Origin of the sequence: Enterobacter sp. EC_50, assembly GCF_019584525.1 — a bacterium.
GTDB lineage: Bacteria > Pseudomonadota > Gammaproteobacteria > Enterobacterales > Enterobacteriaceae > Enterobacter > Enterobacter roggenkampii.
In genome coordinates, this window is the sequence record NZ_VDAF01000016.1 from 1 (window position 1) to 115343 (window position 115343).

105 protein-coding genes and 1 rRNA gene (1 of these 106 running past the window's edge) are annotated in these 115343 nt (G+C 56.9%); 71 read left to right on the forward strand and 35 right to left on the reverse strand.

The window, feature by feature from the left end; translation table 11 throughout:
- The 5 genes from rrf to aceK form a co-directional block, all read left to right on the forward strand.
- A 5S ribosomal RNA gene (rrf, locus tag FHC48_RS14315) occupies window positions 1–90 on the forward strand; the annotation flags it as partial.
- Window positions 91–272: 182 nt separating this feature from the next.
- Window positions 273–1202, forward strand: coding sequence for a homoserine O-succinyltransferase (metA, locus tag FHC48_RS14320; protein ID WP_008503405.1), 930 nt, complete (start codon window positions 273–275; stop codon window positions 1200–1202).
- Between the two features lie 270 nt (window positions 1203–1472).
- Complete coding sequence (gene aceB, locus FHC48_RS14325; protein ID WP_008503406.1) at window positions 1473–3074, forward strand: malate synthase A; 1602 nt, start codon at window positions 1473–1475, stop codon at window positions 3072–3074.
- 31 nt (window positions 3075–3105) lie between these two features.
- Window positions 3106–4410, forward strand: a complete 1305-nt coding sequence (aceA, locus tag FHC48_RS14330) for an isocitrate lyase (protein WP_059363953.1) — start codon at window positions 3106–3108, stop codon at window positions 4408–4410.
- 51 nt (window positions 4411–4461) lie between these two features.
- On the forward strand, window positions 4462–6198 hold the full coding sequence (gene aceK / locus FHC48_RS14335) for a bifunctional isocitrate dehydrogenase kinase/phosphatase (protein WP_021242715.1): 1737 nt from the start codon (window positions 4462–4464) through the stop codon (window positions 6196–6198).
- 37 nt (window positions 6199–6235) lie between these two features.
- Here the strand turns inward: aceK and iclR are convergent, their stop codons facing one another.
- A complete protein-coding gene (iclR, locus tag FHC48_RS14340; RefSeq protein ID WP_023293555.1) occupies window positions 6236–7066 on the reverse strand; it encodes a glyoxylate bypass operon transcriptional repressor IclR in 831 nt (276 codons plus the stop codon).
- Between the two features lie 193 nt (window positions 7067–7259).
- Between iclR and metH the strand changes: the two genes are divergently transcribed.
- A complete protein-coding gene (gene metH / locus FHC48_RS14345) occupies window positions 7260–10943 on the forward strand; it encodes a methionine synthase (RefSeq protein ID WP_059363954.1) in 3684 nt (1227 codons plus the stop codon).
- A 217-nt stretch (window positions 10944–11160) separates the two neighbouring features.
- Window positions 11161–12792: a Na/Pi cotransporter family protein gene (locus tag FHC48_RS14350; protein WP_008503411.1), complete on the forward strand. Its 1632-nt coding sequence runs from the start codon at window positions 11161–11163 to the stop codon at window positions 12790–12792.
- Here FHC48_RS14350 and FHC48_RS14355 read toward each other — a convergent pair.
- Window positions 12789–13076 carry an addiction module antidote protein gene (locus FHC48_RS14355; protein ID WP_021242718.1) on the reverse strand — a complete coding sequence of 96 codons (288 nt, stop codon included), beginning with the start codon at window positions 13074–13076 and terminating at the stop codon, window positions 12789–12791. The genes FHC48_RS14350 and FHC48_RS14355 overlap by 4 nt on opposite strands.
- A 6-nt stretch (window positions 13077–13082) precedes the next feature.
- Window positions 13083–13385, reverse strand: coding sequence for a type II toxin-antitoxin system RelE/ParE family toxin (locus tag FHC48_RS14360; RefSeq protein ID WP_059363955.1), 303 nt, complete (start codon window positions 13383–13385; stop codon window positions 13083–13085).
- A 197-nt stretch (window positions 13386–13582) separates the two neighbouring features.
- Between FHC48_RS14360 and rluF the strand changes: the two genes are divergently transcribed.
- Complete coding sequence (rluF, locus tag FHC48_RS14365; protein ID WP_045352872.1) at window positions 13583–14455, forward strand: 23S rRNA pseudouridine(2604) synthase RluF; 873 nt, start codon at window positions 13583–13585, stop codon at window positions 14453–14455.
- Here the strand turns inward: rluF and FHC48_RS14370 are convergent, their stop codons facing one another.
- From FHC48_RS14370 to rtcR, 3 genes are all read right to left on the reverse strand, one after another.
- Window positions 14456–14728: a DUF3811 domain-containing protein gene (locus tag FHC48_RS14370; RefSeq protein WP_014830263.1), complete on the reverse strand. Its 273-nt coding sequence runs from the start codon at window positions 14726–14728 to the stop codon at window positions 14456–14458.
- A gap of 50 nt (window positions 14729–14778) precedes the next feature.
- Window positions 14779–15723 (reverse strand): ketopantoate/pantoate/pantothenate transporter PanS, encoded by a 945-nt coding sequence (gene panS / locus FHC48_RS14375; protein ID WP_023293551.1) that lies wholly within the window; start codon window positions 15721–15723, stop codon window positions 14779–14781.
- 105 nt (window positions 15724–15828) lie between these two features.
- Complete coding sequence (gene rtcR, locus FHC48_RS14380) at window positions 15829–17403, reverse strand: RNA repair transcriptional activator RtcR (protein WP_032664693.1); 1575 nt, start codon at window positions 17401–17403, stop codon at window positions 15829–15831.
- A gap of 441 nt (window positions 17404–17844) precedes the next feature.
- On the opposite strand from rtcR, the gene FHC48_RS14385 reads away from it, so the two are divergent.
- Genes FHC48_RS14385 through FHC48_RS14395 form a run of 3 tightly spaced genes read left to right on the forward strand, consistent with a single transcriptional unit; the run spans window position 17845 to window position 20996 of the window.
- Window positions 17845–18972, forward strand: coding sequence for a slipin family protein (locus FHC48_RS14385; RefSeq protein WP_059363956.1), 1128 nt, complete (start codon window positions 17845–17847; stop codon window positions 18970–18972).
- 4 nt (window positions 18973–18976) lie between these two features.
- Window positions 18977–20203 (forward strand): RtcB family protein, encoded by a 1227-nt coding sequence (locus FHC48_RS14390; RefSeq protein ID WP_032664694.1) that lies wholly within the window; start codon window positions 18977–18979, stop codon window positions 20201–20203.
- 4 nt (window positions 20204–20207) lie between these two features.
- Window positions 20208–20996, forward strand: a complete 789-nt coding sequence (locus FHC48_RS14395) for a nucleotidyltransferase domain-containing protein (protein WP_023293546.1) — start codon at window positions 20208–20210, stop codon at window positions 20994–20996.
- A 41-nt stretch (window positions 20997–21037) separates the two neighbouring features.
- Here FHC48_RS14395 and lysC read toward each other — a convergent pair whose 3' ends face one another.
- Window positions 21038–22387 carry a lysine-sensitive aspartokinase 3 gene (lysC, locus tag FHC48_RS14400; protein WP_008503421.1) on the reverse strand — a complete coding sequence of 450 codons (1350 nt, stop codon included), beginning with the start codon at window positions 22385–22387 and terminating at the stop codon, window positions 21038–21040.
- 374 nt (window positions 22388–22761) lie between these two features.
- Here lysC and pgi point away from each other — a divergent pair, with 374 nt between their 5' ends.
- The 6 genes from pgi to psiE all read left to right on the forward strand — a co-directional run bounded on the left by pgi (window position 22762) and on the right by psiE (window position 29126).
- Entirely contained in the window at window positions 22762–24411 is a 1650-nt protein-coding gene (gene pgi / locus FHC48_RS14405) for a glucose-6-phosphate isomerase (protein WP_008503422.1), read from the forward strand.
- A gap of 367 nt (window positions 24412–24778) precedes the next feature.
- Complete coding sequence (gene yjbE / locus FHC48_RS14410; protein WP_008503423.1) at window positions 24779–25021, forward strand: exopolysaccharide production protein YjbE; 243 nt, start codon at window positions 24779–24781, stop codon at window positions 25019–25021.
- Window positions 25022–25084: 63 nt separating this feature from the next.
- The gene (locus tag FHC48_RS14415; RefSeq protein ID WP_008503424.1) at window positions 25085–25723 is read left to right on the forward strand and encodes a YjbF family lipoprotein; all 639 of its coding nucleotides are present in this window, start codon (window positions 25085–25087) and stop codon (window positions 25721–25723) included.
- The gene (locus FHC48_RS14420; protein ID WP_072253886.1) at window positions 25720–26457 is read left to right on the forward strand and encodes a capsule biosynthesis GfcC D2 domain-containing protein; all 738 of its coding nucleotides are present in this window, start codon (window positions 25720–25722) and stop codon (window positions 26455–26457) included. Before FHC48_RS14415 ends, FHC48_RS14420 begins: the two co-directional genes overlap by 4 nt.
- Window positions 26457–28553, forward strand: a complete 2097-nt coding sequence (locus FHC48_RS14425) for a YjbH domain-containing protein (protein WP_023345255.1) — start codon at window positions 26457–26459, stop codon at window positions 28551–28553. Before FHC48_RS14420 ends, FHC48_RS14425 begins: the two co-directional genes overlap by 1 nt.
- Before the next feature lie 162 nt (window positions 28554–28715).
- A complete protein-coding gene (gene psiE, locus FHC48_RS14430; protein WP_021242727.1) occupies window positions 28716–29126 on the forward strand; it encodes a phosphate-starvation-inducible protein PsiE in 411 nt (136 codons plus the stop codon).
- A 97-nt stretch (window positions 29127–29223) separates the two neighbouring features.
- On the opposite strand, the gene malG is transcribed toward psiE, so the two are convergent.
- From malG to malE, 3 genes are all read right to left on the reverse strand, one after another.
- A complete protein-coding gene (gene malG / locus FHC48_RS14435; RefSeq protein ID WP_008500077.1) occupies window positions 29224–30114 on the reverse strand; it encodes a maltose ABC transporter permease MalG in 891 nt (296 codons plus the stop codon).
- 14 nt (window positions 30115–30128) lie between these two features.
- Complete coding sequence (gene malF / locus FHC48_RS14440) at window positions 30129–31673, reverse strand: maltose ABC transporter permease MalF (RefSeq protein WP_021242728.1); 1545 nt, start codon at window positions 31671–31673, stop codon at window positions 30129–30131.
- 121 nt (window positions 31674–31794) lie between these two features.
- Window positions 31795–32985: a maltose/maltodextrin ABC transporter substrate-binding protein MalE gene (gene malE / locus FHC48_RS14445; protein ID WP_008500079.1), complete on the reverse strand. Its 1191-nt coding sequence runs from the start codon at window positions 32983–32985 to the stop codon at window positions 31795–31797.
- Between the two features lie 370 nt (window positions 32986–33355).
- Here malE and malK point away from each other — a divergent pair, with 370 nt between their 5' ends.
- The 5 genes from malK (at window position 33356) to ubiA (ending at window position 38488) form a co-directional block, all read left to right on the forward strand.
- The gene (gene malK, locus FHC48_RS14450) at window positions 33356–34465 is read left to right on the forward strand and encodes a maltose/maltodextrin ABC transporter ATP-binding protein MalK (RefSeq protein ID WP_008500080.1); all 1110 of its coding nucleotides are present in this window, start codon (window positions 33356–33358) and stop codon (window positions 34463–34465) included.
- A gap of 71 nt (window positions 34466–34536) precedes the next feature.
- Window positions 34537–35862: a maltoporin gene (locus FHC48_RS14455; protein ID WP_008500081.1), complete on the forward strand. Its 1326-nt coding sequence runs from the start codon at window positions 34537–34539 to the stop codon at window positions 35860–35862.
- A gap of 112 nt (window positions 35863–35974) precedes the next feature.
- Complete coding sequence (gene malM, locus FHC48_RS14460) at window positions 35975–36928, forward strand: maltose operon protein MalM (protein ID WP_008500082.1); 954 nt, start codon at window positions 35975–35977, stop codon at window positions 36926–36928.
- Between the two features lie 180 nt (window positions 36929–37108).
- Window positions 37109–37606: a chorismate lyase gene (ubiC, locus tag FHC48_RS14465; protein WP_021242729.1), complete on the forward strand. Its 498-nt coding sequence runs from the start codon at window positions 37109–37111 to the stop codon at window positions 37604–37606.
- A gap of 12 nt (window positions 37607–37618) precedes the next feature.
- Window positions 37619–38488 (forward strand): 4-hydroxybenzoate octaprenyltransferase, encoded by an 870-nt coding sequence (ubiA, locus tag FHC48_RS14470; protein WP_059363960.1) that lies wholly within the window; start codon window positions 37619–37621, stop codon window positions 38486–38488.
- Between the two features lie 89 nt (window positions 38489–38577).
- Here the strand turns inward: ubiA and zntA are convergent, their stop codons facing one another.
- A complete protein-coding gene (gene zntA, locus FHC48_RS14475) occupies window positions 38578–40749 on the reverse strand; it encodes a Zn(II)/Cd(II)/Pb(II) translocating P-type ATPase ZntA (RefSeq protein WP_119312275.1) in 2172 nt (723 codons plus the stop codon).
- 76 nt (window positions 40750–40825) lie between these two features.
- On the reverse strand, window positions 40826–41452 hold the full coding sequence (locus FHC48_RS14480; protein ID WP_008500086.1) for a lysoplasmalogenase: 627 nt from the start codon (window positions 41450–41452) through the stop codon (window positions 40826–40828).
- A 129-nt stretch (window positions 41453–41581) separates the two neighbouring features.
- Here FHC48_RS14480 and FHC48_RS14485 point away from each other — a divergent pair, with 129 nt between their 5' ends.
- Entirely contained in the window at window positions 41582–41941 is a 360-nt protein-coding gene (locus tag FHC48_RS14485; RefSeq protein WP_045335135.1) for a DUF2500 domain-containing protein, read from the forward strand.
- Window positions 41942–42023: 82 nt separating this feature from the next.
- Here the strand turns inward: FHC48_RS14485 and FHC48_RS14490 are convergent, their stop codons facing one another.
- Together FHC48_RS14490 and rsmD are read right to left on the reverse strand one after the other, a co-directional pair.
- A complete protein-coding gene (locus FHC48_RS14490) occupies window positions 42024–42305 on the reverse strand; it encodes a DUF1145 family protein (protein ID WP_008500088.1) in 282 nt (93 codons plus the stop codon).
- Complete coding sequence (rsmD, locus tag FHC48_RS14495) at window positions 42289–42891, reverse strand: 16S rRNA (guanine(966)-N(2))-methyltransferase (RefSeq protein ID WP_008500089.1); 603 nt, start codon at window positions 42889–42891, stop codon at window positions 42289–42291. Before rsmD ends, FHC48_RS14490 begins: the two co-directional genes overlap by 17 nt.
- Window positions 42892–43018: 127 nt before the next feature.
- On the opposite strand from rsmD, the gene ftsY reads away from it, so the two are divergent.
- The 6 genes from ftsY (at window position 43019) to livJ (ending at window position 50004) form a co-directional block, all read left to right on the forward strand.
- Window positions 43019–44479, forward strand: coding sequence for a signal recognition particle-docking protein FtsY (gene ftsY, locus FHC48_RS14500; RefSeq protein WP_119312276.1), 1461 nt, complete (start codon window positions 43019–43021; stop codon window positions 44477–44479).
- A 2-nt stretch (window positions 44480–44481) separates the two neighbouring features.
- Entirely contained in the window at window positions 44482–45153 is a 672-nt protein-coding gene (ftsE, locus tag FHC48_RS14505) for a cell division ATP-binding protein FtsE (RefSeq protein ID WP_008500091.1), read from the forward strand.
- The gene (gene ftsX / locus FHC48_RS14510; protein WP_023326488.1) at window positions 45140–46195 is read left to right on the forward strand and encodes a permease-like cell division protein FtsX; all 1056 of its coding nucleotides are present in this window, start codon (window positions 45140–45142) and stop codon (window positions 46193–46195) included. Before ftsE ends, ftsX begins: the two co-directional genes overlap by 14 nt.
- 251 nt (window positions 46196–46446) lie before the next feature.
- Complete coding sequence (gene rpoH / locus FHC48_RS14515) at window positions 46447–47304, forward strand: RNA polymerase sigma factor RpoH (protein WP_008500093.1); 858 nt, start codon at window positions 46447–46449, stop codon at window positions 47302–47304.
- A gap of 136 nt (window positions 47305–47440) precedes the next feature.
- The gene (locus tag FHC48_RS14520; protein WP_059363899.1) at window positions 47441–48706 is read left to right on the forward strand and encodes a 4-aminobutyrate--2-oxoglutarate transaminase; all 1266 of its coding nucleotides are present in this window, start codon (window positions 47441–47443) and stop codon (window positions 48704–48706) included.
- 197 nt (window positions 48707–48903) lie between these two features.
- Window positions 48904–50004: a branched chain amino acid ABC transporter substrate-binding protein LivJ gene (livJ, locus tag FHC48_RS14525; protein WP_021242735.1), complete on the forward strand. Its 1101-nt coding sequence runs from the start codon at window positions 48904–48906 to the stop codon at window positions 50002–50004.
- Between the two features lie 177 nt (window positions 50005–50181).
- On the opposite strand, the gene panM is transcribed toward livJ, so the two are convergent.
- A complete protein-coding gene (panM, locus tag FHC48_RS14530; RefSeq protein WP_220420538.1) occupies window positions 50182–50565 on the reverse strand; it encodes an aspartate 1-decarboxylase autocleavage activator PanM in 384 nt (127 codons plus the stop codon).
- Window positions 50566–50989: 424 nt separating this feature from the next.
- On the opposite strand from panM, the gene livK reads away from it, so the two are divergent.
- The 10 genes from livK to ugpQ all read left to right on the forward strand — a co-directional run bounded on the left by livK (window position 50990) and on the right by ugpQ (window position 61040).
- The gene (gene livK / locus FHC48_RS14535; protein ID WP_008500098.1) at window positions 50990–52099 is read left to right on the forward strand and encodes a high-affinity branched-chain amino acid ABC transporter substrate-binding protein LivK; all 1110 of its coding nucleotides are present in this window, start codon (window positions 50990–50992) and stop codon (window positions 52097–52099) included.
- Window positions 52100–52145: 46 nt separating this feature from the next.
- The gene (gene livH / locus FHC48_RS14540) at window positions 52146–53072 is read left to right on the forward strand and encodes a high-affinity branched-chain amino acid ABC transporter permease LivH (protein ID WP_008500099.1); all 927 of its coding nucleotides are present in this window, start codon (window positions 52146–52148) and stop codon (window positions 53070–53072) included.
- Entirely contained in the window at window positions 53069–54346 is a 1278-nt protein-coding gene (gene livM / locus FHC48_RS14545; protein ID WP_008500100.1) for a branched chain amino acid ABC transporter permease LivM, read from the forward strand. The genes livH and livM overlap by 4 nt, the downstream gene beginning before the upstream one ends.
- Window positions 54343–55110: a high-affinity branched-chain amino acid ABC transporter ATP-binding protein LivG gene (gene livG, locus FHC48_RS14550; protein WP_008500101.1), complete on the forward strand. Its 768-nt coding sequence runs from the start codon at window positions 54343–54345 to the stop codon at window positions 55108–55110. Before livM ends, livG begins: the two co-directional genes overlap by 4 nt.
- A gap of 1 nt (window position 55111) precedes the next feature.
- Window positions 55112–55825, forward strand: a complete 714-nt coding sequence (gene livF, locus FHC48_RS14555) for a high-affinity branched-chain amino acid ABC transporter ATP-binding protein LivF (RefSeq protein ID WP_008500102.1) — start codon at window positions 55112–55114, stop codon at window positions 55823–55825.
- Between the two features lie 247 nt (window positions 55826–56072).
- Entirely contained in the window at window positions 56073–57389 is a 1317-nt protein-coding gene (gene ugpB / locus FHC48_RS14560) for a sn-glycerol-3-phosphate ABC transporter substrate-binding protein UgpB (RefSeq protein WP_046889461.1), read from the forward strand.
- Between the two features lie 106 nt (window positions 57390–57495).
- The gene (ugpA, locus tag FHC48_RS14565) at window positions 57496–58383 is read left to right on the forward strand and encodes a sn-glycerol-3-phosphate ABC transporter permease UgpA (protein ID WP_008503352.1); all 888 of its coding nucleotides are present in this window, start codon (window positions 57496–57498) and stop codon (window positions 58381–58383) included.
- Complete coding sequence (gene ugpE, locus FHC48_RS14570; protein ID WP_013099125.1) at window positions 58380–59225, forward strand: sn-glycerol-3-phosphate ABC transporter permease UgpE; 846 nt, start codon at window positions 58380–58382, stop codon at window positions 59223–59225. The genes ugpA and ugpE overlap by 4 nt, the downstream gene beginning before the upstream one ends.
- Window position 59226: 1 nt before the next feature.
- Entirely contained in the window at window positions 59227–60297 is a 1071-nt protein-coding gene (locus FHC48_RS14575; protein WP_008503354.1) for a sn-glycerol-3-phosphate import ATP-binding protein UgpC, read from the forward strand.
- Complete coding sequence (ugpQ, locus tag FHC48_RS14580; protein WP_021242741.1) at window positions 60294–61040, forward strand: glycerophosphodiester phosphodiesterase; 747 nt, start codon at window positions 60294–60296, stop codon at window positions 61038–61040. Before FHC48_RS14575 ends, ugpQ begins: the two co-directional genes overlap by 4 nt.
- On the opposite strand, the gene FHC48_RS14585 is transcribed toward ugpQ, so the two are convergent.
- Complete coding sequence (locus FHC48_RS14585; protein WP_045328887.1) at window positions 61024–61401, reverse strand: DUF2756 family protein; 378 nt, start codon at window positions 61399–61401, stop codon at window positions 61024–61026. The genes ugpQ and FHC48_RS14585 overlap by 17 nt on opposite strands.
- Window positions 61402–61524: 123 nt before the next feature.
- On the opposite strand from FHC48_RS14585, the gene ggt reads away from it, so the two are divergent.
- Entirely contained in the window at window positions 61525–63270 is a 1746-nt protein-coding gene (gene ggt, locus FHC48_RS14590; RefSeq protein ID WP_072253883.1) for a gamma-glutamyltransferase, read from the forward strand.
- Window positions 63271–63356: 86 nt separating this feature from the next.
- Here ggt and yhhY read toward each other — a convergent pair whose 3' ends face one another.
- A complete protein-coding gene (gene yhhY, locus FHC48_RS14595; protein WP_045335146.1) occupies window positions 63357–63845 on the reverse strand; it encodes an N-acetyltransferase in 489 nt (162 codons plus the stop codon).
- A 256-nt stretch (window positions 63846–64101) separates the two neighbouring features.
- Here yhhY and FHC48_RS14600 point away from each other — a divergent pair, with 256 nt between their 5' ends.
- The 5 genes from FHC48_RS14600 to gntU all read left to right on the forward strand — a co-directional run bounded on the left by FHC48_RS14600 (window position 64102) and on the right by gntU (window position 69053).
- Window positions 64102–65139: an oxidoreductase gene (locus tag FHC48_RS14600; RefSeq protein WP_059363905.1), complete on the forward strand. Its 1038-nt coding sequence runs from the start codon at window positions 64102–64104 to the stop codon at window positions 65137–65139.
- A gap of 123 nt (window positions 65140–65262) precedes the next feature.
- Entirely contained in the window at window positions 65263–65958 is a 696-nt protein-coding gene (locus tag FHC48_RS14605; RefSeq protein WP_008503360.1) for a pirin family protein, read from the forward strand.
- Between the two features lie 101 nt (window positions 65959–66059).
- Window positions 66060–67055 (forward strand): gluconate operon transcriptional repressor GntR, encoded by a 996-nt coding sequence (gene gntR / locus FHC48_RS14610; RefSeq protein WP_021242747.1) that lies wholly within the window; start codon window positions 66060–66062, stop codon window positions 67053–67055.
- Between the two features lie 126 nt (window positions 67056–67181).
- Window positions 67182–67709, forward strand: coding sequence for a gluconokinase (gntK, locus tag FHC48_RS14615; RefSeq protein WP_008503362.1), 528 nt, complete (start codon window positions 67182–67184; stop codon window positions 67707–67709).
- Between the two features lie 3 nt (window positions 67710–67712).
- Complete coding sequence (gene gntU / locus FHC48_RS14620; protein ID WP_059363907.1) at window positions 67713–69053, forward strand: gluconate transporter; 1341 nt, start codon at window positions 67713–67715, stop codon at window positions 69051–69053.
- 102 nt (window positions 69054–69155) lie between these two features.
- Here gntU and plsB read toward each other — a convergent pair whose 3' ends face one another.
- Window positions 69156–71576: a glycerol-3-phosphate 1-O-acyltransferase PlsB gene (gene plsB, locus FHC48_RS14625; protein WP_021242749.1), complete on the reverse strand. Its 2421-nt coding sequence runs from the start codon at window positions 71574–71576 to the stop codon at window positions 69156–69158.
- Window positions 71577–71730: 154 nt separating this feature from the next.
- On the opposite strand from plsB, the gene FHC48_RS14630 reads away from it, so the two are divergent.
- The 4 genes from FHC48_RS14630 to FHC48_RS14645 all read left to right on the forward strand — a co-directional run bounded on the left by FHC48_RS14630 (window position 71731) and on the right by FHC48_RS14645 (window position 74547).
- Window positions 71731–72099, forward strand: coding sequence for a diacylglycerol kinase (locus tag FHC48_RS14630; RefSeq protein WP_021242750.1), 369 nt, complete (start codon window positions 71731–71733; stop codon window positions 72097–72099).
- 108 nt (window positions 72100–72207) lie between these two features.
- Window positions 72208–72816 carry a transcriptional repressor LexA gene (lexA, locus tag FHC48_RS14635; protein WP_059363909.1) on the forward strand — a complete coding sequence of 203 codons (609 nt, stop codon included), beginning with the start codon at window positions 72208–72210 and terminating at the stop codon, window positions 72814–72816.
- A 63-nt stretch (window positions 72817–72879) separates the two neighbouring features.
- Entirely contained in the window at window positions 72880–74217 is a 1338-nt protein-coding gene (dinF, locus tag FHC48_RS14640; RefSeq protein ID WP_059363911.1) for an MATE family efflux transporter DinF, read from the forward strand.
- Window positions 74218–74337: 120 nt separating this feature from the next.
- Window positions 74338–74547 (forward strand): CsbD family protein, encoded by a 210-nt coding sequence (locus FHC48_RS14645; protein ID WP_014830284.1) that lies wholly within the window; start codon window positions 74338–74340, stop codon window positions 74545–74547.
- A gap of 69 nt (window positions 74548–74616) precedes the next feature.
- On the opposite strand, the gene zur is transcribed toward FHC48_RS14645, so the two are convergent.
- On the reverse strand, window positions 74617–75129 hold the full coding sequence (gene zur / locus FHC48_RS14650; protein WP_008503369.1) for a zinc uptake transcriptional repressor Zur: 513 nt from the start codon (window positions 75127–75129) through the stop codon (window positions 74617–74619).
- Between the two features lie 114 nt (window positions 75130–75243).
- On the opposite strand from zur, the gene FHC48_RS14655 reads away from it, so the two are divergent.
- From FHC48_RS14655 to pspG, 4 genes are all read left to right on the forward strand, one after another.
- Window positions 75244–75732: a cupin domain-containing protein gene (locus FHC48_RS14655; RefSeq protein WP_008503370.1), complete on the forward strand. Its 489-nt coding sequence runs from the start codon at window positions 75244–75246 to the stop codon at window positions 75730–75732.
- Window positions 75733–75954: 222 nt separating this feature from the next.
- Entirely contained in the window at window positions 75955–77214 is a 1260-nt protein-coding gene (locus FHC48_RS14660; RefSeq protein WP_023293523.1) for a conjugal transfer protein TraF, read from the forward strand.
- 82 nt (window positions 77215–77296) lie between these two features.
- Window positions 77297–78292 (forward strand): tRNA dihydrouridine(20/20a) synthase DusA, encoded by a 996-nt coding sequence (gene dusA, locus FHC48_RS14665; protein ID WP_059363913.1) that lies wholly within the window; start codon window positions 77297–77299, stop codon window positions 78290–78292.
- Between the two features lie 136 nt (window positions 78293–78428).
- Window positions 78429–78671, forward strand: a complete 243-nt coding sequence (gene pspG / locus FHC48_RS14670; RefSeq protein ID WP_008503373.1) for an envelope stress response protein PspG — start codon at window positions 78429–78431, stop codon at window positions 78669–78671.
- A 184-nt stretch (window positions 78672–78855) separates the two neighbouring features.
- Here the strand turns inward: pspG and FHC48_RS14675 are convergent, their stop codons facing one another.
- The gene (locus tag FHC48_RS14675) at window positions 78856–79839 is read right to left on the reverse strand and encodes a quinone oxidoreductase (protein WP_008503374.1); all 984 of its coding nucleotides are present in this window, start codon (window positions 79837–79839) and stop codon (window positions 78856–78858) included.
- A 60-nt stretch (window positions 79840–79899) separates the two neighbouring features.
- On the opposite strand from FHC48_RS14675, the gene dnaB reads away from it, so the two are divergent.
- The 8 genes from dnaB to FHC48_RS14715 all read left to right on the forward strand — a co-directional run bounded on the left by dnaB (window position 79900) and on the right by FHC48_RS14715 (window position 87117).
- Window positions 79900–81312: a replicative DNA helicase gene (gene dnaB, locus FHC48_RS14680; RefSeq protein WP_008503375.1), complete on the forward strand. Its 1413-nt coding sequence runs from the start codon at window positions 79900–79902 to the stop codon at window positions 81310–81312.
- Between the two features lie 16 nt (window positions 81313–81328).
- Window positions 81329–82408, forward strand: a complete 1080-nt coding sequence (alr, locus tag FHC48_RS14685; protein WP_008503376.1) for an alanine racemase — start codon at window positions 81329–81331, stop codon at window positions 82406–82408.
- Window positions 82409–82430: 22 nt separating this feature from the next.
- Window positions 82431–82988 (forward strand): nicotinamide riboside transporter PnuC, encoded by a 558-nt coding sequence (pnuC, locus tag FHC48_RS14690; RefSeq protein ID WP_023293520.1) that lies wholly within the window; start codon window positions 82431–82433, stop codon window positions 82986–82988.
- Complete coding sequence (locus FHC48_RS14695; RefSeq protein WP_008503378.1) at window positions 82985–83995, forward strand: AAA family ATPase; 1011 nt, start codon at window positions 82985–82987, stop codon at window positions 83993–83995. Before pnuC ends, FHC48_RS14695 begins: the two co-directional genes overlap by 4 nt.
- A 75-nt stretch (window positions 83996–84070) precedes the next feature.
- A complete protein-coding gene (gene tyrB, locus FHC48_RS14700; protein ID WP_008503379.1) occupies window positions 84071–85264 on the forward strand; it encodes an aromatic amino acid transaminase in 1194 nt (397 codons plus the stop codon).
- Between the two features lie 253 nt (window positions 85265–85517).
- Window positions 85518–86231, forward strand: coding sequence for an acid phosphatase AphA (gene aphA / locus FHC48_RS14705; RefSeq protein ID WP_021242762.1), 714 nt, complete (start codon window positions 85518–85520; stop codon window positions 86229–86231).
- A 113-nt stretch (window positions 86232–86344) separates the two neighbouring features.
- The gene (locus tag FHC48_RS14710) at window positions 86345–86761 is read left to right on the forward strand and encodes a secondary thiamine-phosphate synthase enzyme YjbQ (protein WP_008503381.1); all 417 of its coding nucleotides are present in this window, start codon (window positions 86345–86347) and stop codon (window positions 86759–86761) included.
- A gap of 2 nt (window positions 86762–86763) precedes the next feature.
- On the forward strand, window positions 86764–87117 hold the full coding sequence (locus FHC48_RS14715) for an MmcQ/YjbR family DNA-binding protein (RefSeq protein ID WP_008503382.1): 354 nt from the start codon (window positions 86764–86766) through the stop codon (window positions 87115–87117).
- Window positions 87118–87120: 3 nt separating this feature from the next.
- On the opposite strand, the gene uvrA is transcribed toward FHC48_RS14715, so the two are convergent.
- Window positions 87121–89943 (reverse strand): excinuclease ABC subunit UvrA, encoded by a 2823-nt coding sequence (uvrA, locus tag FHC48_RS14720; RefSeq protein WP_008503383.1) that lies wholly within the window; start codon window positions 89941–89943, stop codon window positions 87121–87123.
- A gap of 251 nt (window positions 89944–90194) precedes the next feature.
- Between uvrA and ssb1 the strand changes: the two genes are divergently transcribed.
- Window positions 90195–90719, forward strand: coding sequence for a single-stranded DNA-binding protein SSB1 (gene ssb1 / locus FHC48_RS14725; RefSeq protein ID WP_008503384.1), 525 nt, complete (start codon window positions 90195–90197; stop codon window positions 90717–90719).
- A 63-nt stretch (window positions 90720–90782) separates the two neighbouring features.
- Here the strand turns inward: ssb1 and FHC48_RS14730 are convergent, their stop codons facing one another.
- A complete protein-coding gene (locus FHC48_RS14730; protein WP_008503385.1) occupies window positions 90783–91064 on the reverse strand; it encodes a YjcB family protein in 282 nt (93 codons plus the stop codon).
- A gap of 635 nt (window positions 91065–91699) precedes the next feature.
- Between FHC48_RS14730 and FHC48_RS14735 the strand changes: the two genes are divergently transcribed.
- Window positions 91700–93265: an EAL domain-containing protein gene (locus tag FHC48_RS14735; RefSeq protein WP_023293514.1), complete on the forward strand. Its 1566-nt coding sequence runs from the start codon at window positions 91700–91702 to the stop codon at window positions 93263–93265.
- Between the two features lie 6 nt (window positions 93266–93271).
- Here FHC48_RS14735 and soxS read toward each other — a convergent pair whose 3' ends face one another.
- Window positions 93272–93598: a superoxide response transcriptional regulator SoxS gene (gene soxS / locus FHC48_RS14740; protein ID WP_008503387.1), complete on the reverse strand. Its 327-nt coding sequence runs from the start codon at window positions 93596–93598 to the stop codon at window positions 93272–93274.
- 98 nt (window positions 93599–93696) lie between these two features.
- Between soxS and soxR the strand changes: the two genes are divergently transcribed.
- From soxR to FHC48_RS14760, 4 genes are all read left to right on the forward strand, one after another.
- Complete coding sequence (gene soxR / locus FHC48_RS14745) at window positions 93697–94155, forward strand: redox-sensitive transcriptional activator SoxR (RefSeq protein WP_008503388.1); 459 nt, start codon at window positions 93697–93699, stop codon at window positions 94153–94155.
- 374 nt (window positions 94156–94529) lie between these two features.
- On the forward strand, window positions 94530–95201 hold the full coding sequence (locus FHC48_RS14750; RefSeq protein WP_023326506.1) for a glutathione S-transferase family protein: 672 nt from the start codon (window positions 94530–94532) through the stop codon (window positions 95199–95201).
- Window positions 95202–95495: 294 nt separating this feature from the next.
- On the forward strand, window positions 95496–96845 hold the full coding sequence (gene ghxP / locus FHC48_RS14755) for a guanine/hypoxanthine transporter GhxP (RefSeq protein ID WP_008503390.1): 1350 nt from the start codon (window positions 95496–95498) through the stop codon (window positions 96843–96845).
- A gap of 150 nt (window positions 96846–96995) precedes the next feature.
- The gene (locus FHC48_RS14760; protein WP_008503391.1) at window positions 96996–98642 is read left to right on the forward strand and encodes a Na+/H+ antiporter; all 1647 of its coding nucleotides are present in this window, start codon (window positions 96996–96998) and stop codon (window positions 98640–98642) included.
- Window positions 98643–98723: 81 nt separating this feature from the next.
- Here the strand turns inward: FHC48_RS14760 and FHC48_RS14765 are convergent, their stop codons facing one another.
- A complete protein-coding gene (locus tag FHC48_RS14765; RefSeq protein ID WP_059364429.1) occupies window positions 98724–99611 on the reverse strand; it encodes a LysR family transcriptional regulator in 888 nt (295 codons plus the stop codon).
- A gap of 102 nt (window positions 99612–99713) precedes the next feature.
- On the opposite strand from FHC48_RS14765, the gene FHC48_RS14770 reads away from it, so the two are divergent.
- Together FHC48_RS14770 and FHC48_RS14775 are read left to right on the forward strand one after the other, a co-directional pair.
- On the forward strand, window positions 99714–100124 hold the full coding sequence (locus FHC48_RS14770; RefSeq protein ID WP_021242769.1) for a CidA/LrgA family protein: 411 nt from the start codon (window positions 99714–99716) through the stop codon (window positions 100122–100124).
- The gene (locus tag FHC48_RS14775; RefSeq protein ID WP_008503394.1) at window positions 100117–100806 is read left to right on the forward strand and encodes an LrgB family protein; all 690 of its coding nucleotides are present in this window, start codon (window positions 100117–100119) and stop codon (window positions 100804–100806) included. The genes FHC48_RS14770 and FHC48_RS14775 overlap by 8 nt, the downstream gene beginning before the upstream one ends.
- 32 nt (window positions 100807–100838) lie before the next feature.
- Here the strand turns inward: FHC48_RS14775 and actP are convergent, their stop codons facing one another.
- From actP to acs, 3 genes are all read right to left on the reverse strand, one after another.
- Complete coding sequence (gene actP, locus FHC48_RS14780) at window positions 100839–102488, reverse strand: cation/acetate symporter ActP (protein WP_021242771.1); 1650 nt, start codon at window positions 102486–102488, stop codon at window positions 100839–100841.
- A complete protein-coding gene (locus FHC48_RS14785; protein ID WP_008503396.1) occupies window positions 102485–102799 on the reverse strand; it encodes a DUF485 domain-containing protein in 315 nt (104 codons plus the stop codon). The genes actP and FHC48_RS14785 overlap by 4 nt, the downstream gene beginning before the upstream one ends.
- An 82-nt stretch (window positions 102800–102881) precedes the next feature.
- Window positions 102882–104840 carry an acetate--CoA ligase gene (gene acs / locus FHC48_RS14790; protein ID WP_008503397.1) on the reverse strand — a complete coding sequence of 653 codons (1959 nt, stop codon included), beginning with the start codon at window positions 104838–104840 and terminating at the stop codon, window positions 102882–102884.
- A gap of 423 nt (window positions 104841–105263) precedes the next feature.
- Between acs and gltP the strand changes: the two genes are divergently transcribed.
- On the forward strand, window positions 105264–106577 hold the full coding sequence (gltP, locus tag FHC48_RS14795; protein ID WP_008503398.1) for a glutamate/aspartate:proton symporter GltP: 1314 nt from the start codon (window positions 105264–105266) through the stop codon (window positions 106575–106577).
- An 80-nt stretch (window positions 106578–106657) separates the two neighbouring features.
- Here gltP and FHC48_RS14800 read toward each other — a convergent pair whose 3' ends face one another.
- The 3 genes from FHC48_RS14800 to fdhF form a co-directional block, all read right to left on the reverse strand.
- Window positions 106658–107332, reverse strand: coding sequence for a tetratricopeptide repeat protein (locus tag FHC48_RS14800; RefSeq protein WP_059364428.1), 675 nt, complete (start codon window positions 107330–107332; stop codon window positions 106658–106660).
- A 121-nt stretch (window positions 107333–107453) separates the two neighbouring features.
- Complete coding sequence (locus FHC48_RS14805; RefSeq protein WP_032650616.1) at window positions 107454–107606, reverse strand: Hok/Gef family protein; 153 nt, start codon at window positions 107604–107606, stop codon at window positions 107454–107456.
- Window positions 107607–107927: 321 nt separating this feature from the next.
- Window positions 107928–110075, reverse strand: a complete 2148-nt coding sequence (fdhF, locus tag FHC48_RS14810) for a formate dehydrogenase subunit alpha (RefSeq protein ID WP_084833577.1) — start codon at window positions 110073–110075, stop codon at window positions 107928–107930.
- A gap of 256 nt (window positions 110076–110331) precedes the next feature.
- Here fdhF and FHC48_RS14815 point away from each other — a divergent pair, with 256 nt between their 5' ends.
- A complete protein-coding gene (locus FHC48_RS14815) occupies window positions 110332–111063 on the forward strand; it encodes a response regulator (protein ID WP_021242940.1) in 732 nt (243 codons plus the stop codon).
- Window positions 111064–111066: 3 nt separating this feature from the next.
- Here FHC48_RS14815 and lpxO read toward each other — a convergent pair whose 3' ends face one another.
- From lpxO to FHC48_RS14840, 5 genes are all read right to left on the reverse strand, one after another.
- Window positions 111067–111975: a lipid A hydroxylase LpxO gene (gene lpxO / locus FHC48_RS14820; protein ID WP_045407268.1), complete on the reverse strand. Its 909-nt coding sequence runs from the start codon at window positions 111973–111975 to the stop codon at window positions 111067–111069.
- 143 nt (window positions 111976–112118) lie between these two features.
- The gene (locus FHC48_RS14825; RefSeq protein ID WP_059364426.1) at window positions 112119–113123 is read right to left on the reverse strand and encodes a carbohydrate kinase family protein; all 1005 of its coding nucleotides are present in this window, start codon (window positions 113121–113123) and stop codon (window positions 112119–112121) included.
- Window positions 113123–113983 (reverse strand): ketose 1,6-bisphosphate aldolase, encoded by an 861-nt coding sequence (locus FHC48_RS14830; protein ID WP_220420539.1) that lies wholly within the window; start codon window positions 113981–113983, stop codon window positions 113123–113125. Before FHC48_RS14830 ends, FHC48_RS14825 begins: the two co-directional genes overlap by 1 nt.
- Before the next feature lie 10 nt (window positions 113984–113993).
- The gene (locus FHC48_RS14835) at window positions 113994–114680 is read right to left on the reverse strand and encodes a D-lyxose/D-mannose family sugar isomerase (protein WP_008500044.1); all 687 of its coding nucleotides are present in this window, start codon (window positions 114678–114680) and stop codon (window positions 113994–113996) included.
- A gap of 49 nt (window positions 114681–114729) precedes the next feature.
- On the reverse strand, window positions 114730–115343 hold the 3' portion of the coding sequence (locus FHC48_RS14840; protein WP_021242935.1) for an ABC transporter substrate-binding protein. The gene runs 328 nt beyond the window's last position; only the last 614 of its 942 coding nucleotides appear in the window; its start codon lies beyond the right edge, outside the window; it ends in the stop codon at window positions 114730–114732.

Genomic DNA, 115343 nt, shown 5'->3' on the forward strand with positions numbered 1-115343 from the left:
ACCTGACCCCATGCCGAACTCAGAAGTGAAACGCCGTAGCGCCGATGGTAGTGTGGGGTCTCCCCATGTGAGAGTAGGGAACTGCCAGGCATCAAACAAGAAGAACCCCGTACCGAAAGGTGCGGGGTTTTTTGCTTTTGTTTTTCTTCCTCTCCCTCTCCCTGAAACTTTCTCACCTTCGCCTTGCAGACTCGACATTCCGATCATTTCTGGGTATCGTTAGCTGTCTGGATGTCTAAACGTTTATACGTATGCTGTGAGGATATAAAGCTATGCCGATTCGGGTGCAGGACGAGCTACCAGCCGTCAATTTCTTGCGTGAAGAAAATGTCTTTGTGATGACGACTTCACGTGCGACAGGTCAGGAAATTCGCCCGCTGAAGGTGCTTATTCTCAATCTGATGCCCAAAAAGATCGAAACAGAAAACCAGTTCCTGCGTCTGCTGTCGAACTCCCCGCTGCAGGTTGATATTCAGCTGCTGCGGATCGACGCCCGTGAGTCTCGCAATACGCCTTCTGAGCACCTGAACAACTTCTACTGCAACTTTGATGACATTCAGGGTGAAAACTTCGACGGACTGATTGTGACCGGCGCGCCGCTGGGCCTGGTGGAATTTAACGATGTCGCTTACTGGCCGCAGATCAAACAGGTGCTGGAATGGGCAAAAGATCACGTCACGTCCACGCTGTTTGTCTGTTGGGCGGTACAAGCTGCACTGAATATTCTGTATGGCATCCCCAAGCAAACCCGCACTGAAAAGCTCTCCGGCGTATATGAACACCATATTCTCCATCCCCATGCGTTGCTGACGCGCGGGTTTGATGATTCTTTCCTGGCCCCGCATTCTCGCTACGCTGACTTCCCGGCCCAGCTGATTCGTGATTACACCGATCTGGAGATCCTGGCCGAAACGGAAGATGGGGACGCTTACCTGTTTGCCAGTAAAGATAAGCGCATTGCCTTTGTGACCGGACATCCTGAGTACGATCCGCACACCCTGGCGTCAGAGTATTTCCGTGATGTTGAAGCGGGTCTTAACCCGGATGTCCCTTACAACTATTTCCCGAAAGACGATCCGCAAAACAAACCGAGAGCGACCTGGCGCAGCCACGGGAATTTGCTTTTTACTAACTGGCTCAACTATTACGTCTACCAGATAACACCATACGATCTGCGTCACATGAACCCGACGCTGGAGTAATCGTCTGCACTAAACGATCCTAAAGCGTTTCAGCTATTCAAATCAGGCACCTTCGGGTGCCTTTTTTATTTCCGAAATGTCACTCAACATTCTTTAAAACTTTAATTTCAATAAAATCAATCAATTAATAGCAATTTATAATTAAAATGGAAATTGTTTTTGATTTTAGAAAAAATAGAGATAGTCTTAATCCTGCTGAGCGAAAACTACCCAACGATCTTTCGTTCGCGTCGGGAGCGTGATTTTGGATCTTTGATGAGGAGCAGAGTAATGACTCAACAGGCAACGACGGTCGATGAACTGGCCTTTACCCAGCCGTATGGCGAGCAAGAACAGCAAGTATTAACGGCAGAAGCGGTAGAATTTCTGACTGAACTGGTGACCCGCTTTACGCCGCAGCGCAATAAGCTGCTGGCGGCACGTATTCATCAGCAGCAGGAAATTGATAACGGCAAGTTGCCTGGTTTTATTTCGGAAACTGCTTCCATTCGTCGTAGCGAGTGGAAAATCCGCGGCATCCCTGAAGATTTACAGGATCGTCGCGTTGAGATCACCGGTCCGGTAGAACGCAAAATGGTGATCAACGCCATGAACGCGAACGTTAAAGTCTTTATGGCCGATTTTGAAGACTCGCTGGCACCGGACTGGCGTAAGGTCATCGAGGGGCAAATCAACCTGCGCGACGCCGTAAACGGCACCATCAGCTATACCAATGAAGCCGGCAAAATATACCAGCTCAAACCGAACCCGGCGGTGCTGATCTGTCGCGTGCGCGGCCTGCACCTGCCCGAAAAACATGTCACCTGGCGTGGAGAAGCCATTCCAGGAAGCCTGTTTGATTTTGCACTCTATTTCTTCCACAACTACAAAGCCCTGCTGGCGAAAGGCAGCGGCCCGTATTTCTACCTGCCTAAAACGCAGGCCTGGCAGGAAGCAGCCTGGTGGAGCGAGGTCTTCAGCTATGCGGAAGATCGTTTCAACCTGCCGCGCGGCACCATCAAAGCCACCCTGCTGATTGAAACGCTGCCCGCCGTATTCCAGATGCATGAAATCCTGCATGCGCTGCGCGACCACATTGTCGGTCTGAACTGTGGACGCTGGGACTATATTTTCAGCTACATCAAAACCCTGAAAAATTATCCCGATCGCGTGCTCCCCGATCGTCAGGTTGTCACCATGGACAAACCGTTCCTGAGCGCCTATTCGCGTCTGCTGATCAAAACCTGCCACAAGCGCGGTGCCTTTGCGATGGGCGGCATGGCAGCCTTTATCCCGAGCAAAGACGCAGAGCGCAACAATCAGGTGCTCAACAAGGTGAAAGCCGACAAAGAGCTTGAAGCACGTAACGGCCACGACGGGACGTGGATCGCCCATCCGGGTTTGGCCGATACGGCGATGGAGGTCTTTAACCGCGTGCTCGGCGACAACAAAAACCAGCTGTTTGTCACCCGTGAAGACGATGCACCAATCGCAGAAGAACAGCTGCTGGCGCCGTGCGCGGGCGAACGGACGGAAGAGGGCATGCGGGCCAATATCCGCGTTGCGGTGCAGTACATCGAAGCGTGGATCTCCGGCAACGGCTGCGTGCCGATCTACGGTCTGATGGAAGATGCTGCGACGGCGGAGATCTCACGTACCTCTATCTGGCAGTGGATCCACCATCAAAAAACGCTTAGCAACGGCAAACCGGTGACCAAGACCCTGTTCCGCCAGATGCTGGCCGAAGAGATGCGGGTGATCCAGGACGAGCTGGGCGAACACCGCTTCAGCAGCGGGCGTTTTGACGACGCTGCGCGCCTGATGGAGCAAATCACCACATCAGATGACTTAATCGACTTCCTGACCCTGCCGGGCTACCGCTTCCTGGCGTAACTCACCACATAACAATATGGAGCATCTGCACATGAAAACCCGTACCCAACAAATCGAAGAATTAAAGAATGAGTGGACACAACCTCGCTGGGAAGGCATCCGCCGTCCGTACAGCGCGGAAGACGTGGTGAAATTACGCGGCTCGGTCAATCCGGAATGTACGCTGGCGCAAAATGGCGCCGCGAAAATGTGGAAGCTGCTGCACGGTGGCTCTAAAAAGGGCTACATCAACAGCCTCGGTGCGCTGACCGGCGGTCAGGCGCTGCAGCAGGCGAAGGCCGGTATTGAGGCTATCTACCTCTCCGGCTGGCAGGTCGCGGCGGACGCCAACCTGGCCTCCAGCATGTACCCGGATCAGTCGCTCTATCCGGCTAACTCCGTGCCGTCGGTCGTGGATCGGATCAACAACACCTTCCGTCGTGCGGATCAGATCCAGTGGGCGGCGGGCATCGAACCTAACGATCCGCGCTTTATTGACTATTTCCTGCCGATCGTTGCAGATGCGGAAGCGGGCTTCGGCGGCGTGCTGAACGCCTTTGAGCTGATGAAATCGATGATTGAGGCCGGTGCAGCGGCCGTTCACTTCGAAGATCAGCTGGCGTCAGTGAAGAAATGCGGACATATGGGCGGTAAGGTGCTGGTTCCTACACAGGAAGCGGTTCAGAAGCTGGTTGCCGCGCGTCTGGCTGCTGACGTGCTCGGCGTGCCGACGCTGGTCATTGCCCGTACCGATGCGGACGCGGCTGACCTGATCACCTCTGACTGCGATCCGTACGACAGCGAGTTCATCACCGGCGAGCGCACCAGCGAAGGGTTCTATCGTACCCATGCGGGTATTGAGCAGGCGATCAGCCGCGGTCTGGCGTACGCGCCCTACGCGGACCTGGTCTGGTGTGAAACCTCTACGCCGGATCTGGCGCTGGCAAAACGCTTTGCCGACGCCATTCATGCGAAGTACCCGGGCAAGCTGCTGGCCTACAACTGCTCGCCGTCCTTCAACTGGCAGAAAAAGCTGGATGACAAAACCATCGCCAGCTTCCAGCAGCAGCTGTCCGACATGGGCTACAAATACCAGTTCATTACGCTGGCAGGCATCCACAGCATGTGGTTCAACATGTTCGACCTGGCGCACGCCTATGCGCAGGGTGAGGGCATGAAGCACTACGTTGAGAAGGTGCAGCAGCCGGAATTTGCGGCAGGCAAAGACGGTTACACCTTCGTGTCTCACCAGCAGGAGGTGGGCACCGGCTACTTTGATAATGTGACCACGATTATTCAGGGCGGCACCTCCTCCGTCACCGCCTTAACGGGTTCAACGGAAGAAGCACAGTTCTAATCTTTTCCCCCTCTCCCCCCTGGGGAGAGGGTTGGTGGTGAGGGGGAATATATGTCGCGTGGCCTGGAATTACTGATTGCCCAAACTATTTTGCAGGGCTTCGATGCCCAGTATGGTCGTTTTCTGGAAGTAACCTCCGGCGCCCAGCAGCGCTTTGAGCATGCAGACTGGCATGCGGTTCAGCAGGCCATGAAGCAGCGTATCCATCTCTACGATCACCATGTGGGTCTGGTGGTGGAGCAGCTGCGCTGTATTACCGACGGTAAAAGTCCGGACGCGGAATTTTTACTGCGCGTGAAGGAGCACTACACCCATCTGTTACCCGACTACCCGCGCTTCGAGATTGCGGAGAGCTTTTTCAACTCCGTCTATTGCCGGTTATTTGACCACCGCTCATTATCTCCTGAGCGGTTATTTATCTTCAGCTCCCAGCCTGAACGGCGCTTTCGTACCATTCCGCGTCCGCTGGCGAAAGATTTCTTTCCCGAGCACGGATGGGAAAAGCTCCTGCACCGCGTGCTGACGGATTTGCCGCTGCGTCTGCCCTGGGAGAATAAAGCCCGGGATATCGGGTATATCCACGCCCATCTCAAAGAAGCATTCGGCGCGGAGGTGCTCAGCCACAGCCATTTGCAGGTGGCCAACGAGCTTTTCTACCGCAATAAAGCCGCCTGGCTGGTGGGCAAACTGGTTACGCCGACGGCCATCGTGCCCTTTCTGCTACCGATCCATCGTACCGACGACGGGGAACTGTTTGTCGATACCTGCCTGACCACCAGCGCCGAGGCCAGCATCGTGTTTGGCTTCGCCCGCTCCTATTTTATGGTCTATGCACCGTTACCTGCCGCGCTGGTGGAATGGCTGCGCGAGATCCTGCCGGGCAAAACCACCGCCGAGCTGTATATGGCTATTGGCTGCCAGAAGCACGCTAAAACGGAAAGCTACCGGGAATACCTGCGCTATGTCACCACGGCCGATGAGCAGTTTATCGAAGCGCCCGGCATTCGCGGCATGGTGATGCTGGTTTTTACGCTGCCGGGCTTCGACCGGGTCTTTAAGGTGATTAAGGACAGATTCGCGCCGCAGAAAGAGATGACCGCCGCGCACGTCCGCGCCTGCTACCAGCTGGTTAAAGAGCACGACCGCGTCGGGCGCATGGCGGATACTCAGGAATTCGAAAACTTTGTGCTGGATAAGCAGCAGATCGATCCGGCACTCATGGCACTTTTACTGCAGGAAGCGCCCGCCAAAATCACCGATCTTGGCGACAAAATCGCGATCAGCCATCTCTACATTGAACGACGCATGGTGCCGCTGAATATCTGGCTGGAGCAGTCCGACGGTCAGGCTTTAAGAGATGCGATTGAAGAGTACGGCAACGCGATTCGCCAGCTTGCCGCCGCCAATATCTTCCCGGGCGATATGCTGTTCAAAAACTTCGGCGTCACCCGTCACGGACGGGTAGTGTTCTACGATTACGACGAAATTTGCTACATGACCGAGGTGAACTTCCGCGATATCCCACCGCCCCGCTACCCGGAAGATGAGCTTTCCAGCGAGCCGTGGTACAGCGTTTCGCCGGGCGATGTGTTTCCCGAAGAGTTTCGCCACTGGCTCTGCGCCGATCCGCGCATCGGGCCGCTATTCGAAGAGATGCATGCCGATCTGTTCCGCGCCAGCTACTGGCGGGGACTGCAAACGCGGATCAAAAACGGGCACGTGGAAGATGTGTACGCTTACCGCCGTAAGCAGCGGTTTTGCATCCGGTTTTCAGAGGGCATCATGTAGGCCGGGTAAGGCGAAGCCGCCACCCGGCAATGCATGCTTAACGAATCCCACCGTACGCCAGCGTGACCTCTTTCGCCGCCTTAATCACCAGCGCACCCAACTCAGTGACCCGATCGTCGGTCATACGTGAAATCGGCCCGGAAATAGAGATGGCGGCAAACGGCTCGCGGTGCTCGTCAAAAATGCAGGCTGCGATACAGCGCAGGCCGAGGGCGTGCTCCTCGTCGTCAAACGAATAGCCGCGCTTGCGGGTCAGGGCCAGGTCTTCTTTCAGATGCACCGGCGAAACCAGCGTGGCGTGGGTATAAGCATGCAGTCCTTTACGGTGCAGCAGCCCCGTCACCTGCTCCTCGGTCAGCTGCGAGAGGAACGCTTTACCCGCCCCTGAGGCATGCATCGGCAGCTTGCCGCCAATCGGCGCGGACATGCGCATCAGCTGCGTGCATTGCACCTGGTCGATGATAATCGCCTGATGGTCGCTCTGGTCGAGCACGGCCAGATTCACGGTCTCGCCCGACTCTTCCATCAATTTGCGCAGAATCGGGTGCACAATCGCCAGCAGGTTACGGCTCTGCAGGAAGCTGCTGCCCACGATAAACGCATGCGCGCCCACCGCCCAGTGCCCCAGCTCGCCTACCTGGCGGACAAAGCCCAGCTGCTGCATGGTGGTCAGCAGGCGGTGCGTCGTGGAGTTCGGCAGGCCAGCCTGCTGGGCCAGCTCCGTCAGGGCCACGCTGCTGTGCGACTCGGCTATCCACTCCAGCAGCTTCAGACCGCGCGTGAGCGATTGAACCTGTCCACCCTGTTGTGCGGCAGCGGTGGTGGCAGCAGGTTTTCTGCCGCGTTTAGCGGGAACGGTCGCGACCATGACGATCTCCTTTTTCTGTATCGTGGAAATCATTTTCGTTTTATTTGGTGAATTTGCAACCGTTATCCTGACTGATCGGAGGAGTGATAGTGAACATGTCTCATGTTACCGCTGAGCGACTTTTCCACCCTGCGAGATTGTGCCAGTATGGAACGCAGCCTTTTGGCCTTGTTGAGCGTTGTCGGGAGCAAGTGTGAGCAGCAAAGTAGAGCAACTGCGTGCGCAGTTAAATGAACGAATTCTGGTGCTGGACGGCGGCATGGGCACCATGATCCAGGGTTATCGCCTGAGCGAAGACGATTTCCGCGGCGAACGCTTCGCCGACTGGCCCTGCGACCTGAAAGGGAACAACGACCTGCTGGTGCTCAGCAAGCCGTCCGTGATCAAGGATATCCACAACGCCTACTTCGAAGCGGGTGCGGATATCGTTGAAACCAACACTTTTAACTCGACAACCATCGCCATGGCGGATTACCAGATGGAATCCCTGTCGGCGGAGATCAACTTTGAAGCCGCAAAGCTTGCGCGCGCCTGCGCCGACGAGTGGACGGCCCGCACGCCGGACAAGCCGCGCTACGTTGCCGGGGTGCTTGGCCCAACCAACCGCACTGCGTCGATTTCACCGGACGTCAACGACCCGGCGTTTCGTAATATCACCTTTGACCAGCTGGTTGTTGCCTACCGTGAATCGACCAGAGCGCTGGTGGAAGGCGGTTCCGATCTGATCCTGATTGAAACGGTATTCGACACTCTCAACGCCAAGGCCGCGATTTACGCGGTGAAAGAGGAGTTCGAGGCGCTGGGCGTTGACCTGCCGATCATGATTTCCGGCACCATCACCGATGCCTCCGGCCGTACCCTGTCCGGCCAGACCACCGAAGCGTTTTATAACTCCCTGCGCCACGCCGACGCGCTCTCCTTCGGCCTGAACTGCGCGCTGGGCCCGGACGAGCTGCGCCAGTACGTGCAGGAGCTGTCGCGCATTGCGGAATGCTACGTTACCGCGCACCCGAACGCCGGTCTGCCGAACGCCTTCGGTGAATACGATCTGGATGCCGACACCATGGCGGCACAAATCCGCGAGTGGGCCGAGTCTGGATTTCTGAACATCGTCGGCGGCTGCTGCGGCACCACGCCGGAGCACATCGCCGCCATGAGCAACGCCGTGGCCGGACTGCCGCCGCGCAAGCTGCCCGAACTGCCGGTTGCCTGTCGCCTCTCCGGCCTTGAGCCGTTAACCATCGGCGAAGACAGCCTGTTTGTGAACGTGGGTGAGCGTACAAACGTCACCGGCTCCGCGAAGTTCAAGCGACTGATCAAAGAGGAGAAGTACAGCGAAGCGCTGGACGTTGCCCGCCAGCAGGTGGAAAGCGGCGCGCAGATTATCGATATCAACATGGATGAGGGGATGCTCGACGCCGAGGCGGCGATGGTGCGTTTCCTCAACCTGATTGCCGGTGAGCCGGACATCGCCCGCGTGCCGATCATGATCGACTCCTCCAAATGGGAGGTCATCGAAAAAGGGCTGAAGTGCATTCAGGGTAAAGGCATCGTCAACTCCATCTCCATGAAAGAGGGCGTTGATACCTTTATTCATCACGCGAAGCAGGTCCGCCGCTACGGTGCTGCGGTGGTGGTGATGGCTTTTGACGAAGTGGGCCAGGCCGACACTCGCGCGCGTAAAATTGAGATTTGCCGCCGCGCGTACAAAATACTGACCGAAGAGGTAGGCTTCCCGCCGGAAGACATCATCTTTGACCCGAACATCTTCGCCGTGGCGACCGGCATCGAAGAGCACAACAACTACGCCCAGGACTTTATCGGCGCGTGCGAGGACATCAAGCGCGAGCTGCCGCATGCCCTCATCTCCGGCGGCGTATCGAACGTCTCGTTCTCGTTCCGCGGCAACGACCCGGTGCGTGAAGCGATCCACGCCGTGTTCCTCTACTACGCCATCCGCAACGGGATGGACATGGGGATCGTTAACGCCGGCCAGCTGGCGATTTACGACGACCTGCCCGCCGAGCTGCGCGACGCGGTGGAAGACGTGATCCTCAACCGCCGCGACGACGCCACGGAGCGGCTGCTTGACCTGGCAGAAAAATACCGCGGCAGCAAGTCGGATGACGCAGCCAACGTTCAGCAGGCCGAGTGGCGCGCCTGGGACGTGAAAAAACGTCTGGAATATTCGCTGGTAAAAGGCATCACCGAGTTTATCGAGCAGGACACCGAAGAGGCGCGCCAGCAGGCAGCCCGCCCGATTGAGGTCATTGAAGGCCCGCTGATGGACGGCATGAACGTGGTCGGCGATCTGTTCGGCGAGGGCAAAATGTTCCTGCCGCAGGTGGTGAAATCCGCCCGCGTGATGAAGCAGGCCGTGGCGTACCTGGAGCCGTTTATCGAGGCCAGCAAAGAGAAAGGCTCCAGCAACGGCAAAATGGTCATCGCCACCGTGAAGGGCGACGTGCACGACATCGGCAAGAACATCGTCGGCGTGGTGCTGCAGTGCAATAACTACGAGATTATCGACCTTGGCGTGATGGTCCCGGCGGATAAAATCCTCAAGACCGCGCGCGAAGTGAATGCCGACCTGATTGGCCTCTCCGGGCTGATCACCCCGTCGCTGGACGAGATGGTTAACGTGGCGAAGGAGATGGAGCGTCAGGGCTTCACCATTCCGCTGCTGATTGGCGGCGCGACCACCTCCAAGGCGCACACGGCGGTGAAAATCGAGCAGAACTACAGCGGGCCGACGGTCTACGTGCAGAACGCCTCGCGCACGGTGGGCGTGGTCTCCGCGCTGCTCTCTGACACCCAGCGCGACGAGTTTGTTGAGCGCACCCGCAAAGAGTACGAAACCGTTCGCATCCAGCACGGGCGCAAGAAACCGCGCACCCCGCCAGTTTCACTCCAGGCGGCGCGCGATAACGATCTGGCGTTTGACTGGTCGAGCTATACGCCGCCGGTCGCGCATCGCCTGGGCGTTCAGGAGGTCAGTGCCAGCATCGAAACGCTGCGCAACTACATCGACTGGACGCCGTTCTTCATGACCTGGTCGCTCGCGGGCAAATATCCGCGCATCCTGGAAGATGAGGTGGTGGGCGAGGAGGCGAAACGCCTGTTTAACGATGCCAACGACATGCTCGACAGGCTGAGCGCGGAGAAAACCCTCAACCCACGCGGCGTGGTGGGGCTGTTCCCGGCCAACCGCGTGGGCGACGACATCGAAATTTACCGCGATGAAACCCGCACTCACGTGCTGGCAGTCAGCCGCCATCTGCGCCAGCAAACCGAGAAAGTGGGCTTTGCCAACTACTGCCTGGCCGATTTTGTCGCGCCGAAGCTGAGCGGTAAAGCCGACTATATTGGCGCCTTTGCGGTAACCGGCGGTCTGGAAGAAGATGCGCTGGCGGACGCGTTCGAAGCGCAGCACGATGATTACAATAAAATCATGGTGAAAGCGATCGCCGACCGCCTGGCGGAAGCCTTCGCCGAGTACCTGCACGAGCGCGTGCGTAAGGTGCACTGGGGCTACGCGGCGAACGAAAACCTCAGCAACGAGGAGCTGATCCGCGAAAACTACCAGGGGATTCGTCCGGCGCCGGGCTACCCGGCCTGCCCGGAACACACCGAAAAGGGCACGATCTGGCAACTGCTGGACGTCGAAGCCCATACCGGGATGAAGCTCACCGAGTCGTACGCCATGTGGCCGGGCGCGTCCGTCTCCGGCTGGTACTTCAGCCACCCGGACAGCAAGTACTTCGCCGTGGCGCAGCTTCAGCGCGATCAGATTGAAGATTACGCCCTGCGCAAAGGCATGAGCGTGTCAGAAGTAGAGCGCTGGCTGGCACCGAATTTAGGCTACGACGCAGACTAACGTCACTTTTCCTTACAACAAACAGGGCACCTCATGGGTGCCTTGTCTCTTTCTTACGCTTAACCCCTTATACTGAAATAAGGTTCTATCCCTGGCACCCGGTGGCGGTGCGTTTACCGGGCCTGTGCGTAGGTCGGATAAGGCGTCGCCGTCATCCGACATGGCAACGCGCAGGGAACCTCAGGAAAACCGATAAAGATAAGGAGGAAAACCATCCGTGCTGACCCTGTTACATCTGCTCTCTGCAGTCGCACTGCTCGTATGGGGCACCCATATCGTCCGTACCGGCGTGATGCGCGTATTTGGCGCCCGTTTACGTACCGTTCTCAGCAGCAGCGTTGAGAAGAAGCCGCTCGCCTTCTGCGCAGGCATTGGCGTAACGGCACTCGTTCAGAGCAGCAACGCCACAACCCTGCTTGTCACCTCTTTTGTGGCGCAGGATCTGGTGGCGCTGGCCCCGGCGCTGGTCATTGTGCTGGGGGCTGATGTGGGTACCGCGCTGATGGCGCGTATCCTGACCTTCGATCTCTCCTGGCTGTCGCCGCTGCTGATTTTTGTCGGCGTTATCTTCTTCCTCGGCCGCAAACAGACGCGGGCCGGCCAGCTTGGACGCGTGGGCATTGGCCTGGGGCTGATCCTGCTGGCGCTGGAGCTGATTGTGCAGGCGGTCACCCCGATTACCGAAGCCAACGGCGTGCAGGTCATCTTCGCCTCCCTGACCGGTGACATCATGCTCGACGCGCTGATTGGCGCGGTGTTTGCCATCGTCAGCTACTCCAGCCTGGCCGCCGTGCTGCTGACGGCCACGCTCACCGCCGCCGGGGCGATCTCCTTCCCGGTGGCGCTGTGTCTGGTGATCGGTGCCAACCTCGGCTCTGGCCTGCTGGCGATGCTCAATAACAGCGCCGCCAACGCCGCCGCCCGCCGCGTGGCGCTCGGTAGCCTGCTGTTTAAGCTGGTGGGCAGCCTGATTATTCTGCCCTTTATCCATCCGCTGGCGAACCTGATGGATAACCTCCCGCTGCCGAAGGCGGAGCTGGTGATCTACTTCCACGTGTTCTACAACCTGGTGCGCTGCCTGGCGATGGTCCCTTTTGCCGGGTCGATGGCCCGCTTCTGCGAGCGACTCATTCAGGACGAACCGGAGCTGGACGCCCGCCTGAAGCCAAAGCATCTGGATACCTCCGCGCTGGACACCCCGGCGCTGGCGCTGGCGAATGCCGCGCGCGAGACGCTGCGCATGGGCGACGCCATGGAAACCATGCTCGAAGGGCTGCAAAAGGTGATGCACGGCGAGCCGCGAGAGGAGAAAGAGCTGCGCAGACTGGCGGACGATATCAACGTGCTCTATACCGCCATTAAGCTTTACCTGGCCCGCATGCCGCAGGACGAGCTGGCGGAGGAGGAGTCCCGCCGCTGGGCGGAAATCATTGAGATGTCGCTCAACCTTGAGCAGGCCTCCGATATCGTTGAGCGCATGGGCAGCGAGATAGCCGATAAGTCGCTGGCCGCACGCCGGGCGTTCTCCGTTGAAGGCTTAAAAGAGCTTGAAGCGCTGCACGAACAGCTGGTCAGCAACCTCAAGCTGGCGATGCTGGTCTTCTTCTCTAGCGACGTGCCGAGCGCGCGCCGCCTGCGCCGCAACAAGCATCGCTTCCGCATTCTTAACCGCCGCTACTCGCACGCCCACGTTGAGCGCCTGCATCAGCAGAACGTGCAGAGTATCGAGACCAGCTCACTCCACCTGGGGCTGCTGGGTGATATGAAGCGCCTCAACTCGTTGTTCTGTGCGGTGGCGTACAGCGTGATGGAACAGCCGGATGAAGATGACCAGCGGGATGAGTATTAATCCCCGGCGTGTTTGAGCGTTAGCCCAAAACCCAATGCTTTCATGACCGCGAGCGTGGTTTTGAGCGTTGGGTTTCCTTTATCACTGAATGACCGATAAAGCTGCTCACGTGATAAACCGGTTTGCTGTGAAATGTTCGACATGCCTTTGGCTCGCGCGACAACACCAAGGGCTTTAGCGATATATGTCGAGTCGCCTGTTTCTAGTGCATCAGCGATAAACACGGCGATTTCCTCGTCATCCACCAACGCGTTGGCGGGATCGTAAGGTGTTAATTTATGCATGCTCATTCACTCCTGCGATTGGGATACATTGCTCAGCATTTTTGCCATCAGTATGTCTCTGGCCTGGCTGCTTTTGTCACCACCACATAACAGCACGATGATGTAATTGCCCTGGTCTTTAAAATAGATCCTGTAGCCCGGACCAAAGTGGATCCTTAGCTCACTTATACCTTCTCCCACGGGTTTAACGTCGCCCGCTAAGCCATTTGCCAACCGAAAGAGGCGGGAAGCGATAATGGTCTTCGCTCGTCGATCTTTTAAGTTTTGCTCCCAGCGTCGGAAGGATTCTGTCTGAACAATCTCCTTCATATTACTCCCTGTGATTTATAAACTACAAACACTTCTCCATGGAGAGTAAAACTAAAAGGCTTGAACACATGGGTAAATGACAGGATGCAAAATCCTGAAAGCGTCTCGCAAACTAAAAAACCCGTCTCAGTTACCGTCGGCTAATCTTTTTTTCCAGCCCATACCTAAGGTATATTTCGCCCTTCACAGGAGAAACTATGCTGCCAACTCAATCAACCCGATTAAACAAATACATTAGCGAGAGCGGGATCTGCTCACGTCGCGAGGCGGACCGTTACATTGAACAAGGTAATGTGTTCCTCAACGGCAAGCGCGCCACGATTGGTGACCAGGTGATGCCTGGCGACGTGGTTAAAGTGAATGGTCAGCTCATCGAACCGCGTGATGCCGAAGACCTGGTGTTTATCGCGTTGAACAAACCGGTTGGGATTGTCAGCACCACGGAAGACGGTGAGCGGGACAACATCGTTGATTTCGTGAACCACAGCAGCCGTATCTTCCCAATTGGCCGTCTGGATAAAGACTCTCAGGGGCTGATTTTCCTCACCAACCACGGCGATCTGGTCAACAAGATCCTGCGTGCCGGAAACGATCACGAAAAAGAGTACATTGTGACGGTGAATAAGCCGGTCACGGACGACTTTATTCGCGGCATGGGCGCCGGTGTGCCGATCCTCGGTACCGTCACGAAAAAGTGTAAGGTGAAGAAAGAAGCGCCGTTCGCGTTCCGCATTACCCTGGTGCAGGGCTTAAACCGCCAGATCCGCCGCATGTGCGAGTACTTCGGTTATGAAGTGACGAAGCTGGAGCGCACGCGCATCATGAACGTCAGCCTGTCCGGCATTCCGCTGGGCGAATGGCGCGACTTGACGGATGACGAACTGATCGAGCTGTTCAGGCTTATCGAGAATTCCTCGTCCGAAGCGAAGCCGAAGGCCAAAGCCAAACCGAAAACCCAGGCGATTAAACGTCCGGTCGTGAAGGCGCCGCAGGCGGAAGAGAAAGGACGCGGCAAACCGGGTAACGGGAAGCGATTTACCCAGCCTGGCCGTAAAAAGAAAGGGCGCTAGCTAGCGCCTTCCACGAGTAGAGGTATTGGCCGACCAGGAAAAGGTCGTTTCAGTATCCGGCTTATAAGCCTGCTGCTTTTTCAGCTTGCGGGCTTTTTTCGCCTCGGCGTCACGCTGCGCCATCAGTTTATCGATGTACTCTTTTTTAACCTGATTGGTTTCGGCGTTCGTCAGCGTGCGGCCATGCGCGATGCGGGCGCGGTCGAGAAGCGTTTTCAGTTCGCGCTGCTCGGCTTCCGTCATGTCTTTCTGGGTCAAACGTGGTGTCGCCATTGCTGAAGCCTCATGAGAGAGAGGCTTCAGTGTAAAGCAAGCTGAGTCAATTAACCCTGTTTCACCGCATCTTTTTTCGTTTGTTCCTCAATCGGTTTGCCGGACCAGTAGCCCGCCAGCAGCGAGCCGGAGAGGTTGTGCCAGACAGAGAACAGCGCACCCGGCAGGGCCGCCAGCGGCGAGAAGTAGATTTTGCCGAGCGCCGCCGCCAGGCCGGAGTTCTGCATCCCTACCTCGATTGCCAGCGTGCGGCAGGTCGATTCGTCGAAGCCAAACAGTTTCCCGCCCCAGTAGCCGCCCAGCAGGCCAATGGTGTTATGCAGCACCACCGCAACGATCACCACAAAGCCCACGGAAGCTATGTGCGAGGCGGAACCCGCCACCACTGCGCTGATGATCGCCAGAATACAGACCATCGAAAACGCGGGCAGGTACGGCTCAACGGCCTTCACCACGCGCGGGAACAGGTGGTGAATGACCAGCCCCAGCGCAATCGGGATTACTACAATCTGCAGAATGCTCAGCAGCATCCCCATCACGTCCACCTGAATATGCGCATCCACGTACAGGCGGGTTAACAGCGGCGTGGCAATCACGCCAACCAGCGTGGAGACGGACGAGATAGTGACGGAGAGCGCCACGTCGCCTTTCGCCAGATAGATCATGACGTTGGATGCCGTGCCGCTGGCGACGCTGCCCACCAGCACCATCCCGGCGGAGAGGTCGGGCGGCATCTTAAAGACCATCGCCAGCAGCCACGCCGCGAGCGGCATCACCAGGTAGTGGAGGAATATTCCTGCCGCGACGGGCGCAGGGCGAGACAGCACGCGCTTAAAATCGTCTACTTTCAGATGCACACCCATACCGAACATGATCAGCATCAGCAGCGTGGCGACCCACGGACCAATACCGGTGAACGTGGTGGGCGTGTAATACGCGAGTACGGAGAGCAGCAGCGCCCATAACGGGAACAGCCGCGTAATAGCGGATAACATAATGATTTCCTTGCGATGAATGTTGCGTGTGTTTGTTATAAAAAGCCGGGATCGAGCCCGGCTATAGTTATTGTTTATCGCGTAAGGAAGTAATATTCAAATGAATTATGACCGGATGCTTTCCCAGCTCAGACTAAAGCGAGCCAGATATTTGCGCAGTCGGTCGGCGTCGTTAGGATTGGCTTTTTTGAGCCGTGAAACGGCAAACAGCTCACGTCCGGCTTCAGACAACGATGCGCTGCGGCGACAAACCTCCAGCACCGTTTCCAGTTGCCGCTGGTCAAAGAGGTCAATCTCCATGTCAGTTGCAGGCTGTGGCACGTCAGTTTGCCAGTCGGTCTGAAGCCGGGAAATCTCCTCCAGCACCAGATCCTGAGTAATACGCCCTCGTTCCGCCAGCGTCGCCATGCGTGCGACGCTGGCGCTCAGTTCGCGAAAGTTGCCCCGCCACAGCGCTCTGCTGGAACAGGCAAAGGCCAGATAGCCTTCGCGTGCCTCTTTATCGAAGCGGATTTGCGTCTGGCTTTCGCGAGAGAAACGTTGAAGTTCGTAGTCAACATTCGGCGTGATGTCTTCTTTCCGTTGGGCAAGGCCGGGTAAGGCAAAGCTCCACATATTAATACGGGCATAGAGATCTTCACGAAAACGTCCTTCTGCCACCCACTGGCGCATATCACGGTGGGTTCCGGCGATAAGTTGAAAATCGCTGTGAACTTCTTTATCGGAGCCAAACGGGAAAAAAGTTTTCTCTTCAATGGCTTTGAGCAGCATCGCCTGTTCATCCAGGCCTAGTTCGGCAATCTCGTCGAGGAAAAGGACGCCGCCATCGGCTTCACGCAGCAGGCCGCTGCGCGCCGACAGTGCGCCGGTAAAGGCCCCTTTCACATGGCCGAACAGCGTGGACATGGCGTTATCACCGCGCAGGGTCGCGCAGTTGACGGAAACCAGCTTGCCGGAAACCTGATGGCGTGACTGCTTAAGCTGATAAATGCGGTTCGCGAGGAACGACTTGCCCGCGCCGGTGGGGCCGGTCAGCAGGATCGGGGCTGTTGAACGTAGCGCCACGCGTTCAATCTTGTCGATAAGACTGTTAAAGGTGGCATTTCGCGTCTCAATGCCCGCTTTCAGAAATGAGATTGACTGCTGCTGCTCGCGCTGAAAACGGTTGGTAAGGGTCGTGTAGCGGCTTAAATCCAGGTCGATAATTGAGTAAGTTCCGGCTGCAGTCTCCTCAGCAGAGGCTTCTTTTCTGGCAGGGCCAGTCTGCAAAAGGCTGGCGGGAAGATAGCGGGCTTCCGTCAGCAGGAACCAGCAGATCTGCGCCACATGCGTGCCGGTGGTGATGTGGACGAAATACTCTTCGCGATCGGTATCAAAAGTGTACTGGGTGGCGAAATCGAGAAACGCGGCATAAACCTCTTCGAAATCCCACGGGTCTTCAATGGTTACCGTGCTGGGACGCACCTCGGTGTGGGGGGAAACCAGCACAATATCTTCCGCCAGTTGCTGAGCCATGCCGAGATCTCGCGGTTGATGTAGCAGCTCCAGCCTGTCGACCGGGAAATCCGGCTGTTGGCACAGCCCGACGGTCGGTCGCCATTTGCGAAAGCGATTAGCCCGCTTTCCCCGTTTATCCATCACGGTGCCAAGCACCCCGATCACCACCTTCCGCTTCTTCATATTTATCCAGAAAGATAATTGTCGATATAGCAGGATAAGAAATGTTGAGCCGAACGGCAATGCATGAAAAGCGTGATAAATAAAAATCATTAATTATCAATAAAATAAAAAAATAAAACGGCGATTTTTGTTTTTGGCACGCTTCTGGCAATACAGATAACGTCACGACGTTGAGCACACTGGGGGTTAAGGCCCCGTCGGCGCACCAGGAACGGCAAGGCTGTTTTCCGGGGGCGTTCCGTCAACCAATGACAGACAGAAGGGTTCGATTCCCGATTCATTCTCCCAATGAAAACTGGTTGTAAACATCAAAGTAAAAACGGGGATTGCGCAGTCAGCAATCCCAATGAAGGTCGCCGGTAATGGCGCCGGATCGCAGGCGAAAAGGCATTCCCCTGTGATTTCGTGCCTGCACCCGCGCCTGACTTTAAGGAATATAAAATGGCTAAAAAAATCACGATAAAAAAAGGTCAGTTAGGACTGGTAGCAAAAGCTGGCGATTATTACCGGGTACTGGAGGCGGGTGAACACCGTCTGGGTTGGTTCAATACTGACGACGTGCTGGTGGTGAGCCAGGATGGCAGCGAGGTGCCGGATGCGCTGGCGGATTATCTGCGCCGCTTTCAGCCTGACTGGGTGGTACGTTACTGCCTGGCGGTCGACCTTACTGCGGATGAAATCGGGGTGTTATCGAACAACGGCGTATTGCAGGAAATTGTGCCGCCTTCGACTCGTCGTCTGTACTGGCAGCAGGATGCGGCGTTGACCCTGCAAAGAATTGATACCCGCGACGTGCGGGTACCGGTGGACGTGATGAATGCTGCTCTGCAACCGCGTCGCAATGGCGCGCTAAAGGGGCGCGACGCGATGCTGGTCGTACAGGTACCTGCCTGGCACGTCGGGGTGGTGAAAATCGACGGAGAAATTCAGGCACTGTTACCGCCGGGACTGACGGCCTACTGGAAAATTAACCATCTGGTTGAGGCAGAGGTCGTGGATACGCGCCTTCAGGTGGTGGAAGTGAGCGGGCAGGAGATCCTGACGAAGGACAAAGTTAACCTGCGCCTGAACCTGGCGGCTAACTGGCGCTACAGCGACGTGCTGCAGGCCTGCGGACAGCTTACGAAACCGCTGGAACATTTGTACCGCGAACTCCAGTTCGCACTGCGTGAGGCGGTCGGCACCCGCACGCTCGATGAGTTACTGGAAGATAAGCAGATCATTGATGAGGTGGTCAGCAAACAGGTGCAAGGCCGCCTGTCATCCCTTGGAATGGAAATTGCGTCGCTTGGGGTAAAAGATATTGTTTTACCTGGTGATATGAAAACGATTTTATCCCGTCTGGTAGAGGCCGAAAAATCGGCCCAGGCGAATGTTATTCGCCGACGTGAAGAAACGGCGGCGACACGATCGCTGTTAAACACCGCAAAGGTGATGGAGAACAACCCGGTGGCGCTGCGTTTAAAAGAGCTGGAAACCCTGGAAAGGGTCGCGGAGCGTATCGACAAAATTTCAGTATTTGGTGGCCTGGACCAGGTATTACACGGCCTTGTTAACCTGAAAGGATAACGCAATGCAACAGAATGATTTTGAATTACTGACGGCGTCAAACGGTGCCCCGATCAAAATGTGGACTCACGGCGTTCCCGTGGAGCCAGAGGCACAGGCGCAGTTACTGAATACTGCAAAGATGCCGTTTATTTTCAAACACCTTGCGGTGATGCCCGACGTTCATCTCGGTAAAGGCTCAACCATCGGCAGCGTGATTCCGACCAAAGGGGCAATTATTCCTGCGGCGGTTGGCGTGGATATTGGCTGCGGGATGATTGCCGTTCGCACGTCGCTGGTGGCCGGTGATTTGCCGGATAATCTCAGCGGTTTACGTAGCGCCATTGAACAGGCAGTACCGCATGGGAGAACCAATACCCGTTCTCGACGGGATAAAGGCGCGTGGGAAACGCCACCGAAAGAAGTGGACGATCGCTGGTGGGTGCTGGCCCCACGTTTTAAACAACTCACGGATAAATACCCGCAGTTGCTGAAAACCAACAACTACCAGCATCTGGGCACGCTGGGTACCGGAAACCACTTTATTGAAATTTGCCTCGATGAGCAGCAGCGCGTCTGGGTGATGTTGCACAGCGGCTCGCGCGGCGTAGGAAACGCCATCGGTAATGTGTTTATCGCCCTGGCACAGCAGGATATGCAGCATCACCTGGGACATCTGCCGGATAAAAATCTGGCCTATTTTCAGGAGGGGAGTCGTCACTATGAGGACTACATCGAGGCGGTGGAGTGGGCGCAGGATTTTGCCCGCCACAATCGGGAAGTGATGATGTCGCGCGTGCTGGCGGCGCTCTCTCGCGAAGTGACAAAGCCCTTTATTACGCAGCAGGAGGCGGTTAACTGCCATCACAACTATGTGCAGAAAGAACATCACTTTGGGGAAGAGGTACTGATCACGCGCAAAGGTGCGGTGTCGGCGCAGAAAGGGCAGATGGGGATTATTCCGGGCTCAATGGGCGCAAAGAGCTTCATCGTGCGTGGCCTCGGCAACGAGCAAAGCTTCTGTTCCTGCAGCCACGGCGCCGGGCGAGTGATGAGCCGAACGGCGGCAAAAAAACGCTATACCCTTAGCGACCATATTCAGGCGACCTCTCACGTAGAGTGTCGCAAAGACAATGAGGTGATCGATGAAACGCCGATGGCCTATAAAGACATTGATGCCGTGATGGCCGCGCAATCGTCGCTGGTGGAGATCGTTCACATCCTGCGTCAGGTAGTGTGTGTAAAAGGATAAAAAAATGAGCAACAACGATGTTGATAGCGCGATGCGCGCACGTGTCTGCGCGCAACTTCGCGCTATAGAGCAGCGCTATAACGTGCGCGTGCTCTACGCCTGTGAATCGGGCAGCCGGGGATGGGGTTTTGCCTCACCGGATAGCGATTATGATGTGCGGTTTTTGTACGTTCACCGCCCAGAATGGTATTTGCGCGTCGAAGCCCAGCGGGATGTGATCGAGCTGCCGATAGATGATGAACTGGACGTTTGTGGCTGGGAATGGCGCAAGGCACTGGGCCTGCTGAAGGGGGCAAACCCGACGCTTATCGAGTGGCTGGATTCCCCTGTTGTTTATCAGGAGGATGAGACGGTAGTGGCCGAGTTGCGCGCGCTAATACCTGCGTGGTTTTCGCCATTGCGCGCCCGCTGGCATTACTACTCGATGGCCCGAAAAAACTTCCGTGGATATTTACAGGGGGAAACGGTTCGGCTGAAAAAGTACTTTTATGTTCTACGACCTTTGCTGGCGGCGCGGTGGGTAGAAGCGGGGAAAGGCGTTCCACCGATGCGTTTTGACGAACTGCTTGCCGGGAGCGAACTGTGTGCGCCGTTACGTGCGGAAATCGATGCATTACTGGAAATAAAACAGCGCGCAGGTGAAGCGGAATATGGTCCTAAACGGCCCTTACTCCACGCTTTTTTGCAAAGTGAGCTGGTGAGAGGAGAAGTGCCGCCGGTACTACCCGACAGCAGAGAAGGAAATTTAAAAGATCTGGATTCGCTGCTGATGAGAACAGTAATGAAGAGCTAAAGAATGGCCCGGTAGTGAAAACGCCCGGGCCATTCTTGCGCTTATTCAAACAAATTCTGATGAAGTTTCTGCACCACCTGCTCGGCCTGATCGGCTGGCACCAGGAAGCAGAGGTTATAGCTGGACGCACCGTAGCAAATCATGCGGATGTTGAACGGGTCGAGCACGCCAAACACCTCTTTGCCCACGCCGCAGGCGCGCGACAGCTTGTTGCCGATGATGGCAACCAGCGCCAGGTCTTCTTCGACTTCCACGCGGCACAGCTCGGACAGCTCAATCAGCAGCGACTGCGTCAGCAGGGTGTCACCGGTTGATGTGGAGCCGGTGGTGTCCAGCGTCAGCGCAATGCTCACTTCAGAGGTGGTGATCAGATCCACGGAGATGTTGTGGCGTGCCAGAATACCAAACACTTCCGCCAGGAAACCGCGGGAGTGCAGCATATTGTGGCTGTGGAGCGTCACCAGCGTCTGGCGACGGCGCAGGGCCAGGGCGCGGAACAGCGGCGGGTTTTCCGTTTTCTTGCAGACCAGCGTGCCGCCCGCTTTTGGATCTTTACTCGAGCCGACGAAGACCGGGATATCGCTGCGTACGGCAGGCAGCAGCGTGGCCGGGTGCAGCACTTTCGCGCCGAAGGTGGCCATTTCCGCCGCTTCTTCAAACGCGATCACATCAATACGTTTCGCCGCGGAAACAACGCGCGGGTCGGTGGTGTAAATGCCCGGAACGTCAGTCCAGATATCGACGCGCGTAGCATGCAGGGCCTCGCCCAGCAGCGCGGCGGTATAGTCGCTGCCGCCACGGCCAAGCGTGGTGGTGCGGCCCTTTGCTTCGCTGCCGATAAAGCCCTGAGTGATCACGATGCCGTCTGCCAGGCGCGGGGCCAGCTGCTGATTGGTCAGCTCCGCCAGCGCTTCAACGTCCGGCTCGGCGCGGCCAAAGCGGTCGCTGGTACGCATGATTTTGCGTACGTCAAACCACTGCGCCTGGACGTTACGCTCGCGCATGATTTCCACAAACAGCAGGGTGGACATCAGCTCACCGTGGCTGACCAGCTCATCGGTCAGGGCGGTGGAGGTGGCCAGCGAGGCGGCTTCTGCCAGCGTGGTGATGTTTTCCAGCAGGCGTTCCACTTCCTCGCGGATGACGTTCGGGTTCTGCAGACGCTCAAGGATGTCGAACTGAATTTTGCGCAGTGCATCCAGCTTTACGAAACGTTCTGTCGCTTCCAGTCCTTCAGACAGAGAAACCAGCAGGTTCGTCACGCCGGCAGATGCAGACAGCACCACCAGGCGGGTATTCGGATCGGCCAGCACCACATCGGCGCTGCGGTTCATGGCATCGTAATCGGCCACACTGGTGCCGCCAAATTTGGCGACCACAAAACTCGTCATAACAACCTCGTGTCAGGGAATGAATAAGCGACCATGGCACAAGAATGAAACGAAAACAGGTGCAGGCGCAAAATACGGCTCTATAAATAAAATGTGGGGGAGGTCCTGTCAATGCTGGGATTATGCGGATTTTTTATGGGGGGGTACCCCTGAGAAACAGGACTTATAACAGGGCCAGATTTTATGCTTCGTTTTAGGGCATTTTGACCGACATTTCTCCGCTCCAGGAGGGCGCTTCAGCAGCTATACTTTTCGGGTCTTTTCACCTGTGTTTGATGCAGGCCAGGGCAATGGCATAAAAACCATCACAATTTTTATTTGCAGGCGCTACAATCGACCGCAGTCACAATTCTCAAATCAGAAGAGTATTGCTAATGAAAAACATCAACCCAACGCAGACCGCTGCCTGGCAGGCACTCCAGAAACATTTTGATGAAATGAAAGATGTCACCATCGCGGACCTGTTCGCGAAAGATGCCGATCGTTTCAGCAAGTTCTCCGCGACCTTCGACGACCTGATGCTGGTGGATTTCTCTAAAAACCGCATTACCGAAGAGACGCTGGCAAAACTGCAGGATCTGGCGAAAGAGACCGAGCTGGCGGACGCCATCAAATCCATGTTCTCCGGTGAGAAGATCAACCGCACCGAAGACCGTGCCGTGCTGCACGTAGCCCTGCGTAACCGTAGCAATACCCCAATCATCGTTGACGGCAAAGACGTCATGCCGGAAGTGAACGCGGTGCTGGAAAAGATGAAAACCTTCTCCGAAGCGATTATCTCCGGAAGCTGGAAAGGCTACACCGGCAAAGCGATCACCGACGTGGTTAACATCGGTATCGGCGGCTCTGACCTCGGCCCGTTCATGGTGACCGAAGCGCTGCGCCCGTACAAAAACCACCTCAATATGCACTTTGTGTCTAACGTCGATGGTACCCACATCGCCGAAGTGCTGAAGAACGTGAACCCGGAAACCACCCTGTTCCTGGTTGCGTCGAAAACCTTTACCACTCAGGAAACCATGACCAACGCCCACAGCGCGCGCGACTGGTTCCTGAAAACCGCGGGCGACAACAAGCACGTGGCGAAACACTTCGCTGCGCTGTCCACCAACGGTAAAGCCGTCAGCGAGTTCGGTATCGACACCGCGAACATGTTCGAATTCTGGGACTGGGTCGGTGGCCGCTACTCTCTGTGGTCTGCAATCGGTCTGTCTATCATCCTGTCCGTGGGCTTCGACAACTTCGTTGAGCTGCTCTCCGGCGCGCACGCGATGGACAAACACTTCTCCACCACCGCACCTGAGAAAAACCTGCCGGTGCTGCTGGCGCTGATCGGTATCTGGTACAACAACTTCTTTGGCGCTGAAACCGAAGCGATCCTGCCGTATGACCAGTACATGCACCGCTTTGCGGCTTACTTCCAGCAGGGCAACATGGAATCCAACGGTAAATACGTGGACCGTAACGGCAACGCGGTGGATTACCAGACTGGCCCAATCATCTGGGGCGAGCCGGGCACTAACGGTCAGCACGCGTTCTATCAGCTGATTCACCAGGGCACCAAAATGGTACCGTGCGATTTCATCGCCCCGGCTATCACCCATAATCCGCTGTCCGACCACCATCCGAAGCTGCTGTCCAACTTCTTCGCCCAGACCGAAGCGCTGGCGTTCGGTAAATCCCGCGAGGTGGTTGAGCAGGAATACCGCGACCAGGGTAAAGATCCGGCAACGCTGGAGCACGTGGTGCCGTTCAAAGTGTTCGAAGGCAACCGTCCAACCAACTCCATCCTGCTGCGCGAAATCACGCCGTTCAGCCTTGGCGCGCTGATTGCCCTGTACGAGCACAAAATCTTCACGCAGGGCGCGATCCTGAACATCTTCACCTTTGACCAGTGGGGCGTTGAGCTGGGTAAACAGCTGGCAAACCGTATTCTGCCAGAGCTGGGTGACGATAACGCGATTACCAGCCATGACAGCTCGACCAATGGGTTGATCAACCGTTATAAAGCATGGCGTGCGTAATTAAAACGCCATGAAAACGTGCCGGCTTAATGCCGGCATTTTTTTATCAGATAATTCCTGATGTCTGTTAGTTAACGCAAATTCTGGTTCTGAGTTTAATCTGAAAAAGACGTTTAACCCGTTAATTGCTGCGGTTTATTTTAAGAAAATACGCAGAAGGAACTTAATATATAAATATTATAAGTTATTGTTTTATAGTTATTTAATATTTTCCCTCTTTGTCTTTCATTTCGATTTTATCCATTAGTCTGAAAACCCACCCTCTATTTCCCCTTACGGCAAACCCACGGCATGAGTTGTGTATACTCGATTCCGCCTGAAATTCTTTTCGGGCAAATCTCCATTCATTCATTGAAGGGAAATTGTTATGAAGAAAGTACTGTATGGCATTTTTGCCATATCTGCGCTTGCGGCGACATCTGTTTATGCAGCTCCGGTTCAGGTCGGGGAAGCGGCAGGGTCGGCTGCGACGTCTGCGTCTGCGGGGAGTTCTACCGCAGCCAGCGCCAGCACCGTAAGTTCAGCCGTGGGTGTCGCGCTGGCGGCAACCGGTGGCGGTGATGGCTCCAACACCGGAACCACGACCACCACGACAACCAGCACCCAGTAATAGCGGGTGTTTTAATCATAACCACACTTCGGTGTGGTTATTTCGCCCCTTCGGAGAAGAGTCGTGAAGCGACCAGCAATCATTCTGATTTGCCTGCTGCTGCAGGCATGCTCGGCCACCACTAAAGGGCTGGGAAACTCACTGTGGGAAAGCCTGTTCGGCACACCGGGCGTGCATCTGACCGATGACGAGCTTCAGAACATGCCTTATGCCAGTCAGTACATGCAGCTTAACGATGGCCCGCAACTGTTTGTGGTGCTCGCTTTCGATGAAAACGGGCAGCAGAAATGGGTGACGCAGGATCAAGCCACCATCGTGACGCAGCATGGTCGTATCGTGAAAACCCTGTTGGGCGGCGATAACCTGCTGGAGGTGAATAATCTCGCTGACGATCCGCTGATCAAGCCGAACCAGATCGCCGACGGCGCAGGCTGGACGCGCACGATGGGCTGGACCGAACACAAGCAGGTGCGTTACGCCACGGCACGCTCGACCTTCCGCTGGGACGGCACCGACAGCGTGAAGGTCGGCAGCGACGAAACGCAGGTTCGCGTGCTGGATGAAGAGGTCACCACCGACCAGGCCACCTGGCACAACCGCTTCTGGATCGACGAGGAAGGGCAGATCCGCCAGTCCTTACAGTATCTCGGTGCCGGATTCTTCCCGGTCAAAACCACCCTGATCAAGGCGGCGAAATCATGAAAACGCTCATCCACGCTGCGCTTATCGCCAGTTTTGCCGCGCCGCTGGCATGGTCCGCGGGAACGGTAAAGGTCTACACGCCGGACATTGAAAAACCTAAAACCTTAACCCACGCCGAACGTCTGCTCGATCTCGTCGGACAGCCAAGGCTTGCCAACAGCTGGTGGCCAGGCGCGGTCATCGCTGAACGGCAGAAGACCGTGGAAGCGGAACAGCAGCACAAGGCGCTTCTTGCCAGGCTAACGGGACTCGCGGAACAGGAAGACGGCGACGACGCGGCGGCCATTAACAGCGTCCGTCAGCAGCTGCAGGCGCTGAAGGTGACGGGCCGACAGAATGTGAATCTTGACCCGGATGACGTGCGCGTCACGGAAAACGGCAACCCGACCCTGGAAGGGGACTATACGCTCTGGCTTCCGGCGAAGCCGACGACGGTAACCGTGATGGGGCTGATCGGCAGCCCGGGTAACAAGCCCTTTACTCCCGGCCGCGACGTGGCGAGCTACCTCGACGAGCAGAGTCTGCTGAGCGGCGCGGATAACAGCTACGCCTGGGTGGTTTACCCTGACGGCCACACGCAAAAAGCCCCCGTTGCTTACTGGAATAAACGACATATCGAACCCATGCCGGGCAGCATTATTTTTGTCGGTTTTGCCGACCATTTCTGGACGAAGGCGTATGACGGGCTTAACGCCGATATCCTTCACTCCCTGATTCAGCGGATACCGGAATAATGAAAAGAACCTATCTCTACAGCATGCTGGCGCTCTGCGTGAGTGCCGCCTGCCATGCAGAAACGTATCCGGCACCCATTGGCCCGTCTCAGTCAGACTTCGGCGGCGTCGGTTTACTGCAAACGCCCACCGCGCGTATGGCGCGCGAAGGGGAAATTAGCCTTAACTACCGTGATAACGACCAGTATCGTTACTACTCGGCGTCGGTGCAGCTGTTCCCGTGGCTTGAAACCACGCTGCGCTATACCGACGTCCGTACGAAACAATACAGCAGCGTCGAGGCGTTCTCAGGCGATCAGACCTACAAAGATAAAGCCTTCGACGTCAAGCTGCGCCTGTGGGAAGAGAGCTACTGGATGCCGCAGGTCTCCGTGGGCGCCAAAGATATTGGCGGTACCGGCCTGTTTGATGCGGAATACATCGTGGCCAGCAAGGCCTGGGGGCCGTTCGACTTCTCGCTCGGTCTGGGATGGGGCTATCTCGGCACCAGCGGCAACGTGAAAAACCCGTTTTGCTCCTACAGCGATAAATACTGCTACCGCGATAACAGCTATCAGAAAGCGGGCTCCATCAACGGCGACCAGATGTTCCACGGCCCGGCCTCGCTGTTTGGCGGCGTGGAGTATCAGACGCCCTGGCAGCCATTGCGCCTGAAGCTGGAGTACGAGGGGAATGACTACTCGCAGGACTTCGCCGGGAAGATTGAGCAGAAGAGCAAGTTTAACGTCGGCGCCATTTATCGCGTCACCGATTGGGCCGACGTTAACCTCAGCTACGAGCGCGGCAATACGGTGATGTTTGGCTTTACGCTGCGCACCAACTTCAACGACATGCGGCCGCACTACAACGACAACGCGCGGCCTGCATACCAGCCGGAGCCGCAGGATGCGATTCTGCAGCACTCCGTGGTGGCAAACCAGCTGACGCTGCTGAAATACAATGCCGGCCTGGCGGATCCAAAAATTCAGGTGAAAGGCGATACGCTGTACGTCACCGGCGAGCAGGTGAAATACCGCGACTCGCGTGAAGGGATCGAGCGCGCCAACCGGATCATCATGAACGATCTCCCGGACGGGATCCGTACGATCCGCGTGACGGAGAACCGTCTCAACCTGCCGCAGGTGACGACGGAAACGGACGTTGCCAGCCTGAAGCGCCATCTGGAAGGCGAACCGCTCGGACATGAAACCGAGCTGGTGCAAAAGCGCGTTGAGCCGATCGTGCCGGAGACCACCGAGCAGGGCTGGTATATCGACAAGTCGCGCTTCGATTTCCATATCGATCCGGTGTTGAACCAGTCCGTCGGCGGGCCGGAAAACTTCTACATGTATCAGCTGGGCGTCATGGCGACGGCGGATCTGTGGCTCACCGACCACCTGCTGACCACCGGCAGCCTGTTCGGCAACATCGCCAACAACTACGACAAGTTTAACTACACCAACCCGCCAAAAGACTCGACGCTGCCGCGCGTGCGTACCCGCGTGCGTGAGTACGTGCAGAACGATGCCTACGTGAATAACCTGCAGGCCAACTACTTCCAGTACTTCGGCAACGGCTTCTACGGGCAGGTGTACGGCGGGTATCTGGAAACCATGTACGGCGGCGCGGGGGCAGAAGTGCTTTATCGTCCTGTCGACAGCAACTGGGCGTTCGGGATTGATGCCAACTACGTCAAACAGCGTGACTGGCGCAGCGCCCAGGACATGATGAAGTTCACCGACTACAGCGTTAAAACCGGTCACCTGACCGCCTACTGGACGCCGTCGTTCGCGCCTGACGTGCTGGTGAAAGCCAGCGTCGGCCAGTACCTGGCGGGCGATAAGGGCGGCACGCTGGATATCTCCAAACACTTCGACAGCGGCGTCGTGGTGGGCGGCTACGCCACCATTACCAACGTCTCGCCGGACGAATATGGGGAAGGGGACTTCACCAAAGGGGTTTACGTGTCGATTCCGCTGGATCTGTTCTCATCCGGTCCAACCCGTAGCCGCGCGGCCATCGGCTGGACGCCGCTGACGCGTGACGGCGGTCAGCAGCTTGGACGTAAGTTCCAGCTGTACGACATGACCAGCGATAAGAACATTAACTTCCGCTGATGCTTCACGCCGGGCGGCACTGCGTTTGCCCGGCCTACGGTTTTTGTAGGCCCGGTAAGCGCAGCGCCACCGGGCGAATGCGCCAAACATAAACAAAAAATATAGATCCCCGTCACATTTTTGCGTTATACAGAAACCTCGCCCTGGAGAATGAGGTGCTGTATGACATCCCTGACTCGCCCGCGCGTTGAGTTTATCTCAACTGTCCTCCAGACCGTGCTGAACCTCGGTCTGCTGAGCCTTGGCCTGATCCTGGTCGTCTTTTTGGGTAAGGAGACGGTGCATCTGGCGGATGTGCTGTTCGCCCCTGAACAAACCAGCAAATATGCGCTGGTGGAAGGCCTGGTGGTCTACTTTCTCTACTTTGAATTTATCGCCCTGATTGTGAAGTATTTTCAGTCCGGCTTTCACTTCCCGCTGCGTTATTTTGTCTACATTGGGATCACCGCGATTGTGCGGCTGATCATCGTCGATCATAAATCCCCGCTCGATGTGCTGATCTACTCGGCGGCGATCCTGCTGCTGGTGATCACCCTCTGGCTGTGTAACTCGAAGCGGCTGAAACGCGAATAAAAAAATGGCGGCCCGGAGGCCGCCTAACAACAGTCACAAGTTGGGTCAATACAATACGTCTAAAGTTGAGGGTTGCAGTGGCATAACAAAATGAAACTTAACCTTTCACACCGCCCGCCGTCAGGCCGTTCACCAGCCAGCGCTGCGCCAGCAGGAACACCACGGTAATCGGGATGGCAGAGAGTACGGCCGCCGCGGCAAAGTCGCCCCACAGGTAGTTTTGCGGGTTGAGGTATTGCTGCATACCTACGGCCAGGGTGTAGCTGTTCACATCACGCAGTAACAGTGAGGCAACCGGTACTTCGGTGATCGCAGCGATAAACGACAGGATAAACACTACCGCCAGAATCGGCACCGACAGCGGCAGCAGCACCAGGCGGAACGCCTGCCACGGGGTAGCCCCATCCAGCGCGGCCGCTTCTTCCAGCGAGCCGTCGATGGTTTCGAAATAGCCCTTAATGGTCCACACATGCAGTGCGATACCGCCAAGGTAGGCGAAGATCACGCCGCCATGCGTGTTCAGACCGATAAACGGAATGTACTGGCCCAGGCGGTCAAACAGGGCATACAGCGCCACCAGCGACAGCACCGCCGGGAACATCTGGAAAATCAGCATCCCTTTCAGCAGCGTCGCTTTGCCCGGGAAACGCATGCGGGCAAAGGCGTAAGCGCAGGTGGTGGACAGCGCCACGATACCAATAGCGGTAATACCTGCGATTTTCACCGAGTTCCACAGCCACAGCAGCACCGGGAACGGCGGCGGCGTGACGCGGCCATCCGCGTGTTCCACGCTGAAGCCCAGCGCGAGCTTCCAGTGCTCCCAGGAGATTTCGTCCGGGATCAGGCTCCCGGTGGCGAAGTTACCCGAACGCAGGGAGATGGCGATAACCATCAGCAGCGGGAACATGATCGCCGCGATAAAAATCAGCAGGCCCAGGTGCGTCGCGAGGAGGCGCAGTTTCTGAGATTTGGGTTGTACCATAGCCATGTTCAGTGCCCTCCTTAGTCAAATTTCATACGTGTGGCTTTCAGGTTCACAATCGCCAGGGCGCCCACCAGCAGGAAGATCAGGGTGGCAATCGCTGCCGCCAGACCGAAGTCCTGACCGCCGCCGCCTTCGAAGGCGATACGGTAGGTGTAGCTCACGAGCAGATCGGTATAGCCTGCCGGCGTGGTGGTGCCAAGACGGTCCGGACCGCCGTTGGTCAACAGCTGAATCAGCACGAAGTTGTTAAAGTTAAAGGCGAAGCTGGCAATCATCAGCGGGGTGAGCGGCTTGATGAGCAGCGGCAGCGTAATCTTAAAGAAGTTCTGGAACGGACCCGCGCCGTCCATCGCCGAAGCTTCGTACAGGTCATCCGGGATGGCCTTCAGCAGCCCCATGCACAGGATCATCATGTACGGATAACCGAGCCAGGTGTTCACGATGATGATCATCGAGCGGGCGGTGGTCGGGTCGCTGAACCAGGCCGGTTTGATGCCGAACAGCGCGCTCAGCATCATGTTGATTTCACCGAAGCTCTGGTTAAACAGCCCTTTGAAAATCAGAATCGAGATAAATGACGGTACGGCATACGGCAGAATCAGCAGCACGCGGTAAATCGCTTTGCCCTTCAGGGATTCCCACTGGACCAGACAGGCCAGCACCATACCCACGGCCACGGTGAGGATCACGGTCAGTACGGAGAAAACCACCGTCCAGACGAAGATGGCGAAGAACGGTTTCTGAATGCCTTCGTCGGTAAACACGCGGGTAAAGTTGTCCCAGCCGATGGTGACGGTGTAGCCCGGGCTGAGCTTGTCATCACCCCATTTGCCGTCGGCAGTAATGGACTGATAGAAACCAATGTCGTTATTCGGACGGTACTTCACGCCGCTCTGGTTGTTGGTCAGCGTGCCGTCATCCGCCAGGGTATAGAGCGGTTGGGTGCCGGAGAACTGGCGCAGCGAGCTCATGATCACTTTGCTGTCGTCTGGCAGCACGGCGGTGAGCTGGGTCAGCGCCTGACGGTTTTGGGTGATGACGCGCAGGTTGGCACGTTCACCTTCCGGCAGGGCCTGGGCCTCTTTTAAGGCCAGCTTCTGCTCGCCGCCAAATTTGAAGGCGTCAGAGACATAGTATTTCCCGCTTGCTTCGTCAGTAAGCGCTAACTTCCATTCGTTGCCTGCAGGATACAGGCCGAAGTTAAAGGTCTTGCCTGCCTGGTATGAGCGGTCCAGCAGGACCTGCTGCGCGCGTTCCTGCGCAAGCTGGTTGGTGCTGCTGTAGTTGGTAAACGCAATGGCGACGGTACAAATCAACGGGAACAGGACAAACAGCCCCATCCCGGCCACGCCCGGGTAGACATAGCGCCAGGCATAGGCTTTACGGTTGGCGAAAATATACAGGCCAGCAGAGCTCAAAATCAGCGTCATGATGGCGAACAGATATTCCCCTTGTACGTACATTAAAACAACAAGGTAACCCACCAGCAGACACAGCAGACCGATCGCTGACCATTTCAGCGCGTCGCTTTGCCACCAGCGTTTCTTTTTAATGACATCCATGGGGTTCTTCCTCTACAACGGTGGAATCTTATCGTCAGGTGGCGCTGCGCTTACCTGACCTACGGATCGTGCCGTAGTCGTAGGGCGGGTAAGCGCACGCGCTACCCGCCGTTTTTCAGACTTACTTAGTAATACGACCCTGAGCATCTTTCAGCGCGGCATCGACAGTCTGACGACCGCTTGCAGCGTTGATAACCGCGGTACGGGTGGCGTACCAGAATGCGGCCATCTGTGGGATGTTCGGCATGATTTCGCCTTTCTGGGCGTTATCCATGGTGGCCGCGATACGTGGGTCTTTCGCCAGCTGATCCTGGAAGGATTTCAGCGCAACGGCACCCAGCGGTTTGTCCTTGTTCACTTCATCCAGACCCTGATCGGTCAGCAGGTAGTTTTCCAGGAACTCTTTCGCCAGCTCTTTGTTCGGGCTGGCGGCGTTGATGCCTGCGCTCAGCACGCCAACGAACGGTTTAGACGGCTTGCCTTTGAAGGTTGGCAGCAGCGTCACGCCGTAATTGACTTTGCTCTTGTCGATGTTGGTCCAGGCCCACGGACCGTTGATGGTCATCGCGGTTTCGCCTTTGTTGAACGCCGCTTCCGCGATGGAGTAATCGGTATCCGCGTTCATGTGTTTGTTCTTGATCAGGTCGACCAGGAAGGTCAGGCCCGCTTTCGCGCCCGCGCTGTCGACGCCCACGTCTTTCACGTCGTATTTGCCGTTTTCAAACTTGAACGCGTAACCGCCGTCGGCAGCAATCAGCGGCCAGGTGAAGTACGGCTCTTGCAGGTTGAACATCAGGGCGGATTTACCTTTCGCCTTCAGCTCTTTATCCAGTTTCGGGATCTCTTCCCAGGTTTTCGGTGGGTTAGGGACCAGGTCTTTGTTGTAAATCAGAGACAGGGCTTCAACCGCGACAGGGTAAGCGATCAGCTTGCCGTTATAGCGAACGGCGTCCCAGGTGAACGGGAACAGTTTGTCCTGGAAAGCTTTGTCCGGGGTGACTTCAGCCAGCAGGCCAGACTGTGCGTAACCGCCAAAACGGTCATGCGCCCAGAAGATGATGTCCGGGCCGTCGCCGGTTGCCGCAACCTGCGGGAATTTCTCTTCCAGTTTGTCCGGGTGCTCTACGGTCACTTTGATGCCGGTGTCTTTCTCGAATTTTTTGCCCACTTCGGCCAGGCCGTTATAGCCCTTGTCGCCGTTAATCCAGATAACCAGCTTGCCTTCTTCAATTTTGGCGAGCGCCGGTGCGGAAATCATCATTGCTGCAAGGGCGGACAATGCGAAAACGCGTGCGCCAGTCTTGATATTCATATCTGCCATCCTTTTTGGTGATGTCTCGTGGTATGACTTCAGTGGTTCAACGTGACTCAGTCTCCTTATTTGACATCCTCTTTCCATCCTCCCAACCCCTACGCCCCACCCCCCGTTTGTGTGATCTCTGTTGCATAAATTTAAGTTATGAGTGCTGGCGCACATAAAAACGCACTGAATTTTGCAGGCGGCTTCACGAATTTTGCCTCAGCCCGCCCACGCCGGTCGCAGAGCCTGCTCTCTCATCCTCCCGCCTCCTCCCCCATAAAAAAGCCGGGGGGTGGAGGATTCGTGAAAGTAATGGATCCCCCATAGTCACCTTATCTTGAATGTTTCTGTCGGTGACAGGTTGTAACGAAGGGAGAAGGGCATGGCGAGCGTACAGCTGCGTAATGTAACGAAAGCCTGGGGTGACGTTGTGGTGTCGAAAGACATCAATCTGGACATCCACGAAGGTGAATTCGTGGTATTTGTCGGCCCATCAGGCTGCGGTAAATCAACCCTGCTGCGTATGATTGCCGGTCTTGAAACCATCACCAGCGGCGACCTGCTGATCGGTGATACCCGAATGAATGACATCCCGCCTGCCGAACGTGGCGTAGGCATGGTGTTCCAGTCTTATGCACTCTATCCCCATCTTTCCGTCGCCGAGAACATGTCCTTTGGTTTGAAGCTGGCCGGCGCGAAGAAAGAGGTGATTAACCAGCGCGTGACGCAGGTGGCGGAAGTACTACAGCTGGCGCACCTGCTGGAGCGTAAACCGAAAGCGCTTTCCGGCGGTCAGCGTCAGCGTGTGGCGATTGGCCGTACCCTGGTCGCCGAGCCGCGCGTCTTCCTGCTCGACGAACCGCTTTCCAACCTGGATGCCGCCCTGCGCGTCCAGATGCGTATCGAAATCTCCCGTCTGCACAAGCGTCTTGGCCGCACGATGATTTACGTCACCCACGATCAGGTCGAAGCGATGACCCTCGCCGACAAAATCGTGGTGCTGGATGCCGGTCGCGTGGCGCAGGTGGGCAAACCGCTGGAGCTGTATCACTACCCGGCAGACCGCTTTGTTGCGGGCTTCATTGGCTCGCCAAAGATGAACTTCCTGCCCGTCAAAGTGACCGCGACAGCCATTGAACAGGTACAGGTGGAGCTGCCAAACCGCCAGCAGGTCTGGCTGCCGGTCGACAGCGCCAACGTACAGGTGGGGGCAAATATGTCCCTCGGTATTCGTCCTGAGCATTTACTGCCGAGCCACATTGCCGATGTGACGCTGGAAGGTGAGGTTCAGGTCGTCGAACAGCTTGGTCACGAAACACAGATTCATATCCAGATCCCCGCCATCCGTCAGAACCTGGTCTACCGCCAGAATGACGTGGTGTTGGTAGAAGAGGGTGCCACATTCGCTATCGGCTTGCCGCCAGAGCGCTGCCATCTGTTCCGTGAGGATGGCACCGCATGTCGTCGGTTGCACAAAGAGCCAGGCGTTTAAGCAATCCCAAAAGAAGACACGAAACCGACAGGTGAAGTGTTCAAAGAAAAGCAATGATCTCAGGAGATAGAATGATGATTACTCTGCGCAAACTTCCTCTGGCAGTTGCCGTCGCAGCGGGCGTAATGTCTGCTCAGGCACTGGCCGTGGATTTCCATGGTTATGCTCGTTCCGGTATCGGCTGGACGGGTAGTGGCGGCGAACAGCAGTGCTTCCAGGCAACCGGTGCCCAAAGTAAATACCGTCTGGGTAACGAATGTGAAACCTATGCGGAACTGAAGCTGGGCCAGGAAGTGTGGAAAGAAGGCGACAAGAGCTTCTACTTCGACACCAACGTAGCGTACTCCGTGGCGCAACAGAACGACTGGGAAGCTACCGACCCGGCGTTCCGTGAAGCCAACGTGCAGGGTAAAAACCTGATTGAGTGGCTGCCAGGTTCCACCATCTGGGCCGGTAAGCGCTTCTATCAGCGTCATGACGTTCACATGATCGACTTCTACTACTGGGATATTTCAGGTCCTGGTGCCGGTATCGAAAACGTCGATCTGGGCTTCGGTAAACTGTCTCTGGCAGCGACCCGTTCTCAGGAAGCAGGCGGCTCATACATCTTCACCAGCAACGATATCTATCATGACTTCAAAGACACCGCTAACGACGTCTTCGATGTGCGCTTGGCGCAGATGGAAATCAACCCGGGCGGCACGCTGGAGTTGGGTGTTGACTATGGCCGAGCTAACAAAACTGACGGTTACAGCTTCGCTGACGGCGCATCTAAAGATGGCTGGATGTTCACCGCTGAACATACCCAGAGCATGCTGAAAGGCTACAACAAGTTTGTTGTCCAGTACGCTACCGATGCAATGACCACTCAGGGCAAAGGTATTCCGCAGGGTTCCTTCACCGGCAACAACTATGACAAAGACGCTGAAATTGGTGTTGTAAATAACAAGATTAACAACAACGGTTCCCTGGTTCGTATTCTCGACCACGGTGCGATCTCTCTGGGTGACAGCTGGGATCTGATGTACGTCGGTATGTATCAGGATATCGATCGTGACGACAACAACGGTACGACCTGGTACACCGTGGGTGTGCGCCCAATGTATAAATGGACGCCAATCATGAGCACCTTGCTTGAAGTTGGCTACGACAACGTTAAGTCGCAGAAAACTGACGATACCAACAACCAGTACAAAATTACCCTTGCACAGCAATGGCAGGCCGGTAACAGCATCTGGTCCCGTCCAGCGATCCGTGTCTTCGCAACTTACGCGAAGTGGGATGAGAAATGGGGTTATGACAACGGCATTGCAAAAAGCGATACCAAAGCCACAACCTACAGCCGTGGTGACAACGATGAGTGGTCCTTCGGCGCCCAGATGGAAATCTGGTGGTAATCCCGTCTTAATCTGACGTAATGACCAAACTGAGGGGCGCAAGCCCCTCAATCCTTGGGACGGCGCGCTATTGCCTGGCTACCGCTGACCTGTGCATTTTGAGGTGATAACAATGAAAATGAACAAAACTCTCCTTGCCCTTTGTTTATCCGCAGGGTTGCTGGCGAGCGCGCCTGCTGTAACGCTCGCTAATGTGAATTTCGTTCCGCAAAACACAACATCCGCGCCGGCCATTCCGGCAGCTGCGTTGCAACAGCTGGTCTGGACGCCTGTCGATCAATCTAAAGCCCAAACGACCCAGCTCTCGACGGGGGGGCAACCGCTTAATGTTCCGGGTATTAGTGGTCCAGTGGTCGCGTACAGCGTGCCCGCTAACATTGGCGAACTGACGTTAACGCTCTCCAGTGAAGTCAATAAACAGACCAGCGTCTTTGCGCCGAACGTGCTGATTCTTGACCAGAACATGACGCCTTCTGCGTTCTTCCCGAGCGAATATTTTACCTATCAGGAACCGGGTGTCATGAGCGCCGATCGCCTGGAAGGGGTAATGCGCCTGACGCCTGCGCTGGGTCAGCAGAAAATTTATGTACTCGTCTTCACCACGGAAAAAGATTTGCAGCAAACCACCACGCTGCTTGATCCTGCGAAGGCCTATGCCAAAGGCGTAGGTAACGCCGCACCGGATATCCCGGATCCGATCGCCCGCCACACCACTGACGGCCTTGTGAAGCTGAAAGTGTCGACCAGCAGTGCGTCCAGCGTCCTGGTCGGCCCGCTGTTTGGCTCCTCCGGTACCGGCCCTGTCACCGTGGGCAACACCGCTGCGCCTGCCTATACTGCGCCCGCTGCCACGGCAGCCGCACCGGTAGCGACCGCAGCGCCGGCCCCGGCGAAGAAAGCGGAGCCGGTGCTTAACGACACCGAAGAATACTTCAACAATGCCATCAAGCAGGCGGTGAAGCGCGGCGATGTCGATAAAGCGCTGAAGCTGCTTGATGAAGCCGAACGTTTAGGTTCAACCACTGCCCGTTCCACCTTTATCAGCAGTGTAAAAGGCAAGGGGTAACCGTTTCCCCACAATGCTGATTTGTTAGTCGTTTGGTGCGCCTGAGTGGGCGCACTTTTTTTCGTCTCCGCCGGGCTGTTGCACTCTTGTTGCGATCGTGATCCTTAAATAACGTTTGGCCCCCCTCAATCCGCGTTTCTGCGATACAATGCCTGTACGTTATGTATCGGAGAGTCTGGCATGTCACACCCTGCGCTAACGCAACTGCGTGCGCTGCGCTATTTCGACCAAATACCTGCGCTTGATCCGCAGCAGCTGGACTGGCTGTTGCTGGAAGATTCCATGACAAAACGTTTTGAGCAGCAGGGAAAAACGGTCACGGTGACCCTGATTCAGGAAGGGTTTGTCTCCGGCGATGAGATCGCCAACGAGCTGCCGCTGCTGCCGCACGAGCCACGTTACTGGCTGCGTGAAATTTTACTCTGCGCTGACGGCGAGCCGTGGCTTGCCGGACGGACGGTGGTGCCCGAGTCCACTTTGTCCGGGCCCGAGCTGGCGCTGCAACGTCTGGGGAAAACGCCGCTGGGGCGTTACCTTTTCACCTCGTCTGAGCTTACCCGGGATTTTATTGAGATTGGTCGTGATGCTGAACTTTGGGGGCGTCGTTCCCGCCTTCGCCTGAGCGGTAAACCGTTAATTCTGACGGAGCTTTTTTTACCGGCATCACCGTTGTACTAAGAGGAAGAAAAAATGGAGTGGAGCCTGACGCAGAATAAGCTGTTGGCGTATCACCGCTTAATGCGTACCGATAAACCGATTGGCGCGTTACTGTTGCTGTGGCCGACCTTATGGGCGCTGTGGGTCGCCACGCCGGGCGTGCCGCCGCTGTGGATCCTCGGCGTGTTTGTTGCTGGCGTCTGGCTGATGCGCGCAGCGGGCTGCGTGGTCAATGATTATGCCGATCGTAAATTCGACGGCCATGTAAAGCGGACTGCCGGTCGTCCGTTACCCAGCGGACAGGTGACCGGGAAAGAAGCTCGCGTGCTGTTTGCTGTTCTGGTGCTGCTCTCTTTCCTGCTGGTGTTAACCCTGAACACCATGACCATACTGCTTTCCGTTGCGGCGCTGGCACTGGCCTGGGTTTATCCGTTTATGAAGCGCTATACCCACCTGCCTCAGGTGGTGCTGGGCGCAGCGTTTGGCTGGTCGATTCCAATGGCGTTTGCGGCAGTTAGTGAGTCCTTACCGCTCAGCTGCTGGCTGATGTTCCTGGCGAACATACTTTGGGCCGTGGCTTACGACACGCAATACGCGATGGTTGACCGCGACGATGACCTGAAAATTGGCATCAAATCCACCGCCATCCTCTTTGGCCGTCAGGACAAGCTGATTATCGGGATTCTGCAGGTCGCCGTGCTGGCGCTGATGGTGGCGATTGGCCGCCTGAACGGGCTGAACTGGGAGTTTTACTGGTCGGTGCTGGTGGCGGGGCTGCTGTTTGCGTACCAGCAAAAGCTGATTGCGAAGCGCGAACGCGACGCCTGCTTCAAGGCGTTTATGAACAATAACTACGTCGGTCTGGTGCTGTTTTTAGGCCTGGCGATGAGCTACTTCTTATAAAAAAAGCCGGGTGGCGGCTTCGCCTTACCCGGCCTACGTTTTAGCAGGATATGTAGGCCCGGTAAGCGTCAGCGCCACCGGGCGTTTTTTTACCGGCGACGCAGCAGCCGCAGCGCGTTCGCCGTCACCAGCACCGTCGCGCCGGTATCCGCCAGCACCGCCAGCCAAAGCCCGGTCATGCCGAGCAGGGTGGTCACCAGGAAAATCCCCTTCAGCCCCAGCGCGATGCCGATGTTCTGGCGGATGTTGGCACGCGTCGCCCGCGCAAGATCGATCATCTGCGCCAGTCCGGTCAGGCGGTTGTGGGTCAGCGCCGCGTCTGCCGTCTCTAGCGCCACGTCGGTGCCGCTGCCCATCGCAATGCCGATGGTGGACGCCTTCATCGCCGGGGCATCGTTAATCCCGTCTCCGACCATCGCCAGCGGGGCGTGCGCGTTCAGCTCCGTTACCGCGCTGACCTTATCCGCCGGCAGTAATCCGGCTTTAAACGCCAGCCCCAGCTCACCGGCAATCGCTGCCGCCGCGCGAGGGTTATCGCCGGTGAGAATCACGCCCTGCACGCCCAGCTGATGCAGCGCCGCCACGGCTTCTTTTGCGTCATCGCGCAGGGTGTCGCGCAGCGCCAGCATCCCTTTTGCGACGCCGTCCTGCATGACGGTCACGACAGTTTGTCCGGTCTGTTCTAACGCCTCCACCTCTGGATGAGAAGACTTGCCCGCCGCGACAATCAGTACCTTTTTACCGTCAACGGTGGCCTCAATCCCGGAGCCTACCAGCGCCCGCTGAGCGGTTGCCGGTGGGATATTCAGCCCGCGCGACTGCGCTTCTCGCACTATCGCCTGCGCCAGCGGGTGAGTGGATCCCTGCTCAACGGCGGCGGCCAGGGTCAGCAGTTCATCTTCACTGATGCCCTGCGAATACACACCGGTCACCTGCGGCTTGCCGATGGTTAACGTACCGGTTTTATCGAAGGCGATATGCTGAACCTGGCTCAGCTGCTCCAGCGCCGCGCCGCCCTTGATCAGCGCTCCGCGACGTGCCGCCGCCGCCAGCCCGGAGGTAATGGCCGCCGGGGTGGAAATCACCAGCGCGCACGGACAGCCGATCAGCAATAGCGTCAGCCCTTTATAAATCCACCCCTCCCACGGCGCGCCAAAGAACAGCGGTGGGACGACGGTGACCAGCAGGGCAACCAGCATAATGGCGGGCGTGTAGATGCGGCTGAAGCGGTCGATAAAGCGTTCGACCGGCGCGCGGCGCTCTTCGGCCTCTTCAATCAGCTTCAGGATGCGGTCGATGGCGCTGTCACCCGGCTCGGAAAGCACGGTGAGCTGCACCAGACGGTCGACGCTGGTGGCGCCAGCAGGCACTTTTTCACCTGCGGCACGTTCAACCGGAATGGACTCACCGGTCAGGGCACTTTCATCAAAGCTCGCGGTGGCGGTAAGCAGCGCGCCGTCGGCAGGCAGGCGTCCGCCTGCCGCGACTTCAATCACGTCGCCCGGACGCAGGGTCGTGATGGCGACCGTTTCACGCGTGCCGTTTACTACGCGCGTGGCGGTTTCCGGCTTCAGCGCTATTAGCGCGCTGACCCCTTTACGCGCCCGGCTCGCCGCCCAGCCCTCAAGACGTTCACCGATTAAGAACAGCAGCAATACCATCGCCGCTTCTGCCGTCGCGCCAATAAACAGCGCGCCGATGGCCGCCACGCTCATCAGCGTTTCAATGGCGAACCAGCTGCCGCTTTTCATCAGACGCAGCGCCTGGCGGGCAATCGGGAACAGCCCGACCAGCGTGGTGGCGATAAACGCCAGGTTGCCGAACGGATGGTTGATCTGTTCCAGCCCCCAGCTCAGGGCCATCATGAGGATCAGGGTAATGAGCGGCAGGTTTTCTTTCAGTGAAGAGGTTTTTTCCGCGGGCGCGGCTTCACTACGCAGGCTGTAACCCGCCTTGCTTACCGCGTCTTCAACCTGTTTGCTGACGTCGTTAACGGCGCTAACCAGCAGCTTTTCGGTGGCGAACAGCACCTGAACGTGGCTGACGCCCGGCACCTGTTTCACCGCATTTTCCACTTTGCGGGCGCAGGCGGCGCAGTCCATGCCGTTAACGACCCAGCTGTAGCGGTTGCCGCTTTCAGGAAGCGTTTGAGTTTGCGTTTCGCACGCGCCTTCGCAGCAGCAGTCGTCTTTCGACGGAACGGGACTGAGCTTAAGCGCCGAGAATTGAGGGACTTTTTTGGGTGTTTCTGGAGTCGACATGGCAGTCTCCGGCAATGATAATTTTCTCATTAACCGCAGCATACACTCTGGAGTCGACTCCAGAGTCAAGCGTTATTTAGATATACAGCGAACGCACAATCAGGAAATGCCCGGCAAAGTAACAGGCGGCGGCAATCGCGTTATCCGCCCGGAAACGGCGGCGATAGTGGCTGCCCAGCCACACGATATTCCCAATCAGCAGCAGCGCGGCCCCGAAGAACGCGGACATCGCCGGAGCGGTCGGACGGAAGAACCACAGTTCACCTGCCAGCCATACCATCACCAGCGTCATGGCGATAAACGTGCAGATCGGCAACCGCATCTCTTCCAGACGCGACCAGATCACCGCGATCAGCAGGGCACCAATCACCAGCAGGACCAGCGGCAGCGGCCAGAAGAAAGAGAGCGTCATCTGGCTGGCGAAGTAGATGGTATACAGCAGATGCGACAGGAAAAATGCCCCTACGGCATACAGCAGGCGCTGGCGCGGCAGCAGGGTTAAGGCATCGCCAATCAGAGAGGCGCACAGCCCGGCGAGGACCAGATAGCTGACGGCATTAAACATCGGTGCTTGCCAGGCCAGCAGCAACAGGAGCAACAGCGTGACGGGTTTAAACAGCCAGCGCTGCCAGGTGGGACCACGGTACGACGCATCGACATAAAGCCATGCGGAAAAACAGACAGCGATAAATGACCAAAGCATATTAACTCCCTGTATCTGTTAAGTCTGAATAATCAGTTTCTGATCCAGTGTAGTGACGCGGGCGGGCGTTTGGCAATGCCGGGGAAGGCAGGGTATCCTGAATTCCGCATAATCTGATGGGATAGTTGAATGAGCAAGATGCCGCTGTTTTTCATTATCGTGGTGGCGATTATCGTCATTGCCGCCTCGTTCCGCTTCGTGCAGCAGCGCCGCGAGAAGGCGGATAACGATGCCGCGCCGCTGATGCAAAAGCGCGTGGTGGTGACGAACAAACGCGAAAAGCCGCTCAATGACCGCCGCTCGCGCCAGCAGCAGGTGACGCCTGCGGGCACAACAATGCGTTATGAAGCGAGCTTTAAGCCGGAAACGGGCGGCCTGGAGATAACCTTCCGCCTGGAGGCGCAGCAGTACCACCAGCTGACGGTGGGAGAGAAAGGAACGCTGAGTTACAAAGGATCGCGGTTTGAGGGGTTTGTTCCGGAGTTGTAACGCCGGGCGGCACTGTGTTTGCCCGGCCTACGTGGTTTCGTAGGCCCGGTAAGCGAAGCGCCACCGGGCGACTAAACGCACCTTACTTCTTCACCTGCGCCTTAAACTTCTTCATCCACACCAGCAGCTCAAACACGCCGAAAATAAACACGCGCAGCTGCTGCCAGCCCGTCATCTGCGGGCCGTCTTTCGGCAGACCGTTTTTCAGCATCACCATCTGCAGGGCGTGCATGAACGAGGTGAAAATCAGCGCCACGTTAACGAAAATATTCATCGGGCGCGGGAACGGGTGCACCAGGTTGAGCAGCAAAAACGCCCAGACGCCCAGCATCAGCAGACGTCCCAGATTAATCAGTACCGGCATCGGATCCTCCTTGTGCCTGACGGTGATACAGACGATAAGCAACCTGACCTGCCACTTTTTCACGGTGCAGATCCCAGTGAGCGGGAACCGGCGGCAAACCGTTTTCCACTTCGCTTTCCACGTAAATCAATGCGTCATCCGCCAGCCAGCCGTTTTGCTCCAGCAGGGATAACGTTTCTTCCAGCAGCCCCTTGCGGAACGGCGGGTCGACAAACACCACGGTGTGCGGCGTGCCCTTTTGCGCGAGGAAGCTCAGCGTGTTGGTGTTCACCACTTTCGCGTTGCTCGCTTTCAGCGTCGCCAGATTTTGCTGCAGCGTCTGCGCCACGCCGCGCTCCATCTCCAGCAGCGTGGCGCTGGCAGCATAGCGCGACAGCGCTTCCAGCCCGAGCGCGCCGCTACCGGCGAAGCAGTCCAGGCAGCGGGCGTCTACCATTGACGGGGCCAGCCAGTTAAACAGCGTCTCGCGCACGCGGTCGGTAGTAGGGCGTAAACCGGGGCTGTCCGGCACCGGTAATTTCCGGCCTCGCCACTGACCGCCGATAATACGAATTTGACCGGCCGGGGCGCGGTTGGGTTTCTTCATCTCAGGAAAGCTCTGTTAACAATTGGCCTGCGATTGCGGGCGGTGATGTCAATTAAGTAAAGTGTTAGACTATTTCATCATTTTTTTAGCTTCCATGTATATAGCGCCGCGAGGAGTGTAGTCGCAGATGGCAAAACAAAAAAAACGTGGCTTCTTTTCCTGGCTGGGCTTCGGTGAAAAAGAGCAAGAAACAGAACAGAAAACCGAAGAGCAACAAGCCGTTGAAGAGCCATCGCAGCCTGAAACGCCAGTAGAAACCGCCGCGGTTGTCGATGCGGAAGAAACGGCGCACAGCAAAGAAGAGGTTGAAACCTTTGCTGAAGAGGTGGTTGAGGTCACTGAACAGGTTCAGGAGAGCGAGAAGCCAGAACCGGTTGTCGTAGAAGCCGCTATCGAAGCGCCACAGGCCGCTATCGAACACGAAGCGCTTCCGCTGCCGGAAGAGGTCAAAGACGAAGCGGTGTCTGCCGAAGAGTGGCAGGCCGAAGCGGAAACCGTTGAAATCGTTGAGGCGGTGGAAGAAGAAGCGGCGCTCGAGCCGGAGCTGACCGACGAAGAGCTGGAAGCCCAGGCGCTGGCGGCGGAAGCGGCTGAAGAAGCGGTCATCGTTGTGCCGGTAGAAGAGCAGGCCGAAGAAGAGATCGTTCAGGAGCAGGAAAAACCGACCAAAGAAGGTTTCTTCGCGCGCCTGAAGCGCAGCCTGCTTAAAACCAAAGAAAACTTAGGTTCCGGATTTATCAGTCTGTTCCGCGGCAAGAAGATCGACGACGATCTGTTTGAAGAGCTGGAAGAGCAACTGCTGATTGCGGACGTTGGGGTGGAAACCACCCGTAAGATCATCACTAATCTGACCGAAGGGGCGAGCCGCAAGCAATTGCGTGACGCCGAAGCGCTGTACGGCCTGCTGAAAGACGAGATGGGTGAAATTCTCGCAAAAGTTGACGAACCGCTTAATATTGAAGGCAAAACGCCATTTGTTATTCTGATGGTTGGGGTGAACGGCGTGGGTAAAACCACCACCATCGGCAAGCTGGCGCGTCAGTTCGAGCAGCAGGGCAAATCGGTGATGCTGGCGGCGGGCGATACCTTCCGTGCGGCGGCGGTTGAGCAGCTGCAGGTCTGGGGCCAGCGCAACAACATCCCGGTGATTGCTCAGCATACCGGCGCGGATTCCGCATCCGTGATCTTTGACGCCATCCAGGCGGCGAAGGCGCGCAACGTGGACGTGCTGATTGCCGATACCGCAGGGCGTTTGCAGAACAAATCGCATCTGATGGAAGAGCTGAAGAAGATCGTTCGCGTCATGAAGAAGCTGGACGAAGACGCACCGCATGAAATTATGCTGACCATTGATGCCAGCACCGGACAAAACGCCATCAGCCAGGCGAAGCTGTTCCATGAAGCGGTAGGACTGACGGGGATCACGCTGACCAAACTGGACGGCACCGCGAAAGGCGGGGTGATCTTCTCCGTAGCCGACCAGTTCGGCATTCCTATCCGTTACATCGGTGTGGGCGAGCGTATTGAGGATTTACGTCCGTTTAAGGCGGACGACTTTATTGAGGCATTATTTGCCCGAGAGGACTAACAATGATTCGCTTTGAACACGTCAGCAAGGCCTATCTCGGTGGGAGACAAGCGCTGCAGGGGGTGACCTTCCACCTGCAGCCGGGCGAGATGGCATTCCTGACCGGCCATTCCGGCGCGGGGAAAAGTACCCTGCTCAAGCTTATCTGTGGGATCGAGCGGCCAAGCGCCGGAAAAATCTTTTTCAGCGGCCATGAGATCAGCCGTCTGAAAAACCGTGAGGTGCCGTTCCTGCGTCGTCAGATCGGCATGATTTTCCAGGATCACCACCTGCTGATGGATCGCACCGTTTTCGATAACGTGGCCATTCCGCTGATTATTGCCGGCGCCAGCTATGACGATATCCGCCGCCGCGTCTCTGCGGCGCTGGATAAGGTCGGGCTACTGGACAAAGCGAAGAACTTCCCGATCCAGCTCTCCGGCGGTGAACAGCAGCGCGTGGGTATCGCCCGCGCGGTGGTGAACAAGCCTGCCGTGCTGCTGGCGGATGAACCGACCGGTAACCTGGACGATGCCCTGTCAGAAGGGATTTTGCGTCTGTTTGAGGAGTTTAACCGCGTAGGGGTTACCGTATTGATGGCAACGCACGACATCGGGCTGATTTCCCGTCGTTCGTACCGCATGCTGACCCTGAGCGACGGGCATTTGCACGGAGGCCACGGTGAACAAGCGTGATGCAATAAACCAGATTCGGCAGTTCGGGAACCGGTTTGACCGTTTCCGTAAGCCGCAGGGCGGGGGTGACGGCAATCGTAATGCACCGAAGCGCCAGAAGGCCGCGCCAAAACCGGCCTCCCGCAAAACCAACGTCTTTAACGAGCAGGTGCGCTACGCGTTCCACGGCGCGCTGCAGGACCTGAAAAGCAAACCGCTGGCGACGTTCCTGACGGTGATGGTAATCGCCATCTCCCTGACGCTGCCAAGCGTCTGCTACATGGTTTACAAGAACGTCAACCAGGCAGCGTCGCAGTATTATCCGTCTCCGCAGATCACGGTCTATCTGGATAAAGCGCTCGACGATAACGCGGCGGCGCAGGTGGTTGGGCAAATTCAGGCCGAGCAGGGCGTGGAGAAGGTCAACTATCTCTCACGTGAAGACGCGCTGGGCGAGTTCAGGAACTGGTCTGGCTTTGGCGGCGCGCTGGATATGCTCGAGGAGAACCCGCTGCCCGCCGTGGCGGTGGTGATCCCGAAGCTGGATTTCCAGGGGACCGATTCGCTTAACACCCTGCGCGATCGCATCACGCGCATTAAGGGCATTGATGAAGTGCGCATGGATGACAGCTGGTTTGCGCGTCTCGCTGCTTTGACCGGGCTGGTAGGCCGCGTCGCGGCGATGATTGGCGTGCTGATGGTGGCGGCGGTCTTCCTCGTCATTGGCAACAGCGTACGCCTGAGCATCTTCGCTCGTCGCGATACCATCAACGTGCAGAAACTGATTGGTGCGACGGATGGCTTCATCCTCCGACCGTTCCTTTACGGTGGCGCACTGCTCGGTTTTTCCGGCGCATTTCTTTCACTGATATTGTCAGAAATTTTGGTGATGCGGCTTTCCTCTGCCGTGACTGAAGTGGCGCAGGTTTTCGGAACCAAGTTTGATATCAGCGGCTTAGGGTTCGATGAGTGCCTCTTACTGCTGCTGGTGTGTTCGATGATTGGGTGGGTGGCAGCGTGGCTGGCAACCGTTCAACATTTACGTCACTTTACTCCCGACTAATAAAAGCGTGATATAATCTTTCCCTGCACCGAGATGTTCGCTCTGCAGGGAAAGCGTCCCTGTTGTCTCTTCCCCTGTTATCATCTCCATGTCACATTTTGTGCGTAATTTATTCACCGTTGCACCTGGAACTTGTGGATAAAATCACTGTCTGATAAAAGAGTGAATGCTAATCTCGTTGCTCAAACGCTTTGGCATGGTTGTTGCCTGACGGGGACAGCCTGGACCAGAAGAAACACTGAGAGGAATGAATGACCAAAGAAATGCAAACTTTAGCTTTAGCCCCTGTTGGTAACCTGGAATCCTATATCCGGGCTGCGAACACCTGGCCGATGTTAACGGCCGAGGAAGAAAAGGAGCTTGCTGAAAAGCTGCATTACCAGGGCGATCTGGAAGCAGCGAAAAAGCTGATCCTGTCTCACCTGCGCTTTGTTGTTCACATTGCTCGTAATTATGCGGGCTATGGCCTGCCGCAGGCGGACTTGATTCAGGAAGGTAACATCGGCCTGATGAAGGCTGTGCGTCGCTTTAACCCGGAAGTGGGGGTGCGACTGGTCTCCTTCGCCGTCCACTGGATCAAAGCAGAAATTCATGAATACGTGCTGCGCAACTGGCGTATCGTGAAAGTCGCCACGACAAAAGCGCAACGCAAACTGTTCTTCAACCTGCGTAAAACCAAGCAGCGTCTGGGCTGGTTCAATCAGGATGAAGTGGAAATGGTCGCGCGCGAGCTGGGCGTATCCAGCAAAGACGTACGTGAGATGGAATCCCGTATGGCCGCGCAGGACATGACCTTCGATATGTCCTCCGACGACGATGCATCTGACAGCCAGCCGATGGCACCGGTTCTGTATCTGCAGGATAAAACCTCTAACTTTGCTGACGGCATCGAAGAGGATAACTGGGAAGATCAGGCCGCGAACAAGCTGAGCTATGCGATGGAAGGCCTCGACGAACGTAGCCAGGATATTATCCGCGCCCGCTGGCTGGACGAAGACAACAAGTCCACGCTGCAGGAGCTGGCCGACCGCTACGGCGTCTCTGCGGAACGTGTCCGTCAGCTTGAAAAGAACGCCATGAAGAAACTTCGCGCCGCTATCGAAGCGTAATTAACGCGAAGTACACCGAGAACCCCTGGATGAGAGTCTGGGGGTTTTGTTTTTTTAGCGCCCGCTCTGGCGAATTCCCTCCCCCTGGCAAACACTTACTGATGCGCTAAGCAGGCGACTTTCTCAGGGGGACAGGGTGAAAAACAACGAACTGAACGACCGGCGGTTACAGGCGACGCCGCGCGGCATTGGCGTGATGTGTAACTTCTATGCCGATAAAGCCGAAAACGCCACGGTGTGGGACGTGGAAGGCAATGAGTACATCGACTTCGCCGCCGGGATCGCGGTGCTGAATACCGGCCATCGCCATCCTAAAGTCATTTCCGCCATCGAAAAACAACTCCACGCGTTTACCCACACGGCCTACCAGATTGTGCCGTACGAAGGCTACGTGGCGCTTGCCGAGCGCATCAACCAGCGCGTGCCGATTGACGGCCCGGCCAAAACCGCGTTCTTCTCGACGGGGGCTGAGGCGGTCGAAAACGCGGTGAAAATTGCCCGCGCCTTTACCAAACGCCCCGGCCTTATCACCTTCGGCGGCGCGTTCCACGGCCGCACCTTTATGACCATGGCGCTGACCGGCAAAGTTGCGCCGTACAAGCTCGGATTCGGACCCTTCCCCGGCTCGGTGTATCACGCCCAGTATCCGAATGAACTGCACGGCGTCAGCACGGCGGAAGCGTTGAAAAGCCTGGAACGCATCTTTAAAGCGGATATTGCCCCTGACCAGGTCGCGGCGATTATTCTCGAACCGGTTCAGGGAGAGGGCGGTTTCAACATCGCCCCGGCTGATTTTATGCAGGCGCTGCGCGCCCTGTGCGATACCCACGGCATTTTGCTGATTGCCGACGAGGTGCAAAGCGGTTTCGCCCGCACCGGCAAGCTGTTCTCGATGGAACACCACTGCGTGAAGCCCGATCTGATCACTATGGCGAAAAGCCTGGCGGGTGGGATGCCGCTCTCGGCGGTGTCGGGCCGTGCTGAAGTGATGGATGCCCCAGCGCCGGGTGGGCTGGGCGGTACCTACGCGGGTAACCCGCTGGCGATTGCGGCAGCGCACGCCGTGCTGGACGTGATTGATGAGGAAGATCTCTGCACGCGATCGGCGCATCTTGGCCATCACCTGGTGGAAGTGTTGAACAAGGCGAAGGAACACTGCCCGTATATCGCGGATATCCGCGCGCAGGGCTCGATGGTGGCGGTGGAGTTCAACGATCCGCAAACGGGTCAGCCTTCGCCGGAATTTACCCGCCAGGTGCAGGAGCGTGCATTGCTGGAAGGTCTGCTGCTTCTGAGCTGCGGCGTCTACGGCAACGTCATTCGTTTCCTCTATCCGTTGACGATTCCCGAAGTGCAGTTCCGTAAAGCGCTGGACATTATCTCCGCGTCGCTGACACGTTAAAGCCACATGCCCGGCGGAACTCTCTGCCGGGCTTATCATATATTCATTTCAAATTTGCTATTCCAAAATCATAAAAATGGGGTATGTTTTAGCAGAGTATGCTGAAAAAGCGCGAACAGCACACCTATAACTGAAATAAAGCGCTGCACAACAACATCACAACAATCGTAATAACCATAATAATGGGGAATCTCAGGATGAACATGAAGGGTAAAGCGTTACTGGCAGGATGTATCGCGTTGGCATTCAGCACCATGGCGCAGGCAGACATCAAAGTGGCTGTGGTTGGCGCCATGTCCGGTCCGGTAGCGCAGTACGGCGACCAGGAGTTTACTGGCGCAGAACAGGCGGTTGCAGACATTAACGCTAAGGGCGGTATAAAGGGCGAAAAACTGCAGATCGTAAAATATGATGATGCCTGTGACCCGAAACAGGCGGTCGCGGTCGCGAACAAAGTGGTGAACGACGGGATCAAATACGTTATCGGTCACCTGTGCTCTTCTTCTACTCAGCCCGCGTCTGACATCTACGAAGACGAAGGTATCCTGATGATCACCCCGGCGGCGACCGCACCAGAGCTGACCGCACGCGGTTACAAGCTGACCCTGCGCACCACCGGTCTGGACTCTGACCAGGGCCCAACCGCGGCGAAATACATCGTTGAAAAAGTGAAGCCGAAACGCATTGCCATTGTTCATGACAAGCAGCAGTACGGTGAAGGTCTGGCGCGTTCAGTGCAGGACAACCTCAAGAAAGCCAATGCCGACGTGGTGTTCTTCGACGGGATCACCGCCGGTGAGAAAGACTTCTCCACGCTGGTTGCGCGTCTGAAGAAAGAGAATATCGACTTTGTTTACTACGGCGGCTACCACCCGGAAATGGGCCAGATCCTGCGCCAGGCGCGCGCGGCCGGCCTCAAAACCCAGTTCATGGGCCCGGAAGGCGTGGCGAACGTTTCTTTGTCTAACATCGCGGGTGAATCCGCCGAAGGCCTGCTGGTGACCAAACCGAAGAACTACGACCAGGTCCCTGCGAACAAACCTATCGTAGATGCCATCAAGGCGAAGAAACAGGATCCAAGCGGCGCGTTCGTCTGGACCACCTACGCGGCGCTGCAGTCGCTGCAGGCGGGCCTGAACCAGTCAGCCGATCCGGCTGAGATTGCCACCTGGCTGAAAGCGAACACCGTCGAAACCGTTATGGGGCCTCTCTCCTGGGACACGAAGGGCGACCTGAAGGGCTTCGAGTTCGGCGTGTTTGACTGGCATGCTAACGGCACGGCGACAGACGCCAAATAATTTTCCCGTCGCCTTTCGCGCCGCAGGTGCGTTGGCTGCGTTATTCAACCCCGGTCGCTTACTTATGTAAGCTCCCGGGGATTTCATAACTTGCCGCCTTCCTGCAACACGAAATGCTTGAGAAAATGCGGTAGAAATTGTAGGCCGGGCAAGGCGCAGCCGCCACCCGGCTTTCTTTTAGCGCTTCTCCCACCCGCTCTCCTGCGCCGTAAACCCTAACGCCTGCATAAACGCCGCCATCACGCCGCGGTCTTCCACGCCCACGTCGGTCATCCACCATGAGATCACGCCCGGGTTTTCGCGGAGCACTTCTTCAATTAAATACTGCCCCACGCCGCGACGGCGGGTCACGTCACGCACGCGCAGCGAGTCCAGCGCCCCTTCCGTGCCGCTCAGCGTTACGCGAACGGCGGCCAGAAGACGCTCGTTAAAGCGCGCGGCATAGATACGGTGATTTTCGTCGACGGCCAGCGACGAAGGGGAATATTCCGGCCAGATCTTGCCCAGGTCGATATGATCCTGGTCGCTAAAGGTCACCAGACGCACGATAGTCAGTTTCATTAGCTGCTTGTCCAAATCAAATTGAGTAGGGGCAGTGTACTCAATTTATTCGCTCAGCGGCTTCCTCTTTTTATCGCCGTTTGCCAGGTGATTAGTTTTTTGGCAGCGCGTTGGGCAGTTTGAAAACACATGGATCGAAAAATAAGCAGGATTTTAACCTGAATGGCAGTGATTTATTCGGCGCTTTGTGCCGTTATTTTATGCTGCAAACTGCACTTTTATTTGTTTATCTCTGCCTGATTTCAGAATATTATCTTTGCTTAATCGCCTGAAAAATAGAGATTTTAGTCTGGTTTTTGACAAAAACATGCGCTAAACCATTAAAGGCACTGGTAAAAATAGCGTTGTTCATTAAAAGTACAGAATGCTTTTTAACCATAATAAAACAAAATATAAACACGACATCACGAATGGGGATTCAGAGATGAAAAGGAACGCGAAGACGTTAATCGCGGGGATGGTCGCACTGTCGATCTCGCATGCCGCCATGGCGGAAGACATAAAAGTTGCGGTAGTGGGGGCGATGTCCGGCCCTGTTGCCCAGTGGGGTGACATGGAGTTCAACGGTGCGCGCCAGGCCATCAAAGACATCAACGCTAAGGGCGGCATCAAGGGCGACAAGCTGGTGGGCGTGGAGTATGACGACGCCTGCGATCCGAAACAGGCCGTCGCGGTCGCCAACAAAATCGTCAACGATGGCATCCAGTATGTGATCGGCCACCTGTGCTCATCGTCCACCCAGCCCGCGTCTGACATCTACGAAGATGAAGGCATTCTGATGATCACCCCTGGCGCCACTAACCCTGAGCTGACCCAGCGCGGCTACCAGCACATCATGCGCACCGCCGGTCTGGACTCCTCTCAGGGGCCTACCGCCGCCAAATACATCCTTGAAACCGTCAAGCCGCAGCGTATCGCCATTATTCATGACAAGCAGCAGTACGGCGAAGGCCTGGCGCGCTCCGTTCAGGACGGCCTGAAAAAAGGCGGCGCGAACATCGTCTTCTTCGACGGCATTACCGCCGGTGAGAAAGACTTCTCCGCGCTGATCGCCCGTCTGCAAAAAGAGAATATCGACTTTGTTTACTACGGCGGCTACTACCCGGAGATGGGGCAGATGCTGCGTCAGGCGCGCGCCACCGGTCTGAAAACTCAGTTTATGGGGCCAGAGGGCGTGGGCAATGCCTCCCTGTCCAACATCGCCGGGGATTCTGCCGAAGGCATGCTGGTGACGATGCCAAAACGCTATGACCAGGATCCGGCCAACAAGGCTATCGTGGATGCGCTCAAGGCGCAGAAGAAAGATCCGAGTGGTCCGTACGTCTGGATCACCTATGCCGCCGTACAGTCTCTGGCCACCGCGCTGGATCGTACCGGCAGCAAAGAACCGCTGGATCTGGTGAAAGATTTAAAAGCACACGGGGCGAACACCGTGATTGGGCCGCTGAACTGGGATGAGAAAGGCGATCTGAAGGGATTTGAGTTTGGTGTCTTTAAGTGGCACGCCGACGGTTCGTCTTCGGCCGCCAAATAATTATCCCACCGCCCGGCATGACGGGCGGGTATAAAAAGGTTTGCATATGTCCGAGCAGTTTCTCTATTTCCTGCAGCAGATGTTTAACGGCGTCACGCTGGGAAGCACCTACGCGCTGATCGCCATCGGCTATACGATGGTTTACGGCATTATCGGCATGATCAACTTCGCCCACGGCGAGGTCTACATGATCGGTAGCTATGTCTCCTTTATGATTATCGCCGCCCTGATGATGATGGGCATCGACAGCAGCTGGCTGCTGGTCGCCGCTGGGTTTGTCGGCGCGATTGTGATTGCCAGCGCCTACGGCTGGAGCATCGAGCGCGTGGCCTACCGGCCGGTGCGCAGCTCCAAGCGTCTGATTGCACTGATTTCCGCCATCGGGATGTCGATCTTCCTGCAAAACTACGTCAGCCTGACCGAAGGCTCGCGCGACGTGGCGCTGCCAAGCCTGTTTAACGGCCAGTGGATTGTGGGGGCCAGCGAAAACTTCGCGGCCTCTATCACCACCATGCAGCTGGTTATCTGGGTCGTGACCTTTATTGCGATGCTGGCCCTGACGCTGTTCATCCGCTACTCGCGGATGGGACGCGCCTGCCGCGCGTGCGCAGAAGACCTGAAGATGGCGAGCCTGCTCGGCATCAACACCGACCGCGTGATTGCCCTGACCTTCGTGATTGGCGCCGCGATGGCTGCCGTCGCAGGCGTGCTGCTCGGCCAGTTCTACGGCGTGATCAACCCGTACATCGGCTTTATGGCCGGGATGAAAGCTTTTACCGCGGCGGTGCTGGGCGGTATCGGCAGTATTCCGGGCGCGATGATTGGCGGCCTGATCCTGGGCGTGGCGGAAGCGCTCTCTTCGGCGTATCTGAGCACCGAATATAAAGACGTGGTGTCGTTTGCCCTGCTGATTCTGGTTCTGCTGGTCATGCCTACCGGTATTCTGGGCCGTCCGGAGGTAGAGAAAGTATGAAACCGATGCATTTTGCAATGGCGCTGCTCTCTGCCGCCATGTTCTTCGTGCTGGCGGGCGTCTTTATGGGCGTCCAGCTTGAGCTGAATGGCACCAAACTGGTGGTGGATACCGCCCCCGACATCCGCTGGCAGTGGGTGTTTATCGGTACCGCCGTGGTGTTCCTGTTCCAGCTGCTGCGTCCGCTGTTCCAGAAGTCGCTGAAAAACGTCTCCGGGCCGAAATTCGTCCTGCCGGCCATCGACGGGTCTACCGTTAAGCAGAAGCTGTTCCTCGTGGCGCTGCTGGTGGCTGCCGTGGCGTGGCCGTTCGTGGTGTCTCGTGGAACCGTGGATATCGCTACCCTGACCATGATCTACGTGATCCTCGGTCTCGGTCTGAACGTGGTGGTGGGGCTCTCAGGCCTGCTGGTGCTGGGCTACGGCGGCTTCTACGCCATCGGCGCCTACACCTTCGCGCTGCTGAACCACTATTACGGGCTCGGCTTCTGGACCTGCCTGCCGCTGGCAGGGCTGGTCTCTGCCGCCGCAGGCTTCCTGCTCGGTTTCCCGGTGCTACGCCTGCGCGGTGACTACCTGGCGATTGTGACCTTAGGCTTCGGTGAAATCGTCCGTATCCTGCTGCTGAACAACACCGAAGTGACCGGCGGCCCGAACGGCATAAGCCAGATCCCGAAACCAACCTTCTTTGGCCTGGAGTTCAGCCGTACCGCCCGCGAAGGCGGCTGGGACACCTTCAGTAACTTCTTCGGCGTGAAGTATGACCCGTCCGACCGCGTCATCTGGCTCTATCTGGTGGCGCTGCTGCTGGTGGTCATCACCCTGTTCGTGATTAACCGCCTGCTGCGCATGCCGCTGGGCCGCGCGTGGGAAGCGCTGCGCGAAGATGAGATTGCCTGCCGTTCCCTGGGCCTGAACCCGACCCGCATCAAGCTGACCGCGTTCACCATCAGCGCCGCGTTTGCCGGTTTCGCCGGGACGCTGTTTGCCGCGCGTCAGGGCTTCGTCAGCCCGGAATCGTTCACCTTTGCCGAATCCGCGTTTGTGCTGGCGATTGTGGTGCTGGGCGGGATGGGCTCGCAGTTCGCCGTTATCCTGGCGGCCATCCTGCTGGTGGTCTCGCGCGAGCTGATGCGCGACTTTAACGAATACAGCATGTTAATGCTGGGTGGTTTGATGGTGCTGATGATGATCTGGCGTCCGCAGGGCTTGCTGCCGATGACCCGTCCACAGCTGAAGCTGAAGAACGGGCAAGCGAAAGGAGAACAGGCATGAGTCAGCCATTATTATCCGTTAACGGTCTGATGATGCGTTTTGGCGGCCTGCTGGCGGTCAACAACGTGAATCTGGATCTGCACAAGAAAGAGATTGTCTCCCTGATTGGCCCGAACGGCGCGGGGAAAACCACGGTCTTTAACTGCCTGACCGGCTTCTACAAGCCGACGGGCGGCACCATCATGCTGCGCGATCAGCATCTTGAAGGGCTGCCGGGCCAGCAGATTGCTCGCATGGGCGTGGTGCGTACCTTCCAGCATGTGCGTCTGTTCCGCGAGATGACGGTGATTGAGAACCTGCTGGTGGCGCAGCATCAGCAGCTGAAAACCGGGCTGTTCTCCGGCCTGCTGAAAACCCCGGCCTTCCGCCGCGCCCAGGATGAAGCGCTCGATCGCGCCGCCACCTGGCTCGACCGAATTGGCCTGCTGCAGCACGCCAACCGTCAGGCGAGCAACTTGGCCTACGGCGACCAGCGTCGCCTGGAGATTGTGCGCTGCATGGTGACGCAGCCGGAAATCCTCATGCTCGACGAACCGGCGGCGGGCCTCAACCCGAAAGAGACCAAAGAGCTGGACGAGCTGATTGCCGAGCTGCGCGATCACCACGACACCACCATTCTGCTGATTGAGCACGACATGAAGCTGGTGATGGGCATTTCCGACCGTATCTACGTGGTCAACCAGGGCACGCCGCTGGCAAACGGCACGCCGGAAGAGATCCGCAACAACCCGGACGTGATCCGCGCATACCTGGGTGAGGCATAAGATGGAAAAAGCGATGTTAACGTTCGACAAGGTCAATGCGCACTACGGCAAGATCCAGGCGCTGCACGACGTCAGCCTGCATATCAACCAGGGTGAAATCGTCACCCTGATTGGCGCCAACGGCGCGGGTAAGACCACGCTGCTCGGCACCCTGTGCGGTGACCCGCGCGCCACCAGCGGGCGGATTGTGTTTGACGGCAAAGACATTACCGACTGGCAGACCGCCAGAATCATGCGCGAGGCGGTGGCGATTGTTCCGGAAGGGCGTCGCGTGTTCTCGCGTATGACGGTGGAAGAGAACCTGGCGATGGGCGGCTTCTTCGCCCACCGCGATGAATACCAGACCCGCATCAAGTGGGTGTACGAACTCTTCCCGCGCCTGTGGGAGCGTCGCATCCAGCGTGCGGGCACCATGTCCGGCGGTGAACAGCAGATGCTGGCGATCGGCCGCGCGCTGATGAGCCAGCCGCGCCTGCTGCTGCTGGATGAGCCGTCGCTCGGCCTGGCGCCGATCATCATCCAGCAGATCTTCGACACCATTGAGCAGCTGCGTAAAGAGGGGATGACCATCTTCCTCGTTGAGCAGAACGCCAACCAGGCGCTGAAGCTGGCTGACCGTGGCTACGTGCTGGAGAACGGCCGCGTGGTGCTTGAGGATACCGGAGACGCACTGCTGGCGAACGAAGCGGTGCGGAGCGCTTACCTGGGCGGCTGAGCCGTCTGTATCGCCCGGTGGCGCTGCGCTTACCGGGCCTACAGGGATCGAGTAGGCCGGGTAAGGCGTAGCCGCCACCCGGCTTTTTTAACCACTACACCCCTTCACACAACCATCATCCCCCTGACCCTTTGCTGTCACTTATCTGTAAACAAACAGTTATTTTTCTGTCATTCGAGCATGTCATGTTACCTCGCGAGCATAAAACGCGTGATATCGCGCATCCGGCACAATAAGAGAGATGACAATGACATCGTTACGACACACAGCTTTGGGTCTGGCATTGGGTCTGGCTTTTGCGACGAACGCAATGGCTGTGACGACCATTCCGTTCTGGCATTCCATGGAAGGGGAGTTGGGTAAAGAAGTTGACTCCCTGGCGCAGCGTTTCAACGACACCCATCCGGATTACAAAATTGTGCCGGTGTACAAAGGCAACTACGAGCAGAGCCTGAGCGCGGGCATCGCCGCCTTCCGTACCGGCAACGCGCCTGCACTGTTACAGGTTTATGAAGTGGGCACCGCCACCATGATGGCCTCCAAAGCCATCAAGCCGGTGTATGAAGTGTTCAAAGAAGCGGGTATTAACTTCGATGAATCCCAGTTCGTGCCAACCGTAGCGGGTTACTACACCGATTCCAAAACCGGACATCTGCTGTCTCAGCCGTTTAACAGCTCCACGCCGGTGCTGTACTACAACAAAGACGCCTTCAAGAAAGCCGGTTTAGACCCGGAGCAGCCGCCAAAAACCTGGCAGGACCTGGCCGAATACACCGCGAAGCTGAAAGCGGCGGGAATGAAGTGCGGCTACGCCAGCGGCTGGCAGGGCTGGATCCAGATCGAAAACTTCAGCGCCTGGCACGGCCTGCCGGTGGCGACCAAAAACAACGGCTTCGACGGCACCGACGCGGTACTGGAGTTCAACAAGCCGGAGCAGGTGAAGCACATCGCGCTGCTGGAAGAACTCAACAAGAAGGGTGACTTCAGCTACTTCGGGCGTAAAGACGAATCCACCGAGAAGTTCTACAACGGCGATTGCGCCATTACCACCGCCTCGTCCGGCTCGCTGGCGGATATCCGCCACTACGCCAAATTCAACTATGGCGTGGGCATGATGCCGTACGACGCGGACGTGAAAGGCGCGCCGCAGAACGCCATCATCGGCGGGGCGAGCCTGTGGGTGATGCAGGGTAAAGACGCCGGCACCTACAAAGGGGTGGCCGAGTTCCTCGACTTCCTGGCGAAACCTGAAAACGCGGCCGAATGGCACCAGAAAACCGGCTACCTGCCGATCACCAAAGCTGCCTATGACCTGACCCGCGAGCAGGGCTTCTACAGTAAGAACCCGGGCGCGGATATCGCGACGCGTCAGATGCTGAACAAGCCGCCGTTGCCGTTCACCAAAGGCCTGCGTCTGGGCAACATGCCGCAGATCCGCACCATCGTGGATGAAGAGCTGGAAAGCGTCTGGACCGGGAAGAAAACGCCACAGCAGGCGCTGGACTCTGCGGTAGAGCGCGGCAATCAGCTGCTGCGCCGCTTTGAGCAGTCGACGAAATCGTAATCGCTGAAACGCCCGGTGGCGCTGCGCTTACCGGGCCTACGATGTGCCCCATCCAGGCCGGGTAAGGCGTAGCCGCCACCCGGCATTGTTCAGGAATCAAATCTCCATGTCCTCATCCCGTCCGGTGTTCCGTTCCCGCTGGCTGCCGTACCTGCTGGTCGCGCCTCAGCTGGTCATCACCGTTATCTTCTTTATCTGGCCTGCGGGCGAAGCGCTGTGGTACTCGGTACAAAGCGTCGATCCGTTTGGGCTCTCCAGCCAGTTTGTCGGGCTGGACAACTTTACCGCGCTGTTCCATGACAGCTACTACCTGGACGCCTTCTGGACGACGATCAGGTTCAGCGCGCTGGTCACCGTCAGCGGTCTGGTTGCCTCGCTGTTTTTCGCCGCGCTGGTGGACTATGTGGTGCGCGGCAGCCGCCTGTATCAGACCCTGATGCTGCTGCCGTACGCCGTGGCACCCGCCGTCGCCGCCGTGCTGTGGATTTTCCTGTTTAACCCCGGTCGCGGGTTGATTACCCATTTCCTGGCAGAGTTCGGCTACGACTGGAACCACGCCCAGAACAGCGGTCAGGCCATGTTCCTGGTGGTGTTCGCCTCGGTGTGGAAGCAGATCAGCTACAACTTCCTGTTCTTCTTTGCCGCGCTGCAGTCCATCCCGCGTTCGCTGGTGGAGGCCGCCGCCATTGACGGCGCAGGGCCGATTCGTCGCTTCTTCAGGCTGTCGCTGCCGCTGATTGCCCCGGTGAGCTTCTTCCTGCTGGTGGTTAACCTCGTGTACGCCTTCTTCGACACCTTCCCGGTGATCGATGCGGCCACCGCAGGCGGTCCGGTGCAGGCGACCACCACGCTTATCTATAAGATCTACCGCGAAGGCTTCGCCGGGCTGGATCTCTCGGCCTCCGCCGCGCAGTCGGTGGTGCTGATGTTCCTCGTCATCATCCTCACGGTGGTGCAGTTCCGCTATGTTGAAAGTAAGGTGCGCTACCAATGATTGAGAACCGTCGCGGGCTGACGATTTTCAGCCATACCATGCTGATTCTGGGGATTATCGTCATCCTCTTCCCGCTGTACGTGGCCTTTGTCGCCGCCACGCTGGACACCAAAGCGGTGTTCGATACGCCGATGACGCTGATCCCAGGCACGCATCTGTTCGAGAACATGAAGACCATCTGGACCCAGGGCGTGGGCGCCAACAGCGCGCCGTTCTGGCTGATGATGCTCAACAGCTTCATCATGGCGTTCGGCATTACGGTCGGCAAAATTACGGTGTCGATGCTCTCGGCCTTCGCCATCGTCTGGTTCCGCTTTCCGCTGCGCAACCTCTTTTTCTGGATGATTTTTATCACCCTGATGTTGCCGGTGGAGGTGCGTATCTTCCCGACGGTGGAAGTGATCGCCAACCTGAAGATGCTCGACAGCTACGCGGGCCTAACCCTGCCGCTGATGGCCTCGGCGACCGCCACCTTCCTGTTCCGCCAGTTCTTTATGACCCTGCCGGACGAGCTGATTGAAGCCGCGCGCATCGACGGCGCGTCGCCGATGCGCTTCTTCCGCGACATCGTGCTGCCGCTGTCGAAAACCAACCTTGCGGCGCTGTTTGTGATCACCTTTATCTACGGCTGGAACCAGTACCTGTGGCCGCTGCTGATTATTCAGGACGTCAACCTCGGCACCGCCGTGGCGGGCATCAAAGGCATGATTGCCACCGGCGAAGGCACCACCCTCTGGAACCAGGTGATGGCGGCGATGCTGCTCACCCTAATCCCACCCGTAGTCATTGTTTTAGCCATGCAGCGCGCGTTTGTCCGCGGCCTGGTCGATAGCGAGAAATAAGATGGCAGGTTTAAAACTTCAGGCAGTAACCAAAAGCTGGGACGGCAAAACCCAGGTGATTCAACCGCTGACGCTCGACGTGGCGGACGGGGAGTTTATCGTGATGGTCGGCCCGTCCGGCTGTGGCAAATCCACCCTGCTGCGCATGGTGGCGGGGCTGGAGCGCGTGACCTCTGGGGATATCTGGATTGACCGCCAGCGCGTCACCGAGATGGAGCCGAAAGACAGGGGCATCGCGATGGTGTTCCAGAACTACGCCCTCTACCCGCACATGAGCGTGGAGGAGAATATGGCCTGGGGGCTGAAAATCCGCGGCATGGGCAAAGGCCATATCGAGGAGCGCGTGAAAGAAGCGGCGCGCATTCTGGAGCTGGACGGCCTGCTCAAGCGCCGCCCGCGCGAACTCTCCGGCGGCCAACGCCAGCGCGTGGCGATGGGGCGCGCCATCGTGCGCGATCCGGCGGTATTCCTGTTCGACGAGCCGCTCTCTAACCTCGACGCCAAGCTGCGCGTGCAGATGCGTCTTGAGCTGCAGCAGCTGCACCGTCGCCTGAAAACCACGTCACTGTACGTTACCCACGATCAGGTTGAGGCCATGACCCTCGCCCAGCGCGTGATGGTGATGAACAAAGGCGTTGCCGAGCAGATTGGTACCCCCGTGGAAGTCTACGAGAAACCGGCCACCCGCTTTGTGGCGAGCTTTATCGGCAGCCCGGCGATGAACCTGCTCGAAGGGCGCATCAGCAGCACGGGCACGCACTTTGAGCTGGAAAGCGGGATGGCATTGCCGATCAACTGGTACTATCGTGGCTACGCCGGGCGTAAGATGACGCTCGGTATCCGCCCGGAACATATCGGTTTAACCTCTCAGGCGGAAGGCGGCGTGCCGCTGGTGATGGACACGCTGGAGATGTTAGGTGCAGATAACCTGGCGCACGGGCGCTGGGGCGAGCAAAAGATGGTGGTGCGTCTGGCGCATCAGGAGCGCCCGAAAGCAGGCAGCACGCTGTGGCTGCACCTGCCGGAAAATCATCTGCACCTTTTTGACGGTGAAACAGGACAACGAGTATGAGCAACTGGCCTTATCCCCACGTCGTCGCCCACCGCGGCGGCGGTAAGCTGGCGCCGGAGAATACCCTGGCGGCGATTGATGTTGGCGCGCGTTACGGCCACACCATGATCGAGTTCGACGCCAAGCTGTCGAAAGACGGCGAGATTTTCCTGCTGCATGACGATAACCTCGAACGCACCAGCAACGGCTGGGGCGTGGCGGGCGAGCTGCCGTGGCGCGATCTGCTGAAAGTCGACGCCGGAAGCTGGTACAGCGGCGAATTCAAAGGCGAACCGCTGCCGCTGCTGGCGGAAGTGGCCGATCGCTGTCGCCAGCACGGCATGATGGCCAATATCGAAATCAAACCGACCACCGGCACCGGGCCGCTGACGGGCAAAGTGATTGCCCTGGCCGCGCGCGAGCTGTGGGAAGGGATGACCGCGCCGCTGCTCTCCTCGTTTGAAATTGACGCCCTGGAGGCGGCGCAGGCGGCCGTGCCGGAATTGCCGCGCGGGCTATTGCTGGACGAGTGGCGCGAGGACTGGCGCGAGCTGACGACGCGCTTAGCGTGTGTCTCTATTCATCTTAATCACAAGCTGCTGGATGAGGCGCGGGTGAAGATGCTGAAAGACGCGGGACTGCATATTCTGGTTTACACCGTCAATAAACCCCAGCGTGCGGCCGAACTGCTGCGCTGGGGCGTGGACAGCATCTGTACCGATGCGATTGACCTGATCGGCCCGGACTTTAGTTCTGCGGATTAAGCATACTGCCATTCGACTGCGGCGGCAGCATATGCTGCTGTCCGCTGCCTGACGAGGTCATTCCACCTAACATTCCGCCATTTTTGTTCGGCAGCGGCTGCTCGCGAACCTGCCCCTGCTGCACGCGCTGGGTGTTGGCGTTCATCTGATTTTGCAGGCTTTGCTGCTGCATCTGGGTCTGCGTTCTCAGCTGCTGATTCAGCATCCCTTTTTGCTGCTGTTGCTGGCTCATCATCTCGGTCTGCATACGCTGCTGGCTCGGGATGACATAACCCTGCTGGTTAGGGTTGTTCATGGTGTTGAGTGGCTGTGCGAGCGCGGCAAAGGGGATCAGCGCCGTAAGAATCAATAAGCGTTTCATTGTCATTTCCTCCTCTTGAGGTCTCTCTTAAGTTTACCCTGATTTCACCATGACGATGATTTTTTAGGAGTTGTGAACCAGGCTTAAGCGGGGAATATGGATCCCTTCACCTGGAGAACAATAATGATGAAACCAACGTTTTTGCGCTGGGTCGCCCTCGCCGCGCTGATGGCAGGCGGTACATTTAGCGTGGCGGCCAACCCGCCCGCGGCGCCTCCGGTCTCTTACGGCGTGGAGGAAGATGTTTTTCATCCCGTGCGGGCAACCCACGGCATGGTGGCATCCGTGGATGCGCTGGCGACCAAAGTGGGTGTTGATATTCTCAGGCAGGGCGGTAACGCGGTGGATGCGGCGGTCGCCGTCGGCTATGCGCTGGCGGTGACGCACCCGCAGGCGGGGAACCTGGGCGGCGGCGGCTTTATGATGCTGCGCACCAAAGACGGGAAAACCACCGCCATCGACTTCCGTGAAATGGCGCCTTCTCAGGCGTCACGGGACATGTTCCTCGATGACCAGGGCAACCCGGACAGTAAAAAATCCCTGACCTCGCACCTGGCCTCCGGCACGCCGGGCACCGTTGCGGGCTTCTCGCTGGCGCTGGAAAAATACGGCACGATGCCGCTGAACAAGGTGGTGCAGCCTGCTATCAAGCTGGCGCGGGAGGGCTTTGTGGTGAATGACGCCCTGGCGGACGACCTCAAAACCTACGGCAGCGAAGTCATCCCGAATCACGAAAACAGTAAGGCGATCTTCTGGAAAGACGGTGAACCGCTGAAGAAGGGCGATAAGCTGGTGCAGAAGAACCTCGCCAAAAGCCTGGAGCTGATTGCGGAGCACGGTCCGGACGCCTTCTACAAAGGGGCGATTGCCGACCAGATTGCGGAAGAGATGCAGAAGAACGGTGGGCTCATCACCAAAGCGGATCTGGCGGACTACAGGGCGGTGGAGCGCGAGCCGATTAGCGGCACCTACCGCGGGTACGAGGTCTTCTCCATGCCGCCGCCGTCTTCCGGGGGCATTCACATCGTGCAGATCCTCAACATTCTTGAAAACTTCGATATGCACAAGTTCGGCTTCGGCAGCGCGGATGCCATGCAGATAATGGCGGAGGCGGAAAAACGCGCCTACGCTGACCGCTCGGAATATCTCGGCGACCCGGACTTCGTGAAGGTGCCGTGGCAGGCGCTGACCAACAAGGCGTACGCCAAATCGATTGCCGATCAGATCGACATCAACAAGGCCAAGCCGTCGAGCGAGATCCGTCCCGGCAAGCTGGCACCGTATGAAAGCAACCAGACCACCCACTTCTCGGTGGTGGATAAAGACGGTAACGCGGTGGCGGTGACCTATACGCTCAACACCACCTTCGGCACCGGGATTGTGGCGGGCAATAGCGGCATTCTGCTGAACAACGAGATGGATGACTTCTCTGCCAAGCCGGGCGTGCCGAACGTCTACGGGCTGGTCGGCGGCGATGCGAACGCGGTAGGGCCGAAGAAACGTCCGCTGTCGTCCATGTCGCCCACCATCGTGGTGAAAGAGGGCAAAACCTGGCTGGTAACCGGTAGCCCGGGCGGCAGCCGGATTATCACCACCGTATTGCAGATGGTGGTGAACAGCATCGACTTTGGGATGAACGTCGCCGAAGCGACTAACGCCCCGCGTTTCCACCACCAGTGGCTGCCGGACGAGCTGCGCGTCGAGAAGGGCTTTAGCCCGGACACCATTAAACTGCTTGAGCAGCGTGGGCAGAAGGTGGCGGTGAAAGAGGCGATGGGCAGCACCCAGAGCATTATGGTGGGGCCGGACGGAGCGCTGTTTGGCGCATCAGACCCGCGTTCGGTGGATGATTTGACGGCGGGGTATTGATGTATTGCCCGGTGGCGCTGCGCTTACCGGGCCTACAACTGCACGAACGTAGGCCGGGTAAGGCGAAGCCGCCACCCGGCAAATCACTACTTCATTCTCGCCATATAATACGCATCCACATACTCGCCGTTGCGCAGGGCATAGCGCTTGCCGGTGCCTTCAATTTCGAACCCGTGTTTTTTGTACACCGCAATCGCCGGTTCGTTATCGACAAACACCGTCAGCTCAATGCGGTCAACGCGCAGCCAGTTATCGCACATATCAATCATGGTGCGCATCAGCGCGCTGGCAACGCCCCGGTTTTGCCACTGCGCGCCAACACAAATCCCAAAATCAGCCACATGGCTGCGGCGTGGGCGTTGCGCGACGGCGATGCACAGATGCCCAGCGACATGACCGTCTACACAGGCGACCAGTTGCTTAATGCCGGGCTGGTCGGTGAGTCGTTCTTGCCACATTTGCTCAGACGGATGAGGAACCTGTAGTGTGTTGTGGTACACCTCCGGTTGGGCGTGGATCTGACGAATGGCGTCATAATCTTTCGGTTCCGCATGGCGTATCACTATCTCACTCATTCCTTGTTCCTCAGTCAGTTAAAAGGCCCTTCCAACATCGATGACTTTAAAATTTGAGTCAACCGCTATTTTTTGCAAAAAGTATTGGACAAGTGCGAATGAGAATGATTATTATTGCTCTGCATTCAGGAAGACCGCTACGGGAACCTGAAAGCACGACATTGCTCACATTGCTTCCAGTATTACTTTAGCCAGCTTTTAGCTGGCTTTTTTTTTGTTATGGTTAGACTCAGTAACCTTCCAAAAGGACTGAGCCATGACACTACACTGTGCATTTATTGGATTTGGTAAAAGCACCACCCGCTATCACCTGCCGTATGTCCTCAACCGTAAAGATACCTGGCATGTGGCCCATATCTACCGCCGCCGCGCGAAGCCGGAGGAGCAGTCTCCGCAGTACTCCCACATCCATTTCACCAGCGATCTCGATGAGGTGCTTAACGATCCGCAGGTCACGCTGGTGGTTGTCTGCACCCACGCCGACAGCCATTTTGACTATGCGAAACGCGCGCTCAATGCGGGTAAAAACGTGCTGGTAGAAAAGCCGTTCACCCCGACCATCGCCGAAGCGAAAGCGCTGTTCGCGCTGGCGAAAAGTAAAGGCCTGACCGTCACGCCGTACCAGAACCGTCGCTTTGACAGCTGCTTCCTGACGGCAAAAAAAGCGATTGAAAGCGGCAAGCTCGGCGACATTGTGGAGATAGAAAGCCACTTCGATTACTACCGTCCGGTGGCGGAAACCCAACCCGGACTGCCGCAGGATGGTTCATTCTATGGTCTGGGGGTGCATACCATGGACCAGATCATCTCCCTGTTTGGCCGCCCGGACCACGTGGCGTATGACATTCGCAGCCTGCGCAATAAAGCCAACCCGGACGATACCTTCGAAGCCCAGCTTTTCTACGGCGACCTGAAGGCCATCGTCAAAACCAGCCACCTGGTGAAGATCGACTACCCGAAATTTATCGTTCACGGCACTAAAGGTTCGTTTATCAAATACGGTATCGACCAGCAGGAGACCAGCCTGAAGGCCAATATCATGCCGGGTGAACCAGGCTTTGCCGCGGACGATTCCGTGGGCGTGCTGGAGTATGTGAACGACGAGGGCGTGACGGTCAAAGAAACGCTGAAGCCGGAAACCGGCGACTATGGCCGCGTCTATGATGCGCTGTTTGAGACCCTCACAAACGGCACGGCGAATTACGTCAAGGAATCTGACGTTCTGACCAACCTCGAAATCCTTGAGCGGGCCTTCGAACAGGCCTCTCCTGCCACGGTAACCCTCGCAAAATAAGCAAAAACGGCTCCTCTGCACTTGTTCACAATTTTTGAACAGAGGAGTCAATTTTCACCCCCTATGATCCCAGGCCGTTTGCGTCCACACTTACTCCATCGAAACGAACTGAGGGTGAAAACAATGATCTACTTACGCAAAGCAAACGAACGTGGTCACGCGAATCATGGCTGGCTGGACTCATGGCATTCATTCTCGTTTGCCGACTACTACGACCCGAACTTCATGGGCTTCTCCGCACTGCGCGTGATTAACGACGACGTGATTGATGCAGGCCAGGGCTTTGGTACCCACCCGCACAAAGACATGGAAATCCTGACCTATGTGCTGGAAGGCGCGGTTGAGCACCAGGACAGCATGGGCAACAAAGAGCAGGTTCCGGCGGGCGAGTTCCAGATTATGAGCGCGGGTACCGGGGTGCGTCACTCTGAGTACAACCCAAGCAAAACGGAAAAACTGCACCTGTATCAAATCTGGATCATTCCAGAAGAGACCGGCATCACGCCGCGCTACGAGCAGCGCCGCTTCGACGCCAAACAGGGTAAACAGCTGGTGCTCTCCCCGGATGCGCGTGAAGGTTCCCTGAAAGTGCATCAGGATATGGAGCTGTACCGCTGGGCGCTGGCGAAAGATGAACAGTCCGTGCATCAGATTGCCGCTAACCGCCGCGTCTGGATCCAGGTGGTGAAAGGGGAGGTGTCCATCAACGGCACCAAAGCGACAACCGCCGATGGTCTGGCCATCTGGGATGAGCAGGCGATCTCCGTGCATGCCGACAGCGAAAGCGAAATTCTGCTGTTTGACCTGCCGCCGGTGTAATAAAACATAAATAAATCCCCATCCTTCCCTTTGACAGGGGAAGGATGGGCTTTGTCCGTGGTAAACTGAGCAAATCTCTCACTTCAAGATTTCTCAGGACGATGAAAAAGAAACGCCCCGTACTTCAGGATGTCGCCGATCGCGTCGGTGTGACCAAAATGACGGTCAGCCGTTTTTTACGTAACCCGGAACAGGTTTCCGTGGCGTTACGTGGCAAGATTGCCGCTGCCCTTGATGAACTGGGTTATATCCCCAACCGTGCACCCGATATTCTCTCGAATGCGACCAGCCGCGCGGTGGGCGTTCTGCTTCCTTCTTTGACCAACCAGGTTTTCGCCGAAGTATTACGTGGAATTGAAAGCGTCACCGATGCGTTTGGCTACCAGACCATGCTCGCCCACTACGGGTACAAGCCGGAACTCGAAGAGGAACGTCTTGAATCGATGCTTTCCTGGAACATTGACGGCCTGATTTTAACCGAACGAACCCACACTGCCCGCACGCTCAAAATGATTGAAGTGGCCGGTATTCCGGTCGTGGAGCTGATGGACAGCCAGTCGCCGTGCCTCGACATCGCCGTCGGCTTTGATAACTTCGAAGCGGCGCGCCAGATGACGGCGGCCATTATCGCCCGCGGGCATCGTCATATCGCCTATCTGGGTGCGCGTCTTGATGAACGTACTATCATCAAACAGAAGGGATACGAGCAGGCGATGCTCGACGCGAACTTAACCCCGTACAGCGTGATGGTGGAGCAGTCCTCTTCCTATACGTCGGGTATTGAGCTGATGCGTCAGGCGCGACGCGAGTATCCGCAACTGGACGGTATTTTCTGTACCAACGATGACCTTGCGGTCGGCGCAGCGTTTGAGTGCCAGCGTCTGGGGCTGAAGATCCCTGATGATATGGCGATCGCCGGTTTCCACGGCCATGACATCGGTCAGGTGATGGAGCCGCGTCTGGCGAGCGTCCTGACGCCGCGTGAACGTATGGGCCGCATTGGCGCAGAACGCCTGCTGGCGCGCATTCGTGGCGAGACGGTTACGCCGAAAATGTTAGATTTAGGTTTCACCTTGTCACCGGGTGGATCTATTTGAACTGACAAATTTGAAGTAGCTCACACTTATTCACTTCGCGCACGTTTGGATATTGCTTCTCTTTTGCCCCGGCAGGACAATGTTACCGATAACTGTTACCCGTAACAATTGACTGAGGGACACCCTTTGAGCACGACTAATCACGATCACCACGTCTACGTCCTGATGGGCGTTTCCGGTAGCGGGAAATCAGCCGTGGCCAGCGAAGTGGCGCATCAACTCCAGGCTGCGTTTCTTGATGGCGACTTCCTCCATCCGCGCAGCAACATCATGAAAATGGCCTCCGGCGAGCCGCTGAACGACGACGACCGCAAACCGTGGTTGCAGGCGCTGAACGACGCCGCGTTCGCGATGCAGCGCACCAATAAAGTCTCCCTGATCGTCTGCTCCGCGCTGAAAAAAACCTACCGCGATCTGCTGCGTGACGGCAATCCGAACCTCTCTTTCATCTACCTGAAAGGGGATTTCGAGGTGATTGAAAGCCGCCTGAAGGCGCGTAAAGGTCACTTCTTCAAAACCCAGATGCTGGTGACGCAGTTTGAAGCGCTGCAGGAGCCGGGTGAAGACGAAAAAGACGTCTTAGTGGTTGATATCGATCAGTCACTGGAGGGGGTTGTTGCCAGCACCATCGAGGTCATTAATAAAAGGCAGTAAGTTTTGAGTACATTAACGCTAGTTTTGACAGCAGTAGGTTCAGTATTGCTGCTGCTGTTTTTAGTGATGAAGGCGCGCATGCACGCCTTTGTTGCTTTGATGGTGGTTTCTATTGGTGCTGGTCTCTTTTCCGGTATGCCGCTCGACAAGATCGCCGCGACAATGGAAAAAGGGATGGGCGGTACGCTGGGCTTCCTGGCGATTGTGGTCGCCCTTGGCGCCATGTTTGGCAAGATTTTGCACGAGACGGGCGCGGTCGACCAGATTGCCGTCAAGATGCTGAAATCCTTTGGCCACAGCCGTGCGCATTACGCGATTGGTCTGGCAGGGCTGATTTGCGCGCTGCCGCTGTTCTTCGAAGTGGCCGTTGTGCTGCTGATAAGCGTCGCCTTCTCCATGGCGCGCCATACCGGCACTAACCTCGTGAAGCTGGTCATTCCGCTGTTTGCGGGCGTGGCGGCAGCCGCAGCGTTTCTGCTGCCGGGGCCTGCCCCGATGCTGCTGGCTTCCCAGATGCACGCCGACTTTGGCTGGATGATCCTGATTGGCCTGTGCGCGGCAATCCCCGGGATGATTATTGCCGGTCCGCTGTGGGGCAACTTCATCAGCCGTTACGTTGAGCTGCACATTCCGGACGACATTACCGAGCCGCACCTGGGCGAGGGCAAAATGCCATCCTTCGGCTTCAGCCTGTCGCTGATCCTGCTGCCTCTGGTGCTGGTGGGCCTGAAAACCATCGCCGCGCGCTTTGTGCCGTTCGGTTCTACCGCCTACGAATGGTTTGAGTTCATTGGTCATCCGTTCACGGCGATCCTGGTGGCGTGCCTGGTGGCGATTTACGGCCTGGCGATGCGTCAGGGGATGCCAAAAGACCGGGTGATGGAGATCTGCGGTGCGGCGCTGCAGCCTGCGGGGATTATCCTGCTGGTGATCGGTGCAGGCGGCGTGTTCAAGCAGGTGCTGGTGGATTCCGGCGTGGGCCCGGCTCTGGGCGAAGCGCTGACCGGGATGGGCTTGCCGATTGCGGTCACCTGCTTTGTGCTGGCTGCGGCGGTGCGTATCATCCAGGGTTCCGCCACCGTGGCGTGTTTAACCGCCGTGGGTCTGGTGATGCCGGTGATTGAACAGCTGAACTACTCCGGTGCCCAGATGGCCGCGCTCTCTATCTGTATCGCGGGCGGTTCGATTGTGGTCTCTCACGTTAACGACGCCGGCTTCTGGCTGTTCGGTAAGTTTACCGGTGCCACCGAAGCGCAAACCCTGAAAACCTGGACGCTGATGGAAACTATCCTCGGCACGACGGGTGCAATTGTCGGGATGATTGCCTTTACGCTGCTCAGCTAAATGCAATGATTTAACAAGGCAAAAAAAGGCCCGGTAGCGTCAGCGCTTACCGGGCCTTTTTATTATCCAGAGCGTCAGGCCGGGCCATAACCCGGCATTGTGTTACTCGCCCTGCGTGGCGCTCTCAATCGTCAAGCGCACGTCCGAGGTAATCAGCTCTGCCAGCATCTGGTACACCTTCAGCGTCTCTTCCGGCTCGGCATCACCCGTATCGCTGATGAAGCCTTCATCGCGCAGCGTCAGCACCAGGGAACTGAAGACCGCTTTGTCGAAGAATTCAGGGGCGTTAATGCCGTGCAGAACGGACAGGCGCTGGGCCAGCGTCCGGCTCTCTTTCTCCAGCGTACCGCGGTTGATGGACGGGTTCGCGCTCAGCAGCCAGAACGTGATGGCGTAGCGCTGCAGCGTTTCGCGCGCACCGGCCGCCAGCAGTTGCAGGGTGCGGGAGCGTGACGGATTGATGTGCAGCTCGTCGTTGTTCAGGGTAATCAGCCCCTGGCGACGCATCTCTTCCGTCATCTTATCCAGTTCTGTCGCCAGCTCATCCTTACTCCAGCGCAGGAACAGCTCCGCTTTCAGCATCGGATAGATGGTCTCAAGATGGCGCAAAAGCTCCTGACGGGAGATATGACGATGCTGGGTAATAATGGCGGCCATGAGCGACGGCAGCATCAGCATATGCGTGATGTTGTTGCGGTAGTAGGTCATCAGCACCGCCTGCTCGCGCGGCAGAATGATGATGTCGCCGATCGTGTCCTTCTCCACTTCAAACTTGTTCATCTGCAACGCGTGATCGATAAGTTCACTGGCGGTTGCAGAAGGCACGGTCGAGTCAACCGAATACGGCACGTTACGCATCATATCCAGATAGCAATCCAGCTGCTCCGTGAGCTGTTCACGGGTCAGGGAACGCTGACGTGAAGCCAGAAGTGCCGTACAGCACAGGTTCATGGCGTTAGCCGCACCGGCGTTGTTAATGCGCACCATCAGCTCGGACGCGATGCCGTTAACCGTTGGCGTTAACCAGGCCGGACGCACCGCTTCGATAGGATCGATGGACTCGCGCCATTCCGGCACATGATGGTTCAGGTAGGTCATCAGCGGCATCGGCTCGCCGAAGTTCACGTAGCCCTGACCGAGATTACGCAGCTTGCTCAAGCCGCGCAGCATCTGCGGCAGGCTCTCTTTCTCTTTGGTCGCGCCACGCAGCTCTTTCGCGTACGTGCCCACTTCCATCACGTGCTCGTAGCCAATGTAAATTGGCACCAGCGTGATCGGACGGGTACCGCCGCGCAGCATGGCCTGGATGGTCATCGACAGCGTGCCGGTCTTCGGATCGAGCAGACGACCGGTACGGGAACGGCCGCCCTCCACGAAGTATTCCACGGAATAGCCGCGGCTGAACAGCTCGCCCAGATACTCGCGGAACACGGTGGAGTAGAGCTTGTTGCCCTTGAAGGTACGACGAATAAAGAACGCGCCCAGGCGGCGGAAAATCGGGCCCGCGGGCCAGAAGTTCAGGTTGATACCGGCTGCGATGTGCGGTGGCACCAGCCCCTGGTGATAGAGCACGTAGGAAAGGAGCAGGTAGTCCATGTGGCTGCGGTGGCAGGGGACATAGACAATCTCATGGCCATCGTGCGCCAGCTGACGCACGCGCTCGGCGTTATGGACGTTGATGCCCTGATACAGGCGGTTCCAGGTAAAGCCGAGAATACGATCGGACAGGCGAATCATCTCGTAAGAGAAGTTCGCTGCGATCTCTTCCATCAGCGCAATGGCGTTCTGCTGAGCTTTCTCATGCGAAATTTTCTTGCTGCGCGCTTCATCTTCAACGGCGCGGGCAATCGCTTTTGAAGCCAATAGCTTGTTGAACAGGTCCTGACGCGCCGGGAGGCGTGGCCCTACGGCCGCCAGGCGCTGACGGGCGAAGTGCATACGCGCCACGCGCGCCAGTTTTTGCGCGATGATCTTGTCGGTGCCGTGCTCGTCCGCCATGCGACGCAGCGAAACGGACGGGGAGAAACGCACGAAGCTGTCGCGTCCCAGCCAGGAGACCGCGAAGAACTTCTGGATGCCGTTAAGCATGCGCAGCGGCGGATTCTCTTCGCCTTTTTCACGACCCGGACGACGACCAAACATCACCGATACCGGCACCATCTGCACATCCAGATCGGGGTTGCTGCGGTGCAGGTCGAGATAGTCATGGAACAGCTTGATGGACTCTTCTTTCGGCGTGTAATAGGTAAACACGCGCGGCCCGCCGTGGATGAAGACGTAGCGCGGCAGCAGCGTACCGTCAACTTCCAGCGGTTCAAGCGGGTCAGGTAAGTCATGCGCCAGACACTGGGCGCGAAGCGTCAGTAAGTCTGCCTTCGAGTTATAAGGCAAAACGTACATAATAGGGCGCGACGTATCGAGCCCCAGTTCCAGCGCGGGTTCTGCTGGGATAGACTTGCTTTTTACCAGGATGCTTAATGGTAAATTAAGTAATTTGTAGTAAATTCGTGGCCAGCCGGACATAAACGATGTAAAGCCTCTGGTTAATAATGCAATTGCGGCGCAAGGATAACAGAAAGCGCGCAAAATTTCTGTTGTTACCCGTCATACTTCAGGCTGTAGCGAAACGCGCTCCGCCTCATGTTAATGACGCTCTTTTTTAAAAAAGGTTCTTTTAATGGCCAATAATACCACTGGGTTAACGCGTATCATCAAAGCCGCCGGCTATTCATGGAAAGGTTTCCGTGCCGCATGGGTCAACGAAGCCGCTTTTCGCCAGGAGGGTGTCGCCGCAATCATCGCGGTGATCGTTGCCTGTTTCCTTGATGTTGATGCGATTACCCGCGTACTGCTTATCGGTTCCGTACTTCTGGTGATGATAGTGGAAATTCTTAATAGCGCTATTGAGGCCGTTGTTGATCGCATTGGTTCCGATTTCCATGAGCTTTCAGGCCGTGCAAAAGACATGGGCTCTGCTGCCGTGTTGCTGGCGATTATCACTGCCGTTATCACCTGGGTCACCCTGCTTTGGTCACATTTCCGATGAGCCTCGAGGAATAATTAAGTCCCTGGTTTTTTGTGCAGTTTTTGGTTCCAAAATCGCCTTTGACTGTATATACTCACAGCATAACTGTATATACACCCAGGGGGCGGAATGAAAGCGTTAACGACCAGGCAGCAAGAGGTGTTTGATCTCATTCGGGATCATATCGGCCAGACGGGTATGCCACCCACGCGTGCGGAAATCGCGCAGCGTCTGGGCTTCCGTTCTCCGAATGCTGCCGAGGAACACCTGAAAGCGCTGGCGCGTAAGGGTGTGATTGAGATTGTGTCAGGCGCGTCGCGTGGTATCCGCCTGCTGGTGGAAGAAGAGACGGGCATTCCGCTGATAGGCCGCGTTGCTGCAGGTGAGCCGCTGCTGGCACAACAGCATATTGAAGGTCACTACCAGGTCGATCCCGGCATGTTCAAACCGAGCGCTGATTTCCTGCTGCGCGTCAGTGGCATGTCGATGAAAGACATCGGCATTCTTGATGGCGATCTGCTTGCGGTGCATAAAACCCAGGACGTGCGAAACGGCCAGGTCGTGGTCGCACGCATTGATGACGAAGTGACCGTTAAGCGTATGAAAAAGCAGGGTAACACTGTTCAGTTGCTGCCCGAAAACAGCGAGTTCACCCCGATTGTGGTCGACCTCCGCGAACAGAGCTTCTCTATTGAAGGTCTGGCGGTAGGCGTGATTCGCAACGGTGAATGGCTGTAATCTCTTCCTGACAGGCTATGGCACCGCTGTAGCCTGATTCATTCCCCACTCCCGGTATCTTTCATGTCACTGCTGACGGCATCCGATAAGGCATTGTGGCGTCTTGCTCTGCCGATGATTTTCTCCAATATTACCGTGCCCTTGCTGGGGCTGGTTGATACTGCCGTTATAGGCCATCTTGATTCACCGGTTTATCTTGGCGGCGTGGCGATTGGCGCGACGGCAACCAGCTTCCTGTTTATGCTGCTGCTCTTTTTGCGCATGAGTACCACCGGTCTTACCGCACAGGCTTATGGCGCGAAAGATCCGCTGCGTCTGGCGCGCGCACTGGTGCAGCCGCTGATCCTCGCGCTTGGCGCGGGTGCGTTAATCGTTGTATTGCGGGCCCCCCTGATCGATCTTGCGCTTCATATTGTCGGTGGTAGCGAAGCGGTACTGGCGCAGGCGCGACGGTTCCTGGAAATTCGCTGGCTCAGCGCACCCGCCTCGCTGGCAAATCTGGTTCTGCTGGGGTGGCTACTGGGCGTGCAGTACGCCCGTGCGCCCGTGATTTTGCTGGTGGTGGGTAACCTGCTCAACATTGTTCTGGACGTCTGGCTGGTCATGGGTCTGCATATGAACGTGCGGGGCGCGGCGCTGGCGACGGCGATTGCCGAATACGGGACCTTTATCATTGGCTTGTGGATGGTCCGGCGTGTGCTGGCCATGCGCGGGATCTCCCTGGCGCTGCTCAAAACCGCATGGCGCGGCAATATCCGTAAGCTGCTGGCGCTCAACCGTGACATCATGCTGCGCTCGCTTCTTCTTCAGCTCTGCTTTGGTGCGCTGACGGTTTTCGGGGCTCGACTGGGGCCGGAAATCGTTGCGGTGAATGCGGTATTGATGACGCTTCTGACCTTTACCGCCTATGCGCTGGACGGTTTTGCCTACGCGGTTGAAGCGCATTCCGGGCAGGCGTACGGGGCGCGCGAAAGCGGGCAGCTACGGGAGGTCTGGCGGGCTGCCTGCCGTCAGTCGGGGCTGGTGGCGCTGGCCTTTGGTCTGGTTTACGCCTGCTTCGGTGAGCAGATCGTTGCATTGCTTACCTCTCTCCCTGCGCTGCGCGAGCTGGCGAGCCACTATCTCATCTGGCAGGTCGTCTTACCGGTGGTTGGCGTCTGGTGTTATCTGCTGGACGGCATGTTTATTGGGGCGACGCGCGGAGCCGAAATGCGCAACAGTATGGCTGTCGCGGCGGCCGGATTTGGCCTGACGCTCCTGACGCTCCCCTGGCTGGGGAATCATGGTTTATGGCTGGCCCTGGCCGTCTTCCTCTCGTTGCGCGGATTATCGCTGGCGTTTATCTGGCACCGACACTGGCAAAACAATACCTGGTTTCCCTCGCGCTCCGATATATCGTGACGGTTAAAGATTCCGAATATGAAATTAACCACGGAATCCTTAACTACAATAATTATCACGTCCAGCAGAAAAGAACGTAACGGACGTTACGACCCGACGCTTAACGAAGAGGACACGATGATGAATAAAGACGAAATCGGCGGCAACTGGAAGCAGTTCAAAGGTAAAGCGAAAGAACAGTGGGGTAAGCTGACGGATGACGACATGACCGTCATCGAAGGTAAACGCGATCAGCTTGTCGGCAAAATCCAGGAGCGTTACGGCTACGCAAAAGACCAGGCGGAAAAAGAAGTGGGCGACTGGGAAAAACGCAACGACTACCGCTGGTAACCGGGCTACACCCGAAAGTACAAGGAAGTACACCCTGAGGGCGGCCATGAGCCGCCTTTTCTTTTGCCGCTAACGCGGCTTTTTCTTCACCAGGATAGAGTGGTCGTGCTGACACGCGTCCTGATGGCGACAGGCTTCCACCTCCACGCACGCGGAACAGAGCCCGTGCGCTTCAATCACGTTATGACGCAGGGCAAAGCCCATTTTCGCTGCCAGCGTATGCATAATATCTTCCACGCCTTCCGCAGCCTCTTCTTTCACCACGCCGCAGCGGTCACAGATAAACATCGCCGATGTGTGGGTGGGCTGATCGAACAGATGGCATAGCACATAGCTGTTGGTGGATTCCACCTTGTGCACGAACCCTTGTTCAAGCAGGAAATCCAGCGCGCGATAGACCGTCGGCGGCTTTGCCTGCGGCTCGCTTTCGCGGAGCAGATCCAGAAGATCGTAGGCGCTGATGGCACCCTGCTGCAGGCTCATCAGACGTAATACTTCAAGGCGCTGCGGAGTCAGGCGCACATTGCGTTGCGCACACAGCTTTTCGGCCTGCGCTAACAGCTCTTTTGTGGACTTATCCATGTAGCACCCCGGATGTTATAGGACGGAAAACCTTCACTTTATCATGTTCTGCTAAAAACACCGAGATCCGCCAGTCTGTGCTATACCTGACCCATCGAAAACGGGAGAACCAGAATGAAAAGACCTGACTGCATTCGACACTGGCGCGACGTGGAAGGCGCGGATGACTCGACCTACCCCGACAGCGATGAGCTGTTTTCCATTGGTGCTCCGCTGGCTCGCAAGCTTGGGCTCGGGCGTATTGGCATCCATCATGAGCGCCTCCCGCCTGGGCGCAGAACGTCCTATCCGCATGCGGAGAGCGACGAAGAAGAGTTTGTTTACGTGCTCGAAGGCTACCCTGAAGCCTGGATTAACGGCTACTTGTGGAAGCTGGAGCCTGGCGACAGCGTAGGCTTTCCCGCCGGAACCGGCATCTGTCATACCTTTATCAACAACACGGACGATGAGGTTCGGCTCCTGGTCGTTGGCGAGGCCAACAAGAAGCACAACCGCATCTACTACCCGCTCAACCCCGTGTATGCCGCCACGCGGGAAGATCGCTGGGTAGATCATCCCCCGCAGTTTTTTGGACCGCATGATGGAAAACCTGGGAAAAAATAATTTCCTCTTCTATAAATATTGAGGGCCGTCACAAAATATAACAGGCCGTAAGGGAGTTTTACTTAGGGAAAGAAATAGCGGGTCTTTTACTACTTATTCACAGCAATAGTTCGTTCCTGTTTGGGTGATAACAGACAGGGGTTATTTCATAACAGACTATAACGGGCATACTGTGAAAAAAATTTTAAATTTTCGGTGGTTAGCATTGCTGTCTCCTTGTTTATGGCAAATCAGGCGGGAGCAGCCAATACCTGGACAGAATCACGCAGCGACGCAATGGGTGGCACCGGCGTGGCTTCGGGAAGCTATGGTAGTGGGGCGTTAATCAACCCCGCGCTGCTGGCAAAGGCAAAACCGGACGATGATGTGACGGTCATATTGCCTTCGGTTGGCGCGCAAATCACGGATGAAGACAATCTTCAGGACGAGATTGATAACATCAACGACAAAATTAATCACTACAAGGATGTGGTTGATAATCTCACGCCACGAGAAATTATCACCAATCCATTAGGTTCCATTAATCAATTCCAGGGCGCGGCCAAAGATCTGGCCGATGAGCTGGACTATCTCAAAGGCAAAACCGCACGCGCAACGGCAGGGGCAGGGCTTGCGGTGAGTATCCCTAACGATGTCCTTTCGGTAGCCTTCATGGCGAAAGGCTATGCCCATGGCCGGGTGAGCTCGTCTATCGATCAGCAAGATATTGATTACCTTCGCCGTATTCAACGAAGCAATGTCGTGGCTGCCGGTGTCGCGCTGGACGCTGCGCTGAATGGTACGGATCAGATCACCAAAAACCTCAACTCAACGGCATCCGGCCGGGCGGCGATAGTCTCCGATTACGGTGTTGCTGTTGCCCGTCAGTTCGATCTGGGTGGCGTCCCGGTTTCCGTGGGGGTTACGCCAAAACTGCAAAAAACCTGGGTCTATAACTACACCACGTCAATCTACGATTACGACAGTAACAAGTGGAACGACAGCCGCTACCGCACTGACGATACGGGCTTCAACGTGGATGCCGGTATTGCGGCCGATTTCGGCGAACACTGGACCGTGGGCGTGAGCGGACAAAACCTGATGTCGCGTGATATCGACACCAAAGACATCCGTATTCGCAACGGCCGTACGGGAGAAGTGGTGAGCTATAAAGACACCTATCAGATCCGTCCGCTGGTGACCGCCGGTGCTGCCTGGCACAACGACCTGGTGACGCTGACCGCCGATGGCGATCTGACCGAAACCAAAGGCTTCAAGAGCGAAGATACATCGCAGTACGTGGGTGTCGGTGCCGAGGTGACGCCGCTGAGCTGGCTGGCGGTGCGTGCGGGTTATCGTGCCGACGTGAAGGGTAACGACAGCAATGTCTTTACCGGCGGTGTCGGTTTCGCGCCGTTTAGCACCGTGCATGTTGACCTGATGGGCCTGTACGGTGAAGACGAAACCTGGGGCGCAGGGGCTCAGCTGAGCATGACGTTCTAAAGTCCACCGGAGGCGCTGCGCCTCCGGCTTTTCTTTGTGCTATAGTAGCGCCCCTTTTCCACCAGATGCTTAAAACTTCGCCATGTCGTCAGAATTACAGACCGTTTTCCCTGCACACCGTTTTTCCATTGCGCCAATGCTCGACTGGACGGACAGACACTGCCGCTATTTCCTGCGCCAGCTCTCCCGCCGTACGCTGCTGTACACCGAAATGGTGACCACAGGCGCAATCATTCACGGCAAGGGCGACTATCTGGCCTATAGCGAAGAAGAGCATCCGGTTGCCCTGCAGCTGGGCGGCAGCGATCCGGCCGCCCTGGCGCAGTGCGCGAAGCTGGCTGAAGCGCGCGGCTACGACGAGATCAACCTCAACGTTGGCTGCCCGTCCGATCGCGTGCAAAACGGCATGTTCGGCGCCTGCCTGATGGGGAACGCGCAGCTGGTGGCGGACTGTATCAAGGCGATGCGTGACGTCGTTTCCATTCCGGTGACGGTCAAAACCCGTATCGGGATTGACGACCAGGACAGCTACGAATTCCTGTGCGATTTCATCAATACGGTCTCCGGCAAGGGCGAATGCGAGATGTTCATCATCCATGCGCGAAAAGCCTGGCTCTCCGGCCTGAGCCCGAAAGAGAACCGTGAAATCCCGCCGCTGGACTACCCGCGCGTGTATCAGCTGAAGCGTGACTTCCCTCACCTGACCATGTCCATTAACGGCGGCATCAAGTCGCTGGAAGAGGCAAAAGCGCATCTTGAACATATGGATGGGGTGATGGTCGGGCGCGAGGCGTATCAGAACCCGGGCATTCTGGCGACGGTCGATCGCGAAATCTTTGGCATCGAAGGTGCAGACACCGATCCGGTTGGCGTGGTGCGTGCGATGTATCCTTACATTGAGCGCGAGCTGAGCAACGGTACGTATCTCGGCCATATCACTCGCCATATGCTTGGGCTGTTCCAGGGCATTCCGGGCGCGCGTCAGTGGCGTCGCTACCTGAGTGAAAACGCGCATAAAGCCGGTGCCGATATTGAGGTGCTGGAACATGCGTTGCGCCTGGTGGCGGACAAGCGATAACTTTCGCTAAAAGTTCGTCAAATTCACCACGCCCTGCGAATTCTCGCGGGGCGTTTTGCTTTAAGAACAACACGTTATGTCTGGCATGATTCTTGTAATGTTTGCTGCATCATTCGGGAACGCGTGGGAGAGCACCATGCTGGAACTACTTTTTGTGATTGGCTTTTTTGTCATGCTGTTAGCAACGGGCATTTCGCTGCTCGGCATTCTGGCGGCTATCGTGGTGGCGACGGTCGTCATGTTTATTGGCGGATTGTTTGCCCTGACGATCAAACTGCTGCCGTGGTTACTGCTGGCCGTGGCGGTGGTATGGGTGATACGGGCGATTAAATCGCCAAAAGTGCCCAGTTATCAGCGCAATAACCGCTTCCGTTACTAAGGTATTGAGGGGTTCGTCACAGAGTTGTAACTTTTCCGGCAGCCTGGCTTAGAACAGAATAGGATTTACTTATCGAATCTGTCACTATGACTGCCGTTAAAGAATTCATCGCGCTGTACCCTACATACAGCCGAACTAAAAAAAGAAAGGGCTTCCCACGGGAAGCCCAATTTCTTTTTGGGGCTCAGGGAATCAATAAACTCGACCCCTGCGTTGCCCGGCTCTCCAGCACCTCATGCGCACGCTGCGCATCGGCTAGCGGGTATTTCTGCGCTTCTGCCACATCCACCTTAATGACGCCGCTGGCGATCAGCGAGAACAGCTCGTTGCTGGCTTCCTCAAGTTCTTCCCGGTTGGTGATGTAGCCTTGCAGGGAAGGGCGCGTGACGTACAGCGAGCCTTTCTGGTTAAGGATGCCCAGATTCACGCCGGTGACTGCGCCTGACGCATTCCCGAAGCTCACCATCAGCCCACGACGCTGCAGGCAGTCCAGCGACGCTTCCCAGGTGTCTTTCCCTACCGAGTCATACACCACGCGCACCTTTTTGCCGCTGGTGATCTCCTTCAGCCGTTCGACAATGCTCTCTTCACGGTAGTTAATCACCTGCCAGGCGCCCGCCTGCAGCGCGCGCTGGGCTTTTTGGGCATTGCCCACGGTGCCGATCAGTTTTGCGCCCAGCGCTTTTGCCCACTGACAGGCGATGAGCCCGACGCCACCCGCCGCGGCATGAAACAGGAACTGCTCGTCGGGTTTAATTTCATAGGTTTTGCGCAGCAGGTAGTAAACGGTTAACCCTTTCAGAAAGGAGGCCGCCGCCTGCTCAAAGGAGATGGCGTTGGGCAGCAGGGCGGCTTTATCCGCCGGGACGTTGTGGACGGAGCTGTAAGCGCCCAGCGGAGATTGCGCGTACACCACGCGGTCGCCTTCTTTAATATGCTTAACCGCGCTGCCCACTTTGACGACGACGCCGGCCGCCTCGGTGCCCAGTCCGCTCGGCATCGACGGAGGCGGGTAGAGCCCGCCGCGAATATAGGTGTCGATGTAGTTTATGCCGATGGCTTTGTTTTCAACCTGCACTTCGTTTTCGCCAGGCGCGGTGGGGGTGAACTCCACCGCGTTGAGTACGTCAGGGCCACCATGCTTGTGAAATTCAATACGTGTTGCCATGCTTCCTCCAGAATGTGGTAATCTTTCGACCCACTCTTTATCTCGGTAACTCCATTCACTATGGCAGGAAACAAACCCTTCAACAAACAGACTGAACCTCGCGAGCGTGATTTCCAGGTCGCAGGGTTAAAAGTCCCGCCGCACTCGATTGAAGCGGAACAGTCGGTGTTGGGCGGTTTAATGCTGGATAACGAGCGCTGGGACGACGTCGCCGAGCGCGTGGTGTCTGAGGATTTCTATACCCGTCCGCACCGTCATATCTTTACCGAAATGGCGCGCCTGCAGGAGTCGGGTAGCCCGATTGACCTGATCACGCTCGCGGAATCGCTGGAGCGTCAGGGACAGCTGGACAGCGTCGGCGGGTTTGCCTATCTGGCAGAACTGTCAAAAAACACGCCAAGTGCGGCGAACATCAGCGCTTATGCTGACATCGTGCGTGAACGCGCCGTTGTCCGCGAGATGATCTCGGTGGCGAATGAGATCGCCGAAGCGGGTTTTGATCCGCAGGGTCGCACCAGTGAAGACCTGCTCGACCTTGCCGAGTCCCGCGTCTTCAAAATCGCCGAAAGCCGCGCCAACAAAGACGAAGGCCCCAAAAATATCGCCGACGTCCTCGACGCCACCGTTGCCCGTATCGAACAGCTGTTCCAGCAGCCGCACGACGGTGTGACCGGGGTGAACACCGGCTATGACGATCTCAACAAGAAAACCGCCGGTCTGCAGCCGTCGGATTTGATTATCGTCGCCGCGCGTCCGTCGATGGGTAAAACGACATTTGCGATGAACCTCGTCGAAAATGCGGCGATGTTGCAGGATAAGCCGGTACTGATTTTCAGCCTTGAGATGCCCTCCGAGCAGATCATGATGCGTTCTCTGGCATCGCTGTCGCGCGTGGACCAGACCCGCATCCGTACCGGTCAGCTCGACGATGAGGACTGGGCGCGCATCTCCGGCACCATGGGCATTCTGCTGGAAAAACGTAACATCTATATTGATGACTCCTCCGGCCTGACGCCGACGGAAGTCCGTTCCCGCGCGCGTCGTATCGCCCGCGAACACGGCGGTATCGGCCTTATCATGATCGACTACCTTCAGCTGATGCGCGTCCCGTCGCTCTCCGACAACCGTACGCTGGAGATCGCCGAAATTTCCCGCTCGCTCAAGGCCTTAGCCAAAGAGCTGCACGTGCCGGTGGTGGCGCTGTCGCAGCTTAACCGCTCTCTGGAACAACGTGCCGACAAACGTCCGGTCAACTCCGACCTGCGTGAATCCGGCTCGATCGAGCAGGATGCCGACTTAATCATGTTTATCTACCGTGATGAGGTTTATCACGAGAACAGCGACCTGAAAGGGATCGCCGAAATTATTATTGGTAAACAACGTAACGGCCCGATCGGGACGGTGCGTCTGACCTTTAACGGCCAGTGGTCGCGTTTCGACAACTATGCCGGTCCTCAATATGATGATGAGTAATTTCTAAGGAATTCAAATGCAAGCGGCAACTGTTGTCATTAACCGCCGCGCTCTGCGACACAACCTGCAACGTCTGCGTGAACTGGCACCCGCCAGCAAGCTCGTTGCAGTCGTGAAAGCGAACGCTTACGGACACGGTCTTCTTGAGACCGCGCGAACGCTCCCCGATGCCGACGCCTTTGGTGTCGCCCGTCTTGAAGAAGCCCTCCGCCTGCGCGCAGGGGGGATTACCCAGCCGATTCTGCTCCTCGAAGGCTTTTTCGAAGCCGCCGATCTGCCAACTATCGCGGATCAGCATCTGCACACGGCGGTACACAACGAAGAACAGCTGGCCGCGCTGGAAACCGCTGAGCTGAGCGAGCCGGTGACCGTGTGGATGAAGCTTGATACGGGCATGCACCGTCTGGGCGTACGTCCGGAAAGCGCCGAAGCGTTTTATCAGCGTTTATGCCGGTGCAAAAACGTGCGCCAGCCGGTGAATATTGTCAGCCACTTCGCCCGTGCCGATGAGCCCGAGTGCGGGGCGACCGAGCGACAGCTGGATATCTTTAATACCTTCTGCGAAGGCAAGCCGGGGATGCGCTCGATCGCCGCATCCGGCGGTATTCTGCTGTGGCCGCAGTCGCATTTCGACTGGGCGCGACCGGGCATCATTCTTTACGGTGTGTCGCCGCTGGAGAATAAACCCTGGGGGCCGGACATGGGTTTCCAGCCAGTCATGTCTCTGGTGTCTACTCTGATTGCCGTGCGTGAACACAAAGCCGGTGAACCGGTGGGCTATGGTGGCACCTGGACCAGCGAGCGCGACACGCGTCTCGGCGTGGTGGCGATGGGCTACGGCGACGGCTATCCGCGCGCTGCACCAACGGGTACGCCGGTGCTGGTTAACGGTCGCGAGGTGAAGATCGTTGGCCGCGTGGCGATGGACATGATTTGCGTCGATCTGGGGCCAGAAGCGCAGGATAAACCCGGCGACGATGTGGTGATGTGGGGGGAAGGTTTACCCGTTGAACGTATTGCTGAAATCACTAAAGTGAGTGCTTACGAACTTATCACCCGCCTGACGTCGCGGGTGGCGATGAAGTACATCGACTAACATTTCATTCCAGGGAAGGATAATGTCCCCTTCAGAAATCGCTGCATGTCTGGCCTATGCTCTCTCCGTCTGGCTGGCCGCCAGAAACAATATCCATACGTGGTGGATAGGCATCATCGGTAGCGGGCTTTATGCCTGGGTCTTCTATTCTGTGCAGCTTTATGCTGACGTTACCCTTCAGTTCTTTTTCATCATAACGAGCATAACCGGCTGGCTGCATTGGCTTAAAGGCAATCATGGAGAGGTCTTGCCTGTTCGTCGTACCAGACCGGGACATTTTTTTATGCTTTTAGCCTGCGCCGTAAGCGTAGCAGCGGCGTACGGGTGGATATTGCATCTCTATACTAATGCATGGGCCCCCTGGCTGGACTCCATCATTTTGACATTCAGCATTCTTGCTCAGTTTATGTTGATGGGACGGCGTCTGGAAAACTGGTACATCTGGCTTGCCGTTAACACGCTGGCAGTACCGCTGTACGCGACGAGAGAACTGTACCTGACCGCCGGTTTATATCTGGTGTTTTGGTTTAATGCGTGGCACGGACTGTATCAGTGGCGCAAGGAGATCCGTGCGCAATGACGCTGTATGCCAACGGCCTGGTGGTAGGCAAATTCGCACCATTACATGCAGGCCATGAAGCGCTTATCAATACGGCACTTGAGCAGTGCGAGACGGTCTGTATCATCAGCTATTCGTCGCCGGAAATACGCGGTTACGAACCTGAAAAGCGGCTTAACTGGTTAACAACGCGCTTTCCGCAATGTCGCCACCTCGTGCTTTCGCCGCATGTGTTGGCTGCATATGGCCTTGCGCCACCGCCACCGAATGACGCTGATGACGATCTTCACCGGCATTATGTTGCAACGCTGTGTGAGGACATTTTGCACTGTCAGCCAGAGGCGGTATTTACTGCCGAAGACTATGGGGACGGGTTTGCCGCTGTCCTGAGCCAGCGTTTCGGACGACCGGTTGCGCACGTGCGTCTCCAGCGTCAACGGGGACCAGAGGCCCCTTCGGGAACGCTCATCCGTTCTGATGTTCATCGTTATCGTAAGATGATGTCCCCAGAGGTGTACCGCAGCTTTGTTTTTCGTATCTGCTTATTAGGTGGAGAATCGACGGGCAAAAGCACGCTAGCAAAAGCTCTGGCGCAGACGCTAAACGTTCCGTACGTTGCAGAGTATGGCCGTGAACACTGGGAAGCGAAGAACGGTATCCTGGATCGGGAGGATTTGCTGCATATTGCCCGCGAGCAAGTACGTCGGGAAGCATTAGCCTGCACGGCGCCTTATCTGGTCTGTGATACCTCACCTTTAACGACCCTGTTTTACGCACTCGATCAGTTTGGCAGCGCGCCGCAGGCGTTAAAGGAGTTAGCTGAACGAGACTATGCGCTGGTCGTACTTTGCGGAGATGAATTTCCGTTTGTGCAGGATGGCACCCGGCAGGGCGAGGCGTTTCGCCACCGACAGCAAGTATGGTATGAAGCAGAGCTGTCGGCACGAAATATTCCTTTTCTGCGCGTGCGGGGCTCACTGCCTGAGCGAATCGATCACATTTGCCGATATATCCAGGGACCGATCTGATATCGCTCTCGACCTTCATCTGCTTCCGGTTTATTGTTGAAATCCCTGCCTCATCGAATTCCGGAGAACCATCGCGTGTTTCAGAAAGTTGACGCCTATGCCGGCGACCCTATCCTCTCCTTAATGGAGCGTTTCAAAGAAGATCCTCGCAGCGACAAAGTGAATCTTAGCATCGGTCTGTATTACAACGAGGATGGCATTATTCCTCAATTAAAAGCCGTTGCCGAAGCCGAAGCGCGTCTGAACGCGGTTCCACACGGCGCGTCTCTTTATCTGCCGATGGAAGGGCTAAACGCTTATCGCAATACCATTGCACCGCTGCTGTTCGGCGCCGATCACGCTGTGCTCGCGCAAAAACGCGTGGCGACCATCCAGACGCTGGGCGGCTCGGGTGCGCTGAAAGTGGGTGCAGACTTCCTGAAAAAATACTTCCCGGATTCAGGCGTGTGGGTCAGCGACCCGACGTGGGAAAACCACGTTGCGATCTTCGAGGGCGCGGGCTTTAAGGTGGCGACCTATCCGTGGTTCGACAGCGAAACGAACGGCGTGCGCGTTGACGCGCTGCTGGAAAAGCTGAACACGCTGCCAGCGCGCAGTATTGTGCTGCTGCACCCATGCTGCCATAACCCAACCGGGGCGGATCTCACCAATGCCCAGTGGGATGCGGTGATCGAGGTGCTGAAGACCCGCGACCTAATCCCGTTCCTCGACATTGCCTACCAGGGCTTTGGCGCGGGTATGGAAGAAGACGCCTACGCCATCCGTGCCGCTGCCAGCGCCGGGCTGCCTGTACTGGTGAGTAACTCCTTCTCTAAGATCTTCTCCCTGTACGGTGAACGCGTTGGTGGCCTGTCCGTGGTGTGTGAAGACGCCGAAGCGGCGGGCCGCGTGCTGGGCCAGCTGAAAGCGACGGTGCGCCGTATCTACTCCAGCCCGCCAAACTTTGGTGCTCAGGTAGTGGCGACGGTTCTCGGTGACGAAACGCTGAAAGCGTCCTGGCTTGCCGAAGTGGAAGCGATGCGTAAGCGCATCCTGTCGATGCGTCAGGCGCTGGTTAACGTCCTGAAAGAGGCCGTGCCAGGGCATAACTTTGACTATCTGCTCAAGCAGCGCGGGATGTTCAGCTATACCGGACTGAGCGCGGCGCAGGTCGATCGCCTGCGCGAAGAGTTCGGTGTCTACCTGATCGCCAGCGGCCGTATGTGCGTGGCGGGCCTGAATGCCAGCAACGTTCACCGCGTGGCGCAGGCGTTTGCAGCTGTGATGTAAGTACTCACTACTTTTTATCTCCCTCTCCCTGTGGGAGAGGGCATCAGGCCGCAGAAAATCTTGCCCGGTGGCGGCTGCGCCTGCGCCTTACCGGGCCTACATCACTCATCCACACTTTGTGATCGTCTTCTTTTTATTCCGCTTCATAAGCAAAAACTCCTTCCCTTCACCTCCCGCTGGGGTTAAGGTCGGATAGTTTTTTGACCATTCACTCAAAATAAAACGATAACAAGCTGAATATTCAGGGGAAAATATGCGCAAGATCACACTGGCGCTCAGCGCCGCCTGCTTATTGTTCTCACTTAATAGCGCCGTCGTCGCACGTGCCTCGGCGCCGACGCCGCTTTACACCGGCACCACCGCCGCCATGCTTGCCGAACAGGCGCCCATTCACTGGGTCTCCGTGGCCCAAATCGAAAACAGCCTGATGGGACGCGCGCCAATGGCCGTGGGCTTCGACATTGACGATACCGTGCTGTTCTCAAGCCCTGGCTTCTGGCGCGGCAAAAAAATGTATTCACCGGACAGCGAAGCGTATCTGAAGAATCCGGAGTTCTGGGAAAAAATGAATAATGGCTGGGACGAGTACAGCATCCCGAAAGAGGTCGCCCGGGCGCTTATTGCTATGCACGTTAAGCGCGGTGACAGCATTTACTTCGTTACCGGCCGTAGCCAGACCAAAACGGAAACCGTCTCCAGAACACTGCAGGACGATTTCCAGATCCCGGCTGCCAATATGAATCCGGTCATTTTTGCGGGTGACAAAGAGGGGCAAAACACCAAAATCCAGTGGCTGGAAAAGAAAAACATCAAAGTGTTTTATGGCGATTCGGATAACGACATTACCGCCGCGCAGGATGCTGGTGCCAGAGGGATCAGGGTGTTACGCGCGTCTAACTCGACCTATCGACCGCTGCCGATGGCCGGAAAGTTTGGTGAAGAGGTGATCGTCAACTCGGAGTATTAAGTCTCTGGCAGCGAGTTTGACTCTTTTTTAATCAAATCTCGCTGCTGCGGGTTTTACCTTTCGCCTTCTTGCTGCACACTTAGAAAGATTCATCTTTCATTACGGAGCAGCAGATGTGGTACCAACAGACCCTGACCTTAAGCGCTAAACCACGCGGTTTTCACCTGGTGACGGATGAAGTCATCGGGCAGCTCCGCGACCTGTCGCGGGTCAAAACGGGTTTGCTGCATCTGCTGCTTCAGCACACGTCAGCCTCTCTCACGCTGAATGAAAATTGCGATCCCACCGTCCGGTCTGACATGGAGCGTCATTTTCTGAAGAGCGTCCCGGACAACGCGCCCTACGAGCATGACTATGAGGGGGCGGACGATATGCCTTCGCATATCAAATCTTCCCTGCTGGGCGTATCGCTGATGCTGCCGGTCCACAACGGACGGCTGCTGTTGGGCACGTGGCAGGGGATCTGGCTGGGAGAGCATCGCATTCACGGTGGTTCGCGTAAAATTATCGCCACGCTACAAGGGGAATAAAGATGACAATTTCGGAGATACTTCAGTACTGCATGAGCAAGCCCGGCGCGGAGCAGAGCGTCCATAGCGACTGGAAAGCCACGCAGGTTAAGGTGGGGGATGTGCTGTTTGCGATGGTGAAAGAGGTAGAAGGCCGTCCGGCGGCGTCGCTGAAAACCAGCCCTGAACTGGCGGATTTACTGCGTCAGCAGCATGATGACGTGAGGCCGAGCCAGCACCTCAATAAGGCGCACTGGAGCACCGTCTATCTGGATGGATCGATTCCAGGCTCGCAAATTTACTACCTGGTGGACGCGTCCTATCAGCAGGCGGTTGAGCTGCTGCCGGAAACGACCCGACAGCAACTCTCCGTGTGACAATTACAGCAACGGTTTAAGGAAGCGCGCGGTGTGCGAGGCTTCGCACTCTGCAACGGTCTCTGGCGTACCGGAGACGAGGATTTCACCGCCGCCGCTGCCGCCTTCCGGGCCAAGATCGACAATCCAGTCCGCGGTTTTAATCACGTCCAGGTTATGCTCGATGACCACGATGGTGTTGCCCTGATCGCGCAGCTGATGCAGCACGTCCAGCAGCTGCTGGATATCAGCAAAGTGCAGACCGGTGGTCGGCTCATCCAGGATATACAGCGTCTGACCGGTGCCGCGTTTTGACAGCTCGCGCGCCAGCTTCACGCGCTGCGCTTCACCGCCGGACAGCGTCGTGGCGGACTGCCCCAGACGAATGTAGGTCAGGCCGACGTCCATCAGCGTCTGCAGCTTACGCGCCAGCGCGGGAACGGCGTCAAAGAACTCGCGCGCCTCTTCGATGGTCATATCCAGCACTTCGTGGATGGTCTTGCCCTTGTACTTAATCTCCAGCGTTTCGCGGTTATAGCGCTTGCCTTTGCACTGGTCGCACGGCACGTAGATATCCGGCAGGAAGTGCATCTCAACCTTGATCACGCCGTCGCCCTGGCAGGCTTCACAGCGGCCGCCGCGCACGTTAAAGCTGAAACGTCCCGGCGTGTAGCCGCGTGAACGCGCTTCCGGCACACCGGCAAACAGTTCACGTACGGGCGTGAAAACACCGGTATAAGTTGCCGGGTTAGAGCGTGGCGTACGGCCAATCGGGCTCTGGTCGATGTCGATCACTTTATCGAAATGCTCCAGCCCCTGGATGTCGCGGTACGGTGCCGGTTCGGCCAGCGTCGCGCCGTTCAGCGCCGTCTGCGCAATCGGGAACAGCGTATCGTTGATCAGCGTCGACTTACCGGAACCGGACACGCCGGTAATGCAGGTAAACAGGCCCACCGGCAGCGTCAGGGTAACGTCTTTCAGGTTGTTGCCGCGCGCGCCGGTCAGCTTCAGCACTTTTTCCGGGTTCGCCGCCACGCGCTGTTTTGGTACTTCAATCTTGCGCTTGCCGCTCATGTACTGGCCGGTCAGCGACTCGGGCACCGCCATAATGTCCTTCAGCGTGCCTTCCGCCACCACCTGGCCGCCGTGCACGCCAGCGCCCGGGCCGATGTCGATCACGTGGTCTGCGGCGCGGATCGCGTCTTCGTCGTGCTCGACCACAATCACCGTGTTGCCGAGGTTACGCAGGTGGACCAGGGTGCCGAGCAGGCGCTCGTTGTCGCGCTGGTGCAGGCCGATGGACGGCTCATCCAGCACGTACATCACGCCCACCAGGCCCGCGCCAATCTGGCTCGCCAGACGAATACGCTGGGCTTCACCGCCGGAGAGCGTTTCTGCCGAGCGTGAAAGCGTCAGGTAGTTCAGGCCGACGTTCACCAGGAACTTCAGGCGATCGCCAATCTCTTTCAAGACTTTTTCAGCAATTTTGGCGCGCTGGCCGGACAGCTTCAGGTTATTGAAGAAGTCCATCGCGTGGCCGATGCTCATGTCTGAGATGGTCGGCAGCGCCGTATTTTCCACAAACACGTGGCGCGCTTCGCGACGCAGGCGCGTGCCCTCGCAGGTGGCGCAGGAGCGGTTGCTGATGAACTTCGCCAGTTCCTCGCGCACCGCGCTGGATTCGGTCTCTTTGTAGCGGCGCTCCATATTGTGCAGCACCCCTTCGAACGGATGGCGGCGCACGGAGGTATCGCCGCGATCGTTCATATACTTGAACTCGATGTTCTCTTTGCCAGAACCGAACAGGATCACTTTGTGTACGTTCGGGCTCAGGCTCGCCCACGGCGCTTCCACGTCGAATTTGTAGTGCTCCGCCAGCGACTTCAGCATCTGGAAGTAGTAGAAGTTACGCTTGTCCCAGCCGCGAATGGCGCCACCCGCCAACGAAAGCTCCGGATTCTGGATCACGCGGTCCGGATCGAAATACTGCTGCACGCCCAGGCCGTCACACGTCGGGCAGGCGCCCGCCGGGTTGTTAAACGAGAACAGGCGCGGTTCCAGCTCGCGCATGCTGTAGCCGCAAATCGGGCAGGCAAAGTTGGCGGAGAAGAGCAGCTCTTCCGCCTGCGGGTCGTCCATGTCGGAAACCACGGCCGTGCCGCCGGAGAGCTCCAGCGCCGTTTCAAACGATTCTGCGAGACGCGTGGCGAGATCGTCACGCACCTTAAAGCGGTCAATCACCACCTCGATGGTGTGCTTCTTCTGCAGTTCCAGCTTGGGTGGGTCGGACAGGTCACACACCTCGCCGTCAATACGGGCGCGGATATAGCCCTGGCTTGCCAGGTTTTCCAGCGTTTTGGTGTGCTCACCCTTACGCTCTTTAATGATTGGCGCCAGCAGCATCAGGCGTTTGCCTTCCGGCTGCGACAGCACGTTATCCACCATCTGGCTCACGGTCTGTGCCGCCAGCGGGACGTCGTGGTCCGGGCAGCGCGGCTCACCCACGCGGGCATACAGCAGACGCAGGTAGTCATGAATTTCAGTAATGGTACCGACCGTGGAGCGCGGGTTATGCGACGTGGACTTCTGCTCAATAGAGATAGCAGGAGACAACCCTTCAATGTGGTCGACATCCGGTTTTTCCATCAGCGACAGGAACTGACGCGCGTACGCCGAGAGCGATTCAACGTAACGACGCTGTCCTTCGGCATACAGAGTGTCGAAAGCCAGTGAGGATTTGCCAGACCCCGAAAGCCCGGTCACGACAATGAGTTTGTCGCGAGGGATTATGAGGTTGATATTCTTGAGATTGTGGGTGCGGGCGCCCCGAACTTCGATCTTATCCATTCACCTTTCCCGGTTGGAACACGGATTGCCTAGTTTGTTTGAAGGACAAACGGCTGTCAGAAACGGCTAATTATGACACAATTTGACCTGTTTGAATATACAGTATTGGAATGCATTTTCTGACGGACTGTGTAACAATGTTATGTTCGCACGAGAACTCTGGAATCCATCTCGCAGCTATCAAAATGCAGCGTGGAAATGGTACACTCGCGCGTTTACACTATTAAGAAACGTATTCAGGAGACACGAACATGGCCAGCAGAGGCGTAAACAAGGTGATTCTCGTCGGTAATCTGGGCCAGGACCCGGAAGTACGCTACATGCCGAGTGGTGGCGCAGTTGCCAACATTACGCTGGCTACTTCCGAATCCTGGCGTGATAAAGCGACCGGTGAGATGAAAGAGCAGACCGAATGGCACCGCGTTGTGCTGTTTGGCAAACTGGCAGAAGTGGCCGGTGAGTATCTGCGTAAAGGTTCTCAGGTCTATATCGAAGGCCAGCTGCGTACCCGCAAATGGACCGATCAGTCCGGTGCTGAGAAGTACACCACTGAAGTCGTGGTTAACGTCGGCGGCACCATGCAGATGCTGGGTGGCCGTCAGGGCGGTGGCGCACCAGCAGGTGGCGGCCAGCAGCAGGGTGGTTGGGGTCAGCCTCAGCAGCCACAGGGCGGCAACCAGTTCAGCGGCGGCGCGCAGTCTCGTCCGCAGCAGCAGTCTGCTCCGGCGCCGTCTAACGAACCGCCAATGGATTTCGACGACGACATTCCGTTCTGATTTGTGCGTCCTTCAAACAAAAAACCCAGACATCGTCTGGGTTTTTTTTATTCCATAAAGGGATCAGGTAATCACCATTGGCCAGTCTGGTGGCGTGTGGCTCATCGCTTCAACCATCACCACTTTGATATTTTCCCAGACGGCGGCGATATCCAGCAGGGTAATGCCAAGCAGCCCCGTTGCAAACCAACATGCTGCACCCAGCCCCAACAGCGTGCTGATGACAGCGAGACCCGCGTAGTCAGATTTACGAAACTGAATGTTCAGCGTGCTGGCCAAAAACATCAGTACCGCACTCAACAAAGGCCAGCGCAGGAGAACCATGCTGGTAGTAATGGTTGCCATAAACCCATCCTCTACAAAACAGACGACCTGAATGAAACGGTGTTTCTCGTTACAGAATATGTGTGAACTATATCACATTTGTTGATTTATTCGCCAGTATCTGTGCGATCAAAAAACGGTTTTTATTCCTCAGGTAAAGAGTGTGTGCAGGCTGGCCCTGCCTTCGGCGCGCGAGGAGGCGCCCCCCAGCGTGCCGGAAACGTCCATCGGGCTAGTGGTGATACCTCAAATTCGGTTTTTATAAGAGGGGCTCAGTCGAATCATAAAATAGTGCGGCGAAGACTGATTATTTATAAATCAACGCACACAATGCCCCACAGTAAATAGCATAAAACGTCATGATAAAGGTGCGCTTTTTTCATGCTGCCAGAAGTTTGGCTTAATCAACGATCGTCTGTTGTGTTATCTTCCCTCCGTCCTCGAGGGCTGGATAATTATTTTCCTTAATTGAAACGGAACGAATACTTACAGTTTCACTTACGGGAAAATATTATCGTCATAACGAAATTTAAGATTTTTAATACGAAAAGTCAGTTGCTAACTTCGCATGATTCATGCAACGTAATCACCTGTTTAACACAGCATCCGGCCTTCATTACTACAGGCGTACAACATGCAGGGATATAGGGCGGGAAATGAATCGTAGCGCGCGGCGCAAGATGCTCAGGGTGGTAGGGATCATCATGGTAGTTATGCTGCCGGTGATGCTTGCGCTATGGTTTGCCCAGCTAAGAGCCGTGTCTGAAACAAGCGCCCAGCTACGGACATTTGCTGAACTGGCTTTAGACAAAACTGAGCTGGTTATACAACAGGTTGATCTGGCCCGGGACGAGGCAGAAAAATATCGGGGCGAGCTCTGTACCCCGGGACACCGTCAATATATGTTGAACGTTGTTCGTGGTCGCCTGTTTGTTGCCGATTTAATTTACGCTGAAGGTCAGAATTTTCTTTGTTCGACCGTTTTTACACCGGATCAACCCTACGCCATACCCGTCGCTAATTACACGCGAAAACCTGACGTCGCTATCTATTATTATCGCGACACCCCATTTTATACTGGCTATAAAATGACATATATGCAGCGCGGAAATTATGTGGTGGTCGTTAATCCACTTTCATACAGCGAAGTCATGTCCGCGGATCATTCTCTCTCGTGGGGGGTTTACGACACGGTAACCAATGCTTTCTTTTCCGTCAGTCAGAAAGCCAACGTTTCGTTATTAAATTCGCTGATTCGGGATAAGGAATCGGTATTTCAAAAAGATAACCGCTTTTATACGATCGTCACATCCCCTAAAAGACCGATTGCGGCCATCGTGTCGACATCGAATAAACGCTTTTATGAAACGCTTTATCATCAGGCGACATTAACGCTGCCGCTGGGCATGATCTGCAGCATTATTATTTTGCTGGTCTGGTCCCGTACTCATCGTGAGCTTAATTCGCCGGGGCGTTTACTGCATCGGGCGCTGAACAAACGCCAGCTTTGCGTGCACTATCAACCGATTATTGATATTAAGAACAACCGGTGTGTCGGCGCGGAGGCGTTGTTACGCTGGCCGGGTTTTAACGGGCAGGTGATGAGCCCGGCTGAGTTTATTCCGCTGGCTGAAAATGAGGGGATGAGCGAGCGGATTACGGATTACGTCGTTGAGGAAGTGTTCAGCGATTTGGGCCATTTCCTGGCCGAGCATCCGCATCTCTATATTTCGATTAACCTGTCGGCCACGGATTTCCACTCCTCGCGGCTGATCGCCATGATTTCTGAGAAGGCTCGCCACTACGCCGTCCGCGCGCAGCAAATCAAAATTGAAGTGACGGAACGCGGTTTTATCGATGTGCCTAAAACCACGCCGGTGATTCAGGCTTTCCGTCAGGCGGGGTATGAAGTGGCGATCGATGATTTCGGTACCGGCTATTCGAACCTGCACAACCTCTACTCGCTGAACGTCGATATTCTGAAAATCGATAAATCGTTTATCGATACCTTAACGACCAACAGCACCAGCCACCTGATCGCCGAGCATATTATCGAGATGGCGCAAAGCCTGCGGCTGAAAACCATTGCGGAAGGGGTCGAGACGGCAGAGCAGGTGAGCTGGCTGTTGAAGCGCGGCGTCCAGTTTTGTCAGGGATGGCACTTCGCGAAAGCGATGCCGCCCCAGGAATTTATGACCTGGCAGCAGCAACCTTTGCACTGAGAGTAATTAATTCAACTGGTGGCGATAGTCGCTCGGCGTGCGGTCAAACTCGCGGCGAAACACGCGGGAAAAGGTTTGTTGCGACACATAGCCAAGATCCATCGCGATATCAAAAATCGGCCGCTGCGTTGAGCGTAGCGCCTGCGCCGCCAGCAGCAGCCTGCGCTGACGAATGTACTCACCCAGCGTCTGATGCATGACCGTGCGGAACATTCTCTGTAAATACCATTTCGAATAGCCCGACTTTTTCGCGACCACATCAATGTTCAACGGTTGGTCGATATGATCGTCAATCCATTCAATAAGCGTCTGAATAATCTGCTGATGCGACATAAGGTTGCCCCTCTGTAGATACAACTTTCTCGGTTGATTCGTCGTTTTCTCTGCGGGGGAGTATAATTCCTCAAGTTAACTTGAGGTAAAGAGGTTTTATGGAAAAGAGATTGCCGCGCATTAAAGCGCTGTTAACCCCCGGCGAAGTGGCAAAGCGAAGCGGCGTTGCGGTATCGGCGCTCCACTTCTATGAAAGCAAAGGGTTAATTAAAAGCATCCGCAACGGCGGCAACCAGCGTCGCTATACCCGCGACGTGCTCCGCTACGTGGCGATTATCAAAATTGCGCAACGAATCGGCATTCCCCTGGCTACCATTGGCGAGGCATTTGGCGTGCTGCCGGAAGGGCATACGCTGAGCCCGAAAGAGTGGAAAGAGCTTTCATCCCAGTGGCGAGAAGAGCTGGACAGGCGTATCCATACGCTGGTCGCGCTGCGTGATGAGCTGGACGGTTGTATCGGCTGCGGCTGCCTGTCGCGCAGCGACTGCCCGTTGCGTAACCCCGGCGACAAACTGGGCGAACAGGGGACGGGGGCGCGGTTGCTGGAAGAGGATTGAGCGTGCGTGTAGCCCATTCGCCGGGTGGCGCTTCGCTTACCCGGCCTACCAAACCGTCAAATGTAGGCCGGGTAAGGCGCAGCCGCCACCCGGCAAAACCCCACATACATAAAGAACTAAAGCGCCACAAAGGGCGCTTTAGTTTTTCCCGGTCTTTGTCTTTCTCTCTATCCCGCTGGTTCACGGGAGGGTTTCCCCCGACGTCAGCACCCCTCGTGTCGAGCTGGTTGGGGAGGTTCCGGATTGTGCTGACACTTTAATTCTATGCAAGACCCGTTTTTTCGCCAGCGTCGCTGACCGGTTTTTAGCCGAATTTTTTTCGCGGTGTTGTTCGATTTTCTATAGTTAAAAAGTATGAATAACAGGAGAAAACCATGCTCACGGTACACCACCTTAACCAGTCGCGCTCGCACCGCGTGATCTGGGCGCTGGAAGAACTCGGTCTGCCTTATGAGATCGTTCACTATCAGCGCGAAAAGAACATGCTTGCGCCGGAGGCTCTCAAAAAGGTGCATCCGTTGGGCAAATCGCCGGTCATCGAAGATAACGGGCTGATCCTCGCGGAGTCTGGCGCCATTCTGGAGTATCTGCAGGAAACATACGATGCCGAGTCGCGGCTTAAGCCTTTAGATCCGGCGCAGAAGGTGCAGTATCGCTTCTGGCTGCACTACGCGGAAGGATCGCTGATGCCGCTGCTGCTAATGAAGCTGGTCTTCAGCAGTCTCGGCAAGCCGCCGGTGCCGTTTGGTATCCGAACCCTGGGCAAAGCGCTTGGGCAGGGGGTGCAGAAAGCGTACCTTAACCGCCAGCTGGAAACCCATGCGCGCTTTATTGAGTCGCACCTTGCTAAAAACAGCTGGTTTGCCGGGGATTCGCTCAGCATGGCCGACATTCAAATGAGCTTCCCGATCTTTGCCCTGCTGGCGCGCGGCGGTATCGACAACCTGCCGCATAGTCAGGCATGGAAAACGAAAGTTGAAAACAGCCCTGGCTGGCAACGAACCCTGGCACAAGGGGGACCGTTATCCATTCCGGGTGAGGATTGAAATGTAAACAAATTGCGCATAGACGATAACGTTTGCGCATCCTCTGTTTATTTCTTCAGCGTCATAAGGGAATTTTAGCGAAAAACGATAAAGTTCAGTTGAAAAGGGCGGGGATTAGGCTAGATAATCGTTTGCCTTAATTTGACCACCCGTTTGTAAGCGCGGAGCTAAACGTTTGCTTTTTCTGTGACGCCCTTTCGTCGCAAACGCAACACAAGGATTTGACGTTTAGCTGGCAGTGGCGTCTCCACCTCGCTTACGGACTTCCTAAAAAACTCTCAGGGGATGTTTTCTATGTCTACGCCATCTGCGCGTACTGGCGGTTCACTTGACGCCATGTTTAAAATTTCGGCCCGCGGCAGCACCGTGCGCCAGGAAATCGTTGCCGGTTTGACAACGTTTCTGGCGATGGTTTATTCCGTCATCGTTGTGCCGGGTATGCTGGGCAAAGCGGGCTTCCCGCCAGCGGCTGTCTTTGTGGCGACCTGCCTTGTGGCCGGCGTGGGCTCTATCGTGATGGGCCTGTGGGCGAACCTGCCGCTGGCGATTGGTTGCGCCATCTCCCTGACCGCGTTTACCGCGTTCAGCCTGGTGCTGGGCCAGCACATCAGCGTACCGGTTGCGCTGGGCGCCGTGTTCCTGATGGGTGTGCTGTTTACCGTTATTTCAGCGACCGGCATCCGTAGCTGGATCTTGCGCAACCTGCCGCAGGGCGTGGCGCACGGTACCGGCATCGGCATCGGCCTGTTCCTGCTGCTGATCGCCGCCAACGGCGTCGGTCTGGTTATCAAGAACCCGCTCGACGGCCTGCCGGTTGCGCTCGGCCACTTCGCCAGCTTCCCGGTGATCATGTCGCTGATCGGCCTGGCGGTGATTATCGGTCTGGAAAAACTGAAAGTCCCGGGCGGCATTCTGCTGACTATTATCGGCGTGTCCATTGTGGGCCTGATTTTCGATCCGAACGTCCACTTCTCCGGCATTTTCGCCATGCCGTCGCTGAGCGATGACAAAGGCAACTCTCTGATTGGCAGCCTGGATATCGTTGGCGCGCTCAACCCGGTGATCCTGCCAAGCGTGCTGGCGCTGGTGATGACCGCCGTGTTTGACGCGACCGGTACCATTCGTGCGGTGGCCGGTCAGGCGAACCTGCTGGATAAAGACGGTCAGATTATTGACGGCGGCAAAGCGCTGACGACGGACTCCCTGAGCAGCGTCTTCTCGGGCCTGGTGGGCGCAGCGCCTGCGGCGGTGTACATCGAGTCCGCAGCGGGTACGGCGGCGGGCGGTAAAACCGGCCTGACGGCGATCACCGTGGGCGTGCTGTTCATGCTGATCCTGTTCCTCTCCCCGCTCTCCTATCTGGTTCCGGCGTACGCGACCGCGCCAGCGCTGATGTACGTTGGCCTGCTGATGCTGAGCAACGTGGCGAAAATCGACTTTGCGGATTTCGTTGACGCGATGTCTGGCCTGATTACCGCGGTCTTCATCGTACTGACCTGTAACATCGTGACCGGCATTATGATCGGCTTCGCGTCGCTGGTGATTGGTCGTCTGGTCTCCGGTGAATGGCGCAAGCTGAACGTTGGCACCGTTGTGATTGCCGTTGCGCTGGTGGCGTTTTACGCGGGCGGCTGGGCAATCTGAGTTGTCCTTTGATGCGAAAACGGGTGGCTCAGGCCGCCCGTTTTTATTTTCAGGACTCATCCTGTTGCCTTTTGCGTTACTCTGGGGAAGATAGAATAAAAGGCACGACGCCTTCCGGAGTACATAAGCAACACAGCAAACAGGGAACGCATGGAAATCTTCTTCACAATACTCATCATGACCCTTGTGGTCTCGCTATCCGGGGTGGTTACACGCGTACTGCCCTTTCAGGTCCCCCTGCCATTAATGCAAATTGCCATCGGCGCGCTGCTGGCGTGGCCGACGTTTGGCCTGCACGTGGAATTTGACCCCGAACTGTTCCTCGTGCTGTTCATCCCGCCACTGCTGTTTGCCGATGGCTGGAAAACGCCCACGCGCGAGTTCCTTGAGCACGGGCGAGAGATCTTCGGCCTGGCGCTTGCGCTGGTGGTGGTCACCGTCGTCGGGATTGGTTTCCTGATCTACTGGACGGTACCGGGTATCCCGTTAATTCCTGCCTTTGCGCTGGCCGCCGTGCTGTCGCCAACCGATGCCGTGGCGCTGTCCGGCATTGTGGGCGAAGGCCGCATTCCGAAGAAAATCATGGGGATTTTACAGGGTGAGGCGCTGATGAATGACGCCTCCGGCCTGGTTGCCCTGAAGTTTGCCGTGGCCGTTGCGATGGGCACGATGGTCTTTACCGTCGGCGGCGCGACGCTGGAGTTCTTTAAGGTAGCCATCGGCGGTATTCTCGCGGGCTTCGTGGTGAGCTGGCTGTACGGCCGCTCATTGCGCTTCCTCAGCCGCTGGGGCGGCGATGAACCCGCGACGCAGATCGTGCTGCTGTTCCTGCTGCCGTTCGCCTCTTATCTGATTGCCGAACATATCGGCGTGTCGGGCATTCTGGCCGCGGTCGCGGCAGGGATGACCATCACCCGCTCCGGCGTGATGCGCCGCGCGCCGCTGGCGATGCGCCTGCGTGCCAACAGCACCTGGGCGATGCTCGAGTTTGTCTTTAACGGCATGGTGTTCCTGCTGTTGGGCCTGCAGCTGCCGGGCATTATGGAATCCTCGCTGGTGGCGGCGGAGGCCGATCCGAACGTTGAGGTCTGGATGCTGTTTACCGACATCGTGCTGATCTACCTGGCGCTGATGCTGGTGCGTTTCGGCTGGCTGTGGACGATGAAAAACTTCAGCGTCCGCTTCCTGAAGAAAAAACCGATGGAGTTCGGCTCGTGGACAACGCGTGAGCTGCTGATTGCCTCTTTTGCGGGCGTACGCGGGGCGATAACCCTCGCCGGTGTGCTCTCCATTCCGCTGCTGCTGCCGACGGGCGATGTCTTCCCGGCGCGTTACGAGCTGGTGTTCCTGGCGGCGGGGGTGATTCTGTTCTCCCTGTTCGTCGGCGTGATTATGCTGCCGATTTTGCTCCAGCATATTGATGTTGGCGATTCGACCCAGCAGCACAAGGAAGAGCGTATTGCGCGTGCGGCCACCGCCGAAGTGGCGATTGTCGCCATCCAGAAAATGGAAGAGCGCCTGGCCGCGGATGCGGAAGAGAACATCGACAATCAGCTGCTGACGGAGGTGAGTTCCCGCGTAATTGGTAACCTGCGTCGCCGCGCGGACGGGCGTAACGATGTAGAAAGCTCGCTGCAGGAGGAGAACCTGGAACGCCGGTTCCGTCTGGCCGCGCTGCGCTCAGAGCGTGCCGAACTGTATCACCTGCGCGCCACGCGCCAGATCAGCAACGAGACGCTGCAAAAGCTGCTGCACGATCTGGACCTGCTGGAAGCGCTGTTGATAGAGAATCAGTAGCGCGCTTTTGCCCGGTGGCGCTGCGCTTACCGGGCCTACGTTTGAACCGTAGGCCGGGTAAGGCGAAGCCGCCACCCGGCACTATTCAGACCGCACCCAAAACCCCTTACAACACTGCAGCCACGCCTGCGCGCTCTGCGACAAATAGACCCCTTCACGCCAGATCATCCCTAACTGCCAGTGCAGATCGCTCTCCAGCGGGATCCAGCGCAGCGTGTTTTTATCCAGACGCTCGCAAATCGGCTGCGGCAGAATGGCAATCCCCACGCCCGCCTGCACCATCGCGGCCAGGAAATCCCACTGACCGCTGCGCACCGCAATGCGTGGCTTGACGTTATGTTGGTTAAACAGCGTCATCAGCTGGCGGCTTAAGGCGAAGTCTTCGTTGTAGATCAGCAGAGGGTATTCGCCGAGCAGCTCAGGCTTCACCGCGTCCCTTTTCAGCCAGTCGCCGGAGCGGGGCACCAGCACGCACAGCGGGTGGCTAAAGAGCGGAAGCGTCGCCAGGCCGCTCTCTTCCTCAACGGGGAGGGCGGTCATGGCCACGTCGAGCTCGCCGTTAGTGACGGCCTGCTGGACGGTTAAGCCACCAAACTCCGAAATCTTCAGCTCTACGCCAGGATAGCGCTGGCGAAACAGGCCGATCGGCCCGGCCATCATCATCCCCACCATCGGTGGAATGCCGAGGCGAAGCACCCCTTTGGTCAGATGATTAATATCGTCCAGCTCCGCTTCCAGCTGGCGGAACTCCGCCAGAATGGCCAGCCCGCGTTCGAACACCACGCGTCCGGTATCGGTCAGCAGCAGCTTGCGCCCGTCGCGGATCAGCAGGGTACAGTTCAGTTCATCTTCGAGGTTTTTCAGCATCTTGCTGATGGTGGGCTGGGTAACAAACAACTTCTCCGCTGCGCGAGTAAAACTTTGCTGGCGAACCACTTCGACAAAATAGCGCAGCGTTCTTATGTCCATGATTATTCCTCGAAACTATACCTGTGATGATTTTAATTCATTTCAGTCCATACCGTGCGCTCACTATACTGGCGCCTCGTCTCATTTTTGAGGAAAACCCCCATGGCCGTGGCGTTAAGCCGTGTTACGCCTGCCGTTGTGCAACGACTCCAGGTCCCGGTTCAAGTACTGCTTTACGCGGGACTGTTTGTTTTCGCCGAATATCTTGTCGGCTGGCTGCACCTGCCGCTGCCTGCCAACCTGGTGGGGATGCTGCTGATGTTGACGCTCATCCTCTGTCGCGTGATCCCCCTTAACTGGGTGCGCGCCGGGGCGCGCTGGCTGCTGGCGGAGATGCTGCTGTTCTTTGTGCCTGCCGTGGTGGCGGTGGTGAACTATGCGCAGCTGCTGATGGTGGACGGCTGGCGAATCTTTGCGGTGATCGCGCTGAGTACGCTGATGGTGCTGGGAGCGACCGCCTGGGTGGTGGATAAAGTGTATCGCTTTGAAATCAGCAGGCACAAACATGACTAACTTTCAGATCAGCGTCTTGTGCCTGATCGCGACGCTGGCGATCTACTTTGCCAACAAGCGGCTGTATCGCCGGTTTCATGCGCTGCCGCTGATGCCGCTGGTCTTCACGCCGATCCTGCTGGTGCTGATGCTGGTCTTCGGCCATATCTCCTGGCAGAACTACATTGGTGAATCCCACTGGCTGCTGTGGCTGCTCGGCCCGGCGACCATCGCCTTTGCCGTGCCCGTTTACGACAACCTGGCGATTATCAGGCGCCACTGGATGTCGCTCAGCGCAGGCGTGATCACCGCTACGGTGGTCGCGGTCTGTAGCTCCGTCTGGCTGGCGAGACTGTTTACGCTGCCCGATGAAATTCAGCGCAGCCTGGCCGTGCGCTCGGTGACCACACCGTTTGCGCTCGCGGCGGCGAAACCCCTCGGCGGACAGCCGGACCTGGTGGCGCTGTTTGTGGTGGTGACGGGCGTCTTTGGGATGGCGGTGGGCGATATGCTCTTTCTGCGGCTTTCTATTCGGGAAGGAATGGCCAAAGGCGCGGGGTTTGGCGCGGCGTCGCACGGCGCGGGCACGGCACGCTCCTATGAGCTGGGCCAGCAGGAGGGGGTTGTCGCGAGCCTGGTGATGATGCTGTCGGGCGTGGTGATGGTGCTGATTGCGCCGCTGGTGGCGTGGGTGATGTTTTAAGCTCCCCGGCCAGAATGGCCGGGGAGAAAGGTTTAGTGCGCGCGGCCCTGCTCAACGCCAAGACCGGTTTGTGAACGAATAAACTGGGCGCGGAATTTCTCGCGCTCCAGGTTACCTTCCGGCGAGTTGTCGGTAGCCGAGAAGACCCAGATACCGATAAACGCCACGGCAATGGAGAACAGCGCCGGATATTCATACGGGAAGATGGCGCTGGCGTGACCGAGGATCTGCACCCAGATCGTCGGGCCCAGAATCATCAGGATCACCGCCGTCAGCAGCCCCAGCCAGCCGCCAATCATCGCGCCACGGGTGGTCAGCTTCGACCAGTACATGGAGAGCAGGATGATCGGGAAGTTACAGCTTGCCGCGATGGAGAAGGCCAGCCCCACCATAAAGGCGATGTTTTGCTTCTCGAACAGAATGCCCAGCAGGATCGCCACGACGCCCAGCACCAGCACGGTGATTTTAGAAACCTTCAGCTCATCGCGCTCGCTCGCGCCTTTGCGGAAGACGTTGGCGTAGAGGTCATGCGAAACCGCCGACGCGCCGGCCAGCGTCAGCCCTGCAACCACCGCGAGGATGGTGGCGAAGGCCACGGCGGAGATAAAGCCGAGGAACAGGTTACCGCCCACCGCGTCGGCCAGGTGCACTGCTGCCATGTTGTTACCGCCAATCAGCGCGCCCGCTGCGTCTTTAAACGCCGGGTTCGCCCCCACCAGCATGATCGCGCCAAAGCCGATGATAAAGGTCAGGATATAGAAGTAGCCCATAAAGCCGGTGGCATAGAAGACGCTCTTGCGCGCTTCACGCGCGTCGCTCACGGTAAAGAAGCGCATCAGGATATGCGGCAGACCCGCCGTGCCAAACATCAGGCCGAGACCGAGAGAGAGCGCGGATATCGGATCTTTCACCAGCCCGCCCGGGCTCATGATGGCTTCCCCTTTCGGGTGGACCGCCATGGCTTCAGTGAACAGGTTATTGAAGCTGAACCCGACGTGCTTCATTACCATAAAGGCCATAAAGCTGGCGCCGAACAGCAGCAATACCGCTTTGATGATCTGCACCCAGGTGGTCGCCAGCATGCCGCCGAACAGCACGTACATCACCATCAGCACGCCCACCAGCACCACCGCGATGTGGTAGTTCAGGCCGAACAGCAGTTCGATCAATTTACCTGCGCCCACCATCTGCGCGATCAGGTACAGCGCCACCACCACCAGCGAGCCGCAGGCGGAGAGGGTGCGAATCGGCCCCTGCTTCAGGCGATAGGAGGCCACGTCGGCGAAGGTATAGCGGCCCAGATTGCGCAGGCGTTCGGCAATCAGGAACAGAATGATCGGCCAGCCGACGAGGAAGCCGAGGGAGTAAATCAGGCCGTCATAGCCGGAGGTGTAGACCAGCGCGGAGATCCCGAGGAACGAGGCGGCGGACATAAAGTCACCCGCAATCGCCAGCCCGTTCTGGAAGCCGGTAATGTTGCCGCCTGCGGTGTAGTAATCGTTACGGGAGCGCACGCGTTTCGACGCCCAGTAAGTGATATACAGCGTCAGCACCACGAAAATCAGGAACATCACAATCGCCTGCCAGTTGGTTGGCTGGCGCTGTACCTCGCCGGTAATCGCATCTGCCGCGTGGGCGGCAAAGGGAAGCGTGGCGGCGAGCGCCGTCAGAATTCTCTTCATGATGCTTTTACCTCTTGCAGTACCGCTTTATTAAGGCGATCGAACTCACCGTTCGCGCGCCAGACGTAGACGCCGGTCAGCACAAATGAAATCACGATGACGCCAATGCCAATGGGAATACCGCGCGTCACGCTGGTGCCCTCGTGCAGCGGGGTACCCAGCCAGTGCGGCGCAAAGGCGATCAGCAGAATAAAGCCGACATAGATAATCAGCATGATGATGGAAAGAGTGAAGGCAAACCGTTGCCGCTTATCGACGAGCTCCCTGTAGTGCGCACTATTCTCTATCTGCTGACAAATATGGTCATTCATCACAGAGTCTCCAAAGGTAAGGTTGGTTTGTTTTTATCCCCTCTCCCCTATGGGGAGAGGGTGAGGGGAGAGGGAGAAAACACTAGGAAGGCATTGCGATGGCCTGCTTCTCTTCGAGCAGTTTTTCCACCACGCCAGGATCCGCGAGCGTTGAGGTATCACCGAGGTTGCTGGTGTCCCCTGCCGCGATTTTGCGCAAGATACGGCGCATGATTTTGCCGGAGCGGGTTTTCGGCAGCGAGTCGGTCCAGTGCAGCACGTCCGGCGTCGCCAGCGGGCCAATCTCTTTACGCACCCAGTTGCGCACCTCAGCATAGAGTTCTGGCGACGGCTCTTCCCCGTGGTTCAGGGTGACGTAAGCGTAAATTGCCTGGCCCTTGATGTTGTGCGGAATGCCGACAACGGCGGCTTCGGCAATCTTCGGATGCGACACCAGCGCCGATTCAATCTCCGCGGTGCCCAGACGGTGGCCGGAGACGTTCAGCACGTCGTCCACGCGTCCGGTGATCCAGTAATAGCCATCTTCATCACGACGCGCGCCGTCGCCGCTGAAGTACATGTTTTTAAAGGTCGAGAAGTAGGTCTGCTCGAAGCGATCGTGATCGCCGAACAGGGTACGCGCCTGACCCGGCCACGAGTCCGTGATCACCAGGTTGCCTTCGGTGGCCCCTTCCAGCGGGTTGCCTTCGTTATCCACCAGCGCAGGCTGTACGCCGAAGAACGGACGCGTTGCCGAGCCCGCTTTCAGCTGCGTGGCGCCCGGCATCGGGGTGATCATAAAGCCGCCGGTTTCGGTCTGCCACCAGGTGTCCATGACCGGGCATTTCTCGTTGCCGATTTTCTTCCAGTACCACTCCCAGGCTTCCGGGTTGATGGGCTCACCCACGGAACCGAGGATGCGCAATGAAGAGCGGTCGGTGCCTTCGATGGCTTTGTCGCCTTCCGCCATTAATGCGCGGATGGCCGTTGGTGCGGTGTAGAGAATGTTGACCTGATGTTTGTCGACCACCTGGCACATACGCGCCGGGGTCGGCCAGTTTGGCACGCCTTCAAACATCAGCGTTGTTGCGCCACAGGCCAGCGGGCCGTACAGCAGGTAGCTGTGCCCGGTGACCCAGCCCACGTCGGCGGTACACCAGTAGATGTCGCCCGGGTGGTAGTCGAAGACGTATTTGAAGGTAGTGGCCGCGTAGACCAGATAACCGCCGGTGGTGTGCAGCACGCCTTTCGGTTTGCCGGTTGAGCCAGAGGTGTAAAGAATGAAGAGCGGATCTTCCGCGTTCATCTCTTCCGGCTGATGCTGGTCGCTCGCCTTTTCAATCAGGTCGCTCCACCACAGGTCGCGCCCCTCGTGCCAGTCGATTTTGCCGCCGGTACGCTTAAGGACGATGACGTTGCTGACCGTGTTGACGTTCGGGTTTTTCAGCGCTTCGTCGACGTTTTTTTTCAGGGGGATACTGCGTCCTGCGCGCACGCCTTCATCGGCGGTGATCACCAGTTTTGAGCTTGAATCGACAATACGACCCGCAACCGCCTCTGGCGAGAACCCACCGAAAATAACGGAATGAATCGCGCCGATACGCGCACAGGCCAGCATGGCCACCGCCGCTTCCGGCACCATCGGCATATAGATAGCGACCACGTCGCCTTTTTTAATGCCTTTATCCAGCAGGACGTTGGCAAAGCGGCACACGTCGCGGTGCAGTTCTTTATAGGTAATGTGTTTGCTCTGCGAGGCATCATCGCCTTCCCAGATAATCGCCGTCTCATTCCCGCGCGCGGCAAGGTGACGGTCCAGACAGTTTGCCGCCAGGTTCAGCGTGCCATCTTCATACCATTTAATGGAGACGTTACCGGGCGCAAAGGAGGTGTTCTTTACCTTCTGATAAGGTTTGATCCAGTCAAGGATATGGCCCTGCTCACCCCAGAAGGTGTCCGGGGCGGTAATAGATTGCTGATATTTCTCGTGGTACTGCTCCGGGTTGATCAGGCAACGGTCCGCAATGTTTGCGGGAATGTCATGTTTGTGTATTTGGCTCATGGCTTTTTTTCTCCTTGTAAGATGTTAATAATATGTCGCAAAAACGTTAATAGTAGGAGCTTTACAAGCTTTGTTTATTATTTGGGCGACAGATCACGCATTGTTTGAACAGGTTGAAAAATGAGCGAATGAAACTTTGAAGGAAAATAATTTATGCTGACGATTATTCACATTTATGTTTAAAAAAGGTTTTTTATAACAAAAGGTTATTTATTAGAATCAGGAGAAACTCCCGTCACAGACGCTTTTACGAGTGAAATGCGTCGTTCTTTAAGGCTTGCGCAACAGGCCGCGCAAATGATACTCATACGCCGCGTTAAAAAATCCCATAAATCGACGCAACACAATTCATACCCTTTCAGTATGTCCCCATATTCATGCAGTTTAAGTGAATAAGGCGCTTCATTGAGGAAGTCAGTTTCTATGAAAAACGTTAAAGTCAGCCTGGCCTGGCAGATCTTAATCGCCCTTGTGCTGGGCATCCTGCTGGGCAGTTACCTCCACTATCACAGCGACAGCCGCGACTGGCTGATTGCGAACCTGCTTTCACCGGCAGGGGATATCTTTATTCACCTGATCAAGATGATCGTAGTACCGATTGTGATCTCGACGCTGGTGGTGGGTATTGCAGGCGTCGGCGATGCGAAGCAGTTAGGCCGTATTGGTGCGAAAACCATTATCTATTTCGAAGTGATCACTACGGTTGCGATCATTCTCGGTATCACCCTGGCGAACGTTTTCCAGCCGGGTTCCGGGATTGATATGTCGCAGCTGGCGACGGTGGATATTTCGAAATACCAAAGTACGACCGCTGACGTGCAAAGCCATGCACACGGCCTGATGGGCACGATCCTTTCTCTGGTGCCGACCAACATTGTGGCGTCGATGGCGAAGGGCGAGATGCTGCCTATTATCTTCTTCTCGGTCCTGTTTGGTCTGGGGCTCTCTTCACTGCCCGCGACGCACCGCGAACCGCTGGTGACCGTGTTCCGCTCGATCTCCGAAACCATGTTTAAAGTGACCCACATGGTGATGCGTTACGCGCCGGTAGGGGTGTTTGCGCTTATCGCCGTCACCGTGGCGAACTTCGGTTTTGCCTCCCTCTGGCCGCTGGCGAAGCTGGTACTCCTGGTGCACTTTGCCATCCTGTTCTTTGCGCTGGTGGTGCTGGGAATTGTGGCGCGTCTGTGTGGGCTGAGCATCTGGATCCTGATTCGTATCCTGAAAGATGAGCTGATTCTGGCCTACTCCACGGCAAGCTCTGAGAGCGTGCTGCCGCGTATTATTGAGAAGATGGAGGCCTACGGCGCGCCAGCGTCGATCACCAGCTTCGTGGTGCCGACGGGTTACTCCTTTAACCTGGATGGTTCCACGCTGTACCAGAGTATCGCCGCTATCTTTATTGCGCAGCTGTATGGCATTGACCTGTCGCTGTGGCAGGAGATCGTCCTGGTGCTGACCCTGATGGTGACGTCTAAAGGTATCGCAGGCGTACCGGGCGTTTCGTTCGTGGTACTGCTGGCGACGCTGGGCAGCGTAGGCATTCCGCTGGAAGGCCTGGCCTTTATCGCGGGTGTGGACCGTATCCTCGACATGGCGCGTACGGCGCTGAACGTGGTGGGGAATGCGCTGGCGGTGCTGGTTATCGCCAAGTGGGAACACAAATTCGACCGTAAAAAGGCGCTGGCGTATGAACGCGAGGTGCTGGGTCGTTTTGATAAGACGGCTGACCAGTAACATCCTAAGCCCGGTGGCGCTGCGCTTACCGGGCCTACGGGCTTTGTAGGCCGGGTAAGGCGAAGCCGCCACCCGGCACTTTATTCTCCGCTCAACGCATCAAACTCTTCGCACCCCGTATCAAACCCTTCCGTACAGCTCAGGTTTAACCAGTACAGCGCTTTCTGCTTATTTGGCGTGATAAAGCCTTTCTCCCCCTGCCTGAACAACATCCCTGCCCAGTACTCGGCATAGCCCGTACGCGAAAGGGCTGAACTCCGCTTGAACCACGAGGCGGCCTGCACGTCATCCTGCGCTACCTCGACGCCGTTGGCATAAATCAGCCCCAGCAGCAGCTGTGCATCGACCGCAGAGTCGCTGTCGATATCTTCGGTTGCCGTGTGCAGCAGTCTGATGGCCTGGGGATAGTCAGTTTTCCCCGCCTGAGTATTCACCAGAATGCGCGCCAGCATGATCGCGCCGCGTTTGCTGCCAGCAATGTTTGCCTGTTGGGCCAGGGCTTTGGCCTGTGAGTAATCGGCCTGCGTAAAGAGGATTTGCGAGAGCAACCCCATGGCGTCGACATCGCCGCCTTTCGCGGCTTTCTCGGCCCACTGCGCGGCCTGCTTGCTGTCGCCGGAGCTGAAGTACGTATCGGCAAGATAATACTGGGCACGCGCATCACCGGCTTCCGCCTGTTTCCGATACTGGCTGCCTATCTCATCGGCGCGGGCGAAGGATGTTAAAAACACTAACAACAGAAAAATGGCTTTCATGGATTCTTATCATCTGGGTACACGCCGCGCAGTATAATCGCGGGCGCAAAAGAAAAAAATGGGTGCATTAAGACCTCAGCATCCTACAAGCCGGGCGGAACCGTTGTTCCGCCCGTAGAGGTTAGCCTGGGTTGCAGGCTAATTTAGCCGCCACCTCCTGATGTTCACTCTTTATTGAAAACTCGCAGAGCCTGCCGCGAGTAATAAAGGTAAAGATCACTATCGTCAGGCAAATAATAAAGACGATGCCTAACGCAGTTTTTAATGGCGTCATGCCTTTTACTCCTTGTGTAAAAAAGAATAAGAGGCTACTCTCAACCTGTTGGGTGTTGAGGGGTAGCCTCGGGTGAATGCAAATTTCCCGGGGCTTTCCACTTTCTGTCCCTCAACAATGCTCAAGACAGAAAGTCTTAAGCACCCGCCGCACATCTTATCCCTCTGAATTAAAATGCAAAGATGTAATTCCTTTTCGCGAAAATTACATTATTTCTGCGAGCCGCTTTCCAGAATGATAATTTCTATTTCTTATGAATTAAACGGAAATAAAAAGGGAGTGAATATATCACTCCCTTTATTCAACGATAAATTAACGGCTTCAACCCATTGCGCTTTCGCGCAGTCGGGCTTTTAGCTTGTTATATTCGTCGATCACGTACTGTTCCGCCGCGTGCTGATCCGCAATCGGCTCAACGTTAACGGCGCAGTATTTATACTCCGGCGTTTTGGTTATCGGGCTTAAGTTCTCTGTTACCAGCTCGTTGCAGGCACCAATCCACCACTGGTAGGTCATATAGACCGCCCCTTTGTTTGGACGATCGCTGACCTGCGCACGGGTGATAATCCGCCCTTTGCGCGAGTTCACCCACACCAGCGCTTCATCCTCAATACCGAGCCGTTCCGCATCGGCGGTGTTGATTTGCGCGTAGCCGGGCTCGTCCGCCAGCGCGGCCAGCGCGGCGCAGTTGCCGGTCATTGAACGACAGGAGTAGTGGCCCACTTCGCGTACGGTGGAGAGCACCATCGGATACTCATCGGTGAGTTTATCGATCGGCGCGACCCAGTCGCAGGTGAAGAACTGCGCCAGCCCATTCGGGGTGTCGAATTTCTCCTTAAAGAGATAGGACGTCCCCTGATCGGCCTTTGACTCATCCCGACACGGCCACTGGATGTATCCCAGCTCGCCCATTTTTTCATAGGTGGCGCCGTAGAAGTCCGGACACAGGCTGCGCAACTCATCCCAGATCTCCTGGGTGTTGTTGTAGTGCATCGGGTAGCCCATGCGGGTGGCGATTTCACTGATGATCTGCCAGTCCGTTTTCAGATCCCACTTCGGCTCGACCGCCTTGAAGAAGCGCTGGAAGCCGCGGTCGGCCGCCGTGTAGACGCCTTCATGCTCGCCCCAGGAGGTCGACGGTAAAATGACATCCGCCGCCGCCGCGGTTTTGGTCATGAAGATATCCTGGACAATCACCAGCTCCAGATCCTCAAACCCTTTACGCACTGCAGAAAGCTCGGCGTCGGTCTGAAGCGGATCTTCACCCATGATATAGGCCGCACGCACTTCGCCATGCGCCGCGCGGTGCGGCAGCTCGCTGATGCGATACCCGGTGTGTTCCGGCAGGCTTTCCACGCCCCACGCCTTCGCGAACTTGGCGCGGTTTTCCGGGAACTTCACGTACTGGTAGCCCGGATACGTGTCCGGCAGCGCGCCCATATCGCAGGCGCCCTGCACGTTATTCTGACCACGCACCGGGTTCACGCCAACGTGCGCTTTACCCAGATTACCGGTCAGCATCGCAAGGCTGGTGAGCGAGCGCACGGTTTCCACGCCCTGGTAGAACTGGGTCACGCCCATACCCCAGAGAATGGCGGCGGTTTTTGCCCCGGCATACATTCTGGCCGCCTGACGAATCTCCTGCGCGCTGACGCCGGTTATCGCTTCGACGGATTCAGGCGTATAGCCCTCGACTATTTTCTTATACTCTTCAAAGCCTTCTGTACGGGTCGCGACAAACGCCTGGTCGTACAGGTTCTCCTCAATAATGACGTGCCCCATTGCGTTCAACAGCGCGATGTTTGAGCCGTTTTTCAATGCAATGTGCATATCCGCAATGCGCGCGGTTTCAATTTTGCGCGGATCGCAGACGATGATTTTCGCCCCATTCTGTTTAGCGCGAATAACGTGGTTCGCGACGATAGGGTGAGAATCCGCCGGGTTATAACCAAAGATGAAGACGAGATCGGTATTATCTATCTCGTTGATGGCATTACTCATTGCGCCGTTACCGACCGACTGGTGCAGACCTGCAACCGATGGGCCGTGTCAGACGCGAGCGCAGCAGTCGACGTTATTGGTACCAATAACGGCGCGCGCGAATTTTTGCATCACATAGTTGGTTTCATTTCCCGTCCCGCGGGAAGAGCCGGTGGTCTGGATGGCATCCGGGCCATACTTGGCCTTAATGGCACTCAGGCGCGTGGCGACATAATCCAGCGCCTCGTTCCAGGAGACGGCTTCCAGCTTGCCGCCGCGCTCGCGGCGGATCATAGGGGTTTTCAGGCGCGGGGTAAGGATTTGGGTATCGTTAATAAAATCCCAGCCGTAGTACCCTTTCAGGCACAGCGTGCCCTGGTTGGTTTTCCCCTGCGCGGCCTCCGCCCGGACGATTTTGCCGTTATCGACCACCAGGTGGATCTTGCAACCTGAGGCACAATAAGGGCAAACCGTGACGACTTTTTTCATCAGTCTGCTCCAGTTAATCGAATCGTTCGCACCCACTATGCAGCTTCTATGCCATGTTTTTTGTATGGGTATCCCCTGACTTTACGGCCCATCCGGGGTGAAAACCCTGACAAAAAGCAGTCAATCGTCAAAATTGACGTGTCGACAGGGCGGCGGATGTGACATGGGTTGAATTTCCGTCACTGAAAAAACCTTTTGACTGGAGCCGACGGCAGAATAGTTCAGACTTAACATAATCCCCTGACGGAAGCATACGATGAAACCGGCGATTCTGGTGGTTGATGACGATACGGCAGTCTGCGAACTGCTTCAGGACGTGCTGAGCGAGCACGTCTTTAGCGTGCTTGTCTGCCATAACGGCCAGGATGCGCTGCGCCAGGTGCAGCAGGAGCCGAATATCGCGCTTGTGCTGCTGGATATGATGCTGCCGGATATCAACGGCCTGCAGGTTCTGCTGCAGCTGCAAAAGCAGCGTCCGGCGCTACCGGTTGTGATGTTAACCGGCCTGGGCAGTGAGTCAGACGTGGTGGTGGGGCTGGAGATGGGGGCCGACGATTATATTGGCAAACCGTTCAACCCGCGCGTGGTGGTCGCCCGGGTGAAAGCGGTGTTGCGCCGAACGGGCGCGCTGGCGGCAGAAGCCCCCGCAGCGCCCGTCGCGGGCATTGCGTTTAACGGATGGACGCTTGATACCACCCGCTGTGAGCTGATTGATCCGCAGCGTAATACCGTGCCCTTAACCCAGGGCGAGTACGGCCTGCTGCTGGCGCTCACGCAAAATGCCCGCCGGGTGCTGAGCCGTGACAGGCTGCTTGAGCTGACCCACAGCGAAAGCGCCGACGTGTTCGACCGCACGATTGACGTGCTGATCATGCGCCTGCGCCGGAAAATAGAGGCTAACCCGCATCAGCCTGCGCTCATCAAAACCATCCGCGGGTTGGGTTACGTGTTTGCCACTGACGTGAGCCGGCCCGAACAGGCGGCATAAGGCTTACGTTATCGCCGGAACAATGATGGCGGCAAAGATTGCAGCGATGCAAAGATACTTGAGGGCGTAATAGGCCTTACGGTTCCTTTTTTTCAGACGCTGCCCCCGCTCGCGACCTGCATGAACGTATTTAAAAATGCGGTTAATGCCGCCGGTGCTGTCATTCTCGTCATTCGGTGACCTGGCCGCAGACATCAGCGTGGTTCCCACCCAATGGTTAACCGCCTGCGCCCAGCGCCATTTCATCGGACGCTCGATATCGCAGAAGAGAATAATGCGCGTTTGATCCGTTTTATTTTCTGCCCAGTGGACGTAGGTCTCATCAAAAATAACGGCTTCACCATCCCGCCAGCTGTGGCGTTGCCCGTCGACTTCAATAAAGCAGCGATCGTCATTCGGGGTGAATAAGCCCAGATGGTAACGAACCGAGCCCGCATACGGATCCCGGTGCTTGCCAAGCTTTGCACCCGCCGGCAGCTCGGCAAACATGGCCGCCTTCACCGAAGGGATTTCACTCACCAGCCGGGTCGTCACCGGGCATAAAGACTGCGCGGAGGGATGGGCATCGGCATACCACTTCAGATAAAAACGTTTCCAGCCGCGTTTAAAAAAGGTGTTAAAGCCGGCGTCGTTATTATTTTCCGCTGCCTTAATATGATGCTGCAAACGCAGCGCCTCTTCGCGAATAACCAGCCAGTTTTCCGTCAGCTTATTTAATTCCGGGAAGCGCTCTGTTTCAAAGAAAGGCTGCCTGGCGGGCAGGGAAGAAAACGCCGTCATAAACATATTGATGGGCGCCATAAACGTCGAATGGTCGAAGAGCTGACGGGAAAGCGTCTGTTTTTCTTTGCCGCGGGAATGCGCATAAATAACGCTGATAATGAAAATACCGATGATGATGGCTGCGAACATTTTTCCCTTGTCCTCTTTCTATCTCATTTCGGAAAAGCGTGCGGACAGAGTGCTGCCCACGCCGAATATGCCAGATGGAGAGAGTGTAGTTCGGGAATATAAAATTCATAGAACTGTAATGAAAAATCGCAATTATTGTTAAATTAAATGCTCTCGCGAATAAACGCCTGCAGCTCGGCCAGCGTTTTTGCGCCGTCAATCGCATTGGCGGCCAGCAGGCTTGCCCGCGCGCAGGCGTGCGCCAGATAAATACTCTCTGTTAGCGGGAGCGATTCATGGCAGCCGTATAAAAAGCCCGCGCAAAAGGCATCGCCCGCGCCGACGCTGCCGATAATCTCTTCCTGCTCCAGCATCCATGACGGGATCCAGCGACCCGCTTCACCGCGAGCTTCTCCCCATGCGCCTTCCGGACAGTGGATCACCACCCGCTGGCGTACGCCGGCCGCCAGCAGCTGCGCCGCGGCGTCCGCGATATGGGCAATGTGCGGGGCGTCGTTTTCGTCACGCATTGTCAGGCCGCTAAACTCACCGGCCTCCAGCTCGTTAATCACCAGATAGTCGAGATGGCGAAGGGCAGGGAGCACCAGCGGCTGATAGCGCGGGTCGCCCTTACGGGAAACCAGATCGAGCGAGGTTTCATACCCCTGGTCACGCATCTGCGCCAGCAGCCGCGCGCTGCGGGTGCCAAATTCGTCATCGGGCATATCCAGGCTGTCGAGCAGCAGGAGATAGCCGAGATGGAAGATCTTCATCGATCCGTCTAAGCGATCGAAGGCGGGAAGATCCAGCAGGCGGTTGGCCCCCAGCGAGTGGAAAAAGGTGCGCTGTCCGCTGGGGTAGGTCATCACCTGCGACATGGAGGTTGGCGCAAAGGTGGTGCGCTGTACGCGCTGGCGGTTGACGTGGTACTGGTCGAGCATCGCCAGAATGTAGTCCCCGTCGCCGTCTTCGCCAATCAGCCCCACCGCCTGCAGCGGCAGGCCAACGTGCATTTTTGCCAGCGTCAGCAGGACGTTGAGCGGCGCGCCGCCGGTTGAGCGTTCGCTGTGGGTGATTTCCGCCAGCCAGCCGCGCTCCGGCCACTGCACGATCTGGTGGACGTGGTCCACCAGCATATTGCCTGCGGCGATGATGCCTTTGCGTTCCATTATGCCTGCCCCGCGCTGCCGAAGATGCGCATCTGTTCGGTGACCGTATCGGTAATCGCTTCTTCAATGCCGAGCAGCAGTTCGGCAAACTCGTCGTACAGCGGCTGGCGGTTCGCCATGCGCTGCTCCACGGCGGCGAGCGCGGCCTGCGACATGCCGGTATAGAAATTGATTTTATGAATGCCCAGCTCGATGGCGCGGCGGAAGTCGGCATCGCTAATCCCGGAGCCGCCGTGTAAAACCAGCGGCAGCCCCGTCTGCTGACGAATGGCGTCCAGACGCGGGAAATCGAGCTTCGGCTCGCCTTTATACTTGCCGTGTGCGTTGCCGATGGCGACGGCCAGCGCGTCGATGCCGGTTGAATCAACAAATTCGCGCGCCAGCTGCGGATCGGTGAAGAAGGCTTCATCCGCATGTCCGTAAAGCGCGCCCCCTTCATCCCCCCCGACCGCGCCCAGCTCTGCCTCCACGGAGATGCCCACCGCATGGCACATCTTCACCACTTCTCGCGTCTGGCGAACATTTTCCTCATAGCTCAGCGTAGAGCCATCGAACATCACGGAGCTGAACCCTAAGCGCAGGGCGCGCACGACGGCGTCATAATGCAGGCCGTGGTCGAGGTTGAGCACCACGGGAATAGCGTGGCGAGCGGCCTCGAACTTCACCGCTTCGACAAGGGAATCCAGCGACACGTACTTAAAATGCACTTCCGCGATGTTGATGATAAACGGCGAGCGTTCCTGCTTTGCGGCGGCGAACAGCGCGCGCAGGAAGTGGGAGTCGAGCACGTTAAACGCGCCCAGCGCATAGCGGTGTTGTCTGGCGTGCGCAAGACCGTCGGCAAGAGAAATCAATGGCATCATTCACCCCTTATATCCGAAACAGATTGTACTCGTTGCACAGCACCAGCAGCGCAGGTTCGTCTTCTTCGATGTTGTTATAGCGGGCAACCGGCTGCAAAAAGTGGTTGTCGTGCTCGTCGTCATTCACCGACGACACTTCGCCCACCAGCACGTCGCCGAAGCCGCGTTCGCCCCAGAAACTGTGGTAAAGAGTGGGCGTCAGGCAGATGCTTTCCCCTGGCGTGAGGCGCAGCTGGCTGCCGGGGGCGTGGGTCTGGCGGCAGCCGTCGACGGTGACGGTCACGTCGGTGTTTTCCGTCTCTTCATGCGCTCCGGCATTCCATAACTCAATGATCAGATTCCCGCCGCCCCGGTTGATGATGTCTTCGCGCTTGCGCCAGTGAAAATGCATCGGCGTCACCTGGCCGTCGCGCACGTGCATGATTTTTTCGGCATAGCCTTTTTCATACGGTACGCCGTTGGGCGAGCCGTTGCGCAGGGTAAACAGCGTCAGACCCTCAGCGGCAAAGTTGTTGCCGCCGAACGCCGTCACGTCCCAGCCGAGCTTGAGGTCGAACACTTCCTGCCATGCGGCCTGGTCAAGCTGCTGCCATTTCGTTGGCGGAAAGCTGGCAAAAGGCGGGAGATGAACGTCGTGCATGGAGAAAAACTGCCGCGTGTGGCCGAGGATTTCATTAATGTCGGAGCGTTTCATGGGGACTCCTTGAAAACAGTTCCCTCTCCCTGCGGGAGAGGGAAAAGGATCATTTAACCGTCCAACCCTTATAGGTACCGACGTTCTTTTTATCGATCATCGTCACCGGGATCAGCACGGGCGCTTTCGGCGCGGGTTTGCCCTGGAGAATGTCATAGCCGATCTCCACCGCCTTTGCCGCCATGACCTGCGGATCCTGCGCCGGGGTTGCCACAAACAGCGAGTTTTCACGCTTCAGCGCTTCCTCACCGTCCGGCGATCCATCCACGCCAACGATAAAGAACTCATTGCGCTGAGCCTGTTTCGCGGCCAGATCGGCGCCGATCGCGGTCGGATCGTTAATCGCAAACACGCCGTCGATCTTCGGATTGGCCGCCAGCAGGGAGGTCATGACTTCCAGACCGCCTTCACGACTGCCCTTGGCGTTCTGGTTATCCGAGAGCACCTTGATATCCGGATGTTTTTTGAATTCCGTCTGGCACCCTTCTACGCGGTTTTGTACCGCAGAGACCGGCGGTCCGTTGATGATCACCACGTTGCCTTTCCCTTTCAGGCGGTCGGTAATGTACTTACAGGCCATCTCACCCGCCTGGGTGTTATCGGAGGTGATGGTGGCATCAGCCCCTTCCGCCGCCACGTCAACCGCCACGACCACGATCCCGG

Excerpts from the sequence above, each read along its gene's own strand:
- metA (WP_008503405.1), top strand. The coding sequence starts at position 273 with ATGCCGATTCGGGTGCAGGACGAGCTACCAGCCGTCAATTTCTTGCGT.
- aceB (WP_008503406.1), top strand. The coding sequence starts at position 1,473 with ATGACTCAACAGGCAACGACGGTCGATGAACTGGCCTTTACCCAGCCG.
- aceA (WP_059363953.1), top strand. The coding sequence starts at position 3,106 with ATGAAAACCCGTACCCAACAAATCGAAGAATTAAAGAATGAGTGGACA.
- aceK (WP_021242715.1), top strand. The coding sequence starts at position 4,462 with ATGTCGCGTGGCCTGGAATTACTGATTGCCCAAACTATTTTGCAGGGC.
- iclR (WP_023293555.1), bottom strand. The coding sequence starts at position 7,066 with ATGGTCGCGACCGTTCCCGCTAAACGCGGCAGAAAACCTGCTGCCACC.
- FHC48_RS14355 (WP_021242718.1), bottom strand. The coding sequence starts at position 13,076 with ATGCATAAATTAACACCTTACGATCCCGCCAACGCGTTGGTGGATGAC.
- FHC48_RS14360 (WP_059363955.1), bottom strand. The coding sequence starts at position 13,385 with ATGAAGGAGATTGTTCAGACAGAATCCTTCCGACGCTGGGAGCAAAAC.
- rluF (WP_045352872.1), top strand. The coding sequence starts at position 13,583 with ATGCTGCCAACTCAATCAACCCGATTAAACAAATACATTAGCGAGAGC.
- FHC48_RS14370 (WP_014830263.1), bottom strand. The coding sequence starts at position 14,728 with ATGGCGACACCACGTTTGACCCAGAAAGACATGACGGAAGCCGAGCAG.
- panS (WP_023293551.1), bottom strand. The coding sequence starts at position 15,723 with ATGTTATCCGCTATTACGCGGCTGTTCCCGTTATGGGCGCTGCTGCTC.
- rtcR (WP_032664693.1), bottom strand. The coding sequence starts at position 17,403 with ATGAAGAAGCGGAAGGTGGTGATCGGGGTGCTTGGCACCGTGATGGAT.
- FHC48_RS14385 (WP_059363956.1), top strand. The coding sequence starts at position 17,845 with ATGGCTAAAAAAATCACGATAAAAAAAGGTCAGTTAGGACTGGTAGCA.
- FHC48_RS14390 (WP_032664694.1), top strand. The coding sequence starts at position 18,977 with ATGCAACAGAATGATTTTGAATTACTGACGGCGTCAAACGGTGCCCCG.
- FHC48_RS14395 (WP_023293546.1), top strand. The coding sequence starts at position 20,208 with ATGAGCAACAACGATGTTGATAGCGCGATGCGCGCACGTGTCTGCGCG.
- lysC (WP_008503421.1), bottom strand. The coding sequence starts at position 22,387 with ATGACGAGTTTTGTGGTCGCCAAATTTGGCGGCACCAGTGTGGCCGAT.
- pgi (WP_008503422.1), top strand. The coding sequence starts at position 22,762 with ATGAAAAACATCAACCCAACGCAGACCGCTGCCTGGCAGGCACTCCAG.
- yjbE (WP_008503423.1), top strand. The coding sequence starts at position 24,779 with ATGAAGAAAGTACTGTATGGCATTTTTGCCATATCTGCGCTTGCGGCG.
- FHC48_RS14420 (WP_072253886.1), top strand. The coding sequence starts at position 25,720 with ATGAAAACGCTCATCCACGCTGCGCTTATCGCCAGTTTTGCCGCGCCG.
- FHC48_RS14425 (WP_023345255.1), top strand. The coding sequence starts at position 26,457 with ATGAAAAGAACCTATCTCTACAGCATGCTGGCGCTCTGCGTGAGTGCC.
- psiE (WP_021242727.1), top strand. The coding sequence starts at position 28,716 with ATGACATCCCTGACTCGCCCGCGCGTTGAGTTTATCTCAACTGTCCTC.
- malG (WP_008500077.1), bottom strand. The coding sequence starts at position 30,114 with ATGGCTATGGTACAACCCAAATCTCAGAAACTGCGCCTCCTCGCGACG.
- malF (WP_021242728.1), bottom strand. The coding sequence starts at position 31,673 with ATGGATGTCATTAAAAAGAAACGCTGGTGGCAAAGCGACGCGCTGAAA.
- malE (WP_008500079.1), bottom strand. The coding sequence starts at position 32,985 with ATGAATATCAAGACTGGCGCACGCGTTTTCGCATTGTCCGCCCTTGCA.
- malK (WP_008500080.1), top strand. The coding sequence starts at position 33,356 with ATGGCGAGCGTACAGCTGCGTAATGTAACGAAAGCCTGGGGTGACGTT.
- FHC48_RS14455 (WP_008500081.1), top strand. The coding sequence starts at position 34,537 with ATGATGATTACTCTGCGCAAACTTCCTCTGGCAGTTGCCGTCGCAGCG.
- malM (WP_008500082.1), top strand. The coding sequence starts at position 35,975 with ATGAAAATGAACAAAACTCTCCTTGCCCTTTGTTTATCCGCAGGGTTG.
- ubiC (WP_021242729.1), top strand. The coding sequence starts at position 37,109 with ATGTCACACCCTGCGCTAACGCAACTGCGTGCGCTGCGCTATTTCGAC.
- ubiA (WP_059363960.1), top strand. The coding sequence starts at position 37,619 with ATGGAGTGGAGCCTGACGCAGAATAAGCTGTTGGCGTATCACCGCTTA.
- zntA (WP_119312275.1), bottom strand. The coding sequence starts at position 40,749 with ATGTCGACTCCAGAAACACCCAAAAAAGTCCCTCAATTCTCGGCGCTT.
- FHC48_RS14480 (WP_008500086.1), bottom strand. The coding sequence starts at position 41,452 with ATGCTTTGGTCATTTATCGCTGTCTGTTTTTCCGCATGGCTTTATGTC.
- FHC48_RS14485 (WP_045335135.1), top strand. The coding sequence starts at position 41,582 with ATGAGCAAGATGCCGCTGTTTTTCATTATCGTGGTGGCGATTATCGTC.
- FHC48_RS14490 (WP_008500088.1), bottom strand. The coding sequence starts at position 42,305 with ATGCCGGTACTGATTAATCTGGGACGTCTGCTGATGCTGGGCGTCTGG.
- rsmD (WP_008500089.1), bottom strand. The coding sequence starts at position 42,891 with ATGAAGAAACCCAACCGCGCCCCGGCCGGTCAAATTCGTATTATCGGC.
- ftsY (WP_119312276.1), top strand. The coding sequence starts at position 43,019 with ATGGCAAAACAAAAAAAACGTGGCTTCTTTTCCTGGCTGGGCTTCGGT.
- ftsE (WP_008500091.1), top strand. The coding sequence starts at position 44,482 with ATGATTCGCTTTGAACACGTCAGCAAGGCCTATCTCGGTGGGAGACAA.
- rpoH (WP_008500093.1), top strand. The coding sequence starts at position 46,447 with ATGACCAAAGAAATGCAAACTTTAGCTTTAGCCCCTGTTGGTAACCTG.
- livJ (WP_021242735.1), top strand. The coding sequence starts at position 48,904 with ATGAACATGAAGGGTAAAGCGTTACTGGCAGGATGTATCGCGTTGGCA.
- panM (WP_220420538.1), bottom strand. The coding sequence starts at position 50,565 with ATGAAACTGACTATCGTGCGTCTGGTGACCTTTAGCGACCAGGATCAT.
- livK (WP_008500098.1), top strand. The coding sequence starts at position 50,990 with ATGAAAAGGAACGCGAAGACGTTAATCGCGGGGATGGTCGCACTGTCG.
- livH (WP_008500099.1), top strand. The coding sequence starts at position 52,146 with ATGTCCGAGCAGTTTCTCTATTTCCTGCAGCAGATGTTTAACGGCGTC.
- livM (WP_008500100.1), top strand. The coding sequence starts at position 53,069 with ATGAAACCGATGCATTTTGCAATGGCGCTGCTCTCTGCCGCCATGTTC.
- livG (WP_008500101.1), top strand. The coding sequence starts at position 54,343 with ATGAGTCAGCCATTATTATCCGTTAACGGTCTGATGATGCGTTTTGGC.
- livF (WP_008500102.1), top strand. The coding sequence starts at position 55,112 with ATGGAAAAAGCGATGTTAACGTTCGACAAGGTCAATGCGCACTACGGC.
- ugpB (WP_046889461.1), top strand. The coding sequence starts at position 56,073 with ATGACATCGTTACGACACACAGCTTTGGGTCTGGCATTGGGTCTGGCT.
- ugpA (WP_008503352.1), top strand. The coding sequence starts at position 57,496 with ATGTCCTCATCCCGTCCGGTGTTCCGTTCCCGCTGGCTGCCGTACCTG.
- ugpE (WP_013099125.1), top strand. The coding sequence starts at position 58,380 with ATGATTGAGAACCGTCGCGGGCTGACGATTTTCAGCCATACCATGCTG.
- FHC48_RS14575 (WP_008503354.1), top strand. The coding sequence starts at position 59,227 with ATGGCAGGTTTAAAACTTCAGGCAGTAACCAAAAGCTGGGACGGCAAA.
- ugpQ (WP_021242741.1), top strand. The coding sequence starts at position 60,294 with ATGAGCAACTGGCCTTATCCCCACGTCGTCGCCCACCGCGGCGGCGGT.
- FHC48_RS14585 (WP_045328887.1), bottom strand. The coding sequence starts at position 61,401 with ATGAAACGCTTATTGATTCTTACGGCGCTGATCCCCTTTGCCGCGCTC.
- ggt (WP_072253883.1), top strand. The coding sequence starts at position 61,525 with ATGATGAAACCAACGTTTTTGCGCTGGGTCGCCCTCGCCGCGCTGATG.
- yhhY (WP_045335146.1), bottom strand. The coding sequence starts at position 63,845 with ATGAGTGAGATAGTGATACGCCATGCGGAACCGAAAGATTATGACGCC.
- FHC48_RS14600 (WP_059363905.1), top strand. The coding sequence starts at position 64,102 with ATGACACTACACTGTGCATTTATTGGATTTGGTAAAAGCACCACCCGC.
- FHC48_RS14605 (WP_008503360.1), top strand. The coding sequence starts at position 65,263 with ATGATCTACTTACGCAAAGCAAACGAACGTGGTCACGCGAATCATGGC.
- gntR (WP_021242747.1), top strand. The coding sequence starts at position 66,060 with ATGAAAAAGAAACGCCCCGTACTTCAGGATGTCGCCGATCGCGTCGGT.
- plsB (WP_021242749.1), bottom strand. The coding sequence starts at position 71,576 with ATGTCCGGCTGGCCACGAATTTACTACAAATTACTTAATTTACCATTA.
- FHC48_RS14630 (WP_021242750.1), top strand. The coding sequence starts at position 71,731 with ATGGCCAATAATACCACTGGGTTAACGCGTATCATCAAAGCCGCCGGC.
- lexA (WP_059363909.1), top strand. The coding sequence starts at position 72,208 with ATGAAAGCGTTAACGACCAGGCAGCAAGAGGTGTTTGATCTCATTCGG.
- dinF (WP_059363911.1), top strand. The coding sequence starts at position 72,880 with ATGTCACTGCTGACGGCATCCGATAAGGCATTGTGGCGTCTTGCTCTG.
- FHC48_RS14645 (WP_014830284.1), top strand. The coding sequence starts at position 74,338 with ATGAATAAAGACGAAATCGGCGGCAACTGGAAGCAGTTCAAAGGTAAA.
- zur (WP_008503369.1), bottom strand. The coding sequence starts at position 75,129 with ATGGATAAGTCCACAAAAGAGCTGTTAGCGCAGGCCGAAAAGCTGTGT.
- FHC48_RS14655 (WP_008503370.1), top strand. The coding sequence starts at position 75,244 with ATGAAAAGACCTGACTGCATTCGACACTGGCGCGACGTGGAAGGCGCG.
- FHC48_RS14660 (WP_023293523.1), top strand. The coding sequence starts at position 75,955 with ATGGCAAATCAGGCGGGAGCAGCCAATACCTGGACAGAATCACGCAGC.
- dusA (WP_059363913.1), top strand. The coding sequence starts at position 77,297 with ATGTCGTCAGAATTACAGACCGTTTTCCCTGCACACCGTTTTTCCATT.
- pspG (WP_008503373.1), top strand. The coding sequence starts at position 78,429 with ATGCTGGAACTACTTTTTGTGATTGGCTTTTTTGTCATGCTGTTAGCA.
- FHC48_RS14675 (WP_008503374.1), bottom strand. The coding sequence starts at position 79,839 with ATGGCAACACGTATTGAATTTCACAAGCATGGTGGCCCTGACGTACTC.
- dnaB (WP_008503375.1), top strand. The coding sequence starts at position 79,900 with ATGGCAGGAAACAAACCCTTCAACAAACAGACTGAACCTCGCGAGCGT.
- alr (WP_008503376.1), top strand. The coding sequence starts at position 81,329 with ATGCAAGCGGCAACTGTTGTCATTAACCGCCGCGCTCTGCGACACAAC.
- pnuC (WP_023293520.1), top strand. The coding sequence starts at position 82,431 with ATGTCCCCTTCAGAAATCGCTGCATGTCTGGCCTATGCTCTCTCCGTC.
- FHC48_RS14695 (WP_008503378.1), top strand. The coding sequence starts at position 82,985 with ATGACGCTGTATGCCAACGGCCTGGTGGTAGGCAAATTCGCACCATTA.
- aphA (WP_021242762.1), top strand. The coding sequence starts at position 85,518 with ATGCGCAAGATCACACTGGCGCTCAGCGCCGCCTGCTTATTGTTCTCA.
- FHC48_RS14710 (WP_008503381.1), top strand. The coding sequence starts at position 86,345 with ATGTGGTACCAACAGACCCTGACCTTAAGCGCTAAACCACGCGGTTTT.
- FHC48_RS14715 (WP_008503382.1), top strand. The coding sequence starts at position 86,764 with ATGACAATTTCGGAGATACTTCAGTACTGCATGAGCAAGCCCGGCGCG.
- uvrA (WP_008503383.1), bottom strand. The coding sequence starts at position 89,943 with ATGGATAAGATCGAAGTTCGGGGCGCCCGCACCCACAATCTCAAGAAT.
- ssb1 (WP_008503384.1), top strand. The coding sequence starts at position 90,195 with ATGGCCAGCAGAGGCGTAAACAAGGTGATTCTCGTCGGTAATCTGGGC.
- FHC48_RS14730 (WP_008503385.1), bottom strand. The coding sequence starts at position 91,064 with ATGGCAACCATTACTACCAGCATGGTTCTCCTGCGCTGGCCTTTGTTG.
- FHC48_RS14735 (WP_023293514.1), top strand. The coding sequence starts at position 91,700 with ATGAATCGTAGCGCGCGGCGCAAGATGCTCAGGGTGGTAGGGATCATC.
- soxS (WP_008503387.1), bottom strand. The coding sequence starts at position 93,598 with ATGTCGCATCAGCAGATTATTCAGACGCTTATTGAATGGATTGACGAT.
- soxR (WP_008503388.1), top strand. The coding sequence starts at position 93,697 with ATGGAAAAGAGATTGCCGCGCATTAAAGCGCTGTTAACCCCCGGCGAA.
- FHC48_RS14750 (WP_023326506.1), top strand. The coding sequence starts at position 94,530 with ATGCTCACGGTACACCACCTTAACCAGTCGCGCTCGCACCGCGTGATC.
- ghxP (WP_008503390.1), top strand. The coding sequence starts at position 95,496 with ATGTCTACGCCATCTGCGCGTACTGGCGGTTCACTTGACGCCATGTTT.
- FHC48_RS14760 (WP_008503391.1), top strand. The coding sequence starts at position 96,996 with ATGGAAATCTTCTTCACAATACTCATCATGACCCTTGTGGTCTCGCTA.
- FHC48_RS14765 (WP_059364429.1), bottom strand. The coding sequence starts at position 99,611 with ATGGACATAAGAACGCTGCGCTATTTTGTCGAAGTGGTTCGCCAGCAA.
- FHC48_RS14770 (WP_021242769.1), top strand. The coding sequence starts at position 99,714 with ATGGCCGTGGCGTTAAGCCGTGTTACGCCTGCCGTTGTGCAACGACTC.
- FHC48_RS14775 (WP_008503394.1), top strand. The coding sequence starts at position 100,117 with ATGACTAACTTTCAGATCAGCGTCTTGTGCCTGATCGCGACGCTGGCG.
- actP (WP_021242771.1), bottom strand. The coding sequence starts at position 102,488 with ATGAAGAGAATTCTGACGGCGCTCGCCGCCACGCTTCCCTTTGCCGCC.
- FHC48_RS14785 (WP_008503396.1), bottom strand. The coding sequence starts at position 102,799 with ATGAATGACCATATTTGTCAGCAGATAGAGAATAGTGCGCACTACAGG.
- acs (WP_008503397.1), bottom strand. The coding sequence starts at position 104,840 with ATGAGCCAAATACACAAACATGACATTCCCGCAAACATTGCGGACCGT.
- gltP (WP_008503398.1), top strand. The coding sequence starts at position 105,264 with ATGAAAAACGTTAAAGTCAGCCTGGCCTGGCAGATCTTAATCGCCCTT.
- FHC48_RS14800 (WP_059364428.1), bottom strand. The coding sequence starts at position 107,332 with ATGAAAGCCATTTTTCTGTTGTTAGTGTTTTTAACATCCTTCGCCCGC.
- FHC48_RS14805 (WP_032650616.1), bottom strand. The coding sequence starts at position 107,606 with ATGACGCCATTAAAAACTGCGTTAGGCATCGTCTTTATTATTTGCCTG.
- FHC48_RS14815 (WP_021242940.1), top strand. The coding sequence starts at position 110,332 with ATGAAACCGGCGATTCTGGTGGTTGATGACGATACGGCAGTCTGCGAA.
- lpxO (WP_045407268.1), bottom strand. The coding sequence starts at position 111,975 with ATGTTCGCAGCCATCATCATCGGTATTTTCATTATCAGCGTTATTTAT.
- FHC48_RS14825 (WP_059364426.1), bottom strand. The coding sequence starts at position 113,123 with ATGGAACGCAAAGGCATCATCGCCGCAGGCAATATGCTGGTGGACCAC.
- FHC48_RS14830 (WP_220420539.1), bottom strand. The coding sequence starts at position 113,983 with ATGCCATTGATTTCTCTTGCCGACGGTCTTGCGCACGCCAGACAACAC.
- FHC48_RS14835 (WP_008500044.1), bottom strand. The coding sequence starts at position 114,680 with ATGAAACGCTCCGACATTAATGAAATCCTCGGCCACACGCGGCAGTTT.